The 115,343-nt window shown below is 38.5% G+C and carries 111 protein-coding genes, 2 riboswitches and 1 other annotated feature (2 of these 114 cut by a window edge); of the genes, 87 read left to right on the plus strand and 24 right to left on the minus strand.

Annotated features, from left to right (window positions below):
- The 8 genes from B3D94_RS10600 to B3D94_RS10635 form a co-directional block, all read left to right on the plus strand.
- Positions 1-326: the 3' end of a thiamine pyrophosphate-dependent dehydrogenase E1 component subunit alpha gene (locus B3D94_RS10600; RefSeq protein WP_069481913.1), read on the plus strand. Its footprint begins 691 nt before the window's first position; the window shows 326 of its 1,017 coding nt (coding positions 692-1,017); its start codon lies beyond the left edge, outside the window; it ends in the stop codon at positions 324-326.
- The gene (locus B3D94_RS10605) at positions 326-1,309 is read left to right on the plus strand and encodes an alpha-ketoacid dehydrogenase subunit beta (RefSeq protein WP_036148983.1); all 984 of its coding nucleotides are present in this window, start codon (positions 326-328) and stop codon (positions 1,307-1,309) included. The genes B3D94_RS10600 and B3D94_RS10605 overlap by 1 nt, the downstream gene beginning before the upstream one ends.
- 167 nt (positions 1,310-1,476) lie before the next feature.
- The gene (locus tag B3D94_RS10610) at positions 1,477-2,820 is read left to right on the plus strand and encodes a dihydrolipoamide acetyltransferase family protein (protein WP_291757318.1); all 1,344 of its coding nucleotides are present in this window, start codon (positions 1,477-1,479) and stop codon (positions 2,818-2,820) included.
- 121 nt (positions 2,821-2,941) lie between these two features.
- Entirely contained in the window at positions 2,942-4,645 is a 1,704-nt protein-coding gene (locus B3D94_RS10615; RefSeq protein ID WP_069481910.1) for a methylmalonyl-CoA mutase family protein, read from the plus strand.
- Positions 4,642-6,795: a methylmalonyl-CoA mutase gene (gene scpA, locus B3D94_RS10620; RefSeq protein WP_008179938.1), complete on the plus strand. Its 2,154-nt coding sequence runs from the start codon at positions 4,642-4,644 to the stop codon at positions 6,793-6,795. Before B3D94_RS10615 ends, scpA begins: the two co-directional genes overlap by 4 nt.
- A complete protein-coding gene (meaB, locus tag B3D94_RS10625; RefSeq protein ID WP_258269000.1) occupies positions 6,795-7,892 on the plus strand; it encodes a methylmalonyl Co-A mutase-associated GTPase MeaB in 1,098 nt (365 codons plus the stop codon). The genes scpA and meaB overlap by 1 nt, the downstream gene beginning before the upstream one ends.
- Positions 7,893-8,046: 154 nt before the next feature.
- Complete coding sequence (locus B3D94_RS10630; RefSeq protein ID WP_008179942.1) at positions 8,047-8,487, plus strand: BrxA/BrxB family bacilliredoxin; 441 nt, start codon at positions 8,047-8,049, stop codon at positions 8,485-8,487.
- Between the two features lie 203 nt (positions 8,488-8,690).
- A complete protein-coding gene (locus B3D94_RS10635) occupies positions 8,691-9,653 on the plus strand; it encodes an aromatic acid exporter family protein (protein WP_309138025.1) in 963 nt (320 codons plus the stop codon).
- 21 nt (positions 9,654-9,674) lie between these two features.
- On the opposite strand, the gene prli42 is transcribed toward B3D94_RS10635, so the two are convergent.
- Positions 9,675-9,770, minus strand: coding sequence for a stressosome-associated protein Prli42 (gene prli42 / locus B3D94_RS10640; protein ID WP_150907189.1), 96 nt, complete (start codon positions 9,768-9,770; stop codon positions 9,675-9,677).
- Between the two features lie 125 nt (positions 9,771-9,895).
- Here prli42 and mce point away from each other — a divergent pair, with 125 nt between their 5' ends.
- The 5 genes from mce to B3D94_RS10665 all read left to right on the plus strand — a co-directional run bounded on the left by mce (position 9,896) and on the right by B3D94_RS10665 (position 14,711).
- Positions 9,896-10,309 carry a methylmalonyl-CoA epimerase gene (mce, locus tag B3D94_RS10645; protein WP_069481907.1) on the plus strand — a complete coding sequence of 138 codons (414 nt, stop codon included), beginning with the start codon at positions 9,896-9,898 and terminating at the stop codon, positions 10,307-10,309.
- A gap of 5 nt (positions 10,310-10,314) precedes the next feature.
- Complete coding sequence (locus B3D94_RS10650) at positions 10,315-11,862, plus strand: acyl-CoA carboxylase subunit beta (protein WP_069481906.1); 1,548 nt, start codon at positions 10,315-10,317, stop codon at positions 11,860-11,862.
- 128 nt (positions 11,863-11,990) lie between these two features.
- Positions 11,991-12,944, plus strand: coding sequence for a hypothetical protein (locus B3D94_RS10655; protein WP_291757275.1), 954 nt, complete (start codon positions 11,991-11,993; stop codon positions 12,942-12,944).
- 136 nt (positions 12,945-13,080) lie between these two features.
- Entirely contained in the window at positions 13,081-14,196 is a 1,116-nt protein-coding gene (locus B3D94_RS10660) for a M20/M25/M40 family metallo-hydrolase (RefSeq protein ID WP_291757276.1), read from the plus strand.
- A 26-nt stretch (positions 14,197-14,222) separates the two neighbouring features.
- A complete protein-coding gene (locus B3D94_RS10665; RefSeq protein WP_008181662.1) occupies positions 14,223-14,711 on the plus strand; it encodes a chemotaxis protein CheW in 489 nt (162 codons plus the stop codon).
- 119 nt (positions 14,712-14,830) lie between these two features.
- Here B3D94_RS10665 and nspC read toward each other — a convergent pair whose 3' ends face one another.
- The 3 genes from nspC to B3D94_RS10680 form a co-directional block, all read right to left on the minus strand.
- Positions 14,831-15,970 carry a carboxynorspermidine decarboxylase gene (nspC, locus tag B3D94_RS10670; protein ID WP_291757277.1) on the minus strand — a complete coding sequence of 380 codons (1,140 nt, stop codon included), beginning with the start codon at positions 15,968-15,970 and terminating at the stop codon, positions 14,831-14,833.
- A complete protein-coding gene (locus tag B3D94_RS10675) occupies positions 15,967-17,196 on the minus strand; it encodes a saccharopine dehydrogenase family protein (protein WP_036126904.1) in 1,230 nt (409 codons plus the stop codon). Before B3D94_RS10675 ends, nspC begins: the two co-directional genes overlap by 4 nt.
- Before the next feature lie 227 nt (positions 17,197-17,423).
- A complete protein-coding gene (locus B3D94_RS10680) occupies positions 17,424-17,630 on the minus strand; it encodes a hypothetical protein (RefSeq protein WP_036126902.1) in 207 nt (68 codons plus the stop codon).
- A 205-nt stretch (positions 17,631-17,835) separates the two neighbouring features.
- Here B3D94_RS10680 and B3D94_RS10685 point away from each other — a divergent pair, with 205 nt between their 5' ends.
- From B3D94_RS10685 to B3D94_RS10695, 3 genes are all read left to right on the plus strand, one after another.
- On the plus strand, positions 17,836-19,551 hold the full coding sequence (locus B3D94_RS10685; RefSeq protein WP_291757278.1) for a methyl-accepting chemotaxis protein: 1,716 nt from the start codon (positions 17,836-17,838) through the stop codon (positions 19,549-19,551).
- 87 nt (positions 19,552-19,638) lie between these two features.
- Positions 19,639-20,382 carry a tetratricopeptide repeat protein gene (locus B3D94_RS10690; protein WP_291757279.1) on the plus strand — a complete coding sequence of 248 codons (744 nt, stop codon included), beginning with the start codon at positions 19,639-19,641 and terminating at the stop codon, positions 20,380-20,382.
- A gap of 117 nt (positions 20,383-20,499) precedes the next feature.
- Positions 20,500-21,132 carry a LysE family translocator gene (locus tag B3D94_RS10695; protein ID WP_258269006.1) on the plus strand — a complete coding sequence of 211 codons (633 nt, stop codon included), beginning with the start codon at positions 20,500-20,502 and terminating at the stop codon, positions 21,130-21,132.
- A gap of 29 nt (positions 21,133-21,161) precedes the next feature.
- Here B3D94_RS10695 and B3D94_RS10700 read toward each other — a convergent pair whose 3' ends face one another.
- Together B3D94_RS10700 and B3D94_RS10705 are read right to left on the minus strand one after the other, a co-directional pair.
- Entirely contained in the window at positions 21,162-22,214 is a 1,053-nt protein-coding gene (locus B3D94_RS10700) for a Cj0069 family protein (protein ID WP_291757280.1), read from the minus strand.
- A gap of 164 nt (positions 22,215-22,378) precedes the next feature.
- Complete coding sequence (locus tag B3D94_RS10705) at positions 22,379-23,296, minus strand: DMT family transporter (RefSeq protein WP_291757281.1); 918 nt, start codon at positions 23,294-23,296, stop codon at positions 22,379-22,381.
- 107 nt (positions 23,297-23,403) lie between these two features.
- On the opposite strand from B3D94_RS10705, the gene B3D94_RS10710 reads away from it, so the two are divergent.
- Both B3D94_RS10710 and B3D94_RS10715 read left to right on the plus strand, forming a co-directional pair.
- Positions 23,404-24,297, plus strand: coding sequence for an AraC family transcriptional regulator (locus B3D94_RS10710; protein ID WP_258269009.1), 894 nt, complete (start codon positions 23,404-23,406; stop codon positions 24,295-24,297).
- Positions 24,298-24,405: 108 nt separating this feature from the next.
- Positions 24,406-25,446 (plus strand): beta-carotene 15,15'-monooxygenase, encoded by a 1,041-nt coding sequence (locus B3D94_RS10715; protein ID WP_291757282.1) that lies wholly within the window; start codon positions 24,406-24,408, stop codon positions 25,444-25,446.
- Positions 25,447-25,491: 45 nt separating this feature from the next.
- Here the strand turns inward: B3D94_RS10715 and B3D94_RS10720 are convergent, their stop codons facing one another.
- Positions 25,492-25,956 carry a hypothetical protein gene (locus B3D94_RS10720; protein ID WP_193832509.1) on the minus strand — a complete coding sequence of 155 codons (465 nt, stop codon included), beginning with the start codon at positions 25,954-25,956 and terminating at the stop codon, positions 25,492-25,494.
- Between the two features lie 263 nt (positions 25,957-26,219).
- Here B3D94_RS10720 and bioD point away from each other — a divergent pair, with 263 nt between their 5' ends.
- From bioD to B3D94_RS10745, 5 genes are all read left to right on the plus strand, one after another.
- Positions 26,220-26,924, plus strand: a complete 705-nt coding sequence (gene bioD, locus B3D94_RS10725; RefSeq protein WP_258269011.1) for a dethiobiotin synthase — start codon at positions 26,220-26,222, stop codon at positions 26,922-26,924.
- Entirely contained in the window at positions 26,905-28,281 is a 1,377-nt protein-coding gene (bioA, locus tag B3D94_RS10730; RefSeq protein WP_069481895.1) for an adenosylmethionine--8-amino-7-oxononanoate transaminase, read from the plus strand. Before bioD ends, bioA begins: the two co-directional genes overlap by 20 nt.
- Complete coding sequence (locus B3D94_RS10735) at positions 28,274-28,867, plus strand: biotin transporter BioY (protein ID WP_069481894.1); 594 nt, start codon at positions 28,274-28,276, stop codon at positions 28,865-28,867. Before bioA ends, B3D94_RS10735 begins: the two co-directional genes overlap by 8 nt.
- Positions 28,864-29,859, plus strand: a complete 996-nt coding sequence (bioB, locus tag B3D94_RS10740) for a biotin synthase BioB (protein WP_069481893.1) — start codon at positions 28,864-28,866, stop codon at positions 29,857-29,859. The genes B3D94_RS10735 and bioB overlap by 4 nt, the downstream gene beginning before the upstream one ends.
- A 390-nt stretch (positions 29,860-30,249) precedes the next feature.
- Positions 30,250-30,372, plus strand: a complete 123-nt coding sequence (locus B3D94_RS10745; RefSeq protein WP_008178200.1) for a hypothetical protein — start codon at positions 30,250-30,252, stop codon at positions 30,370-30,372.
- Positions 30,373-30,414: 42 nt separating this feature from the next.
- Here the strand turns inward: B3D94_RS10745 and B3D94_RS10750 are convergent, their stop codons facing one another.
- Positions 30,415-31,002, minus strand: a complete 588-nt coding sequence (locus B3D94_RS10750; protein ID WP_069481892.1) for a LysE family transporter — start codon at positions 31,000-31,002, stop codon at positions 30,415-30,417.
- 110 nt (positions 31,003-31,112) lie between these two features.
- Here B3D94_RS10750 and B3D94_RS10755 point away from each other — a divergent pair, with 110 nt between their 5' ends.
- On the plus strand, positions 31,113-31,667 hold the full coding sequence (locus B3D94_RS10755) for a helix-turn-helix domain-containing protein (RefSeq protein WP_069481891.1): 555 nt from the start codon (positions 31,113-31,115) through the stop codon (positions 31,665-31,667).
- A gap of 44 nt (positions 31,668-31,711) precedes the next feature.
- Here the strand turns inward: B3D94_RS10755 and B3D94_RS10760 are convergent, their stop codons facing one another.
- Positions 31,712-32,875, minus strand: coding sequence for a PLP-dependent aminotransferase family protein (locus tag B3D94_RS10760; RefSeq protein ID WP_069481890.1), 1,164 nt, complete (start codon positions 32,873-32,875; stop codon positions 31,712-31,714).
- Positions 32,876-33,004: 129 nt separating this feature from the next.
- On the opposite strand from B3D94_RS10760, the gene B3D94_RS10765 reads away from it, so the two are divergent.
- Positions 33,005-34,402 (plus strand): PLP-dependent aminotransferase family protein, encoded by a 1,398-nt coding sequence (locus B3D94_RS10765; protein WP_069481889.1) that lies wholly within the window; start codon positions 33,005-33,007, stop codon positions 34,400-34,402.
- A gap of 600 nt (positions 34,403-35,002) precedes the next feature.
- On the opposite strand, the gene B3D94_RS10770 is transcribed toward B3D94_RS10765, so the two are convergent.
- A complete protein-coding gene (locus tag B3D94_RS10770) occupies positions 35,003-35,548 on the minus strand; it encodes a helix-turn-helix domain-containing protein (protein ID WP_069481888.1) in 546 nt (181 codons plus the stop codon).
- Between the two features lie 149 nt (positions 35,549-35,697).
- Here B3D94_RS10770 and B3D94_RS10775 point away from each other — a divergent pair, with 149 nt between their 5' ends.
- The 16 genes from B3D94_RS10775 to B3D94_RS10850 all read left to right on the plus strand — a co-directional run bounded on the left by B3D94_RS10775 (position 35,698) and on the right by B3D94_RS10850 (position 55,969).
- The gene (locus B3D94_RS10775; RefSeq protein ID WP_083244709.1) at positions 35,698-37,077 is read left to right on the plus strand and encodes a D-serine ammonia-lyase; all 1,380 of its coding nucleotides are present in this window, start codon (positions 35,698-35,700) and stop codon (positions 37,075-37,077) included.
- A 302-nt stretch (positions 37,078-37,379) separates the two neighbouring features.
- Positions 37,380-38,870, plus strand: a complete 1,491-nt coding sequence (locus B3D94_RS10780) for a M81 family metallopeptidase (protein ID WP_069481887.1) — start codon at positions 37,380-37,382, stop codon at positions 38,868-38,870.
- Between the two features lie 8 nt (positions 38,871-38,878).
- On the plus strand, positions 38,879-40,480 hold the full coding sequence (locus B3D94_RS10785) for an ABC transporter substrate-binding protein (protein ID WP_291757283.1): 1,602 nt from the start codon (positions 38,879-38,881) through the stop codon (positions 40,478-40,480).
- A gap of 65 nt (positions 40,481-40,545) precedes the next feature.
- Positions 40,546-41,463 (plus strand): ABC transporter permease, encoded by a 918-nt coding sequence (locus B3D94_RS10790; protein ID WP_069481885.1) that lies wholly within the window; start codon positions 40,546-40,548, stop codon positions 41,461-41,463.
- A 17-nt stretch (positions 41,464-41,480) separates the two neighbouring features.
- Positions 41,481-42,395: an ABC transporter permease gene (locus B3D94_RS10795; RefSeq protein ID WP_175423050.1), complete on the plus strand. Its 915-nt coding sequence runs from the start codon at positions 41,481-41,483 to the stop codon at positions 42,393-42,395.
- Between the two features lie 19 nt (positions 42,396-42,414).
- Positions 42,415-43,410, plus strand: coding sequence for an ABC transporter ATP-binding protein (locus B3D94_RS10800; RefSeq protein ID WP_291757284.1), 996 nt, complete (start codon positions 42,415-42,417; stop codon positions 43,408-43,410).
- Positions 43,407-44,405, plus strand: coding sequence for an ABC transporter ATP-binding protein (locus tag B3D94_RS10805; RefSeq protein ID WP_069481883.1), 999 nt, complete (start codon positions 43,407-43,409; stop codon positions 44,403-44,405). The genes B3D94_RS10800 and B3D94_RS10805 overlap by 4 nt, the downstream gene beginning before the upstream one ends.
- A gap of 34 nt (positions 44,406-44,439) precedes the next feature.
- Positions 44,440-45,570 carry an o-succinylbenzoate synthase gene (gene menC, locus B3D94_RS10810; protein WP_291757285.1) on the plus strand — a complete coding sequence of 377 codons (1,131 nt, stop codon included), beginning with the start codon at positions 44,440-44,442 and terminating at the stop codon, positions 45,568-45,570.
- Positions 45,571-45,618: 48 nt separating this feature from the next.
- A complete protein-coding gene (locus B3D94_RS10815; RefSeq protein WP_069481881.1) occupies positions 45,619-46,461 on the plus strand; it encodes a GNAT family N-acetyltransferase in 843 nt (280 codons plus the stop codon).
- Positions 46,454-47,593, plus strand: coding sequence for a M20 peptidase aminoacylase family protein (locus tag B3D94_RS10820; RefSeq protein WP_069481880.1), 1,140 nt, complete (start codon positions 46,454-46,456; stop codon positions 47,591-47,593). Before B3D94_RS10815 ends, B3D94_RS10820 begins: the two co-directional genes overlap by 8 nt.
- A 109-nt stretch (positions 47,594-47,702) precedes the next feature.
- The gene (locus tag B3D94_RS10825; RefSeq protein ID WP_069481879.1) at positions 47,703-49,808 is read left to right on the plus strand and encodes a S9 family peptidase; all 2,106 of its coding nucleotides are present in this window, start codon (positions 47,703-47,705) and stop codon (positions 49,806-49,808) included.
- Positions 49,809-49,880: 72 nt separating this feature from the next.
- The gene (locus tag B3D94_RS10830) at positions 49,881-51,317 is read left to right on the plus strand and encodes a serine hydrolase domain-containing protein (RefSeq protein WP_069481878.1); all 1,437 of its coding nucleotides are present in this window, start codon (positions 49,881-49,883) and stop codon (positions 51,315-51,317) included.
- 58 nt (positions 51,318-51,375) lie between these two features.
- Positions 51,376-52,272, plus strand: a complete 897-nt coding sequence (locus B3D94_RS10835) for a serine hydrolase (RefSeq protein ID WP_069481877.1) — start codon at positions 51,376-51,378, stop codon at positions 52,270-52,272.
- A 468-nt stretch (positions 52,273-52,740) separates the two neighbouring features.
- Positions 52,741-53,604: a MurR/RpiR family transcriptional regulator gene (locus B3D94_RS10840; protein ID WP_069481876.1), complete on the plus strand. Its 864-nt coding sequence runs from the start codon at positions 52,741-52,743 to the stop codon at positions 53,602-53,604.
- A gap of 224 nt (positions 53,605-53,828) precedes the next feature.
- Positions 53,829-55,064: a DNA polymerase IV gene (locus tag B3D94_RS10845; RefSeq protein WP_069481875.1), complete on the plus strand. Its 1,236-nt coding sequence runs from the start codon at positions 53,829-53,831 to the stop codon at positions 55,062-55,064.
- Between the two features lie 152 nt (positions 55,065-55,216).
- Positions 55,217-55,969 carry an alpha/beta fold hydrolase gene (locus B3D94_RS10850; protein WP_069481874.1) on the plus strand — a complete coding sequence of 251 codons (753 nt, stop codon included), beginning with the start codon at positions 55,217-55,219 and terminating at the stop codon, positions 55,967-55,969.
- 46 nt (positions 55,970-56,015) lie between these two features.
- Here the strand turns inward: B3D94_RS10850 and B3D94_RS10855 are convergent, their stop codons facing one another.
- Genes B3D94_RS10855 through B3D94_RS10865 form a run of 3 tightly spaced genes read right to left on the minus strand, consistent with a single transcriptional unit; the run spans position 56,016 to position 58,540 of the window.
- Positions 56,016-56,870 carry an SDR family oxidoreductase gene (locus B3D94_RS10855; RefSeq protein ID WP_069481873.1) on the minus strand — a complete coding sequence of 285 codons (855 nt, stop codon included), beginning with the start codon at positions 56,868-56,870 and terminating at the stop codon, positions 56,016-56,018.
- The gene (locus B3D94_RS10860; RefSeq protein ID WP_291757319.1) at positions 56,867-57,895 is read right to left on the minus strand and encodes a polysaccharide biosynthesis protein; all 1,029 of its coding nucleotides are present in this window, start codon (positions 57,893-57,895) and stop codon (positions 56,867-56,869) included. The genes B3D94_RS10855 and B3D94_RS10860 overlap by 4 nt, the downstream gene beginning before the upstream one ends.
- Before the next feature lie 45 nt (positions 57,896-57,940).
- A complete protein-coding gene (locus tag B3D94_RS10865; RefSeq protein ID WP_069481872.1) occupies positions 57,941-58,540 on the minus strand; it encodes a glycosyltransferase family 2 protein in 600 nt (199 codons plus the stop codon).
- Between the two features lie 245 nt (positions 58,541-58,785).
- Between B3D94_RS10865 and B3D94_RS10870 the strand changes: the two genes are divergently transcribed.
- Both B3D94_RS10870 and B3D94_RS10875 read left to right on the plus strand, forming a co-directional pair.
- Positions 58,786-59,880: a glycosyltransferase family 4 protein gene (locus B3D94_RS10870; RefSeq protein ID WP_069481871.1), complete on the plus strand. Its 1,095-nt coding sequence runs from the start codon at positions 58,786-58,788 to the stop codon at positions 59,878-59,880.
- A 113-nt stretch (positions 59,881-59,993) separates the two neighbouring features.
- Positions 59,994-60,434 (plus strand): GNAT family N-acetyltransferase, encoded by a 441-nt coding sequence (locus tag B3D94_RS10875; protein ID WP_069481870.1) that lies wholly within the window; start codon positions 59,994-59,996, stop codon positions 60,432-60,434.
- Between the two features lie 82 nt (positions 60,435-60,516).
- On the opposite strand, the gene B3D94_RS10880 is transcribed toward B3D94_RS10875, so the two are convergent.
- From B3D94_RS10880 to B3D94_RS10900, 5 genes are all read right to left on the minus strand, one after another.
- On the minus strand, positions 60,517-64,035 hold the full coding sequence (locus B3D94_RS10880) for a S8 family serine peptidase (RefSeq protein ID WP_069481869.1): 3,519 nt from the start codon (positions 64,033-64,035) through the stop codon (positions 60,517-60,519).
- Between the two features lie 155 nt (positions 64,036-64,190).
- On the minus strand, positions 64,191-65,039 hold the full coding sequence (locus B3D94_RS10885) for an energy-coupling factor ABC transporter ATP-binding protein (protein WP_291757286.1): 849 nt from the start codon (positions 65,037-65,039) through the stop codon (positions 64,191-64,193).
- Positions 65,036-65,809 carry a cobalt ECF transporter T component CbiQ gene (gene cbiQ / locus B3D94_RS10890; RefSeq protein WP_291757287.1) on the minus strand — a complete coding sequence of 258 codons (774 nt, stop codon included), beginning with the start codon at positions 65,807-65,809 and terminating at the stop codon, positions 65,036-65,038. The genes B3D94_RS10885 and cbiQ overlap by 4 nt, the downstream gene beginning before the upstream one ends.
- 5 nt (positions 65,810-65,814) lie before the next feature.
- Positions 65,815-66,087, minus strand: a complete 273-nt coding sequence (locus tag B3D94_RS10895; RefSeq protein WP_069481866.1) for an energy-coupling factor ABC transporter substrate-binding protein — start codon at positions 66,085-66,087, stop codon at positions 65,815-65,817.
- Position 66,088: 1 nt separating this feature from the next.
- The gene (locus B3D94_RS10900) at positions 66,089-66,835 is read right to left on the minus strand and encodes an energy-coupling factor ABC transporter permease (protein ID WP_291757288.1); all 747 of its coding nucleotides are present in this window, start codon (positions 66,833-66,835) and stop codon (positions 66,089-66,091) included.
- 145 nt (positions 66,836-66,980) lie between these two features.
- Positions 66,981-67,165, minus strand: a riboswitch (cobalamin riboswitch).
- A gap of 261 nt (positions 67,166-67,426) precedes the next feature.
- Positions 67,427-67,608, plus strand: a riboswitch (cobalamin riboswitch).
- A 144-nt stretch (positions 67,609-67,752) separates the two neighbouring features.
- Between B3D94_RS10900 and B3D94_RS10905 the strand changes: the two genes are divergently transcribed.
- The 26 genes from B3D94_RS10905 (at position 67,753) to B3D94_RS11030 (ending at position 90,919) form a co-directional block, all read left to right on the plus strand.
- On the plus strand, positions 67,753-68,124 hold the full coding sequence (locus tag B3D94_RS10905; RefSeq protein ID WP_069481864.1) for a (2Fe-2S) ferredoxin domain-containing protein: 372 nt from the start codon (positions 67,753-67,755) through the stop codon (positions 68,122-68,124).
- A gap of 4 nt (positions 68,125-68,128) precedes the next feature.
- Complete coding sequence (gene cobJ, locus B3D94_RS10910) at positions 68,129-69,796, plus strand: precorrin-3B C(17)-methyltransferase (protein WP_193832482.1); 1,668 nt, start codon at positions 68,129-68,131, stop codon at positions 69,794-69,796.
- Between the two features lie 14 nt (positions 69,797-69,810).
- Entirely contained in the window at positions 69,811-70,734 is a 924-nt protein-coding gene (locus B3D94_RS10915; RefSeq protein WP_291757289.1) for a sirohydrochlorin chelatase, read from the plus strand.
- Positions 70,731-71,492: a precorrin-6A reductase gene (gene cobK / locus B3D94_RS10920; protein ID WP_291757290.1), complete on the plus strand. Its 762-nt coding sequence runs from the start codon at positions 70,731-70,733 to the stop codon at positions 71,490-71,492. Before B3D94_RS10915 ends, cobK begins: the two co-directional genes overlap by 4 nt.
- Positions 71,493-71,504: 12 nt before the next feature.
- Positions 71,505-72,164 carry a precorrin-8X methylmutase gene (locus B3D94_RS10925; protein WP_008178269.1) on the plus strand — a complete coding sequence of 220 codons (660 nt, stop codon included), beginning with the start codon at positions 71,505-71,507 and terminating at the stop codon, positions 72,162-72,164.
- Complete coding sequence (locus B3D94_RS10930) at positions 72,164-73,297, plus strand: cobalt-precorrin-5B (C(1))-methyltransferase (protein ID WP_069481860.1); 1,134 nt, start codon at positions 72,164-72,166, stop codon at positions 73,295-73,297. The genes B3D94_RS10925 and B3D94_RS10930 overlap by 1 nt, the downstream gene beginning before the upstream one ends.
- The gene (cbiE, locus tag B3D94_RS10935) at positions 73,254-74,474 is read left to right on the plus strand and encodes a precorrin-6y C5,15-methyltransferase (decarboxylating) subunit CbiE (RefSeq protein ID WP_291757291.1); all 1,221 of its coding nucleotides are present in this window, start codon (positions 73,254-73,256) and stop codon (positions 74,472-74,474) included. The genes B3D94_RS10930 and cbiE overlap by 44 nt, the downstream gene beginning before the upstream one ends.
- Complete coding sequence (cobI, locus tag B3D94_RS10940; protein ID WP_193832477.1) at positions 74,467-75,174, plus strand: precorrin-2 C(20)-methyltransferase; 708 nt, start codon at positions 74,467-74,469, stop codon at positions 75,172-75,174. Before cbiE ends, cobI begins: the two co-directional genes overlap by 8 nt.
- Positions 75,174-75,959 (plus strand): precorrin-4 C(11)-methyltransferase, encoded by a 786-nt coding sequence (gene cobM, locus B3D94_RS10945; protein ID WP_069481858.1) that lies wholly within the window; start codon positions 75,174-75,176, stop codon positions 75,957-75,959. The genes cobI and cobM overlap by 1 nt, the downstream gene beginning before the upstream one ends.
- Complete coding sequence (locus tag B3D94_RS10950; protein WP_069481857.1) at positions 75,952-77,073, plus strand: cobalt-precorrin 5A hydrolase; 1,122 nt, start codon at positions 75,952-75,954, stop codon at positions 77,071-77,073. Before cobM ends, B3D94_RS10950 begins: the two co-directional genes overlap by 8 nt.
- 11 nt (positions 77,074-77,084) lie before the next feature.
- Positions 77,085-78,452: a cobyrinate a,c-diamide synthase gene (locus B3D94_RS10955; protein ID WP_069481856.1), complete on the plus strand. Its 1,368-nt coding sequence runs from the start codon at positions 77,085-77,087 to the stop codon at positions 78,450-78,452.
- Entirely contained in the window at positions 78,445-79,083 is a 639-nt protein-coding gene (locus tag B3D94_RS10960) for a precorrin-2 dehydrogenase/sirohydrochlorin ferrochelatase family protein (protein ID WP_069481855.1), read from the plus strand. The genes B3D94_RS10955 and B3D94_RS10960 overlap by 8 nt, the downstream gene beginning before the upstream one ends.
- Positions 79,080-79,847 carry a uroporphyrinogen-III C-methyltransferase gene (gene cobA, locus B3D94_RS10965; RefSeq protein ID WP_069481854.1) on the plus strand — a complete coding sequence of 256 codons (768 nt, stop codon included), beginning with the start codon at positions 79,080-79,082 and terminating at the stop codon, positions 79,845-79,847. Before B3D94_RS10960 ends, cobA begins: the two co-directional genes overlap by 4 nt.
- A gap of 34 nt (positions 79,848-79,881) precedes the next feature.
- Complete coding sequence (locus B3D94_RS10970; RefSeq protein WP_069481853.1) at positions 79,882-80,442, plus strand: nitroreductase family protein; 561 nt, start codon at positions 79,882-79,884, stop codon at positions 80,440-80,442.
- 13 nt (positions 80,443-80,455) lie between these two features.
- Positions 80,456-80,992, plus strand: a complete 537-nt coding sequence (locus tag B3D94_RS10975) for a cob(I)yrinic acid a,c-diamide adenosyltransferase (protein ID WP_069481852.1) — start codon at positions 80,456-80,458, stop codon at positions 80,990-80,992.
- A gap of 156 nt (positions 80,993-81,148) precedes the next feature.
- Positions 81,149-82,648, plus strand: coding sequence for a cobyric acid synthase (locus B3D94_RS10980; protein ID WP_069481851.1), 1,500 nt, complete (start codon positions 81,149-81,151; stop codon positions 82,646-82,648).
- Positions 82,645-83,481, plus strand: coding sequence for a class I SAM-dependent methyltransferase (locus B3D94_RS10985; RefSeq protein WP_069481850.1), 837 nt, complete (start codon positions 82,645-82,647; stop codon positions 83,479-83,481). The genes B3D94_RS10980 and B3D94_RS10985 overlap by 4 nt, the downstream gene beginning before the upstream one ends.
- 97 nt (positions 83,482-83,578) lie before the next feature.
- Positions 83,579-84,511, plus strand: a complete 933-nt coding sequence (gene rnz / locus B3D94_RS10990; RefSeq protein ID WP_069481849.1) for a ribonuclease Z — start codon at positions 83,579-83,581, stop codon at positions 84,509-84,511.
- A gap of 127 nt (positions 84,512-84,638) precedes the next feature.
- A complete protein-coding gene (locus tag B3D94_RS10995) occupies positions 84,639-84,869 on the plus strand; it encodes an acyl-phosphate glycerol 3-phosphate acyltransferase (protein ID WP_069481848.1) in 231 nt (76 codons plus the stop codon).
- Positions 84,870-84,990: 121 nt separating this feature from the next.
- The gene (locus B3D94_RS11000) at positions 84,991-85,572 is read left to right on the plus strand and encodes a TetR/AcrR family transcriptional regulator (RefSeq protein WP_291757292.1); all 582 of its coding nucleotides are present in this window, start codon (positions 84,991-84,993) and stop codon (positions 85,570-85,572) included.
- A gap of 77 nt (positions 85,573-85,649) precedes the next feature.
- Entirely contained in the window at positions 85,650-87,026 is a 1,377-nt protein-coding gene (locus tag B3D94_RS11005; protein ID WP_291757293.1) for a DHA2 family efflux MFS transporter permease subunit, read from the plus strand.
- An 82-nt stretch (positions 87,027-87,108) separates the two neighbouring features.
- Positions 87,109-87,729: a sporulation-specific diadenylate cyclase CdaS gene (cdaS, locus tag B3D94_RS11010; RefSeq protein ID WP_083244704.1), complete on the plus strand. Its 621-nt coding sequence runs from the start codon at positions 87,109-87,111 to the stop codon at positions 87,727-87,729.
- Between the two features lie 137 nt (positions 87,730-87,866).
- The gene (locus tag B3D94_RS11015) at positions 87,867-88,271 is read left to right on the plus strand and encodes a MarR family winged helix-turn-helix transcriptional regulator (protein WP_372429067.1); all 405 of its coding nucleotides are present in this window, start codon (positions 87,867-87,869) and stop codon (positions 88,269-88,271) included.
- A 54-nt stretch (positions 88,272-88,325) separates the two neighbouring features.
- Positions 88,326-89,267: a ring-cleaving dioxygenase gene (locus B3D94_RS11020; protein ID WP_291757294.1), complete on the plus strand. Its 942-nt coding sequence runs from the start codon at positions 88,326-88,328 to the stop codon at positions 89,265-89,267.
- 16 nt (positions 89,268-89,283) lie between these two features.
- Positions 89,284-90,339 carry an LLM class flavin-dependent oxidoreductase gene (locus B3D94_RS11025; protein ID WP_291757295.1) on the plus strand — a complete coding sequence of 352 codons (1,056 nt, stop codon included), beginning with the start codon at positions 89,284-89,286 and terminating at the stop codon, positions 90,337-90,339.
- Between the two features lie 13 nt (positions 90,340-90,352).
- Positions 90,353-90,919 (plus strand): NADPH-dependent FMN reductase, encoded by a 567-nt coding sequence (locus B3D94_RS11030; RefSeq protein ID WP_069481843.1) that lies wholly within the window; start codon positions 90,353-90,355, stop codon positions 90,917-90,919.
- Between the two features lie 57 nt (positions 90,920-90,976).
- Here B3D94_RS11030 and B3D94_RS11035 read toward each other — a convergent pair whose 3' ends face one another.
- Entirely contained in the window at positions 90,977-92,002 is a 1,026-nt protein-coding gene (locus B3D94_RS11035; protein ID WP_069481842.1) for a DUF2332 domain-containing protein, read from the minus strand.
- 117 nt (positions 92,003-92,119) lie between these two features.
- Between B3D94_RS11035 and B3D94_RS11040 the strand changes: the two genes are divergently transcribed.
- Positions 92,120-93,001 (plus strand): LysR family transcriptional regulator, encoded by an 882-nt coding sequence (locus B3D94_RS11040; protein WP_291757296.1) that lies wholly within the window; start codon positions 92,120-92,122, stop codon positions 92,999-93,001.
- A gap of 111 nt (positions 93,002-93,112) precedes the next feature.
- On the plus strand, positions 93,113-93,391 hold the full coding sequence (locus tag B3D94_RS11045; protein ID WP_008178310.1) for a DUF1450 domain-containing protein: 279 nt from the start codon (positions 93,113-93,115) through the stop codon (positions 93,389-93,391).
- A 49-nt stretch (positions 93,392-93,440) separates the two neighbouring features.
- On the opposite strand, the gene namA is transcribed toward B3D94_RS11045, so the two are convergent.
- Together namA and proC are read right to left on the minus strand one after the other, a co-directional pair.
- Positions 93,441-94,451: an NADPH dehydrogenase NamA gene (gene namA / locus B3D94_RS11050; protein ID WP_069481840.1), complete on the minus strand. Its 1,011-nt coding sequence runs from the start codon at positions 94,449-94,451 to the stop codon at positions 93,441-93,443.
- Between the two features lie 48 nt (positions 94,452-94,499).
- Complete coding sequence (proC, locus tag B3D94_RS11055) at positions 94,500-95,303, minus strand: pyrroline-5-carboxylate reductase (RefSeq protein ID WP_291757297.1); 804 nt, start codon at positions 95,301-95,303, stop codon at positions 94,500-94,502.
- A 46-nt stretch (positions 95,304-95,349) separates the two neighbouring features.
- Positions 95,350-95,563: a binding site (T-box leader), on the minus strand.
- An 86-nt stretch (positions 95,564-95,649) separates the two neighbouring features.
- On the opposite strand from proC, the gene B3D94_RS11060 reads away from it, so the two are divergent.
- The 15 genes from B3D94_RS11060 (at position 95,650) to B3D94_RS11130 (ending at position 111,737) form a co-directional block, all read left to right on the plus strand.
- Complete coding sequence (locus B3D94_RS11060; protein ID WP_069481838.1) at positions 95,650-96,639, plus strand: MBL fold metallo-hydrolase; 990 nt, start codon at positions 95,650-95,652, stop codon at positions 96,637-96,639.
- An 8-nt stretch (positions 96,640-96,647) separates the two neighbouring features.
- Complete coding sequence (locus tag B3D94_RS11065; RefSeq protein ID WP_069481837.1) at positions 96,648-97,397, plus strand: SDR family NAD(P)-dependent oxidoreductase; 750 nt, start codon at positions 96,648-96,650, stop codon at positions 97,395-97,397.
- Positions 97,398-97,470: 73 nt separating this feature from the next.
- A complete protein-coding gene (locus tag B3D94_RS11070) occupies positions 97,471-98,265 on the plus strand; it encodes a MerR family transcriptional regulator (RefSeq protein WP_069481836.1) in 795 nt (264 codons plus the stop codon).
- A gap of 86 nt (positions 98,266-98,351) precedes the next feature.
- Positions 98,352-99,155, plus strand: coding sequence for a CPBP family intramembrane glutamic endopeptidase (locus B3D94_RS11075; RefSeq protein ID WP_069481835.1), 804 nt, complete (start codon positions 98,352-98,354; stop codon positions 99,153-99,155).
- A 425-nt stretch (positions 99,156-99,580) separates the two neighbouring features.
- Positions 99,581-100,774: an argininosuccinate synthase gene (locus B3D94_RS11080; protein WP_058844532.1), complete on the plus strand. Its 1,194-nt coding sequence runs from the start codon at positions 99,581-99,583 to the stop codon at positions 100,772-100,774.
- 80 nt (positions 100,775-100,854) lie between these two features.
- Positions 100,855-102,237 carry an argininosuccinate lyase gene (argH, locus tag B3D94_RS11085; RefSeq protein ID WP_069481834.1) on the plus strand — a complete coding sequence of 461 codons (1,383 nt, stop codon included), beginning with the start codon at positions 100,855-100,857 and terminating at the stop codon, positions 102,235-102,237.
- 1,066 nt (positions 102,238-103,303) lie between these two features.
- Positions 103,304-104,587: an alpha/beta hydrolase gene (locus B3D94_RS11090; protein WP_291757298.1), complete on the plus strand. Its 1,284-nt coding sequence runs from the start codon at positions 103,304-103,306 to the stop codon at positions 104,585-104,587.
- Between the two features lie 11 nt (positions 104,588-104,598).
- Complete coding sequence (locus B3D94_RS11095) at positions 104,599-104,913, plus strand: DUF3784 domain-containing protein (protein WP_083244702.1); 315 nt, start codon at positions 104,599-104,601, stop codon at positions 104,911-104,913.
- A 130-nt stretch (positions 104,914-105,043) separates the two neighbouring features.
- Positions 105,044-106,813: an AraC family transcriptional regulator gene (locus B3D94_RS11100; RefSeq protein WP_291757299.1), complete on the plus strand. Its 1,770-nt coding sequence runs from the start codon at positions 105,044-105,046 to the stop codon at positions 106,811-106,813.
- Between the two features lie 560 nt (positions 106,814-107,373).
- A complete protein-coding gene (locus B3D94_RS11105; RefSeq protein WP_069481831.1) occupies positions 107,374-108,561 on the plus strand; it encodes a hypothetical protein in 1,188 nt (395 codons plus the stop codon).
- Positions 108,562-108,574: 13 nt separating this feature from the next.
- A complete protein-coding gene (locus B3D94_RS11110) occupies positions 108,575-109,753 on the plus strand; it encodes an amidohydrolase (protein ID WP_291757320.1) in 1,179 nt (392 codons plus the stop codon).
- Positions 109,754-109,856: 103 nt separating this feature from the next.
- Positions 109,857-110,009 carry a YpzG family protein gene (locus B3D94_RS11115; RefSeq protein ID WP_004231380.1) on the plus strand — a complete coding sequence of 51 codons (153 nt, stop codon included), beginning with the start codon at positions 109,857-109,859 and terminating at the stop codon, positions 110,007-110,009.
- Positions 110,010-110,128: 119 nt separating this feature from the next.
- Complete coding sequence (locus B3D94_RS11120) at positions 110,129-110,665, plus strand: hypothetical protein (protein ID WP_291757300.1); 537 nt, start codon at positions 110,129-110,131, stop codon at positions 110,663-110,665.
- 20 nt (positions 110,666-110,685) lie between these two features.
- Positions 110,686-111,024, plus strand: a complete 339-nt coding sequence (locus B3D94_RS11125; protein WP_069481829.1) for a cupin domain-containing protein — start codon at positions 110,686-110,688, stop codon at positions 111,022-111,024.
- 281 nt (positions 111,025-111,305) lie between these two features.
- The gene (locus tag B3D94_RS11130; protein ID WP_069481828.1) at positions 111,306-111,737 is read left to right on the plus strand and encodes an NUDIX hydrolase; all 432 of its coding nucleotides are present in this window, start codon (positions 111,306-111,308) and stop codon (positions 111,735-111,737) included.
- A gap of 50 nt (positions 111,738-111,787) precedes the next feature.
- Here B3D94_RS11130 and B3D94_RS11135 read toward each other — a convergent pair whose 3' ends face one another.
- The 3 genes from B3D94_RS11135 to mscL all read right to left on the minus strand — a co-directional run bounded on the left by B3D94_RS11135 (position 111,788) and on the right by mscL (position 114,799).
- Positions 111,788-112,948, minus strand: a complete 1,161-nt coding sequence (locus B3D94_RS11135) for an aminotransferase class I/II-fold pyridoxal phosphate-dependent enzyme (RefSeq protein WP_069481827.1) — start codon at positions 112,946-112,948, stop codon at positions 111,788-111,790.
- Positions 112,949-112,950: 2 nt separating this feature from the next.
- Positions 112,951-114,066, minus strand: coding sequence for a methionine biosynthesis PLP-dependent protein (locus B3D94_RS11140; RefSeq protein ID WP_291757301.1), 1,116 nt, complete (start codon positions 114,064-114,066; stop codon positions 112,951-112,953).
- Positions 114,067-114,409: 343 nt separating this feature from the next.
- Positions 114,410-114,799, minus strand: coding sequence for a large conductance mechanosensitive channel protein MscL (gene mscL, locus B3D94_RS11145; RefSeq protein WP_008180473.1), 390 nt, complete (start codon positions 114,797-114,799; stop codon positions 114,410-114,412).
- Between the two features lie 193 nt (positions 114,800-114,992).
- Here mscL and B3D94_RS11150 point away from each other — a divergent pair, with 193 nt between their 5' ends.
- Positions 114,993-115,343, plus strand: partial view of a lytic transglycosylase domain-containing protein gene (locus B3D94_RS11150; RefSeq protein ID WP_291757302.1) — the 5' portion only. The gene runs 348 nt beyond the window's last position; the window shows 351 of its 699 coding nt (coding positions 1-351); it begins with the start codon at positions 114,993-114,995; the stop codon falls past the right edge of the window.

Consider the following 115,343-nt stretch of genomic DNA (forward strand, 5'->3'; position numbering starts at 1 on the left):
CAGCGGATCGTGCACGTAATGGAGAGGGCCCAAGCTTAATTGAAACAGTCACATATCGTTTAACAGCCCATTCTTCGGATGATGATGATCGTCAATATCGTACGGCAGAAGATATTGCAGAAGGTAAGGCAAAAGATCCGATTGTGTTATTCGAAAAGTATCTAACAGATGCTGGCGTCATGACTGAAAAAGTACGTAAAGAAATTGAAGAACGTGTGATGGCGGAAGTAAATGAAGCTACTGATTATGCAGAAGCGGCTCCATATGCACAACCAGAGGATGCTATGAAATATGTTTATGCACCAGTGGACGGAGGTGACGTGTAATGGCAGTTATGTCTTATATTGATGCGATTACATTAGCAATGAAAGAAGAAATGGAACGAGATGAACGAGTTTTCATTTTAGGAGAAGACGTTGGCCGTAAGGGCGGTGTATTCAAAGCGACTACAGGTCTGTACGATCAATTCGGTGAATACCGTGTGCTAGATACGCCACTTGCAGAAAGTGCGATTGCTGGGGTTGGTATTGGGGCAGCGATGTATGGAATGCGTCCAATCGCAGAAATGCAATTTGCTGATTTCATTATGCCAGCTGTCAACCAAATCGTCTCTGAGGCAGCTAAAATCCGTTACCGTTCTAATAATGATTGGTCTTGTCCAATGGTAATCCGTGCACCTTTTGGTGGAGGAATTCACGGGGCACTTTATCATTCTCAATCCGTTGAAGCCCTTTTTGCGGGTACACCTGGTTTAAAAATAGTTATACCATCAACTCCGTATGATGCCAAAGGATTGCTGAAAGCAGCTATTCGTGATGAAGATCCCGTATTATTCTTTGAGCATAAACGTGCTTATCGATTAATTAAGGGGGAGGTACCGTTAGACGATTACACGTTACCAATCGGTAAGGCAGATGTAAAGCGTGAAGGGGATGATGTGACGGTCATTACCTATGGTTTAGCTGTACATTTTGCGCTACAAGCTGCTGAGCGTCTTGCTGCAGATGGTATTTCTGCCCATATACTTGACCTACGCACAGTTTATCCACTTGATAAGGAAGCAATTATTGAGGCAGCAAGTAAGACAGGAAAAGTATTACTTGTTACTGAGGATAATAAAGAAGGCAGTATTATGAGTGAAGTTGCCGCAATTATAGCGGAACATTGTTTATTTGAGCTTGATGCACCAATTCAACGTCTAGCAGGACCTGATGTGCCAGCAATGCCATATGCACCAACAATGGAGAAATATTTTATGATTAATCCTGATAAAGTTGAACGTGCGATGCGAGAACTTGCGGCATTTTAACATACCAAGCAAGGCTGATTGAAAAAATGAAAGCCTCAGACGGAAGAACAGATTTTGACTTAGCCGTTTGAAAGTCAAAATCTGTCTATTTGCCTAACTTCGTTTATTAATTTAGCGCTGCATCAGGTACAATGACGCCTAGGCTTAATTGATGGGAGGAATAAATGATGGCGGTTCAAAATATTACTATGCCACAACTCGGCGAAAGTGTAACAGAAGGTACAATTGAAAAATGGCTTGTGAAGCCTGGCGATACAGTAAAAAAATATGATTCTTTAGCAGAAGTTGTGACAGATAAAGTAAATGCAGAAATTCCATCGTCGTTTGAAGGAGTTATTACGGAGCTAATTGCACAAGAAGGTCAAACATTACCAGTTGGCGCAGTCGTATGCTCGATTGAAATTGCAGGGGATAGTGAATTACCACCACCACCACCTGAAAAAAAATCTGCAGTAAGCACAGCCATTTTAAATGCAGGTGTTCAAAAGAAACAAGAGGCATCACAATCAGTTTCTACTCCTCCTTCAGCCGCTCCAAAAGAATCGCGTAAGGACAAAGTACGCTACTCACCTGCTGTTCTAAGACTTGCACAGGAGCATGATATTGCACTCGATCAAGTTACGGGAACGGGCGAGGGTGGTCGCATTACAAGAAAAGATTTGTTAAAGCTAATTGAAACGGGCAATATTCCAACAGCAACTAGTGCGGTATCAGCGCCAGCAGCGATTCAAGCGATATCCGCACAGCCAGCTCCTGCACAAGCACAGCATGCAGAAAAGCCTGCAGCGCCGGTACAACCTATCCAGCCTGGAGATATTGAAATCCCAGTGACGAAGGTCCGTCGTGCCATTGCAAATAATATGGTGAGAAGCGTTCATGAGGCTCCACACGCTTGGATGATGATGGAAGTGGACGTAACAGATTTAGTTGCTTACCGAGATAGCCTAAAAGGTGAATTTAAACAAAAAGAAGGCTTTAATCTTACATATTTCGCCTTCTTTGTAAAAGCAGTGGCTCAGGCCTTAAAGGAATTCCCAATGATGAATTCGATGTGGGCTGAGGATAAAATTATTCAAAAGCATGACATCAATATTTCGATTGCTGTAGCGACGGATGATGCATTATTCGTGCCTGTTATAAAACACGCTGATGAAAAATCCATTAAAGGGATTGCTAAAGAGATTCATGAGCTTGCCAATAAAGTTCGAACTGGAAAATTAGCCATGGATGATATTAAAGGTGGTACATTTACCGTTAATAATACGGGAGCATTTGGCTCTATTCAATCAATGGGTATCATTAATTATCCACAAGCTGCTATCCTTCAAGTGGAAAGTATTGTAAAAAAACCGGTCGTTTTACCAGGTGGAATGTTTGCCGCTCGTGATATTGTGAATTTATGTTTATCATTAGATCATCGTGTATTGGATGGACTAGTATGTGGTAAATTCCTAAATAGAGTAAAAGAAATACTCGAAAATACAAATAAATCTTCAACGTCAGTCTACTGATGACTTGTCGGAAACCTGCTGTATAAGGGTTTCCGATTTTTTTTATGCTTTCCGAGTCGCAATTTGTCATGTAGAATAACAAATAGAAACTACTAAGGGGGGAAGCTGATTAAGCGTCCGCATGTCAAACAACATGAAAAATATTGAATTTGAAAAGCCGGCCTATTCCGACTGGCAAGATGCAGCAATCAAAGCTTTAAAGGGGAAACCATTTGAGTCTCTATTCACGAAAACAAATGAGGGTGTTACACTACAGCCAATTTACACACAAGAAAGTTTAGTAGCTAAGCTTGGTGATGAGCTTGATCGACAAGTTGCCACAATCCGTTCCCTACAAAATAGTCAAGCATTTCAAGTAGCTCAGCAAGTTCATGCTGATACGAGTGAAGCGTTTTTTGCACAGCTTGATGACAGTTTAGCTAGAGGTAATGAAGTTATTACAATTGATAGTCGTGTTAATTTTGACTGGACAGAAGATGTATTGGTCAAATTAGCATCATATTTCTCAGAATATTCATTTAAAATTACTATTAAAGATACAAAAGACCCATTATTAACAGTGTTTGACAAAATTGATTTAGATCAACGAGAAGCTGTGAAGGGCTTCATCGTTTCGAACGAACCAATCTCTTTACAAGCTTTTCCGAGCGTGCGCTCAGTCGGCGCTAACACAGTTCTTTATCATAATGAAGGTGCCAACGCCGTTCAAGAATTAGCCTATGCACTTGCATTAGCAGCAAAGTTTGTAGAACAGGAAGAAAGCTTCGAAGCATTTTCCAAGAAATTTTTTGTATCCTTTGCTGTTGATACACAATTCTTTACAGAAATTGCAAAACTCCGTGCTTTTAAAGTACTTTGGAAAGCGTTCTCATCCGCATATGGTGTTACAAAAAATGTAAAAATTCCAACAGTTGCTGAAACATCTTTAAGAAGCTTCTCTAAATTGGATGTTTACGTGAATTTATTACGATCTTCTAATGAAGCGCTTTCTGGACTAATCGGCGGTGCTGATCTCTTTACGGTTCATCCACATGATGTGTTAACAAAACCTACAGAACAGTCAGTACGTATTGCTCGTAACGTGTCATTAATTTTAAAAGAAGAAACGAACGTCTTAAAAGTAATCGATCCTGCAGGTGGCTCTTACTTTATCGAGTCGTTAACGGCGGACTTTGTCAAAGAGGCATGGGCGTTATTCTTAGCAATAGAGGCAGCTGGAGGCATTGATGAATTCACCGCATCTGGCAACCTCGCTGATGAAGTAGAGAAATCGTATCAATCTCGTATTCAAGCTGCACAAACACGTAAGCAATCATTGATTGGAACGAATATTTATGCAAATCCAGCTGATGTACTTGAATGTGAAACGAATCCGTTATTTGCTAGCATTAAACGAAGTGCTATTCCATTTGAAAAGCTTCGTGCAGAAATGACAGCAGCTGATGTGAAAACGGGTATTTTAGCATTAGGTACATTAAAAAGCTCCAAGCCAAGAGCAGATTTTATTGCTGGTTTCTTAAATACGGTAGGTCTTGTTCCTGAAAAAAGTGAACCGGCGGCGACTGTTGAAGAGGCAATAGCTTGGCTAAAGGCAACAGAGGCTAAATATGTTGTAATTGCAGGTAATGATGAGGATACAAAAGAATTTGTCCATGCCATATTAGCAGACAAACCAGCGGGTGTACTTGTGGATGTGGCTGGGAAATTTAAAGACGAAGAAGAAGCTTGGTTAGCAAATGGCTTAAACGGCTTTATTTTCGCAGGACAGAATATCATTGAAAAATTACAGTCAGTGTTCGCGAGCATAAAGGAGGTCCAACGATGAGTAAGCCAAATTTTAATGCAATTGAAATAGAAAAAGTTTTATCAGCTAATGCACCTCAAGCGTCTGATGATAAGTTTATGACAAATGAAGGTATTGAAATTAAAGATATTTATACAAAAGAAGATATCAAGGATGCTAAACATTTAAATGATGTAGCAGGTATTGCACCTAATACACGCGGACCATACCCTACTATGTATGTGGCTCGTCCTTGGACTGTTCGTCAATATGCTGGTTTCTCAACAGCTGAAGAGTCTAATGCCTTTTACAAGCGAAATTTGGCAATGGGACAAAAGGGGTTATCTGTAGCGTTTGACCTAGCAACTCATCGAGGTTATGACTCTGATCATCCACGAGTTACAGGGGATGTAGGAAAAGCCGGTGTTGCCATTGACTCTGTCGAGGATATGAAAATTCTTTTCGATCAAATCCCGTTAGATCAAATGTCTGTTTCTATGACGATGAATGGTGCCGTACTACCAGTTCTTGCTTTCTATATTGTGGCAGCGGAGGAACAAGGGGTAACACCAGAAAAATTAGCAGGGACGATTCAAAATGATATTTTAAAAGAATATATGGTGCGTAATACATACATTTACCCACCAGCTATGTCGATGAAAATCATTGCAGATATTTTTGAATATACAGCGAAGTATATGCCGAAATTTAACTCGATTTCGATTTCTGGTTACCATATTCAAGAAGCGGGAGCAACAAATGATATTGAACTTGCCTATACGTTAGCAGATGGTTTGGAGTATGTGCGTACAGGTTTGAAAGCAGGTATTGATATCGATGCATTTGCACCACGTCTATCGTTCTTCTGGGCTATTGGCATGAACTATTATATGGAAGTGGCTAAAATGCGCGCAGCACGTCGTATTTGGGCACAGATGATGTCAACGTTTAATCCAAAAAATCCGAAAACATTAGCTTTACGTACCCACTCGCAAACATCAGGGTGGTCATTAACAGAGCAAGATCCGTTTAATAATGTAGCACGTACGTTAATCGAAGCAAATGCGTCATCAATGGGACATACTCAATCACTGCATACGAATGCACTGGATGAAGCTATTGCACTTCCAACGGATTTCTCTGCACGTATCGCACGTAATACGCAGTTATTTTTACAAGAGGAAACAGCAATGACGAAAGTAATTGATCCATGGGGTGGTTCGTACTACGTGGAGAAATTAACCGAAGAAATTACTAAATCAGCATGGGCATTGATTGAAGAGATTGAAGCACTTGGCGGTATGGCGAAAGCAATTGAAACGGGTCTTCCGAAAATGAAAGTTGAAGAAGCCGCTGCTAAACGTCAAGCGAAAATTGACTCCAAGACAGAGACGATTGTTGGTGTAAATAAATATCGTCTGACGAAAGAAGAGCCAATTGATATTCTAGATATTGATAATACCCTTGTGCGACAAAAACAAATTGAGCGTTTAGAAGCGATGAAAGCCGCACGTGATGAGGCTGAAGTTCAAAAACATTTAGCTCGTTTAACGAAGGCCGCGCAAGATGGCGAAGAAAATTTACTAGCTATAGCAGTTGATGCGGCTCGTGCACGTGCCTCATTAGGAGAAATTTCGGATGCAATTGAAGCCGTTTCTGGACGACATAAAGCTGTCATCCGTTCTATTTCAGGTGTCTACTCTGCCAACTTCTCTGATGAGGAGCAAATTTCAGAAGTGAAGCAAATGACAGAAGAATTCCTTGAAAACGAAGGCCGTCGTCCACGTATTTTAGTAGCTAAAATGGGACAAGATGGACATGACCGTGGAGCCAAGGTTGTCGCAACAGGCTATGCTGATTTAGGCTTTGACGTAGATATTTCTCCATTATTTATGACACCTGCTGAGGCAGCGCAAATGGCTGTTGAAAATGATGTTCATGTCATTGGTGTCTCTTCGTTAGCAGCGGGGCATAAAACATTAGTGCCTGAATTGATCGCGGAGCTAGAAAAATTAGGGCGTGAAGATATTATTATCATTGTGGGTGGTGTTATACCAGCTCAAGACTATGATTTCCTTTATAATGCTGGCGCAGTAGCTATCTTTGGGCCAGGTACCGTGATTCCTGTATCCGCACAGAAAATCATTGAGGAAATCTACAAACGTTTAGGCTATGAGGAAGTGTCTGAATAATGGACAACAACAAAGGAATGGAAGAAAGTGCGCTATTTGTAATGGACGGGGTCGAGGCGACTCACGACGGTATGCACTATGGTACACCTAAAAAATTCCGAAAGAAAAAAGCCGACACTGTTAATATTAGAGAGCTTGCACAACAAGTACGTGCAGGCTCTCGCACACATTTGTCAAAAGCGATTACCCTCATTGAAAGCTCGAATGCCACTCATAAAGTCCAAGCACAGGAGCTTTTACAGGAGCTTTTACCGCATACAGGAAAGAGTATTCGAATCGGTATTACGGGCGTTCCAGGAGCGGGGAAGAGCTCGTTCATTGAGGCTTTCGGAACTATGCTTTGTGACATGGGAAAACGAGTAGCAGTCCTTGCGATTGACCCAAGCTCTTCTTTATCAGGGGGGAGTATTTTAGGGGATAAAACGCGCATGGAGGAGCTCGTCAAGAAGCCTACTGCTTTTGTACGTCCTTCACCATCGGCTGGTACCCTTGGGGGTGTTCATAAAAAGACACGTGAAACGATGTTAGTTTGTGAAGCAGCAGGCTATGATGTCATTCTCATTGAAACAGTGGGTGTGGGACAAAGTGAAACCTATGTCCGAGGCATGGTGGATTTCTTCTTGCTTCTAGTTTTAACTGGAGCAGGGGATGAATTGCAGGGCATGAAAAAGGGCATTATGGAGTTAGCAGACGCCATTGTTGTGCATAAGGCAGATGGTGATAATGTGCGGCTTGCCAAAAAAACTGTCGCAGAATATAAACAGATTCTGCATTTTTTACAGCCTGCTACACCAGGCTGGATGTCAACTGCAATGCCAGTTAGTTCATTGGAAAAACGGGGTCTCGATAAGGTTTGGGGAACCATAGAAGAATTTAAACAAATTGTTGAATCAAACAGTTATTGGGCTACTCGACGTCAAAAACAAACAAAAGAGTGGTTCCAATCCATGATTACTGATCATTTAATAGATATGTTCTATGGAAATCCACAACGTAAAGCACAGGTACAGCTTCTGGAACGTCAAATTTTAAGTGGCCAACTAACGGTTACACAAGGTGTAGATCGTTTATTTAGCGACGAACAGGAAGATCAGTAAACTAGTTTCTTTAAAAGCTTAGAAAATTCAACTGATATGTATGAGCAAGTGGGTGCACAAATTCGTTGCAAACTGCTATGATAAGAGATGTATGTGCGTCAAATACCTACTATAAAAAGCTGAATTGACGCGATTTGAAAGGAGCTATCGCTATATGAATATGGATTATGATTTATTTATGCAGGAAATTTTAAAAACAGCTCGTGCTGAAATTGAAACGGCTGGCTACGAACAGCTAAAAACACCAGAGGCTGTTGAGGAGGCGTTTGCTCGTCCAGGTACAACATTAGTTATGGTGAACTCAGTGTGTGGTTGTGCGGGTGGTATTGCTCGTCCAGCAGCAGCGCAATGTGTACATTACGATAAACGCCCAGATCACTTAGTAACAGTATTTGCAGGGCAAGATAAAGAAGCGACTGCAGCGGCGCGTTATCTTTTTGGAGAAGATCACCTACCATCTTCACCATCATTTATTCTATTAAAGGATGGACAAGTTGTGGCTGAAGTGGGGCGCTATGAAATTGAAGGGCATGACCCGATGTCAGTTGTGACAAACTTACAAGCAAACTTTGAAGAATATTGTGACGAGCTTTAAGTCAATTCTTGCATAAGAGCAATCCTTTTTAACTAAGTAGAAAAGCCTCATAGAAAGTTGATCTATGCAGGCTTCCTACTTAATTATCATGTATAGATAGTTCAGCATTACCATTAAAATTTTTGTAATATTGGCTAAATAATTAACTATTTTCACTGAAGAGTACTAAAAGATAGGAGGCAGTCGGCCTGAAGAAGTTTTCAATCGGCTATCGAACTTTAAAAACAGCAATTGGTGCAGCACTTGCGATTGCCATTGCTCAATATTTTAATTTAGCCTCGTATGCCTCTGCAGGTATTCTAACGATATTATGTGTACAGCCAACGAAGAAAAAATCCATTCATGCAGCCTATACACGATTAGTTGCTAGTATAGTGGCCATGTTTTTTGCCTTTGTAAGCTTTGAGCTTTTTTCCTACCAGCCACTTACACTAGCGGGAATGCTAATACTTTTTATTCCAACAATTGTGTCCTTGAGAGTTGCAGACGGATTTATTTCTAGTGTCGTAATTATTATGCATATTTACGCCGCTAAAAGTTTTTCGATGGAGCTTGTTTATAATGAATTGGCGTTAATGGCTATCGGCTATGGAACTGGTATAGCCATCAATATGTATATGCCAGATATTCAAAAGGAATTAAATTACTACAGAGTTAAAATTGAGGAACTATATAGCAAGATATTTTTAGAAATTGCTAGCTATTTACGACAAGGGGATACGTTATGGGATGGGCATGAGATCATTGAAGCTATTCGAACATTAAATGATGCAAAGTCCTTGGCATTTAAAGATGTTGAAAACCATTTTACGAGACGCAAAAATGATTACTATATGTATTTCGATATGCGAGAAAAGCAGCTAGAAATTATTGAAAGAGTATTACCAAAAATTACAACTTTACCTGTTATAGTACAAGAGGCTGAAATTGTGGCAGATTTTTTACAAGACCTCGGGGGACATATTCATTCTGGAAATACAGCGAGTCATTATCGGGAAAAGCTAGAGCAGGTGAAACATGATTTCTCTCAGCTACCATTGCCGCAAAACCATGAGCAATTTATCGCTCAAGCCGCACTCTATCAGTTTATCGAGGAAATGGACAGGTATTTAGAAATAAAGCAGTCATTTAAGGGTTTAAAGGTAAAAAAAGAGCGCCCACAGTAGTGTGGACGCTATGTCCTTGCCTTAAACTAGCATTGATAAGCCGAATGCTAGAGATGAGATTAGCATGATTGCGACCATAGTATAAACAACAATTTTTTGAAACTTTTTATTACTCATATGCTCGTTCGCTCCTTCTTTTCTTATAAATAGTTTATCAAATCTGAAAAATTTCTCAAGTAGTAGAGTTTTGACAAAAAAGTCTGTAAAATAGAGTATGTACCATAACAGAAGGAGATGTCACCATGGAGAAAGTAGACCATATTGGGATTGCGGTGCGCGATCTTGATGAGCGCATTACATATTATACAGAAACTTTAGGTTTAAAGTTGATGAAAGTGGAAGAAGTAGATTCACAACAAGTTCGTGTTGCCTTTATCGACGCAGGTAACGTGAAATTGGAGCTATTAGAACCAATGAGTGAAAAAAGTGCCATTCATGGATTTATTGAGAAACGTGGAGAAGGTATTCACCATATTGCTTTTGGTGTGACAGGAATTCGTGAGCGTATGGTAGAGCTTCGTGAAAAAGGTGTACGTCTTTTATCGGAAGAGCCAGGACCTGGTGCTGGAGGTGCAGAGGTTGCGTTCATGCATCCTAAATCTTCGTTCGGGGTGTTATATGAATTATGTGATAAAAGTGGAAAAGGGGATAAGTGATTAATATGGATATGTTCGACAAAATCAATGACTTGTATGATCGTAAGACGGTAATTGAACTTGGTGGTGGCTATGAGCGCATCGAAAAACAGCATGAAAAAGGGAAATTAACAGCTCGTGAACGTATTGATTTGTTACTAGACGAAGGCACATTTTTTGAAATCAACCCATTTATTACTCACCGTACAGTAGACTTCGGAATGGAGAAAATGGAAGGACCTGGTGATGGTGTTGTAACTGGTTTCGGTAAAATTAACGGACGTCCAGTATACTTATTCTCTCAAGACTTTACAGTGTTTGGTGGCGCACTAGGTGAAATGCATGCGAAAAAAATGGCAACAGTTATGGACCTCGCTGCGAAAAATGGCACACCATTTATCGGTATTAACGATTCAGGTGGCGCACGTATCCAAGAGGGTGTTCTTTCACTAGATGGCTATGGTCATATTTTCTACCGTAATGCGATTTACTCGGGCGTTATTCCGCAAATCTCCGTAATAATGGGGCCATGTGCTGGAGGAGCTGTATATTCTCCTGCCATTACAGACTTTATCTTAATGGTAGATAAAACATCTCAAATGTTTATAACAGGACCTAAAGTTATCGAAACTGTAACAGGTGAAAAAATCTCGGCTGAAGATTTAGGTGGTTCAAAAGTAAATAATGCAGTAAGTGGAAATGCTCATTTCCGTGCACCATCTGAAGAAGAGGCAATTCAAGAAATTAAAAAACTATTAAGCTATTTACCACAAAACAATAAAGAAAAAGCACCTCGTCAGGATCGACCAGAGGGGGATGACTACCGTCCAGAAATCGTAGATACTGTGCCGATTGAAACAACACGTCCTTATGATGTGCGTAAAGTCGTTGATCAAGTAGTGGATGAAGGTTCATTCATGGAAGTTCATGCAGAATTTGCGAAAAACGTTGTAGTTGGCTTTGCACGTATTGCTGGTGAGTCAGTTGGTCTTGTTTGTAACCAACCAAAAGTACTTGCTGGAGGATTAGATATAGACTCTTCTGATAAAGCAGCTCGTTTTATCCGTACTTGCGATGCTTATAATATTCCAATCATTACATTTGAAGACGTATCTGGTTTCTTCCCAGGTGTTAAACAAGAACACGGAGGAATCATTCGTCATGGTGCGAAAATTCTTTATGCTTATTCAGAAGCAACTGTACCAAAAATCACAGTGATTTTACGTAAAGCTTATGGAGGCGCTTACGTTGCCCTAAACTCTAAATCAATCGGTGCGGACCTTGTTTTTGCTTGGCCAAACGCTGAGATTGCAGTTATGGGAGCTGCCGGAGCTGCAAACATCATTTTTGCCCGTGAAATTGCGAAATCAGATGATCCAGAAGCAACACGTGCCGCAAAAATTGAAGAATATAAAGAGAAATTTGCTAATCCATATGTTGCAGCATCTCGCGGTATGGTAGACGATGTTATTGATCCAAGAGATACACGTATTAAACTTATTCAAGGACTTGATATGTTATCTAATAAACAGGAAACGCGTCCTGAGAAAAAACATGGTAATATTCCATTATAAAACGTCCAAGCCTAGTAGCTATGCGGTTACTAGGCTTTTAATTTCCAAAAATTAGTATACAATATTATCAATGAATGTTGAAACATTTTTCCTTGTCAACCGTACTGATATATAAGGAGTTGATATGAATGGAATGGAAGCAATTACAAAAAGAGCAGGAAAAGATTCATACACAACTAAGAAAAGCGGCAAGGCTAAACGAGCAAGGACTGTTAATTGACAAGCAGATTGAGCATACACAACAGGAAATAAACAAACATTTTAGTACACTCAATCAAATTCGGGCCAAACTACATAAATTAGAGGGTTTTTCATTTATGAATATGATTCGTACTTGGACGGGGCAACAAGATGAATTACGGGCTGAAAAAATTGATAAAGCAGCCGTACTTGAATTAAAAATTAAAGAAGCGAAGAAAATGCAGACGGATTTAAGCGAAGATAAAGTTCAAATAACTCAGAAATTAGCTCAAATCAATACGATAGCCTTACAAGATGAGCTTCGAGTAATTCACGCAAAACAGAAGGGCTATTTACAAATCCATAATCCTGCACAGGCAGAGAGATTGGAGCATTTAGCTCAGGAAAAAATGCACACTAAACAACTCATTGCTGAAATTCAAGAAGCAGAAGGAGCAGGGGAGGTAGCTCTGACAAAGTTGGGGCAAGCAGCTGCGTCACTTCATTCGGCCAACGAATATTCGACTTGGGATACTTTCTTTGGTGGTGGAGTAATCGCTACACACTTAAAGCATGGTGCACTTGATCAATCAGAAAATTACATACATAGTGCACAAATTGCGCTGCAACGTTTTCACAATGAGCTATTAGATGTTCATGAGATGTCTACAAAGACACTACAAGTCGAAACAGATGGTTTTGTTAAATTTGCGGACTATTTCTTCGATGATCTTTTTTCAGCTTGGTCGGTCCATTCCAAAATTTCAACCGCAAGAGAACAGGTTTCACGTGTCCAAGATGATGTACATAATACAATTTGGCGCTTACAGGATAAACATAATAAAGCAGCGAACTATTTACAAACAATCGAACAAGAACAAGGAACCATTTTCAATGCGTAAGTTGAGTCTGAGATTAATTTCTCAGACTTTTTATATGGGGAGTATTGTTGAATGATTTCAACTCTTCTGACGTTGTGCTAAAATAATACTTATACTATAACGTGGAAAAACACGTAAACTAAGGGAGTTTTACAACATGACAAGTCGTTTAGTGGAAGAGTTTTTTGAGCTCGTTCAAATTGATTCAGAAACAAAATATGAACAAGAAATCGCACCAATTTTAGTCGATAAGTTATCAGCACTTGGATTTACAGTAGTCCAAGATGACGCCCATACACGTAACGGACATGGTGCAGGCAATATAATTGCCACATTAAAAGGTACATTAGATGTAGAACCGATCTATTTTACTTCTCATATGGACACAGTTGTTCCTGGTAAAGGCATAAAGCCATCATTACGTGAAGATGGTTATATTGTATCGGATGGCACAACGATTTTAGGTGCGGACGATAAGGCTGGACTAGCAGCACTACTAGAAATGGTAAAACGCTTAAAAGAGCAAAATATTGCTCACGGAGATATTGAGTTTATACTTACTGCTGGTGAAGAAAGCGGTCTTGTTGGTGCCAAAGAATTGGATCCATCTATTATTAAAGCAAAATATGGCTTTGCTGTGGATAGTGATGGCAAAGTTGGAGGTATTGTGACAGCAGCACCGTTCCAAGCGAAAATTTTCGCGAAGATTATCGGCAAAACTGCGCATGCTGGAGTTGCGCCTGAAAAAGGAATTTCAGCTATTACAGTTGCATCAAAATGTATTGCACAGATGAAGCTAGGTCGATTAGATGAAGAAACAACAGCCAATATTGGTCGCTTTGAGGGTGGACAGGCGACAAATATTGTTTGCGACGAAGTTACTATTCTAGCTGAAGCGCGTTCGATTGATAAAACAAAATTAGATGCTCAAACAAAGCATATGCAAGAGACATTTGAACAAGTAGCTGCTTCATTAGGGGCACGAGCTGAAGTTGAAGTGAAGCTTATGTATCCAGGTTTCCGTGTAACCGAATCAGACAAAGTCGTTCAAGTGGCAATGGCAGCGGCACGCCAAATTGATCGTACCCCTACATTAGGTATTTCAGGTGGTGGGTCCGATGCAAATGTGATTGCAGGCTTTGGTATCCCAACAGTTAATTTATCAGTTGGGTATGAGGATATTCATACGACAAATGAAAAAATATCCGTTGAAGAATTAGAAAAATTAGCAGATTTACTAGTTGAAATCGTCAAAGAATCTGCGAAAAAATAATAGTCGAATTTGAAGGGTGTGACCATATGGAAAGTGTAAAAGCAGTAGTTTTTGCTTGTGGTACAGAGGAATATGCAGTGCCTGTAGAGCAAGCGATTTCAATTGAAAAATTAGAGCAGGTAACACCTATTCCTCATTTACCTAACTATCTTTTAGGTTTTACAAGAATTCGTGGGGAACTTGTGCCTGTCCTAGATTTTGAACGAATATTATATAATCGCTCTTCGAATACAGCAACTGCTCGGGTGATTGTATTGAATACAGATGTTGTAAACTATGGGTTACTTGTTACGGAAGCTCGTGAAATTCTTGATTTAGATGAATCTATACTTCAACAACTAGGACTTGTGAATTATAGTAAAACTCGCTATTTTACAGCTGTGGCTAATCTTGAAAACCGAATGATTACGTATGTTGACCCAAAAATACTCGTCAATTCATTAGAGGGTATTCGTGAAATTATCAATTATTTACACAAAATGCTTGAAAATGAAAAAGAAAACGTAGAGGCTTAGGCTTCTACGTTTTTCTTATGTTCAAATTGTTGGGACAGGGGACGTATGAACCGATCCCAAGACTATACAGCTATAAAAAGAAGCCCTTCCTGCAAAAACGGAAGGGCTTTGTCGCGTTCTTAAGAAAGACGACCACTGTAGTCTTCAAATTTAAATTCACGAATAATTTTAATACCTTCTTCATCATTGTAAGAAACGATAGAAGGCAGGTTAACACCATTAAACATATGGTTTTTTACCATTGAATAATGGGCCATATCCGTAAATACAAGACGATCTCCTGGTTTTAATGGCTGTTCAAATGAATAATCGCCAATAACATCACCAGCAAGACATGTTAGTCCACCTAAGCGATATGTGTGGGCAAATTCATTGGCTTGACCTGAACCAATAATCATTGGACGGTAGGGCATTTCAAGTACATCAGGCATATGACATGTTGCCGACGTATCTAAAATAGCAAGATCCATCCCATTTTCTTGAATATCAAGCACAGTAGCTACTAAATAACCTGTATTAAGGGCTACTGCTTCACCTGGCTCTAAATACACAAGTAGGTTATATTTTTCTTGCACATAATTAATGATGTTCACAAGCTTCTCTACATCATAATCTTCACGTGTAATATGGTGACCACCACCGAAATTCAACCATTTCATTTGATGTAATACATCACCAAATTTTTCTTCCACTACTTCAATAATGCGCTCTAGCGTATCCGAGTTTTGTTCACACATTGCATGGAAGTGTAAGCCATCAATGCCGTCAAGTTGGGATTTATCGAAGTTTGCCAAAGTCGTTCCAAGACGGGAATTCGTATAGCAAGGATCGTAAAGAGCTGTTTCAATTTCAGAGTACTCAGGATTCACACGAATACCACATTCAATTGTTTTACCAGTAGATTTTACTTTATCCTTGAATTGAGCCCATTGGTTAAATGAGTTAAATACGATGTGATCCACATAGCCTAGAAGCTCGTCCATTTCATGCTCAATATAAGCAGGTGCATAAACGTGAACTTCTTTGCCCATTTTTTCATAGCCAAGACGTGCCTCATGCAGGGAGCTGGCTGTAATGCCTGCTAAATATTCCCCTACTAGCGGGAAAGTTGAATGCATAGAGAACCCTTTAAGGGCTAGTAAAATGCGGCAGCCTGTACGATCTTGAATTGATTTTAAAAGCTCAAGATTTTTTGTTAATAATCGCTCATCCACTACATAAGAAGGGGATGGAACTTTTGAAAAATCAATTGGTTTCATCGGCTTAATTCCTTTGTATCTAAATCAAGGTCTAGTAACTCTGGGTTATGGCTTTCTTGCCATGGTAGACCCCATTTATTTAATGCATCCATGAATGGATCTGGATTGAAATCTTCTACATTCCAAACACCTGGTTTACGCCATTCGCCGTTCATCACAAGCATTGCACCAATCATAGCTGGTACGCCAGTTGTGTAAGAAATTGCTTGTGAGCCCACTTCGTTATAGCATTCTTCGTGGTCACATACGTTGTACACATAATACGTTTTTTCTTTGCCATCTTTTAGACCGCGAATGATACAACCGATATTTGTTTTACCTTTTGTACGTGGTCCTAGAGAAGCTGGATCTGGTAATACTGCTGTCAGGAAGTGGATTGGTTGAATCATTTTACCTTCAAATTCGATCGGCTCGATTGATGTCATACCAACGTTTTCTAATACTTTTAAGTGTGTTAAGTATTTTTCAGAGAACGTCATCCAGAAGCGGATTTGTTTTAAACCTTTAATATTTTTCGCTAGTGATTCAAGCTCTTCATGGTATAGAAGGTAAATATCTTTTGGTCCAATTTCTGGTAAGTTATACACTTCTTTTTTCTCAAGTGGTGCCGTTTCAACCCACTCGCCTTCTTTCCAGTAACGACCATTCGCTGTTATTTCACGAATGTTAATTTCTGGGTTGAAGTTTGTTGCGAAATGATAACCATGATCTCCTGCATTTGCATCCACGATATCGATATAGTGGATTTCATCAAATTCATGTTTTTGCGCATGAGCAGTGAAAACGCCTGTTACACCTGGGTCAAAACCGCTACCAAGTAATGCAGTTAAGCCAGCTTTTTCAAACTTTTCTTTATAAGCCCATTGCCATTTATATTCAAATTTTGCCGTTTCAGGTGGCTCGTAGTTTGCAGTATCCACATAGTGCACACCTGTCGCTAAGCAAGCATCCATAATCGTTAAGTCCTGATAAGGTAGGGCAACGTTAATCACTACATCTGGTCCGAAAGCTTTAATAAGCTCAATAACCTCTTCTGTATTATCTGCGTCTACCTGTGCAGTATGAATTTTTGTTTTTCCGCCGTCTAGTTTTTCTTTTAGAGCGTCACATTTTGAAACAGTTCTACTTGCGATACAAATTTCCTCAAATACGTCCGAATTTTGAACACACTTGTGTACCACAACACTGGCAACTCCGCCAGCTCCGATAATCAATGCTTTACCCAATTGTCTACCCCCAAGTTCATAAAAGTATTGTCAAACAAGCTGATTATACAGAAATTTGATATAGTACTCAATCATTGTTTTAAAATTTTCTACAAAAAATTTAATTTTTCTACATCAATTAGACGTAATCAGAAGAAAAAAGCATGGAATACATGAAAAAATCCCTTTTCTACAAAGGTAGCAAGGGACATCATTGCTTGAAACATCAGAACATCATTTCACTCTTTTTATTTTAAAAATCGACTGGATATTTGTTGCTTTTCATCTCCCCATACATAGAAGAAAATCACAAGTAATGTACTTAAAAATCCCATCACTAGTGCATACGTACTGAGGGCTACATGTACTTGGCTTTGCACGGCATAAATGAATATGGCTCCTATTGTTAGCAAATTTCCAGTAATAAGCGATACAAAATGAAAACGTTTATTCATTGTAAGCCCCCCTTTGTAGATGAATGATAAATGCCTCAAAATAAAGTTAGTCCGCTTCAATTATCGCATAATTCAGAACTTTTATCCAATACTTTTATTTTATAGGAAAAATTAAAGATGCTTTTTTAATACATCTTTTTGTAGTATGATGAGAAAATAAAGGGAAAATTCATAGATTATTACAAGAAAGGGGAGAAGATGAATCGTGAAATTACGAAATTCATTAACTTTTCAACTTGGAACGATTATCGCTGGTATTTTAGTGGTCATGCTAGGGATTACATCGTTCGCTACATACATAACTGCTTACAATAAACTTTATGATGCTGCTGGTGTGGAGGCATATGGATGTGCCAATATTACGACTGGTCTAATTGCTCCTGAACTAATGGACAAGGCCATGCGTGGTGACCAGGCAGCTCAGGAACGGATTGGGAATGACTTAAACTGGACAACCGGACACAAAGATATTTTTCAAACTCAATATATTCTGTCCCTTGATGGTACATTGTTAGCGCTGGACGACCATTTAGCCCAGAAAGGATTTGCCCCTGGGGATTCTTTCTATTTGGATCAAGAGGCGATTGATAGGTTGTTACAAGATAAGCATCCAACTTACTCTCAGCCCTATACGTATGCTGACATGGATCGCTTATCGGGTTATGCGCCCATTTTCAAAGATCACGATTCAAGTAAAGAAATCATTGCCATCAGTGTGATCGATTTTGACGCCAATATTGTCAAGGAGCGTACATGGGATGTTGTGCGAAGTGGGATATTAATTAGTATTTTCCCTATGCTGATTGCTTCAATTATTACAGGCTTTTTAATCCGACGAAAAGTGAAGCCAATTAGTGTTCTCATTCAACAGGCCAAAGAAATTGCGAATGGCAATTTAGCAGTAGCTGAAACAAAAATAAATAGCAAGGATGAGGTGGAGGATTTAGCGAAGACATTAAATCGTATGACCGCTAGCCTGCAAAGTATGATCATGACCATGCGTTCTACTTCTAATACACTTGCTAATAATGCTGATGAAACCGCTTGCACCTTAAACGATATGACAAATACCATTCAAGAGGTCGCTCATAATATCGAAGAGGTAACAAGCACTGTGACGGCAGGCATGCATCATGCTGAAAATGCTACAGAAGTGTTAACCTCCTTAGCAGAAGACTTGCAGGTAATCCAGTACAATGCTACGGATAGTGCTAATAATGCACGAGAAACAATGAAACTAGCAACAGAGGGAGAAAGGCTAGCCAAAGACATAAACAATGATATGGCATCCATTCAAAGCGGATCAGATGAAGTGAAGCATACTGTTGAAAACTTAGTTACGTCTGCTGCCAAAATACAGGCAATTACAACATCCATTGCTGGTATTGCATCACAAACAAATTTATTAGCACTGAATGCTTCTATCGAAGCGGCAAGAGCAGGAGAGCAAGGAAAAGGCTTTGCGATTGTTGCTGAGGAAGTGCGAAAGCTAGCAGAGCAGTCCAATGCAGAAGTATTACAAGTTGAACAGCTTATTCAGGATATGATGAAACATGTTCAGCAAGTAATGTCGTCAACCAATGATAATACGCAATATATTGAAAAAGGAACAGAGACAGTCGGTTTAACAGCACAATCGTTAGGTAATATTTCAAACGCTGTAGCGAAGACCGTTGAGGAAATTATAAGTATTTCTCATGCGGTGACTGCTGAAAATGAAAAGTCAGCTCGAATTGTTCAGATGATACAACAATTAACAGAATCCATTAGAGACATCGAAGAAGCCATGAATAGAATTACCTTAGCGGCCCAGCAAACAACAGCAAGTATTGACGAGGTTGCACAAGGTTCGAATGAAACGACCCATATGGCACATACACTAGAGCAACACGTGAAAGCATTTAAATTAAAAGAATTGTAGAAAAATTAGAATAAGTTAGCTTTTGCTTGCGTGTCTAAGATGGTACACTATCAATAAGATTTTTCTTTTGGCGAAGGTGAGGATTTAATGGTGGTAAAACAAATGGATGAGCAAGTACAGCAAATGAATGACTTATTTTTAAGCGGTCAAGTAAAAGGGAGTTACCAGCTAGCAAAGGAGATACTTGCCAACCAGACTAATTTAGAAGGTGAGACCCATCAGCTTATTCAGCAACATGTTGCATTACTCGAGGCAAATGGATATGCCAATATGCCCGAAACGACTGACGAAAAAGTCATGCAAAGTGCAGAACGTACTGATGGTTCGTACCCAGAGCGAGATGTTCTTACAGCCTATATCGGTACTCAAGATGCTGAACAGTTTGGGAAAGTAATAGACGAATTATTAGCCGGACCCATTGAAGCACAGGCAAACGCGTATTATACGATGGCTGAATACTACGTCCTTACTAAAGAACAGGATAAAGCAATGGTACAATATGCGGAGGCTATTAAATTACAGCCTAACAAGGGTCTCTATTGGGGTGCATTTGCTCAATTTTTAAATCGTCATGAGGGGAGCCCTTATTTAGCACTTAGACTCATTGAGGAAGCCATACAGCTAGATGGTATGAATCCTCGCTGGCACTATATTCAAGGTAATATTTTTTTACAGTTAGTAGCTGCTACGAAAAATTTAAGCTATTTACCTGCTTTAGAAGAGGCTTGGGAAAGAGCTAAAAAACGCTGTTCTACCAAGCAAATTACCTTGAAAATGGATCTCGTGAAATCAAATGATATGTTAAGTCAATGGAAAAAGCAAATGCTATAAATCTAGAAAAGAGACGTTTAAACTATTAATAATTATTTCCTTTTAAGTATATTTATGCTATTATGAAACTATAAACGGACGTATGAAGCTTATCGATGACATGAAAGAAGTGTTTTTTTGAGTTTATATGTAGCGTATGTATTAGTGGGACTTGCCATTGCCATGCCTGTAGGTGCTATTACAGTGGAAATGACAAAGCAAGGACTTAAAAATGGTTTTCTGCACGGCTGGGCTGTAGGGCTTGGTGGCATGACCATTGACATCGTATTAGTTTTTGCCTTGTATATGGGATTAGCCTCCATTTTGGCTCTGCCCATGGTACAGCTTCCGATGTGGATCATTGGAGCGGGCTTTTTATTCTTGTTAGGGTATGACTCTATTAAGAATGCCGATCATGATATTACATTGGCAGGAGAAAAAGTAACCAAGTCCTTTTTTGCCTCTTACTTTAATGGATTATTGGTAGCGATCTCCCCTGGTAACCTTGTTTTTTGGGTCAATGTATTCGGCGTGGTTCTAGCTAAATCGTACGGACAAGGGGAGCAAACGAGCTTTTTAATCATTGCTGCTGGTGTCCTTAGTGGAATTTTACTCCATGATCTTGGTTTACTAACCATTGTCTCAGTTACGCGTAAAGCCATGAATCGTAAAATGATTAAAACATTTACGATTGTCGCAGGATTCTTGTTAATTGGCTTTGCTGGATATTTTATATATGAATTTATACAAGCAATTAAAATTTATATATGAAAAGTGCGATCTCTCAGATTGCACTTTTTTTATGATGGTGAAACGACTGTTGTCTGCTCTTGGAGACAAGCCAAAATTTCTTCTGCTACTTGATGTGCTAAGGAAAGCTCTGAAGTAAAGCCCACACAAGAACAATTCATTTCACCTAATATATAGCAATCTTCTCCAGCTTCATCTGTATCTAACATAAAATCAGCTGTCCAAATTAAGGGTAAGTCATAACCGCCTAATAAGTTCGTTACTTGAGGGAGTTGTGATAAAAAGTTATCGACAAGCTCTTGCCAATCCTCTGGTTGATCATAGCGATATTGCGCACCTGAGAATAATGTTGCGCTAAAGGCATCCTCGGTATTGGCAGGTTTTTTATGTACTACGTGAACGGGGTGATTGCGCAACATCAATAAGCGAACTTCACCTTCTGTAATACGTGGAAGAAATCGCATATCGATCAACATACCATTCAGTCCAGTAATATATGGCTCACAAAATGTCATAAATTCTCCAAGCGACCAATATTCCACATGATTATCTTTCGCTTCCGTACATTTAATTTGTGCATCTAGTGGAACTACAGTCATTCCTTCGGCTAGAGGTTCTACTAATTTTACACGCCAAATACCTTCACCCGTAGATCCACGATTTTGCTTCAGAACACGTTCTGTTAATGCTAGTGAAGTAGGAAATTGTGCTTTAAATGCTTCAATCGTATAATAGGCGAACGTATCATTAGGTACTAAATTTGTAGCAGTAAGCTTGGATAATACATCTTTAGAGCCATAGCTAATCATTGCATCGGGATGTGGCATGCCAATTACGCCGACTTGACAAAGTTCTCGAAGCATCGCAAAATATTGTTCTTCATGCTGTAAGTTGCCAGGGTTTATACGTGATACATAGGCAGCACCATGTTCTTTCACATAGTCAAAAATTTGCTGTTTTTTTTCAATATCAAAAAATAGCACCTCTGCATCTTGCCCACGTTGCTTTAAAGCTTCCACCATCGGCATTGTATCTGGACGATAGCCATCTGGTCCTTTGTCTGTGCCACCCTCAACCTCGAAAAAAATTATTTTTTTATTCATAAATAATACCTCCCTTTTTGGTTGTCATTATTTTCAGTATAGTAGACAAACAAGGAGAAAAGATATATGAAATATGTAAATTTTATGTATAAATTCATATATTTCAATATTTGATATAGGAGGTATTGACTATGAAAAATCAGAAAAATCAGACATTCGGGTGTTTAATCCTGTTTCTTTTGAAACACTGTGAGATACAGAATCATTAGAAGAATTAGCAAAGTGCCAATAAACTGATAACCTCCAAAGCTTATTTTTAACCACCATACACTTGTGATGACGGCCATTAATGGTTCTAAGCTTCCTAGTAAGCTTGATTCCTTGGGGGATAAATAATGCAAGCTAGCAATATAAAACCAAAAAGCTAGCATTGTGCCGAATATAATAATAAAAAGAAAATAGGAAATCGTAGAAACAGTCCAGTCTGATACATCAATAGCCCATGGTTGATGGAAAAAACTCATAACAATTCCTCCAATGATCATGGACCAACCAACAACAAGTAAGGAATGAAATTGCTGTAGAAGGGGAACGGCGTATAGTGTATAAAAGGCAACTGAAAGTCCTGATACTACTCCCCAGAAGACCGCCATAAAAGGAACTGACAGTGTTGAAAAGGACCCATTTGTTAATAATAAAAAAGTTCCCACAAGTGTAAGTGTAACAGCAATACTATCCTGTTTTGTCAGCGGGCTTTGTTTAGATATGAGGTAATACGCCATAATAAACAACGGTGCTAAATATTGTAGAAGCGTGGCTACCGCTGAATTTCCAATGGAAATAGACATCATATACGTATATTGGACAGCAAGCATGCCTAGTAAACTAAATAGTAGTTGTCTCATTGCATTTTGTTTTGTCCGCCACATTACAAATATTGATCTATGTCGATGGGTTATTTTATATATCCCTATAAGTAATAGACCAGACAAAAGTAGACGACTAGAAACTAGCCATTCTACAGCTATTTGCTCCTGCTGAAATAGTCTTTGGGCTACGGTTCCACCGATTCCCCAAAAACTTGCCCCGAGGATAACTAGTAAAAATCCGAGGGTACGTTTTTTTTGGATGATTTGATTCATGGATGAACATCTCCTAAACTATCAATATAAAGTGATTATAAGATATCCATAAAACAATAAATATCGTGTTAAAACGTTAAAAATATCAATATATTGAGGTGATGAGAATGCCTTTAACACATATAAAAATTGCGAAAGATTTACAAGAGCTAACATTGCATGGATCGAAAGAATTTCCAGTTGCCTTGTATGAAACAACAATGAGCATGGATAGTATGGATTTTCTACCGCTCCATTGGCATAAAGAAATTCAATTTGTTTATCTCAAAAGTGGACGTGCTAAGTATCGGATAGGAACGAATGTTTTAGTTTTGGAGGAGGGGGAGGGGCTATTCATCAACGCCTCACAATTACATGAGGCGAAGCCTTTTCAAATGGAGCAGGCTATTGTTTACTGTATAAACGTAGATCCTATAATCATCGGTGGACATGAGGGCAGTATTTTTATAACTAATTATGTTCAACCTTATTTAACGAATCATCGACTGCCATACGTCAAGCTTACAAAGGAGTTATCACAAAAGGTGGCATGTATGGCTGATATATTGCGAGAGCAAGATGCCTTTTTTCAACTAAAAGTATGGAGAGAGCTACTATACATTTGGGAATTGATGTTAACCCAATCCTTGCTGACTGAAGAAATCATGGACCCCTCTATCATTGTGCAACAAGAACGGGCTAAAATGATGCTGAATTTTTTACATACGCACTTTCAGCAAAAAATAACTTTAGAAGATTTAGCAAAGCACGTGTATTTAAGTAGGACAGAGTGCAGCCGTTATTTTAAGAAAATAATTGGACTAACACCATTTACTTATTTATTACAATATCGACTTCGCAAAAGTATTGAATTATTGAGGGATGACGAGCAAACTGTCACGATCATTGCTGCCAATACAGGCTTTAGTACAGTCAGCTATTATATTGAGAAGTTTAAAGAATATACAGGCTATTCACCACATGTTTATCGCAAGAAATTCCTGCAAAATATTAAATTGTGAAAAAATCTTGAACGTAAATGGAAAAAATATGATTATTTATGCCTGCAATCTATACATGATTCACCATTTACAATAAAGTGAAATTAATAGTATGTAGGGGGCGTTAGAATGATGGTTTTAAGGAAAAAGCAGCATATTTGGCTAGCCTTTTTATTCATCGTGTTAGTCAGCAATTATACGCTTTATAATACGGGGCTTGGTTCTTCCATCTTGCCAATTGAAACAAATGGAGTTGTCCTAGGTTCCCTTATTGATTTAGTAGTCATCATACCTGTATTATGGATGCTTTATAAAGGGAAGTTTTCATTAAAGCGAGCCATATTATTAGCCGCAGTTGGCTGTATTGCCGCACGTTTTATCATTCCGCTAGAGCATCTTCAGCCCTTTGTGGCAGTCACGTGGGCAGGCTTTGCCATTGAAGGCATAATGATCGTGTTAGAAATTTTACTCATTGCTACACTTGTAGGCTATCTACCAAGAGTGCTTGCCGAAGTACGTGCCAGTTCATTACCCGATTTATTTTCATTTTCAAAAGCTGTGGAAAAACAAATACCACAGCATTCTGTCATTCAAATGATTTGTTCGGATTTACTTGTCCTTTATTATGGGTTTGCTAGCTGGAAGCGACAAGAACGACTCGGTTTCACTTTGCATAAAAATTCTAGCTATATCGCTTTTCAACTGATGATTATCCACGGTATTGTGATTGAAACAATTGGCATTCACTGGTGGCTACATGAGAAGTCCATGATCCTTTCCATTGTTTTGCTCATTTTTAATGTGTATTCAGTGATCTTTTTTATCGCAGATATGCAGGCGATTCGATTAAATCCTGTATACGTAACAGACGAAACAATATATATTTCGCTAGGTTTAATGAAGCGTACAGAAATAGACTTTAATAAAATTGAAGAGATCATAGAGGATAAGGTACTATTAGAAGGAAAATTATCAAAGGATACGATAGATTTCGTGGCACGTGATTTTGGTGAAGCTTATCCGCACGTTATTTTAAAAATGAAAGAGCCAGTGGAAGTGACCTTTATGTTAGGCATTAAAAAAAGCTATCATCAAGTAGCGATTAAAGTTGACCAGTCACAAGAATTTAAACAATTGCTTCAACTAAGAATGTCAAAGCATTTTGCCTAAATATATATAGCCAACGTTTTGAATAAAAACGTTGGCTTTTTTTATTTAATCAAGGTCTGCGATTGCATGTAAAATGTCATCACGGATGGCTTCCCAAAATTGCAGTTGAACCGAGTCACAATACGTATAAAGCTCTTTATGCTGAATATGATCGTATAGAGCGGCAATGTCTTCTTGATGGAAGGATAGTCGATGATTTAGATTCGCTCGTTCTTCCTCCAGACAAAATAATTTATAGATGTCAGCTAGGCGCTCCAGTTTGGCTAGTTTTTTTGTCATCGCTTCATATTGTTTTTGATGAAACCGTCCTACTGCAGAGGTCATCGAAATTTTTGCACGATGTTCCGCTTGAAGACTACGACACTCCTCCTGACGAATAGCTACACGATACCAAAATTCATAGCGAGTCGGTAATTCTTTTAGTTCATAGGTAAGCAATGATTTTAAAATTGTATGCACTTGCTCATATGTATCAATGCTTTTCTCTGCGTCTTTAAAAATCCCAAACATACAACCACCCCCATATAGTGTAATACTACACAACTCGATAAAACTCCTTTCATTTAAGAAGTATCTCCTACTTTATTTTATGAAAAAGCGTATTCAGTTAGTGCATTCTTTGAAAGGTCTAAATTTTCAAGAAGCTATGACAAGATTTTGCTATTTTTGTGCAAGTTTCTGAGAAATTAAAGAATAGGCATTTACAAAAAGAAATTAAATGTGTTAACTTTTAAATTGTATTAGGTTAACTTAATGAGAGGGGGTGGTTAACAATGCAACATTTTTGGGTTGTCGGTACTGATACAGATGTTGGTAAAACGATTGTCACCACGCTGTTGATGTGTCAATTGCAAAGGCTGGGGCTGAACATTACACCTTTCAAGCCTGTGCAAACAGGAGAGGTATACGACAATTTGCATAGCTATTATGCAGATACAGCTATGTATGAAAAGTATTCCTTGCAAGCATTAAATAAAGAGCATATGAATGGCTATTCGTTTAAGGAGGCCGCATCTCCTCATTTTGCTGCTCAACTGGAGGGACAGCAAATTGATGTAGAAAATCTTTTACAGCGTATGCAATTCTTACAAGAATCCTACGATGTCGTTATTGCCGAGGGAGCAGGGGGATTATTTGTGCCTTTAGATGTTCAACAAAGCAAAACACTGCTTGATGTCATTGTTAGCAGCAAATTGCCAGTAGTGCTCGTTACAAGGACATCACTTGGGACAATCAATCACACCTTGTTAACGATGGAGGCATTGCAATCACGCCAGATTGACGTTCTTGGCATTGTTTTTAATGGTGACACGGGCAGTATGATGGAACAGGACAATATAAATACGATTTTACAGTATCACCCTTTGCCCTATGCGGTTATTCCACGTCTTCAGGACATTTCACAGCTAGTGAATATTAACATTACACACACAACTTTATTTGAAAGGCTTTATGGAAATGGTACGAGAAATAACTGAATTACAAGCTAGAGATTTACAGCATATTTGGCATCCGTGCTCGCAAATGAAAGATTATGAAGCATTTCCGCCAATTGTCATAAAAAAAGGACAAGGTGTGTGGCTTTATGATGAGCATGATAAACACTATTTGGACGCTGTTTCCTCATGGTGGGTAAATTTATTTGGACATGCCAACCCGCGTATTAGTCGAGCCTTAAGTCATCAAGCCTTTACATTGGAGCATACGATTTTTGCTAATTTTACACATGAACCGGCTATTCGATTAGCTGAAAAATTAGTCGCTTTAGCACCACCTGGTTTACATAAAGTATTTCTTGCGGATAACGGCTCTTCTGCCGTTGAAGTGGCATTGAAGATGAGCTTTCAATACCATATGCAAACTGGAAAACAAACAAAAACTAGGTTTCTAGCGTTTACAGATGCGTACCATGGTGAAACCGTTGGTGCATTATCTGTAGGGGGGGTAGGACTTTACAATGAAGTATTTGAGCCACTTTTATTGGATACTGTACGTGCCCAGGGGCCGGATTGTTTCCGTTGCCCGTTTCAGAAATTACCAGAAAGCTGTGACGCATCATGTAGTCAGTTTGTAGAAGAACAGCTCAAGATGCATCATGAGGAAATCACGGCTGTTATTATAGAACCACTTATTCAGGCAGCAGCAGGAATGAAAATGTATCCACCTATTTATTTAAAAAGGCTACGAGCATTATGCTCACAATATGATGTTCATTTAATTGCTGATGAAATTGCTGTTGGATTCGGTCGTACAGGGACAATGTTTGCCTGTGAGCAGGCGAGTATCTCACCTGATTTTATGTGTTTATCCAAAGGCATAACAGGCGGCTATTTACCATTATCTGCTGTCCTAACAAATGATGAAGTTTATAACGCATTTTATGATGAATATGGAACAATGAAAGCATTTTTACATTCTCATAGCTATTCTGGCAATACATTGGCATGTCGTGTGGCGTTGGAAGTATTAACAATATTTGAAGAAGAGCAAATAATGGACATGATTCAACGCAAGGGGCAACAAATGCGAGAGCTAGCAATGGCAGCATTTGGTGATATGCCATATGTGGGTGAATACCGACAAGTTGGTTTAGTGGGGGCTATAGAACTTGTTGTAGACCGTCAGACGAAAGAGCCATTTGCTAGTGAAGAACGAATTGGTTACCAAATTTATCAACAAGCGTTAGTAAAAGGACTACTCATACGACCTCTTGGCAATATTGTATATTTTATGCCACCTTACATCATTTCAAATGAAGAAATGACTTTTATGATTAATACAACGAAAGAAACAATTGAACAATTTTTCAAAGATAGGGGGAATGAAGTTGATTAAACGTCATTCCACATTAGCGTTAGTCATGATTGCTATGTTCGCTGCCTTAACGGCGATAGGGGCGTTTATTAAAATTCCTTTACCGATTGTCCCATTTACTTTACAAATTGTTTTCGTCTTTTTAGCAGGTTGTTTACTAGGTAGCCACAACGGGCTTTATAGTCAGCTTGTTTATATCGGTGTTGGATTAGTAGGGCTACCTGTTTTTACTCAGGGCGGAGGGATCACTTATGTATTACAACCCACATTTGGCTATCTTATTGGCTTTGTTCTTGCCTCGTATGTAATTGGAATGATCGTAGAGAGAATTGAGAAGCCAACGAAAAAGCATTTTATTGGGGCGACCATTTTGGGGCTTTTCATTGTATATGCTGTAGCTGTTCCGTATTTATATATAGCTTTAAACTTCTGGTTAGATATGAAAACAAGCTGGTCACATGTTTTTGTTGTTGGCTTTGTAAGCAGTATCATTGCTGACTTTGGCTTAGCTATTACAGCCGGCTTATTAGCAGAGAAATTGTATAAAGTATTTCAGTCAGCTAGAAGAGTAAGTATTTCTCAAGGGGAAGGGGAGACGATGATATGAATTTTTTACAGGTAGCACAGGAAGTAATCGGTGGCAAAATCATTAGCAATGAGGAGGCACTTGCTATTTTAAATAGTAAGGATGATGAGCTATTACAACTGATGGACGGTGCCTTTGCTATTCGTCGGCATTATTATGGTAAAAAAGTAAAACTGAATATGATTATGAATGCTAAAAGCGGGTACTGCCCAGAGGATTGTGGCTATTGTTCTCAATCCTCTAAATCAACAGCGCCTATTGAAAAATATCCTTTTATTACGAAAGAGGAAATCTTAGCTGGTGCGAAACGAGCATTTGATAATAAGATTGGAACGTATTGCATTGTAGCAAGTGGTCGTGGACCGACACGGAAGGATGTCAATGTCGTAAGTGATGCAGTTGCTGAAATTAAAGAAAAATATGGCTTGAAGGTTTGTGCCTGCCTTGGCTTGCTAAAAGAAGAACAGGCACAGCAATTAAAGGAGGCTGGGGTGGATCGCTATAACCATAATTTGAACACCTCTGAGCGTCACCATTCCTTCATTACGACTTCACATACGTATGAGGATCGTGTCAATACGGTAGAGATCGTTAAAAAACATGGTATCTCCCCTTGTTCGGGCGCCATTATTGGGATGAAGGAAACTAGGGAGGATGTCGTCAATATTGCGCGTGCCCTCCATCATTTAGATGCAGATTCTATTCCTGTTAACTTTTTAAATGCGATTGATGGCACAAAGCTGGAAGGGACAAAGGACTTAAATCCACGCTATTGTTTAAAGGTTTTAGCATTATTCCGTTATATCAATCCAACAAAGGAAATTCGAATTTCCGGTGGACGTGAAATCAATCTCGGCTCTCTACAGCCACTGGGCCTCTATGCGGCGAATAGTATATTCGTCGGGGATTATTTAACAACTGCTGGTCAGGAAGCAAATAGTGATTATCGTATGTTGGAGGATTTAGGCTTTGAGATTGAATTAACACAAAAGCAAGAAGCAGCATTTTGTTAGGGTTTTAGAAATGAAATCTACTACTACAGAAAACCGTACATTCGCTACGGTTTTTTGCTTAAGTATGGATAGAATTGTAATAAGGATGGATAAATAGAAAGAAGCTACGGATAAAAGCCGAAATGCAATGGATATAGAGCGAAAAGTGACGGATAATCCTAACATTCCAAACCGGTTATATACCTAAAAAATAAAGAAATTCACAAATTGTTCAATGTAAGCGGTTTGAAATTGAACAGTTTGTGAAGACCTTCACATAAAGCTTTCTTTTTCAAAAATTCAGCGTAAAATAAGAATCAAGTAAGGAATTGTTGTAAAACAGTTGACGAATAGTCTCACAAGTTTTAGTAATTGTTATAGTACAAAAAATAAGAGAAGGGAGCTTTTTACATGTGGGTTATTACAGTATTTGATAAAAAGGATGTTCGAATTTTTGAGTATGCAAACAAAAATGAGGCAACAGAAGCTTTGGCGAAATTCAAAAAAAATGCGGTTTTAACATATACAAAATAAAAGTTCTTTTACTACAGCCCTCGACAGTTGAGGGCTGTTTTTTTAATGAACAACAATTGAAAATGCGCTATAAACAAGTAATAAAGCCATGATGATATTAAATAATTGTCGATGCTGTTGCAATACTTTTTGAAAAACGGACCCACATAATGCCCAACTAAATGTACTAATGATCCCAACGAAGCCTAAAAAGATTGCGAAAAGTAGATAGCTTATATAGGAAGAATTATAAGGAAGGATGTAAGTGGCAACAACGGTAATCCCAAATAGTATTCCTTTTGGATTGATAAATTGTAAGAAAGTTCCTACAAAAAATAAGTTCCGTTTTTCTTCTACCTCATTGCTTTCTTCCTGCTCGTTGCTTGTTACAATTTTAAAGGCTAAGTATAGCATATAGCAGACACCAAAAATGGTTAAGGGCAATTTAATGATCGGTAAAATATTTAGCATGACTATGTTGAAAAAGCTGCTTAGAGCAATAATGATAAAAAAACCAATCCCTACACCTAAACAGAAGGGCAAAGTTTTTGATAAGCCATGCTGTTTAGCAAATACCATCGCCATAAAGTTGTTAGGGCCAGGAGTGAAGCTTGTAATCGTGATAAAAACTAAAAAGGAAAATACAGGCAAGGATCATCACCACTTTCAATTTGTATGTTATAATGTCCGAAACAGACATTATAACGTTGTTTGTTTTATTGTACACAACGTGCGTTATGTTGTATATAAGGAGATTAAATATGGATGATATTCAACTGATTTTTGCTCGAAATTTAAAGGCTATTCGTGAGAGAGAGAAATTAAGCCTAGAGAAGGTATCGCAATTAAGTGGCGTAAGTAAAGCCATGATCGGACAAATTGAAAGAGGGGAATCGAGCCCCACATTAACTACTATTTGGAAAATAGCTAATGGGTTAAAAGTTTCCTTCACAGAGCTTATTCATCAACCGCAGGCAGAGACAGAGCTCATCTTAGGCAAGGACATTCATGCATTAGAGGAAGATAACGGGAAATATATCGTCTATCCTCATTTTCCTTTTCAAAAGGATAGCCGCTTTGAAATTTATAGTATCGAGATAAAGGAAAATGGGACATTACACGCTGAGGCGCATAGAGAAGAAACGGAGGAATATCTAACTGTTTTTGATGGGGAATTAATTATTCGAATACAAGATAAGGACTATCGATTAGCAAGCGGTGATGCAATCCGTTTTAAAGCTGATCGCCCCCACACATATATCAACCCCGGGGAGACTTTAACACGTCTCAGCATGACCATATACTATCCACATTAATAAACCGTATAAACGCCTTCAAAGCGTTTATACGGTTTCATTTTTTACAGTATACTTGCTAAACGTTTGATACCCTCGCGGATTACTTCAGGTGTTGCATTTGTATAGTTTAATCGCATTGTATTCACGTTTGTTTTGGATGTATAGAATGGATCACCAGGCACGAAGGCAACCTTTTGTTCCATCGCTTTATGGAATACATCAAGGGCTGGCGTACCATCTTTCATTGTCGCCCAAATGAACATGCCTCCCTCTGGTCGTGTGTACTCGACATGTGCAGGGAAAAACTCTTGCATCGCATCCAGCATCGCTTCTGATTGATTTTTATATAGGCTAATTATTTTATTAACATGCTCCGTGTAATCATTACTTGCTAAATAATCATAGATAACATATTGCGAGAAAATATTCGTATGAAGATCAGAAGCTTGCTTAGCTGTTTCGATATGCTGTAATAGCTCTTTATTTTTTGTAATGATAAACCCTAGGCGCATACCAGGTGTGACCGTCTTAGAGAAAGAACCTAGTAAAATACTATTTTCTAATTTACCAGCGCCGATATAAGGAAGAGGCTCGCCCTGGAAACGGAGCTCCCCATAAGGATCATCCTCAATTAAAGCAACATCGTATTTGGCAACCAATTCGTAAATTTGCTCACGCTTTTCTTTCGAGTATGTTAGACCCGTTGGATTTTGGAAGTTTGGAACTGTGTAAATAAATTTTACATTTGGTTGTTGTAGAGCTTGCTCTAATTCTTCCAGATTAAGACCATCGTTTTCTAGTGTTACCCCATGGAAGGTTGGTTCAGCTAATGTAAAGGCTTGGATAGCCCCTAAATAACCAGGCTCTTCGATAATGATGCCATCGCCCTTATTAATAAGCACTTTACCAATTAATTCAAGTGCTTGCTGTGAACCTGTTGTAATAAAGACGTCGTCAGCATGTATATCAAGTCCGTGTAAACGTTGATACTTCGCTGCAATGTACTCACGTAATGGTGCGTAACCTTGTGTTGAAGAATACTGAAAAAGGCGGCTACCGTTTTTTGTAATAGCTTGATCTACTGATGCTCTTAACGCATCAATTGGGAAAGAAATTGGGTTTGGAAGCCCACCAGCAAAGGAAATGACATCCTCTGCATCGGTCACTTTCAAAATATTTCGAATAAATGAGGATGGAGTATTTAAGATTCTTTCAGAATATTGCATAATAATCGGTCCTTTTTTTCTGATTTTTTAAAAATTATATCATTGTCATCGGTTGCATACAATATTATCATTGTATGCAAGACAATTAAACTATTGTATGCAAATTAATAGAAAGAAGGCGCTTTGCGAATGCCTATTAATTCATTTGATGCGTATCCTATGAGTTGGAAGCCAGATATTAGTAGTAGCACGGCTCCATTATATATAGCCATTGCACAACAGCTAGAGGAAGACATTAAAGAAGGAAAGCTAACGCCAGGAACAAAATTGCCACCACAACGCGAATTAGCTGATTTTTTAGATGTGAATTTAAGCACGATTACACGTGCATTTAAGCTCTGTGGACAAAAGGGATTAATATATGCCTCTATTGGTAGTGGCACATTTGTTTCAACGGATGCAGCTAGCAATAAAATTTTATTACCAACAAACCGGACGACACCGATCATTGAAATGGGCTCCGTACTACCAGACAACTTTGTCAATGAGGACATTACTCGCTATATGAAAAAAATGGTAAGCGAACCTAGCTTTCATAAACTATTTCAATATGGACGACCTGAGGGTAATGCGTGGCAAAATGAGGCCGTGCTAAAGCTCTTCGAATTGGTGAATTTTCAAACAGGTCAGCCCATTTTGCTTGGAGCGGGCGGACAAAATGCCATTGTCGGAACACTTGCGGCATTATTCCAGCCAGGGGATCGAATTGGGACAGATCCCATTACTTACGCTGGGATGAAAACTGCGGCAAATATGCTAGGTATACAGCTTGTCGCTATTCAACAATGCCAGGGTGAAATGACAAAAGAAGGACTGTTGTATGCTTGTAAAAATGAACATATTAAAGGTATCTATGTTATCCCTGATTTTCATAATCCAACTACACATACGATGTCGGTAGAAACAAGAAAAATGATCGCAGAAGTAGCTAGACAGAAAAATTTGATTGTTATTGAGGATGCAATTTATAGCTTCCTTAAGGAAAAACCATACGCTCCAATTGCTTCCTATGCACCTGATAAAGTGATCTATATTGCTAGTCTGTCGAAAACGATCTCACCAGGATTACGACTATCTTTTATCGTCACACCTCCTGCACTTCGAAAGAAAATGATAGAGACTCTCTATAATATCAATATATCAGTCTCTCCAATTATGCTAGAGCTTGCAGCAAGATTGATACATGAAGGGGTAGCGCAAACGATATTGGAAAAACATCGAGCATATGCAAAACAGCAAAATGCACTTGTTAATCATTACTTAGCAGAGTATGAAATTCTTGGTGATGAGGAATGTATTTTCAGATGGCTCCTATTGCCAGACAAATTCACAGGCGTACAATTTGAATTGCTGGCCTCGAAAGCCGGTGTACAGGTCTATGCTGCGGAACGCTTTGCGGTCGGCAATGCAAAGCCAGTGAATGCTGTGCGTATGGCTATTGCAGCTCCAGAGTATCAGCTGGAGCAAGCATTAATAATTTTAAAGGATATTCTCGAAAGTAATGGTGACTATGTATTTGTTGATTAATAATCTTTAAGTCATAGGAAGAGGTGCAGAGATCTTAATGAAGAGTGCGTGATTCTTAGATGGGCAAGTCTATTGCAATTATAGGAAACTAAAATTTTGTAAGAGCGCTAGCCATTACTATCCATGAAGAAAAACATAAAAGTCCGTAGACAAACTTTTAAAATATTAAGTTTGTCTACGGACTCGATTATGTACTTACAGCCAACCTTTAAAATCTAGCCTATAATAATATTCATGAATTGTCATGTTCCCTGTAAAAGTGTTTACTTTCCCAGTAAACGTAAACCCATAAGATGTATATAATTTTTTCGCAATGTTCATATATAAGAAACTTATTCAAACCTCATCATTATAAAGGGACATAGGATGCATATTTGAAGAATACACAGATTCCGCTAAAGATACAGCATTACTACATATAAATTCTTCATACCAATGTAAGTTGCCATTTTTATTACTTGTTAACTCACAAACCTCCAAATAATTTTTTCAGTGATTTCTCTAATTGAAATTACCATGATAACTCCTTCTATATTAAAATTTGTTTAGTTGAGACAAAAATATATTTTGTCAGTATTCATACATATCTCTTTTAATGTTTTAAAAAATAGGAGGAGTAACAGAAAATAATACAACTGCCACTGTATTAGAATTATTTTCCCATTTATGCTTCAAATTTGCGGGTATTTTCACACTATCACCAACTTCTAAACGATATTCTTCCTCACCCAAATAAATTTTTATGCTTCCTTCTATAATAACTGCTATTTCCTCGCCTCTATGATCCAAAAGTTTCTCTGATGAAGACGTATAGGGGGGAACGGTCATAATGGCTGACGCCAAATTACCTGTGAAATCGGGTGATAATAACTCATAGGACAAGTTATCTATAATCATTTTCTTACGTTTATTGGATCTTACTACTAAAGCCTCGGTGTTTGTTTCTTCCATAAAAAAGCTAAATGTTGGAACATCTAAAGTTTTTGCTAAGACTTTTAATGTTTGAATGGATGGATTCGCTAGACCCCGTTCAATTTGGCTTAACATGGAAGGGGTAATGCCAGCTAAAGCTGCTAATTCTCTATTGGTCAAATCCTTCATTTTTCGGTATTTCTCAACTTTCTTCCCAATATCAAAATTCTCCATTTTGAAACTCCTATCGTATGAATTAAAAATTATTTAACGTTATTAAATTTTATTTAACAGAAACGACAATTATGTTAAACTTTATTAAATATTATTTAATTATATTTTATAACTAGAACTACTACAAGAAAAATGGGGGGATCAGCTAGATGATGAAAAAAGATATGCAAATATGGAAAGAACAATATCCATTATTCGATAAGCTTACAGGAATGGAGGAAGTATTTTGGATAAATCCGAATGTGGAGATTTTCCAATCAGGAATTAAAAAATCCCCTCTGAACAAAGCGGATGTAAGGGATGCGGAGGAAAGGTTGGTACGCTTCGCTCCATATATCGCGAAGGTTTTCCCTGAAACGGAAGGAACAGCGGGAATGATTGAATCTCCTCTAGTGGATGTTCCTGCCATGAAGCAATCATTACAGAATACTTTTCAGCAGCCGATTTTAGGTGATTTATTACTGAAATGTGATAGTCATCTTCCTATATCTGGATCTATCAAAGCTAGAGGGGGGATTTATGAAATTCTCAAACATGCAGAGAATTTAGCTATTCAACATAATTTGTTAACGGTCGATGATGATTATTCAATTTTGGCTAGTGAGAAGTTTCGATCTTTCTTCTCACACTATTCTATTGCAGTAGGATCAACTGGGAATCTAGGGCTGAGTATCGGTATTATAAGCTCAAAATTAGGTTTTAATGTGACTGTTCACATGTCAGCAGATGCCAAGCAATGGAAAAAGGACTTGCTCAGAAATAGTCATGTCACGGTTATTGAATATGAAGCTGATTATAGTAAAGCAGTGGAAGAAGGTCGAATTCAGGCAGAAAAGGACCCAACATGCTATTTTGTGGATGATGAAAATTCACATGATTTATTTTTAGGCTATGCAGTAGCTGCGTCACGCTTAAAAAAACAATTAGATGATCTGAATATAACGATAGATAAACATCATCCGTTAATGGTTTACCTTCCATGCGGTGTAGGTGGAGGTCCAGGGGGGATTGCTTTTGGCTTGAAGCTATTGTTTGAAGATAATGTTCACTGTTTCTTTGCTGAACCTACTCACTCTCCTTGTATGCTACTCGGTTTAATGACAGGACTGCATGATCAAGTTTCTGTGCAAGAGATTGGTATTGATAATGTAACAGAGGCAGATGGACTTGCTGTAGGAAGACCCTCTGGATTTGTTGGTAAGACAATAGAACCTTTTTTAAGTGGTAATTTTACTGTCAGCGATGAACAATTGTATAAGTTACTTAAGGAGCTTGTCGATAATGAAGATATTTATTTAGAACCATCAGCACTAGCTGGTATGTTAGGACCAATAAAATTATTTAAAGAGGGCGCTGATTATTTAAGCAAGCTTCATTTAACAGAACAAGTAATGAGTAACAGTACACATATTATTTGGGGAACTGGGGGGAGTATGGTTCCTGAAGATATCATGAATCAATATTATCAAAAAGGTTTGAAATTGGCGCTAGAAACCAAAATTGATGGACCAGACATAGTTTCTCGATAAAAAAGTGCTGGGCCTTTTCTATACAAATAAGCAATTTTTTTGCAACTGAACATGGCGATCGCTATGTCCAGTTGCTTTTTTAGATTTATCGGGACAAGAGTCGGTAGATTGTTGTCCTGTTTTGATGATAGCGCTGGCTGAACAGGTACATGTATCAATAAAAAAATAAATTCTGAAATTTTAGAAAAAATAAATAACTGTATTGACAACTTTGCCCAAAATCAATATGATTAAAAAATAAAACATTTACTTTATTTTTGTTTTATTTTAAAGTAAATACTTCAAAAAGGGTGGGTAAAATAATGAAAATCTTGATAGGCGAAATTGCACATGAGACAAACACGTTTGCTAATGAGAAAACAACTGTTGAATCGTTTAAGGAATGGGAATGGATTCATGGCGACGAGATCTTACAGAAACATCGTAAAGTAAGAGATTACTTGGGTGGAATGATGGAGCGAGCTGAAGAAACAGGAGTAGAAATAATTCCTTTATTTTCAGCATTTGCCATGCCTTCTGGAGTTATAACAAAAGAAACCTACAACGTGCTTCTTCAGGAGTTAACGAATTCAATTAAAGCTGTGAAAGAGTATGATGCCATTTGTCTTGCACTTCATGGTGCTGGTGTCGCGGAAGACGTTGATGATCTTGAAGGCGGTATATTATCGGCTATTAGAGAAGTTGTCGGGTATAAAATTCCTGTTGTCGTCACGCTAGACCTACACGGAAATATAACGGATCAGATGGTTCAAGAAGCAGATGTCCTATTAGGCGTTAATTTTTACCCACATGTTGATTGTTTTGAAAGAGGAATCGAGGCAATCGATATTACCCGAAAAATTCTTTCAGGTGAGCTTCAACCAAAAATGAGTCTAAAAAAACTCCCACTTATGATTCCTACATCTACTACAAATTTACCACCAGCAAAAAATATCAATGAACTGTGCTGGGCACATGAAGTAAATGAAAAAATTATTGATTGCACATTCTTTCATGGCTTTCCTTACACGAATATACCTGAAGTTGGAGTTTCGGTGGTGACCGTCACTAATAATGACCAGGAGCTTGCAGATCAAACTGCAGAAGAAATCGCTTTGGAGATTTGGAATACAAAAGAGATGTTCTTTCCAGACATTATTAATCCAGATGAAGGAATTAAAAGAGCACTAAAAATAGAAGGAAAGCCAATTGTCATTAACGAAACTTCAGACAATCCTGGAGGGGGTACGCCAGGTGATGGTACTCATTTACTTTCAGCCATGATAAACGCAGATCTTAAAAATGCTTGTTTCAGTTTTATTTATGACCCTGAAGTAGTGAATATTGCTCATAACAGTGGGGTAGGAGCTTCAATAGATGTATTACTTGGCGGCAAAACAGATGATTTACATGGAAAACCGCTCAAGGTAACTGCTTATGTTAAAACTCTAGCAGATGGCCGATTTATCCAGTCTTCTCTGATGGGAAAAGGTGCAAAAGTAGATTATGGTAAGTCTGCGAGGTTAGTAGTTGGTGACATTGATATTGTTGTTTGTTCCAAAAGGTCCCAAACACTGGATGAACAAATCTTTTTATTACACGGGATTGATATTAAGTCCTACAAAATTGTTGCTTTAAAATCAAGTCAGCATTTCCGTGCCGGATTTGAACCCTTAGCCCATACAATCATTACGGTTGACTCACCTGGTTTATCAAGTTTCAATCTGTTTTCTTTTGAACATACAAGACTTGCAAAAGAAGTTTACCCTTTTAAAAAAGATGTTGAATTTTTACAGAAAGATAAAGTTAAGTAAAGGGGAGGATGAAGGTGAAAAAGAAAACCAGCAGAATTATTAAATTAATCGTTATGGTAATGATCATGGTTATTTTAGCAGGCTGTACCCCAGATTCAAATGAACAAAGTTCTGGAAATGGTGATAGCAAATCAAAGAATACATTAGTCATCTCTTCTGTTCGTGAGCCGGATACAATTGATGTCCATAAAACAACTTGGGTTGATAATTCAACAGCTAATATTTATGACACATTGTTAAAAAGAGACTTGGAGGGAAATATAATACCAGGTCTTGCCGAAAAATATGACATTTCAGATGATGGCAAAATATGGACCCTTTATTTAGATGGAAATGTCAAGTTCCATTCTGGGGAACCACTTACTGCTGAAGCGGTTAAAAAGTCATTTGAAAGGTTCCTAGAGTATTCTGCCGTCAAGTTTTTAGCTGGACCAGTGGACAAAATGGAAGCTGATGGACAAAAATTAATGGTTTATTTCACAGAGCCTTTTGCACCTTTTGCCAGTGGATTAACTACCGCCTATTTAGCACCGATGGATCCTATGGCACTTGATGAGTACGGTGAGGATTTTGGAAAAAAACCTTCAGCTTCAGGAATATTTAAATTTGAGGAAAGAGTACGTGGATCTTCTATTACTTATATGAAAAATGAGGGTTATAATTGGGGCCCACCTTTTGTAGACAATAAGGGCGCACCTGGTTTTGATCAATATGAGTTCCGTTTCATTACGGATGACGATACGAGGGTACTCGAATTTAAGAAAGGAACCACGCAAATTATGACCAGTGTGCCACCGAATTATATTAAAGAGCTTGAAGCAACAGAAGGTGTGGAAATTGATAGTATGTTGGAACAAGGCATAACATACTTAGGCTTCAATAATAAAAAGCCAATGTTCCAAGACAAACGTGTTAGACAAGCGATCGCACTAGGTATCAATCGTGATCCACTCGTAGAATTTGCCTTGGAAGGCTATGCAAAACCGCTCTTTGGTCCACTGCCTCAAAGCATTCCTGGATATAGTGAGAAAGTTGAAGGAGAGGCAGCACAAAAATACACGCAAAATGTGGAAAAAGCTAAATTGTTGCTAGAAGAAGCTGGGTGGAAAGACACAAATGGAGATGGAATAGTTGAGAAGGACGGAAAGCCTTTCTCATTTGAATTATGGTTATCTGATGAGCCAGTCATGCAAAGAATTGCCCAAATTCTGCAAGGTCAATTAAAAGAGATTGGTATTGTAGTTAATATTTCGGTTCAAGAGCCAGCGGCAATTACTGCAAACACACCAAAGGGGTTACATGATGCCATTCTAAATATGTATGGATGGTCAGATCCAGATATCTTATACATGCTTTTTGGAAAAGGAAGCTCATTAAGAATGCATTACGAACCTGAGGAATTACACAATTTACTCACGAAAGCACGTCAGACGATGGATACGGATGAGCGGATGAAAATTTATGAACAAGCGCAGCAATTCCTTGTGGAAGAGTCTCCTTGGGTTCCGTTATTTGTACGTGAAAATGTAACCGCTTACCGTGACATTAATGGATTTAAACAAAATCCTTACTCACAATCAATTATTTTCAATGATATCACATCAAAATAAAAATTAACTTGTAAATTTAGGGACCGCTCATTGCTAACTGCCTTATTAAAGGGGGGGATTAAAACTTGTCTAAATATATTTTGAATCGAACTCTTTCAATGGTTATTACTCTAATTGGTGTATCAATTTTAGTCTTTTTGATGATGCATTTCATACCGGGTGATCCCGTAACTTATATTCTAGGAGACTTTGCTTCAGAAGAGGCTATAGCAGAGATGAAAAGTAATTTAGGTTTAGACCAACCGCTTTTTATTCAATACATTGATTACATTAAAAATGTGTTACAAGGGAACTTAGGGACTTCCTATATTACGGGCTTGACAGTGGGTGAAGAGATTATGGCTCGCTTTCCTATTACAGTACAACTAGCACTGTATAGTTTAATCATTGGATCCGTCATTGGAATTTTAATGGGTATTTTAGCAGCAGTGAAACAAAACACAATCTTTGACCAGCTAGCTATGGTGATTTCCTTAATAGGAATATCTGCACCAGGTTTTTGGATAGCATTATTTTTAATTTGGATGTTTTCCTACCAATTCAATATTTTCCCTATTTCTGGATATCAAGGGTTTTACTCGTTAATTTTGCCATCTATAACACTGGGTTTAGGCTCAGCTGGCAATATAGCAAGAATGACGAGGTCTAGCATGCTTGAAGTTATTAAACAAGATTTTATGAGAACGGCTCAAGCTAAAGGGCTTGCCATGATTCCTATGATTTTTAAGCATGCCCTCCAAAATGCGATGATCCCTGTTATTACTTTAATTGGTCTACAGTTTGGTTTTCTATTAGCAGGCGCAGTAGTCATAGAAACGGTATTTGCACTACCGGGGTTAGGGAGTTTTTCTATTGAAGCCATTACTAAAAGGGATTTGCCAACCGTACAAGGGTTAGTTCTATTTATGGCATTTCTTTTTATTATAACTAATATGATCGTGGATCTCGTTTACAGTCTAATAGATCCTCGTATTAAGTATTAGAAAGGGAGGCAAGTATTTTGAGTAGTTCAGCTCCTAAACTTACAGATTCAGAAACTAAATTCAATCCTCCTCACAATAAAGATTCTGAAGCAAAGTCTAAAACTTACTGGTCGATCGTGGGGAAAAGAATAATAACTAACAAAAGTGCTGTTAGTGGGGCTCTTATCTTATTGTTCTTCGTATCGATCTCCTTACTTGCTCCTTGGATAGCTCCACATCCAGTTGACGTAATGAATTTCGAACAAAGGTTTTTACCTCCAGGAGGACAATATTTTTTAGGGACAGATGATTTTGGGAGAGATATATTTTCAAGAATAGTATATGGTGGTCGGGTTTCCTTAATGATGGGGCTTGTTGCAGTGCTAATCGCAGGTGTTATCGGTGTCATTTTAGGAGTGATAGCAGGCTATTATCGTAAACTTGATATTTATATTATGCAGGTTATGGATATTTTACTGGCTTTTCCTTCACTCCTTCTTGCCATCGCTATTATTGCTGTACTTGGGGTCGGATTAACGAACGCGATGATCGCAGTCGCAATTTCGGCAATACCTTCATATGTAAGGGTGGTTCGAGGATCAGTTTTATCAATAAGAGAAAAAGAATATATAGAGGCAGTTAAGGCCCTTGGCGTTTCAGATTTTAAAATCATTGTAAAGCACGTATTTCCAAACGTCTTATCACCCGTCATTGTTTTATCCAGCTTACAATTTGGAACTAGTATTCTAGTAGCTGCAGCGCTAAGTTTCTTGGGGCTCGGTGCTCAGCCTCCAACTCCTGAATGGGGTTCGATGGCTTACGTAGGGAAAGCCTTTTTAGGGCAGGCTTGGTGGATGTCCCTTTTCCCGGGTATGGCCATTATGTTAGTCGTCCTTGGCTTTAATCTGCTAGGTGATGGATTGCGTGACGCACTAGATCCAAGGCAAAAATAACTGCTTGGGAGTGAAAAATATGGGAATAAAAGATGAAGCGCTTCTGAGAGTGGAAGACCTTTCTATTAAATTTAAAACGGGGAAGAAAGATTATGTAAATGCAGTGAGTCAGGTGAACTTTACTATTAATAAAGGTGAAACACTTGCTTTGGTAGGAGAATCTGGATGTGGAAAAAGTGTTACGTCCCTTTCCATTATGAGATTAATAGCAAATGGTGTTGGTGAAATTGAAGGGAAAATTCTTTTTAAAAATATGGATTTTAATCAAATATCTGAAAAGAAAATGCGTTCGATTCGAGGGAAAGACGTTTCAATGATATTCCAGGAGCCTATGACATCCTTAAACCCTGTTCATAGAATTGGCAGGCAAATTAGTGAGGTTCTTAAGCTTCATACAGATGCCTCAGGAAATGAGTTGAAAAAGCAAACGGTAGATATATTAAAAAAGGTTGGAATTCCGCGTCCAGAAAAAATTGTTAACGAATATCCCCATCAACTTTCTGGCGGAATGAGACAAAGGATCATGATTGCAATGGCGATGGCGTGTAATCCTAGCCTATTAATTGCTGATGAGCCGACAACAGCATTAGATGTAACTATACAAGCTCAGATTTTAGATTTAATGAATGATCTCAAAACTAACTACGATACAGCCATATTATTAATCACGCATGATTTAGGTGTTGTAGCAGAAATGGCTGATCGGGTTATGGTCATGTATTATGGACAAATTGTTGAAGAAGCCCATGTGAAAACGATCTATAAAAATCCACAACATCCTTATACTATTGGTCTATTAAATTCTATTCCTAGTCTTGAAGATGAACAGGATAAGCTGCAACCAATCGAAGGCAATGTACCTAATATCGGGGAAGTAACGAAAGGATGTCCTTTCTTTTCTCGGTGCACCAAAGCTCATTTAAAATGTTTTGAAAGCAACCCACCTCTCATAAAAACGAATAACGAACACTCCGTTAGATGTTGGTTATATAGTAAGGAGGAGGCATTCGCATGAGTGAAGTATTGTTAGAAGTTCAAAATCTAAAAACCTATTTTCCAATAAATAAAAGTTTTTTTTCAAAAAATAAAGACTATGTTAAAGCTGTTGATGGCGTTACTTTCAAGCTATTTAAAGGAGAAACATTAGGAATTGTTGGAGAAAGCGGCTGTGGCAAGTCTACAACTGGAAGAAGTATTTTAAAATTAATTGAACCAACAAGTGGTAATATCCTATTTGAAGGCAAAGATGTTCTAAGCTTGAACAAGCAGGAATTGAGAAAGCTCAGGAAACAAATGCAAATTGTTTTCCAAGATCCATTTGCTTCTTTAAATCCTCGTTTACGAATATCTTCTATTTTAGAAGAAGCACTATTAACACATGGAATAGGAGCGACTAAAAAAGAAAGAAGACAGAAAGTAATAGAGATTTTGCAAATGGTGGGGTTAGGTGCTTTTCATGCAGATCGTTATCCTCATGAATTTAGTGGGGGGCAGAGACAAAGAATTGGTATCGCCCGAGCAATCGCGGTTGGACCCTCACTTATCGTAGCAGATGAGCCAGTTTCTGCCTTAGATGTATCTGTACAAGCACAAATACTAAACCTTTTTCAAAGCCTCCAAAAAGAATTAGGACTAACTTATATTTTTATTGCTCATGATTTAAGTGTTGTAAAACACATTAGTGACAGAATTGGGGTCATGTATCTAGGGAGAATGGTAGAGTTTGCCGATAAAAACCAATTGTTTGCTGAACCGCTTCACCCATATACAAAATCCCTTATGTCTTCTGTTCCAGTCCCAAATCCTGAAAGTGAAAAAAAAGACCGGATCATTTTAACTGGTGATGTTCCAAATCCGATAAATCCCCCTCTTGGTTGTACTTTCCATCCGCGGTGCTTCGCATGTATGGAGGTTTGTAGGACAAAAAAACCTCGAAACATAGAAGTTAAACCGGGACATTTTGTAGCTTGTCACTTGTTTGAACCAGAAAGAATGGAAGTAAGAGACTAAAAGTAATTATATATAAAAAGGAAGGTATTACTAAATGGATATAAATAAAATTTCGTTACAAAGAATTAAATTACCCTTAAAATCTTCGTTTGAAACTAGCTTTGGTAAAGTGACTGAAAAGGATATTATCATCGTTAAGGTTCATAGTGGAGATAAAGTTGGCTTTGCTGAAAGTGTCGCGATGCCTTTTCCTATATACAATGAAGAGACTACAGGCACAGTATGGCACATGCTTGAAACTTACTTGATTCCAAAGCTATTAGAAAATGAAATTAAAGAGCCCAAAGATTTCTCAGAATTGTTTTCCTATATACGTAGAAATAACATGGCAAAGGCAGCACTTGAAATGGCTATTTGGGATTTATATAGCAAGCAAAAAGGGCAAACGCTGTCTACTACACTAGGAGGTAAACGATCAGAGATTGAAGTGGGCGTAAGCATTGGAATTGAAAATAACATAGAAACTCTATTAAACAAGGTGGCAGGCTTTTTAGAGGATGGCTACAAAAAGATTAAAGTGAAAATAAAACCTGGCTGGGACATTAAACCTTTAGAGGCTATTCGGAAAAAGTTTGGAGAACAAATTCCACTAATGGCGGATGCTAATTCTTGCTACAGTTTGAATGATTCACAACTATTAAAAGAATTAGATCAGTTTAATTTAATGATGGTTGAACAGCCGTTAGCTCATGACGACATTATAGATCACGCAAAATTACAAAACTTATTAACAACACCTATCTGTCTAGATGAAAGTATTCATTCATTAGAAGATGCAAGGAAAGCAATTGAAATTAATGCATGTAAAATTATTAATATTAAGGTTGGTCGTGTAGGAGGGCTATTCGAAGCAATTCGAATGCATTATCTATGTGAGGAAAAAAATATCCCAGTATGGTGTGGTGGAATGCTTGAAGCTGGCATAGGTAGGGCTCATAACATTGCAATCGCTTCATTAAGTAACTTTAGTATTCCGGGTGATACATCTGCTTCTAGTCGTTATTTTGATAAAGATATCATTTTACCAGAAGTAAAGCTTTCAAAGGCTGGCACTATTATTGTTCCAGAACAACCTGGCATTGGTTTTGAGGTTAATCAGGAATTTATTAATCAACTTACAGTGAATCAGAAAGAGTTTATTAGAGATAAAATAAAGTTCTACTAAATGATTTTCAAGTTGATTTTATTTTATGATGTCTGGAGGGATTTACCAATGGTTTTCACACAGCCAATCATCTATAAAAGTATTATAAGTTTAAAGGAAATACAAGATGTAGTTAGTTTTCAAGAGGATATCTGGGATAAAGATGTAGTAACGCCTCTTCCGCAGCTTGTTGCTGCAACTCACAATGGGGGAAACATCGTTGGAGCGTTTAAAGAAGGTGAGTTAATTGGGTTTTCATACGGTTTTTCGGGCTTTAAGAATGGGAAAAAATATTTAATTTCTCATATGACTGGCGTCCATAGTAAGTACCGTAATTATGGGATAGGCTTACAGCTAAAACTTAAGCAGAGGGAGTGGGCAGTGGATTACGGCTATCAAAAAATTGTATGGACTTTTGATCCTTTAGAAGCCAAAAATGCATACTTTAATCTTAATAAGCTAGGAGCATATTCTCAAACGTACTTTCCTTCTTATTATGGTGAAATGAGCGATAAACTGAATAAAGGTCTACCATCTGATCGTTTTTTAGTAGAATGGGATATTTGTTCGAACCGAGTAACGAATGCACTTACTGGTGTACTCAAAAAGGATACATTGGTTAATCACTATAAGTCTCTTTTGTCATATAGTGATAGTAGGAATATCCCATATCCCGATGAGAGAGAATCGATTAAGAATGAAGAGGGATATTTAATACCTGTTCCAGCTAATTTTCAGATTTTGAAACAAGAGGATTTTGAAGCTGCGAGGGCTTGGAGGTATAAGCTGAGAGATGCAGTAAATGATGCTTTCTCAAAAGGTTTTGTGGTAACTGGAATGTTAAAAAAAAATTTAGCCAACATCCATTTTTATGTTATTGAAAATAAATCCATGGAGCCCCTATATGATTGAACAAATCAATAATTGGGTTGATGAGAATAAAGAGTTAATAAAATCAACATATCATCATTTTCATTCTAATGCAGAAATTAGTTGGAAAGAAAAAGAGACAACGGATTACTTATGTAAGCAATTCGAATATTTGAAAATACCTTTTGAGAGGTTTGAGGAGCATACCGGAGTTGTTGGATATTGGGGAAATGAAAAACTTGGTCCAACTATTGGAATTAGAGCAGACATGGATGCGTTATGGCAGCTGGTCGACGGAGAATGGAAAGCCAATCATTCCTGTGGTCATGATGCTCATATGACGATGATTCTTCATACTATTTCTTGTCTAAAGAAATTAGGTTTTCAACCAAGGGGTCTTATTAAAATTATTTTTCAGCCAGCTGAGGAATCCGGTTTAGGGGCTAAGGCTCTAATAGATAGAGGCATTATGGATGATGTTGATTGTTTACTGGGGATACATGTACGTCCCATTCAAGAATTAAAATTTGGTCAAGCATCTCCTGCCATCTATCATGGCGCGACAACATTATTAAAAGGGAAGATCCATGGAATTCAAGCTCATGGTTCACGACCAAATCTAGGAATAAATGTTGTTGATTCACTTGGAGCCATCATTCAGGCTGTTAACTCAGTTAAAACAGATCCGACATTCTCCTCATCTGCCAAAATAACCATGGTTCAGGCAGGTGGAAACAATATTAATATCATTCCCGATTATGCTGAATTTGGCATTGATGTCCGTGCACAACAGAACTATGTTATGGAAGATTTACTTAAAAAAGTAGAAAATGCGGTTCTTTCTTCGGGCTCAGCCAATGGGGCAATAGTTGAAATAGAGACACTAGCATCGATGATTGCTGCGGAACCTAGTTCACAACTTGAGGAACTAGTGGAAGAAGCTATTATTGAAGCTCTAGGGAATGACGCAATCGCTGCTCCAGTCATTACTCCTGGAGGGGAAGATTTCCATTTTTATAAAAAGTATTTTCCTCATATTAAAGCTACAATGATTGGACTTGGAACCGATTTACAACCTGGACTGCACCATCCTCATATGAATTTTAACTTAGATGCTTTGCAAAATGGTGTGAAAATACTTGCTATGACTACCATTAAGTTATTAAAACCATAGCATTAATGACAATTAATAGAAGAGACTAGATTAGAATATTGCAAAAATATTTTTCTGAAAAATAGCAATAATTAATTACCTATTTCTAATTAATAAGGAGCGATAAAAAATGTTAAGAACTACAGTGCCAGAAGATATTTATAAATTTGAATGGCCAAGCAATCCTGTCATTTCTCCTAATGGACAACAGGTAGTATATGAAAGAACCATAGCTGTGAAAGAAAATAATTACGAAACACATTTATATTTAAGTGATGTAGAAGGAAAAACGCGAAGAGTTTTGACATCCTCAGGCACCAGGAATGTCAATCCTATCTGGTCACCCGATGGAAAAACTATAGCATTTATCTCGAACCGTGCTTACGGAATGCAGGCATGGCTGTTATCTCTCGATGGTGGAGAGGCTCAGTGTCTGACAAAGTTTCGACAAGGAATTAGCTCAATAGTATGGGCTCCTGACGGTAAAACGATATATGGATTGGTACCAGTAGTTGAACATTCGGAACTAGAAACTTTTCATGAAAATGCAACAATTCATGAAGCGAATAGTGAGAAGGAACAAGAGGATAAGTTATGGAGAGATGGGGCTAAACGCTATCATCATCTATATTACAAAAATGATGGAACTGGGTTTCATAAACCGTACAAACGTCAAATTGTTGCTATTCATATAGATACAGGAACATTCGTTTTGATAACAAAAGGAATAAATGAAGTTCATCAGCCTGACGTGTCACCAGATGGGAAATATATCGTGTTCAGTTCAAACGCAGAAAATGAAAATGTTCTTTTTGGAGGAAAGGTATATCGTGTTTCGTCTTCCGGAGGAGACGCAGAGTTGCTTTACAGTGATACGGAAGCAAGCTCACCTTCTTACTCACCTGATGGAAAGTGGATAGCGTTTTTTGGCAACCATGCAGAACAGAAGGAATTGTTAGTCATACCTTCAGAGGGAGGGGATGTAAGATGTTTAAGCAAAAAATATCAAGACACACTCCTTGATATGACTTTTACAGATATGCGTAATCTCAGATATGCACTTCGCCCACAATGGTCTAATAATAGTAGGTATATTTATGCGCTTAGTACCCATGAAGGAAGAAATGAAATTGTTAGATTCTCGAATGTTAAAAATGACGATCAACCGGTAATTATTGCTGGTGGAGACCGCGCTATTTTTCATTTTTCATTTGATGGAGAAGAGACGATCAGTATAGCCTATTCGACAGTCAAACATCCTGGGAAGATATCAGCCATTAGAATTGATGAAACGAATACAGCCGACTGTAATTATCGGTATCCAACAGAAGCTTTTCCTCAATTACATGTACCCATTTTCCCTGAAACTGAAGTTCGTCTGGATGACTGCAACGACAAGTTATTATCCGAACTCATCGTAGTTGAACCTGAGGTTTTTTCCTATAAATCTGTTGATAACTGGTATATGCAAGGTTTTATTTTAAAACCCGCTAACTTTGACCCTGAGAAAAAATATCCTATTCTATTGGATATTCATGGAGGACCACATTCTGCGTATGGTTTCACATATTTTCATCAATTGCAATTATTCGCTGCGCGAGGCTATGCAGTTATTTATACGAACCCACGAGGAAGCTCAGGATTCGGTGTAGATTTTACCAATGCTGTACATGGTGATTATGGTGGAAAGGATATGAATGATATTTTGAACGGACTGGATTTCGCCTTACAAAAAAATCAATATCTTGATAAAAATAGGGTAGCCGTTAATGGAATTAGCTATGGTGGATTCATGGTAAATTGGCTCATCTCTCACACCGATAGATTTTTTGCAGCAGTTTCTGAAGGCTGTATTTCGAATTGGATTTCCATGTATGGCACAAGCGATATAGCACCATATTTTATTGATCAGGAGTTTCTTGGAAAGACAGATTTGGAGAATCTTTGGAAATTCTCTCCTCTTGCCTATGTAGATAATGTAAAAACGCCACTTCTACTTCTACACAATGAGGATGATTTACGATGTCCAATAGAGCAGGCAGAACAGTTTTATTCCCATATTAAGCGTCGAGGAGGAGAAGTAGAATTGGTTCGTATCCCACAATCAAGTCATGGGCTCCTCCAATACGGCAAACCCGAATTAAGAATAGCTAGATTGAATTCAATGCTCGATTTTATAAACAGACATTTACCTAAAGAAAATTTTTCGAACTTGATAACGACTGAGAATCAATAATGTGAGGATAATAGTTAGATCATCGATTCGATCTACATTATTATATACAACTACTCTAAAGGAGGAAAAGAAATGAAAGTAGATGTGAATTTAAAAGCATTTGAAGAGGCTGGTCAAAAGATAACGGAAAAACATAAGATTCCTGGTACTTCTGTTGCAATTGCTGAAGCTGGGGAGATTCTTTACCATAAAGGATTTGGCTTCCGTCATGTAGACGATGGACTACCTGTAACTGAAAATACAGTTTTTGGTATTGGGTCGATAACAAAATCATTTACTTGTGTGGCTATTATGCAACTGCAGGAAGTTGGTAAATTGAATGTGCATGATCCTGTTAGTAAATACTTGCCTGAATTCAATGTTAAAAATAAAGAGGCTATCAAAGATATCACTATTCATCACTTTATGACTCACACAGCAGGATTGCCTCCAATGTCTTCGTTATTTTACGCAATGAAAAGGTCACTAGATCTTGACCCAACTGTAAAAAATTATCCGGGTTTAAATATTAATGTTGAAGATCACGGACCAATTGACACTTATGAGCAACTTATGCAGTTTATTGATGAACAAGATATTGAATTATTGGGGGCACCTGGTACACATTTTAGTTATTCAAATGAATCATATGCCTTGTTAGGAACAATCATCGAACGAATCAGTGGAATAAGTTATGAACAGTATATATATGATCATATCCTCACTCCTTGTGGTATGGAAAACAGCTATTTCACAATTGAGGAGTACGGTGATTATGAAAATATCACCACTTGCTATACAGAGGACAAAAGCGATGGAACAAAACACGTTTTTGCTGCACCAATTTGGTGGGATTCTACCTCAATGCGAGCAGCAGGCTTTTTGAAATCTACAGCTAGAGACATGTTATTGTATGCAGAAATTTTCCGTAATGCTGGTGTAGTAAATGGTAAGCAAATATTATCGGAAGAAAGTGTAAAAGAAATGACTAAACCCCATATTCAATTACAACCTGGAAGATTCTATGGGTACGGTTTTATGATTACTCCCGATTATTTTGGCACTACTCTTATTGAACATGGTGGAGGGCTCAAGGGAATTTCAGCTCAATTAAGTATTTTACCTGAAAAAGGGGTTACAGGTGTTGTATTAACTAACTTGGCAGGTGTACCTGCTGCCCGAATTATGCAACTTGCATTTAATGCTTTGAGTGAAAGAGAGGTAGACGCCAATCACCTTACCTTTGAAGAATATGATATTTCAGAAGAACGACTTAAACAGTATCAAGGAGAATATCAATCGAATGAAGGGACGAAAGTGTGCATTAAAATCAAGGAAGGAAACCCAGTTCTACTCTCACAAAATGTAGAGATACCAATAACTTTTGTGAGCGATAACATGTTTATAGCATATTTTAATGACTTTACAGAAATAGCTGAGATACTAGTAGATGATAATAGCGAAGCATACGGAATATCATATCATTTTAGACAATTCCCTAAAGTTTCGGTAAATATACCACTTAACTAGTGATTTCCAAGGTTTTCATATTGAACTCCTTATATAGAAATTTGAGAGGATGTTGAAGATGGGATTACAGGAGAGTTTGGAAAAAGTTATACAAGAAGCTACTGGGACATTCGGGGTTTATGTGAAACATCTGGAATCTGGAGAGACTGCTGCAATAAATGAGAATCGTTTATTTCAAGCTGCAAGTGTTTTTAAGATTCCGATTTTGGTCACTTTATATCGTGATGTTCAAATGGGGAAGGTCGAACTAAAAGAACGTATTAGGTTGGAAGAAGAGGACTTAGTCAATGGATCAGGTATATTTAAGGAGTTAATTCCTGGAATCGACGTTACGATAAAAAATTTAGCCACTATGATGATAATTGTTAGTGATAATGTGGGGACAGATAAATTATTGAACATGTTAGGAAAAGAAAATGTAAATCAATATATGAAAGAAATTGGACTAAGCAATACTTACATTAATCTCAGCTGCTGGGAGCTACTTTGCTCATGTGTTGGATTACCGCCCCAAAAATTTTCAATTGACACTTATAATGACATTAACCGTCGATTTAAAAATGGTGAAATTGATCATCATTCAATTGTATTTAAAGAAAGTCATGCAAACAATGTAACAACCGCAGCTGATATGGCACTTTTATTAGAAAAAATGGCAAATAAGCAATTAATCTCTGAAAAAGCTTGTCACGATATGTTTGAAATCCTTGCCAAGCAACAGTTTCGAAGTAGAATACCTTATTTATTACCTCAAAATACAGTTGTTGCTCATAAAACTGGCACCATTGCTAGTGTTGTCAATGATTCAGGGATAGTCCAGCTACCTGATAGTAAAGGTAATTTTATCATTTCGGTATTTTCTATAGGAAATATTACTGAAGCTGAGGGTGCTAGTATTATATCTAAATTATCGAGAGTTGCTTATAATCATTTTCTAAATAAAGTAACCGTGTAGCTTTTAAACCCAAAGGCTATTATAGTTTATAAATATAACCTGTTGAAAAAGTATACAACTATAACGTAACGCATAGCTAAATGGTATGATGATGTTACAACTAATAAGTTATTTTCTTGTTGAAAAATCAATTAATGTTGGGGTATTCACACTAAATATATTTAAAGTGAATACCCTAGGATCTATGTTTAAAGGTTACCGGGTTCGGGATATGCTAATAATATGAAACTGAAATTATACATAAAACTCACAAAAAAGGTTCGTGTAATTATCAAATTATCTACGTAATAGATTGAATGTTTCTACTATAGTAATTGTTCATTGGATAAATTACACCGGCAGATAAAACATATAAAAGTGATGCATACTGAATGGTAAAATGGGAGGGTTTTTTAGTAATCAACCATTTATTGAACCTGTATTATATAAGTAGCATACCTAGATTAACTCATTGGAAGGACTGGCTGTATGGATAATTATAATGAAAGAATTAGAAAACAATTTAATGAACTAACAAAAAGACAGAAATTAGTTGCAAAATATATTGTTGACTTTCCAAAAGAGGTTGCATTTCAAACATCGAAGCAGCTAGGTATTGCAAGTGAAACAAGCGATACAACGGTGATTAGGTTATCATATGCTCTTGGGTATTCTGGATTTAGCGAACTGCAAAAAGAAATTCAAGCTACTTTATTAGAAGATTCTTCACCCATTTCAGATCCAATTGAAGGGCTTCGATCTACGTCCAAGTCTTTAAAAGATACAAATTTAATTCAACATGTAATCGAGAAAGATACTTCGTATATACGTGCAACGTTAGAACAAATAGATTACACCCAGTATAAAAAAGCTATAGATCTTTTAATTAGTTCTGAAAAAAGAATAGTCATTGGCTTCCGTTCATCATATGGTCCTGCTAACTGGCTATCGTTTAGTCTCAATGTTGTTGTAGGAAATACGTTTTTATACCGTGGAGAAATAGAGGATTCTAATTATTTATTATCCTTAATCGATGAAAAGACATTATTAGTGGCTATTTCTTTTCCTCGATATTCAAAAGAAACGAATGCATTTGTAAAAGCAGCAAAGAAAAAAGGGGCACAAGTGATAGGCATAACAGACGATGAATTGTCCCCATTAGGGCTACTCTCGGACATTTTGTTTAAGGTAGTTGCTCCTCCTCCTATTTCTCTAAAAGGTACTACACCAACCTTTGCACTACTTAATCTACTAATAACAGGAATAGCAGCTTCTGATGAAATAAAGGTTCAAAAGCGGATGGAAGATTATGACCAAACAAGTGATGATTTCTCACCATTTACCAATCAGTAATAAGGGACTCTTCGGATAAAGATTCTTTATTCGATAATAGGTAATCAATAAAGAAGGTTTTTTTGATATCATTCAATTTTCCAAGAGTCGACATCAAAAGAACCTTTTTATTTTATTGTGAAAATTATAAAAAACATACTTTGCTTAGGCGGTAGATTAAGTGTTAAAGGAATCATATGTGATAAAATATAGCTAACTTTACATTTAAAAAGAGGTGAACGAAATTGCATAAAGGAAGAATCATTTTACATATTGACCTTAATTGCTTTTATGCCTCAGTGGAACAAATTTACGATCCCTCATTAAAAGGAAAACCTATAGCCATTGCAGGTAATCCAAAAGAACGTAGAGGGATTGTTATTACGTGTAGCTATGAAGCTAGAAAAAGTGGTGTATATACAACCATGAATGTCGGTGAAGCAAGAAGAAAATGTCCAGAGTTAATTGTGCTACCTCCCAACTTTGAGCGATATAGAGCTGCTTCAAAATCTTTTTTTGGATTACTGAAAGAATATAGTGAAATACTTCAACCAGTTTCTATAGATGAAGGTTACATACAATTGCCTATAATCGAAGGACAAAATGTATTAGAACATGTACATGGTATACAAGATCGAATTTGGAACGAATTACAATTGCCTTGTTCAATCGGCATTGCGCCAAACAAATTTTTAGCAAAAATGGCCAGTGAGATGAGAAAGCCAATGGGCATTACAATATTACGTAAACGTGATGTCCCTTCAGTTTTGTGGCCATTGAATGTTAAAGAAATGCATGGGATTGGGAAAAGCACAGCAGAAAAGTTGAAAGAGTTGGGTATACAAACAATTGGAGAATTAGCTGCAGCTGATGAATACACCTTAAAACAGAAATTTGGCATCAACGGACTTCGTTTGAAACAGAAGGCCAATGGCGAGGATGATCGACCTGTTGATCCAGAAGCAATATATGATACGAAGAGTGTAGGAAATTCAACAACATTATCACATGACACGACTGACCGAGATGAATTATATAAAATAATGACAACACTTTCTGAAAAGGTAGCAGAAAGATTGAAGGCTAAAAAGCTTGCTGGAGTGACTGTGAGTATTATAATTCGTACAGCTTCTTGGGAAACGTATACTCGGAGTAAATCAGTCAATAACGCGATATTTTCAAAAGAGGATATAGTTGAACAGGCGTGGAATCTGTTTAATAAAAATTGGAATGAGGAGCCTGTTCGATTGTTGGGTGTGACCATTTCAAATGTAAGTGACATTAAAGAGATGACTCAGCAGCTAACTTTTTTTGATTTTGAAGAACATATTAAAGATGAACCGATTATTAAATTGGTAGATCAAATTGAACAGAAATTTGGAAAAGGTATCATTTTGAGAGGTTCTGATATTGTAAAGCCAGCAGGGAAGCATCAGGCAAACACGAGCTTTAGTAAGGATTTTTGGGATGATCATTTGTAAATGATGCGCATTTTGACATTTACGCAACGAGAAAGACATCCGTTAACAATTGCCCAGGAAATACAAAAATCCAGAACAATCTAATATTCAATCAATCTCAAACAAGCTTTTGATAAGTTAAACATTAATGAAAGTAGGTGCATGTATCCATTATGCAATATAAAGAATATGGCTATATCGACGGTCCAGTGATGATGTTTCTTCATGGGGGTGGGGTTGGGGGATGGATGTGGGAACAACAAGTTCAGCACTTCTCCAATTACCACTGTGTAGTCCCTGAGCTTGTGCCCGATCATTCATTTTCCATTGAGCAATGTGCGCAACAACTCGTGCAACTCTTAGAGGAAAAGGCGAATGGCAAGCAGGTGATTGTGATTGGCTTTTCATTAGGTGCTCAAATTGCCATACAAATGTTAAGCATAAAGCCTAGTTTAATCCACGTTTCGATTATTAATAGTGCTCTTGTTATTCCTTCTCCTACTATAGCATGGATGATTCGGCCGTTTCTCCGACTAACATTCCCGCTTATCAAAAATAAAGCCTTCGCAAAGCTTCAAGCGAAAACCTTATACATCAATGATCGCTATTTTGACCGCTATTATCATGATAGCGCTAAGATGACATACGATGCATTAATTCAGGTTTTACAAGAAAATATGACGTTTTCGATCCCACGTAATTTCCACAATGCACTGGGGCATATTTTAATTACTGTTGGCAATCAAGAGAAAAAAGTAATGAAAAAGTCTGCACAAGCGCTTGTACAAAGCCATCCCAATGCTAAAGGGATCATTTTGAACAACATAGGACATGGAGTATCGTTAGCTCAACCTGCGTTTTTCAATCGTTTTGTAGATAATTGGATAAAGGAAGGGCTATTGCCAGTGGGCACAGTCATTCAATAGAAAAACTCCATTATGAATAACGATACTCATAATAGAGTTGAAGTTTTTAAGAATTATAGTGAGGATATAAATTCATATGCTGCCGAATCCATTCCTTCATGTCGATCATCATTTCTTCATAGCTAGGGACTGTAAAGGAAAAATCGTTTCTAGTATTTATTAATGTTTTATTGACATTAATTAGCTGATGAGGAGTAATCTTTATTGTATGGTCCATAAAGTGCTTATTCAATAATTGAAGAAGATCGTATTTTGAAATAGGCGATGTATTAACAAGATGATAGAGTCCCGTTATTCCTTCCTGGACTGCTTGCTCCATGGCTTTCGCCAAGGTGAGCGTTGTGACTCCCGTCCAAATAGCGCCAGTATAGCCGTGAATAGGGCCTTTTTGGTGCATAAACCAATTGAAAAGCCCAATTCCATCCATCTTCAAATCAGGGCCAATAATTGAATTACGGAATGTTAAATGCTTGGTATGATCAATTTCTCCTAAACCCTTTGTACGGTCATAGAAGGTAGTTCCGTCCTGTACACTATTTTCATAATAGGGTGCGTTTTCACCTGAAAATACACAGTCTGTACTCATGTGAATAAGCTTCGTCTGGCGATTTTCAAGGAGAGATACGATAGCGTGGGGTAAATAACTATTTAAGAAAATACTCTTTTCAGGATTTGCCTCACAGGCCTTATTTAACATACCGATACAATTAATGACGATATCATACTGATTGTCTTGAAGAAGTGAACGTAAAAAATTCAGGTCCGTAATATCACCGGTAATATTATTTCCATATGGGAAAGTTGTTCTCGTATACGTTGTTACATCATGTCCTTGTTCCTGTAAATAGATGGAAATGGTATGACCGGCCATGCCAGAAGCGCCGAGCACTAAAAATTTCATGGTGTTCCTCCAGTCCAATGGAGAAGCTCTTCTTGAAGTAGAGATAAGGTTAGTAATTTTTCTTTAATAGCCATCACGTTTAACATTTGTGTATTATTGGAATTATATTCATCCGATAAGGTAATTTTAGGAGAGCCCTCATCCAGGTATTTTCCATAATTTAAATCCCGATTATCTGCTGGGATTCGATAAAAATTACCTAAATCTATGGCTTTTGCTGCTTCTTCCTTTGTACATAATACTTCATACCTTTTTTCCCCATGCCGTATGCCGATAATGTGAATCGCATTGTTCACTTGGAAAATTTCAAGGAGAGCTTGTGCTAAATTCTCGATCGTAGCAGCGGGTGATTTTTGCACCATAATATCGCCATTTTGCGCATGTGAGAAGGCATACAATACCAATTCGACTGCTTCCTCAAGGCTCATCATAAATCGAGTCATGTTTGGGTCGGTAATGGTTAAAGGTATGCCAGCTTTTATTTGTTCGATGAAAAGTGGTATGACTGAGCCTCTTGAAGCCATTACATTCCCGTATCGTGTGCCACAAATCAATGTTTGCTTTGGGTCTACCATGCGTGATTTAGCAATAAATGTTTTCTCCATCATCGCCTTGGATATTCCCATTGCATTGACAGGGTATGCCGCCTTATCTGTTGAAAGACAAATAATCTTTTTAACGCCAGCTTGAATAGCCGCAGTTAAAACATTGTCTGTTCCTATAATATTTGTTTTCACAGCCTCTAAAGGGAAAAATTCACAAGAGGGAACTTGCTTAAGTGCCGCAGCATGAAACACATAATCTACGTTATACATGGCAGGGTGGAGGCTTTGTAAATCGCGTACATCCCCGATATAAAATTTAATTTTGGAATTCTGATAAAGCTTTCGCATATCATCTTGCTTTTTCTCATCTCTTGAAAAAATCCTTATTTCCTTAATATCCGTATTTAAAAATCGATTTAATACCGCATTACCAAAAGATCCTGTTCCTCCAGTAATCAGTAAAGTTTTATCTTTAAACATTGTATGGCTTGTTACACCTCCCACTTGCATAGGTCCGTTCATATGTTATTTCAATCCTCTTTCATGCAAATCACATTCTGAGTTTTCTCGTGGATAGTTGTACCAATAAGCGTATTCATGGGTATATTTACTGGTTGGATTTTTGTCCATGAGCGCACAATTAAAATCCCAATCTCCTGCAATATCCTTACGTATAGTAAACTTCGCATCCCCGATAAAGCTTCTTCGTATGATTTTAAATTGTCCTGGCAATGAATAACGATTTGATTCATCTTTAATAAACGCATAGCCATTCTTAATGATCATGTTGTAATAGTAAATATCAAATTCACCATCCACCTGTGCTAATACATTACGGATGGCAGGCAAATAGTGGTCATCACTATCGATGATGGCAATATAATCTCCTGTTGCTTCAGCGATGCATCGGTTATAGGCAACGCTTGCACCTAGATTTGTTGGATGGACGATGATTTTTAAGGCCGCGCAGTTTTTTTGATAGTCCTGCAAAATGGCTAACGTCTTGTCTGTGGAGCCGTCATCTACAACGATAATTTCATAGGCATATTCTTTAGGAATACTGTCAAGCATTGTTAGGATCCATTCTTCGCTATTGTAAGTAGGTGATAAAAAGCTTATTTTCATTTTATCCCTCCATCCTAATTAAGTAGTATAGTTCTTCATAGATTCTTTATTACAATATGCGTGGATAGGGGGCTATTGTAGGCAATTGCTTGTTATCATAAGTTTTTTAAGAGAGTAATTTTATGGATTGCCTTTATTTTTGCTAGAGAACTATGGGGATGGTTGTGACATTTTACTAAGTTATACACGTTTGACAGGTGTGGGCATAAACTAGGAAAGAGCGCTTTTTAAGAAAGAGGGATTCGATGACAAAAAGGATCGCATTTATTTGTAGCGTGGAATCAGCTAAACTTTCCGATGCACACATTTTCAAAGATCTATGTCTTGTGCCTATTTTACTAGGGGAGTATTTAGGCTATGAAGTTAGTATAGTGACGGCAGAGATGAATGAAACCCTTCTGCAACAATCTTTTCCGGCTGTTAAATTTGAGCAGGTTCCAATAGGGATTGATTATGTTGCCAATATGAATGCTTATTTAGTGAAGCATGCCAAGAACATTGATCTTGTATTTGCTATAGGACCGTACCCATCCTATCTTTCCATTCTTCAAACGTATAAGCAGTTTAATCCTAATGGCAAAATCTATATGAAGTTAGATGTTAATCGATTTTGGTTAAATCGATTAAAAACCTATCCATACTTTCTAGAATTGCTAAAGCTTTGTGATCTTCTAACCTCCGAATGTATATCGATTCAAACGGCCATTCGAGAGTTTTCACAATTAGATGTTAGGCATATCCCAAATGGCTTTTATGAGTATTTTCACACAGAGCCTGTGCAGTTTCATGAGAAAGAAAATAGAATTCTATCAGTGGGCCGATTAGATGCACCAGAGAAGCAGACGATTTTTACAATAAAAGCCTTTCTAGCTGCACAGCTGACAGACTGGGAGCTTCGTTTGGTAGGACCCATGTCTGAATCGTTTCAGCAGGAAATAAAACGAATATTGGCCAGTCATCCTTATCCTGCGCAAGTCACAATTGTAGGGCCAATCTCTGACAAAATACAACTAGAAGAGGAGTATCGCAAGGCAAAAATCTTTTGCTTAACATCCACGGTTGAATGCTTTGCACATGTTTTTGCAGAGGCGGCTAAAAACGGTTGTTATATTGTGACAACCGATGTGGATGGGGCTGCAGATATTACCCAACAACAACGTTTTGGCCGCATTCATCCAACACATGATTGGGAAAGTATTGCTCGGACGTTGCAGCAAGTCACTCATCAGGAAGCATTGTTGGAAAATGCTTGTCTTCAGCTACAGGCTGATGCACGGAAGGGTTTAAACTGGCAGCATATCGTGAAAGATGTCGCTGCATATTTAAATGAAATAAAGTAGAACTTCGCTCGATGAAGAGGAGTATTCTTTTCTTTGTGCCATTTTTTCCTATATAATAATACTAGTTTTATAATGGTAGAAACAATCATGGGAAGACACAAGGGGAGACAAGAATGGAAATAATTCAAGCATCAATGAACGAACTAGAAGAGTTAACAAAGCTATTTGATGAATATCGTCAGTTTTATGGTATTGAATCGGACGTAAGTAGCGCAAAGGCATTTTTACAATTACGATTGGCCCTCAAAGAGTCGGTCATTTTTATGGCGCAAGTAGACGGCAAGATGGTTGGATTTACACAATTATATCCAACGTTTTCTTCCATAGCGTTACAGCGGGCCTATATTTTGAACGATATTTATGTTACGGAAGATGCTAGAGGCCTAGGGGTGGGCAAGGCATTGATGGAAAAAATTTTTCAATATTGTGAGCAACAGTATGCTCGCTATGTGACACTGCAAACAGCAGCTGATAATGTGAATGCGCGTAAGCTGTATGAAAAGCTTCATATGAAGCAAGATGAATACTGTAATTATGTTAAATATTTTATGTAATAAGCATTTTATTTTAGGATGAAGATGCTTTTATGTATAAAAATCCCCTAGATATTTCGTTATCTAGGGGATTTTATTGATATTATTTAATTTCTAACGTATATGGCTGTGTACTTGCTTGGCCGTAATATTCACTAACTTCAATATAGTATTTACCTGCATCCAGTTCAACTGTACCTACCTCTGCATCTCCTGCTCCGTAAAGATCTAAAGTTTTCACTGTTTTTCCGTTTGCATCTATTACTCGAATCACACCGTCTAGTGCTTTTTCAGTTTGAAGTGAGAAGAAGACATCTCGTTTTTGAGCGTTGTTAAATTCAAAGTAATCCTTATCACCAAATGGGATACCCGCATTTAAGTATTGAGTGGCTACCCATTTGTCGTCTTTTTTCGTGAGGGCAGACGGTTTGGTTGGTACACCATTCACTAATTGAGAATCTGCATCTTCATCTGCTCGTTTATGGTCGAACATCGTTAATGTATAGGGCTGAATGGACAGTTGGCCAAGCCCTGTGCTATTAACTTGAATAAAGTAACCTCGATCCTTTTTAGCCTTAAAGGATGTATTTACATCTGTCGTACCTATCATGCCAAGAAGCATTTCAAGAATATTATCGCTCAGTCCAAATGGAATGGCGGTCTCCATTTCTTTCGGATCAATTTTCTTATTGCCATTTGTATCTTCAATAATCGATCCTGCAAACTTCAAGTCCTTCTGTAACTCTTTTGGCAATTGATTTAATTGTTCATTGGTAAATGGAACAGAGGAAATCAATAAACTCATAATTTCATCATTACCGTCTTGCTTATAATAGTAATAATCCTCATCATCTTGGTAAATTAGATGATCTTTATAAGTTGTACCTGGTTGAATTTTTAAAGCTTTTGCTTCTTCACGATTTTCTGGATTATAATCTGCTGGAATATCACCTATTTTACTTGTTTTCAACGTATAAGGTTCTGCAGAACGTTCACCAGCATTCACAACGGCTACTACATATGTTTTGTCCTTTTTCAATGCTATTACTTTTGCATCGTTTTCATTACCGGCTGAGCCAAGGAGTAATGAAAGTAAGCCTAATTCATTGGTTAAGGATGACACGGGAATTAGTTCCTTTGCTTTTTCATCATATTCAAAAACAGTACCGGCAGGCATTTGGTTCGCACCTTTGTTAAAGCTAAAACTATAAAGGGCATCTTCCTTTGTTTTAAACAAGAAGTAGTCCTCATCATATTCTGTTTGGAAATAGGCTTTTTGATCCTCACCGATGTTAAAGCGAATAGCTTGCTTGATGATCGGATCAACATTTTCTATATTGTTTGTTGTAAAGGGATTCATAAGCATACTCATAATGCCATCAATTTCATTCCGCTTTTTTGTTGCACTTGGTGTTATTGGTAATTGATCTTCAGTAGCATTTTCCTCGAACATGGCTTCCTCTAAAGGTAGGCCATCCTCATCTGGAGGGAGCGTAACAGTTTCTCCCTTTAATGTGTATGGGATCATGGATTCACTGACGGTTTCCTCTTTTTCAATGCCCCCACTGAAGAACATCTCCATTGAAAACTCGCTCTCACTCTCATTAGATACACTTAAAATGTATTCTTGGTCTGGAACAGCATCGATGATCATGCTAACTGCTTCACCTTTAGCTGAACCGTAAGAACTTTGAATTGAGTAGGCTTCCTCTTCTTCACTTTCCTCTTTTTTAGTTTGCTTCATCTCTTCAGGTGGTATCGGATTGAAATCCTCCTTTAAGTAAAGATCCATAGATGCAGTAACACCTGGAATACCAGATAGATCAAACTTCAATGTTGTTGGTTTTTTTACTGAAAACGTAAAATAATCTTGATCCTTTTGTTGATCTTTGGACAGTAGGGTGTAGTTTTTACCTGCTGTACTGTATGGAAACTTTTTAATTGGCTCCATTGAAGACTTATCTAATGCATCGATTGGTAAGTCTGAGTCTTTCATAGTTTGTGCTGTAAAAGTAAAAGTAGATTTGCCTTTTAAACTATAACTACCATTATGATCTTTCACACCAATTAACAGCGTTCCTTTTTGATCTGCTTTAAAGAGGTGACCTTCTTTTTTTCCTACACGAACATCATTAACTTTAATAGGCTCTACTTCACCTTGTTCGTTATTAGGGTAAAAGTATAAATCAAAGGCATAGTCGTATTTATCTGCGCCTTTTAACGTTAACTGAGCATATTCATTTGCCTCTAACTCAACCTTGTACCATTTTTTTTCATCTTGCTGTTCGAAAACACCTTGTTCTGTATTTAATTTATTTTTGGCAAGAACTTTGGCATTTTTCATACGCTCTTCTTTGGATTCTGAATAATGTTTAGGGAGTTTATTTAAATCGAACTGTAAGGCTTTCACGGGATCTACAAGACCGTGACCAAAAGTAAGATCATAACCTTTTTCGCCTAAATCTTGTGCTGTCAGTTCAAGTATTGCTTCAATTTCATGTGGCTTTAAATTCGGATATTTTGATTTAAGTAGGGAGGCAATACCTGCCACTACAGGAGATGCCATGGAAGTACCACTAAACTTGACAAAAGAAGATCCTTTTTTCTCATCGTGTACAGTACTGTAGATGTCTTCACCAGGAGCCACGACATCGACAGAGGGACCATAATTGGAATAGCTTGATAATTTATTACGATCATTCGTGGAACCTACACTAATCACACCTTCATAGGAAGCAGGGAAGGAATATTCATCAGTCGACTCATTTCCAGCCGCTGCGACAATCGTAATGCCACTATCAACGGCTTTTTGAACAGCATCCTGCATAAGTGGGGATTCACCATAGCCTCCTAAACTCATATTAATGACATCAACACCTTGCTCAATGGCGTACAGAATGCCTTGTGCAATGATAAAATCATTTGCTCCTTCTTTTCCGTTAAAGACATCAATAGGTAGTAGCTTCGCTTGTGGATTAATTCCATGTCCACCAATCCCATTGTCTTTGGCAGCGGCAATAATCCCAGCAACATGTGTTCCATGGTCACCTGGATAAGATGTATTTGCCGGAGCAGCTGCATTATAAGGTGTGAGTACTTGAGATTTTAGGTCAGGATGTTTAAAATCAACACCAGAATCGATGACAGCTACTGTTACATCATGTTCCCCAGCTAATGCTAATGCCTGATCCATTTTCAAGAGGCTTAGATGATACATATCTTGTTTCTTTGGGTCAGTTTCTTTGTTGAAAGAATGATAGACATAACTAGGGGATACACTTGTAATCCCTTGCTGCTTTAAATAGTAAGAGACGGCTTTTTCGATGGATACACCTTTGTTAAGTTGAATCACATCATAGCCTAATGAAGGAATGGAGCGGATGACCTTAGAGCCAATTTTTTTATGTACGTTTTTATCAAGGCCAGAATGCTTGATAATAATCGTATCCTTACTCATCCATTTGTCTTCATTTTTAAGATTCTTACCTGCATGTTGTGAATTGCTTGCTAATACGTTCTTCGTAGTTTGTTGTGGTGTCTCCTCAGCAAAAGCTGAAGCGACTGGAACCATTAATGCAGCGGATGCTACGACAGCGACTGATTTTTTAAACCAACTTTTCAATTGTATCTCTCCTTGATGTTCTATAATATGTCTCGACTATACTAATACGGATAAACGTTAGAAAAGTTTCGCAAATGAGGAAAATTTTTCTCTGCGATTTAAAAAACGAACAGTAATGGGCCGAACTGTCCGTTACTTTTTATTGATGATGCTCATTACGCCTCAACATATAGCTGTTCAATCAATTGCAGTATGTCATGCTTAGAGCGAGGAACTGAAATGTTTTCTTGCCATAATTTCTTTTTTTGTAGAGCCAAGGCCATTTCGAATACCCATGGCCGCTCAAGATGTGCACGTTTTAGCAATTCTTCTTCATAAAATAAGGCGACAGGATCACCATTATAAATAATTTTTCCTGCCTCCATGACAATAATTTGATCTGCCCATTCATAGGCAAGAGAAATGTCGTGAGTCGCAAGGATAATCGTTCTTTCATTGTCTTCTAATTTGGCTAAGTATTGAAAAACTTGTGTAGCGTAATAGCTATCAAGACCCGCTGTTGGTTCATCTAATAAAAGGACAGTCGGTTCCATTGCTAATACACCTGCCATGGCCACACGCTTTTTCTGTCCTACGCTTAAAAAGTGAATGGGTTTATCAAGGAGCTCTGTCACTTCAGTTTGTGCAACAGCCCATGCTATTTTTTCTTCAATTTTTTCCGTAGACCATCCTAGGTTCATTGGACCATAGGCTATATCTTGCTTAACGGTTCCTGAAAAAAGCTGATTGTCAGCATCTTGAAAGACGATCCCCACCTGTTGGCGAAGAGCCTTTAATGCCTTTCTATTATATTGAAGTTCGTCCCCATCAAATGAAATAGTTCCGGCTGTTGGCTTCAAAATACCATTAAAATGTTGAAATAAAGTGGATTTTCCTGCTCCGTTATGACCAAGTATAGCTATTTTTTTCCCTTTTGGAATGTTTAATGTAATATCTGTCAAAGCCTTCGTTCCATCTGCATAGGCATATGACAAGTTGTTAAGTTTGAAATAAAATGCTGTCATGAGAAGTACCCTCCGTATACGATGAGGAATATAAAAATAACCGTCATGCCTAGCCAGTTTTTTTTGCTATAGGTGCCTGTTTGATGCCAATAAACAGTTTCACCACCACGCGCCTGCATGGCAATATTAAGCTCTCGACTGCGCTGAAACATTTCAATAAACAACGCTGCAATCAGCATAGACATTGAACGTAACCCTTGCATGGGTGAATGGTAGCCAAGGCGGGCTTGCTGGGCTAAATGTATTTTTTGCATGCTTTCTAAAAAAATAAAAATAAAACGATAGGTAAGTTCTACTAGCTCAACTAATAAAGGAGGGAGCCTCCATTGTCTTAGCACATAACAAATCCCTTGTACAGATGTCGTTAAAAATAAAAAATATAAGCAACTTATACTACCAAGTACGATAAAGAATAGCTGCTGCGCGGTAGCAATACTAGCTCTCCCAATAAAAATTGTCAAGTTCATATACGTAAATGCCCCAATATGTGCTGGTAATATATGCGTTGCTGGCGCTATCGAAAGTAGGATGGATAGGAGACTTGTGAACAAGAAAAAGCCTGGTAGTAATAATAGCTTCGCATAGTATTTTATTGGAATTTTTGCGCCCCAAATGATAAAAGCACTCATTACAAAAAATGTAATGAGTGAAAGTCGCTCATTTCTCATAATAAGCGTGAATAAAAGCAGTCCTAATGAAAATATCATTTTTTCTAGCGGATGAACGAACGCTAACTTATTGAGATACGCATACTTATCAATGAATAACATATTCCTTAACCTTCTTTATGCTTGCTACGCATATAGCCAATAAAATAGCCGATAAAACCAGCACCAATAGCTGCTTGTAGCACGAATAATAAGCTTTCAATTTCACCACTAGGTGGTTCCCACAAACTATCAAACCATGGCTCATATTCTGCATTGATCTCACCAATGGCAGCTTCTGCTTCACCGTCTGCTCCACCAAATTCTGCTCCCTTTTGGACGAAGAGCGGAATAATGGCCAATAGCACAACTATTGCTAATAGTAATAAATTTCGTTTCATGTTAGTGCGCCTCCTTTGTAGAGAAAACACGTAAAGATTTTAATTCGCTAATATTATATTTTTTTAAGAAGTTCATGATAATAACTGTTAATATCCCTTCACTCACAGCTAATGGGATTTGTGTTAAGGCAAAAATACTTGCGAACTTTGTAAAGGACGCCATAAAGCCTCCAACTTCAGATGGGAAGGCAAGTGCTAATTGAATGGAAGTCACCACATATGTACCTAAATCTCCAAGCATAGCCGCAAAGAAAACAGCTACTGAAAACGATAACCCCATTTTTTGCGCCCCTTTCAATACAAAGTAGGCGATAAACGGGCCTACAATAGCCATTGAAAATGCATTAGCCCCTAATGTTGTAATCCCACCATGTGCTAAAAGTAAAGATTGAAATAATAAAACAATTGTCCCGATGACACTCATCGCTAACGGTCCAAATAAGACTGTTCCGAGACCTACTCCTGTTGGATGTGAGCAACTCCCTGTAACTGAGGGGATTTTTAAGGCTGATAGGACAAAGGCGAACGCACCGGACAGCCCCAGAATCATTTTTGTTTCAGGATTTTCTTCAATTGTTTTACGAATAGAGCGCAATCCTAAAATAATAAATGGGATGGAGATTACCCACCAAAAAATAGCCCATTCGATTGGTAAAAAGCCTTCCATGATATGCATAGCGAAGGCACGCTTTGGCACCATTAAAAAAGCTAATAAAAAGTAACTAAGTTTCCACCAAGACAGATTCAATTTTCTTCCTCCAAACTGTAAATAGATTTTTAGAATGTAGCGTGCGTAATAAAAAAAGCACTTCTCCGTTGTTGGAAAAGTGCATAGCTAAAAAAGCAAATAACATTCTCATCTGCTAAGCCGCACACCTATCCTCGTAGGTTGAAACGATCACATATTTTCGGCAGGTCTCCTGGCTCTAGTTCAACACTTTATAGGTCTTCCCATCCATTGGACAGTGACATTTTCTATAAAGCTCCCTATTACAGTGGCGGGACCGCGCCGGACTTAAACCGGCTTCCCTTTTAAGCAAAATGACGAGCATTTTACACCGAAAAATAGTAAGTTGTGAGATTTCACGACAAAGTGTATCACGAATTTCCATAAATATGCTATACTTTTTTTATAAAAAATTTAAAATAGAATATCAATGTAGAAAATTCTGATAACTAATGTTTTTAGGATTAAAGGAAGCAAAGTCAATTTTTAAAATAGCTTCTAACCCTCCTGTGAAATTGATAAATTTGTCATGATTTTTTAAAGAAATATTGAAATTTTAAAATAATAAGATATGATTAAGACAGTTTTCTATTATATATACGATTAATAATTTCATATAAAACGTCGATAAGTGCTCGAAGAACTCGAGATAATAGGGAAATTGGTGAAAGTCCAATACAGCCCCCGCTACTGTAATAGCTGATGAAATCGCAATGCCACCTGTGCAAACTAGGGAAGGTGCGACAGTAAAATGAAGCTTAAGTCAGGAAACCTGCTTATCAGATTGTGCATGCAAACTTTTCGGAGGGAGAAGTTGAAGCAAAAGCGAGGATCTTTCTTTCAATCTATTCGTTTTTATTTGGCTTCTACAAACCTTTACTCTTCGGGAGAGTAAAGGTTTTTTCTTTTTTCCAAAAGCAAATGAGGGGAGATATAAGATGACAACGTGGAATTTAGAGGGGATGAAAACACATCTCTTTATTTGCAATGGCAGTAGCTGTATGAACAAGGATGGGGAGGAAATTACCCAAGCTATACGAGATGAAATACAGCGAAATGCACTAGATAAAGAAATACATACGACTAGAACGCGCTGTAATGGACGGTGCAAAGATGCTTGTGTTGTTATTGCTTACCCCCAGGGGAATTGGTATCGTGTACCATCAACGGAGCATGCTAGAACACTTGTACAGGATTTGCATCATGAAACCTTATATAACGATCATGTTTTTACACTTCGGGAAGGGACATTACAGCGAACAGTGCAAACGACAGCCATTAAAGGGATTGAAAAGGTGAAAGAGGGGTAAAAACATGGCGCAAAAAGGGAAAATTTTCGTAGTAGGCTTTGGGCCTGGAGACTTTAAGCATATTACGACACGTGCAGTAGAGGCTTTACAACAAAGTGATATGATCATAGGCTATAAAACCTATGTTGAGCTGATTCAAGATTTAGTCAGCGCAAAATCCATTGTCAGTACAGGCATGACAGAAGAAGTATCACGTGCACAGGAGGCCGTTCGTCAAGCAGAGGCAGGAAGTACAGTTTCAGTCATTTCGAGTGGAGATGCGGGCGTTTATGGTATGGCGGGATTAGTGTATGAAGTATTAATTGAGCTAGGTTGGACAGAGGCAACTGGTATTGAAGTTGAGATTGTCCCAGGTATTTCAGCTATCAATTCATGTGCTAGTTTACTTGGTGCGCCGATCATGCATGATGCTTGTACCATTAGTTTAAGTGACCATCTCACTCCGTGGAATTTAATTGCGAAGCGTGTGGAAGCCGCAGCTATGGCCGATTTTGTTATTGCTTTATACAATCCTAAAAGTGGTCGCCGTACAAGACAAATTGTCGAAGCACAACGAATTCTTTTAGAATATCGTTCGCCTGACACACCAGTAGGACTTGTAAAAAGTGCCTATCGAGAACGTCAGGAAGTGACTATGACAACATTGGCAGAAATGTTGGAACATGATATCGGTATGCTGACAACCGTTATTATCGGAAACTCATCTACGTTTTTCTATGATAATAAAATGATTACACCGCGTGGCTACCAACGCAAATATACACTTGGCGAGGAAAAACAGCCGTTACGTCCACATCAACGTTTGCGGGAAGAAAATGAGCCATGGGCGATGAATCAAGAGACAGGGACAGCACGAAATGACTTTGCGGCAGACCCTAATGCAGGGAGAATTAATAAACCCAGTATAGCCGTTATGCCAAAGCCGAAAAAAACAGCACTTGAAATGGCTACAGCGGCACTTGCAATGGTAAAGGGAACAAGTGCTATAAAGGCTACGCCAAAGCTTGTACAACAAAAAATAGAATCAATTTTTGAATTAGCAGTGAGCCCTGGAGTGGCCAATAAATTCTTCACACCACAGCAAATGATGACGTTAGCAGAGGTCGTAGGGGAAGATGGTTCGATGGAATATACACCAGATCATCAAATCCATTTAAAAATACCTACAACAACGCCTGAACGTATCACTGAGAAGTTACAGGAAGTAGGCTTTTTATTAGCACCAATTGGTGATGTGTTATCGTTGAAGGCTTGTGATTTTTGCTACGGTGAAAAAGCAGATTCCATTCCATATGCGGAGGAAATCCAAGAAAAGCTCGGCGGTATGTCATTACCGAAAACGTTAAATATTGGCTTTAATGGCTGTGGGATGGCTTGTTATCGAGCCGTGTTTGATGATATTGGGATTGTTTATCGCAAAAGTAAATTTGATGTCTTTATTGGAGCTAAACCAGTCGGGCGTACGGCTCATGCAGCACAGCCTGTTGTAGAAGGTTTGGAGCCTGAACAATTGATCCCTTTAATTACAGATATTATTGAAGAATATAAAGCCAATGCGCATCCAAACGAACGTTTATTTAAATACTTCAAGCGTGTGAAAAAGATCATGCATTTTACGTATCAAGATATGTCTTCCAAAATAAAAATAGAGCCAGCTCCGTGCGGCGACTAGTGAGGAGAAAAGAGATGAAAGCTATATTATTTGTTGGCCATGGGAGCCGTTTAGCAGCAGGAAATGATGAGGTACGTACATTTATCGAGCAAATGAAATCTCGCATTGATGAACAATATTTAGTGGAAACATGTTTCCTTGAATTTGCTTCTCCTAACATCGAAGAAGGTATTACAAACTGTGTGAAAAAGGGTGCTACAGAGGTACATGTGATCCCAATTATTTTACTTCATGCAGGTCATTCTAAGCTACATATTCCAGCAGAAATCGAGCATGCTCGTGAACATTATCCGAATATCACATTCACATATGGTCAAACAATTGGCATTCATGAAGAAATATTTGCGATATTGCAAGATCGTTTAGTTGAAATTGGATTTGATACTGATCAAGAACAGGAAGATACAGCCATTTTATTAATTGCTCGAGGGGGCAGTGATCCTTATGCAAATGGAGATTTTTATAAAATTACACGATTGCTATGGGAAAAGCTACCTGTTAAATACGTGGAAAGTGCCTTTATGGGCGTAACGGACCCACGTGTTGAAGAAGGCATTGAACGCTGTGTCAAACTAGGTGCTAAAAAAATTATCATGCTTCCTTACTTTTTATTTACGGGTATTTTAATGGAGCGAATGCATGTTATGTGTGAGAAATTCAATGAGCAATTTCCAGCATGTGAGATTCAAATTGCCAACTACTTTGGCTACCATGAACGTTTACAAAATGTTCTATTAGAACGTATTGAGCAAGCGGTGAATGGTACATCAACAGGTATGAAAGATCTTGAAGATTATCGTGCTTACGCTGCTGTTCATGGACATGCACATCATCATCATCATCATGACCACGACCATGGACATGACCACCACCACAACCATGATCATGACCATGAACACGATCACCACCATCATCATGAAGAGGAGCCAGTAAAATGATTTTCATGTTAGCAGGGACGAGTGATGCAAGGAATCTAGGCCTTGAATTGCAGAGGACGGGACATGCTGTAACTGCCACCGTTGTGACGGAATCTGCAGCCTCAAGTCTTGCTGACGTTGGCTTGCCTCATTTAATAGGGCGACTAACAGCGGAAGAAATGGCGACTATTATAACGGAACAAGGCTTTCAATTGGTGGTTGATGCCTCTCATCCATTTGCAGAAGAGGCATCGAAAAATGCCATGGCAGCAGCTGAAAAAGCGCAAGTTCCTTATATTCGCTATGAACGTGCCCATGAACATTATGCACACCCACTTATTACAGTCGTGAAAGATTATGAGGAAGCAGCTCAGTTAGCAGCAGAAAAACGTGGTGTCATTATGCTGACAACAGGTAGTAAAACGCTTGCTACATTTACGAAAGTTTTACAAGGCTTAGAAAATACAAGAGTAATTGCTCGTATGCTCCCACGACTTGACAATATGGAAAAATGTGAGGCGCTCGGTGTGGTACAGCGAGATATTGTAGCTATTCAAGGCCCATTTTCAAAGGAATTTAATGAAGCATTATTCCGTCAATATGGAGTGACCTTAATGATTACCAAAGAAAGCGGCAAAGTCGGCTCAGTAGATGAGAAGCTAGAGGCAGCCCTTGCCTGTTCAATAGAAACAATTCTTATTGCAAGACCCAATATTAAATATGGCCAGCAATATTCCACTTTTGAAGAAGTGTTACATGCTGTACAACATACACTTTAGGAGGCAATAACAATGGATTTTAAAACAGATTTCAAACCATTAACAGTAGACCCAGATAAAATTTACGATTACAGTTTCTCGATTATCGCGGAGGAAATGGGAGAGCATGACTTTTCAGAGGATGAATGGAAGGTTGTGCGCCGTATTATCCATGCATCTGCTGACTTTGAGCTAGGCCGTAGCGTTATTATTACACCAGGAGCACTTGAAGCAGGTGTTAAGTCTATTCTGGCAGGGCGTCATGTAATTGCGGATGTGCAAATGATTGAAAGTGGTTCTGGTAAAAAACGTTTCCAAAAACATGGTGGCGATTTACATTGCTATATTGCGGATGAGGATGTATCTGTAGAAGCGAAAAAACAAAATACAACTCGTGCCATTATATCGATGCAAAAAGCCTCAAAATTGCATGAAGGCGGTATTTATGCTATTGGTAATGCCCCAACTGCTTTACTAGAATTGATTCGTTTAATTAAAGAAGGCTTAGCAAAACCAGATTTAATTATTGGTATGCCTGTAGGTTTCGTGTCTGCGGCTGAATCGAAAGAAGAGCTGCTAAAACTTGAAGGTATTCCGTACATTACAAATGTTGGTCGTAAAGGCGGTAGTACAGTGACGGTTGCCGCATTAAATGCCATTTCACTTTTAGCGGATGAACAGGCGAAAAAATAATGGAGCGGAAGCCAAAAAAGGATCCTAAGGACATGCGTCACGGTTATACAACAGGAGCCTGTGCAACTGCAGTAACAAAGGCAGCTTTACTCGCCCTTATTACAAATGAAGAGCAAGAAACAAGCACGATTCATTTGCCAATAGGTAGGGATGCGACCTTTACCATTGAAAAATGCCTATTTGAAAACAATGCCGTCAGCTGTGAAACGATTAAAGATGCTGGTGATGACCCAGATGCTACACATCAGGCACTCATCGTCGGTACTGTGAGCTGGGCAGAGACACCTGGTATTCATTTAGATGGAGGGATTGGAGTCGGGCGTGTGACAAAGCCCGGCTTACCAGTGCCTGTTGGAGAGGCAGCCATTAACCCTGTCCCACGGAAAATGATTCACAGCACTGTTCAAGGTGTATTGGACGAATTTCAAATTACACGAGGGGTAAACGTAGTGATTTCCGTACCTAAGGGTGAGGAGATTGCGAAAAAAACGTTAAATGGTCGTCTTGGTATACTTGGAGGCATCTCTATTTTAGGCACAAGGGGAACCGTCGTGCCTTTTTCAAGTTCTGCGTATATGGCTAGTATTGTACAGGCCATTAGCGTCGCTAAAGAGGCTGGCTGTGAGCATTTAGTAGTGACAACAGGTGGTCGCAGTGAAAAATTTGGGATGAAACAATACCCCCATTTACCTGAAGAAGCTTTTGTTGAAATGGGTGATTTTGTTGGCTTTACTTTAAAGCATTGTAAGCGACTCGGTATTAAACAAGTGTCCCTTGTCGGGATGATGGGGAAATTTTCAAAGGTGGCACAAGGGGTAATGATGGTGCATTCCAAAAGTGCTCCGATTGATTTTAACTTTTTAGCACAACTTGCCGAAGATGTAGGGGCAGATGCCGACACAATAACCGAAATACGAGAGGCCAACACAGCATCGCAAGTAGGTGAAATTATGATGGAAAAAGGATATGAATCATTTTTCCATCGTATGTGTGAGGCCTGCTGCTATTCCTCCATTCATCATATAAAGGGCGGTTTAACGCTTTCCACATCGATTTATTCGATGCAGGGACAATTATTAGGAAGGGCTGATGATATTGCATCGATCGATGAGATTAATTGGGATCGGGGATAACGGATTAGCAAGCTTATTACCACAATACCGCCAGTGGATTGAAGACTGTGAGGTACTTGTAGGTGGTGAGCGCGTGCTTGATTTTTTCCCCCATTTTACAGGGGAAAAAATCAAGATTAAAGGAGGTCTTTCAACACTTGTTGAGAGATTGTCAGAGGAGACAAGAAATACGATTATTCTCGCATCAGGAGATCCATTGTTTTACGGCGTGGGAGGCTATTTAGCGAAAAAGCTAGATTTGGAGGTTTATCCATATATGAGCTCCGTACAGCTAGCCTTCGCGAAAATGGGAGAAAGCTGGCAGGATGCTTATGTCACAAGTATTCATGGACGATCTATGAAAGGCTTGGCACAGCGCATCGATGGGAAAAAGAAAATAGCTTTATTAACAGATGCTGAAAATAGCCCAAATGCGCTCGCACGTTATTTAAAGCATTTTGGTATGACCGAATATCGTGCATTTGTAGCCGAAAATCTACAGGGTGAAGATGAAAAATATGATTGGTATTCGTTAGATGAAATGGAGACCACACATTTTTCTCCTTTAAACGTAGTTATTTTACAACAAAACATTGAACCCAAACGCTACACACTCGGTATTGATGATGAAGAGTTTTCTCAACGAAAGCCAGATAAAGGACTCATTACCAAAAAAGAAATTCGTGTCTTAAGCTTACAGGCGATGCAACTTCAAAAGGATAGTGTTATTTGGGATATTGGCACATGCACAGGATCTATGGCCATTGAAGCAGGTAAGCTTTCACCTGAGGGACAAGTTTACGCCGTTGAAAAAAATGCACCTGATTTAGAAAACTGTCTGCACAATCAGCAAAAATTCCGTGTGGATATAACAGCAATTCATAGTAAAGCTCCAGAGGGACTCGGTAATTTCCCAGACCCTGATGCCATTTTTATCGGTGGTACTGGTGGTGAAATGGTCGAATTACTACAATTGTGCTGTAACCGCTTAAAACCAAATGGTCGCATTGTTTTAAATGCAGCGACAATTGAAAATTTATATAAAGCAGTGGAAGCGTTTAAGGCTTGTGATTTTGAGGTTGATATTTTACAGGCACAGCTTGCGCGTAGCAAACCGATCTTAAATATGACACGCTTTGTGCCATTAAATCCAATATATATTATTTCGGCTTATCGAAAGGAAGAAAATCATGAATAATTTAGGTGTTTTATATGGCTTGGGCGTTGGTCCTGGCGATCCAGAATTAATTACAGTGAAGGCGTTTCGTGTGATTCAAGAGTCACCTGTTATTGCCTATCCGAAAAAACTTAGAGGTAGTAAGAGTTATGCCCATCGTATTGTAGATGTTTATATTAATCCAGAAGAAAAAGATATGCTTGGTCTTGTATTTCCAATGACGAAGGATGAAGCTGTCCTTGAGCGTGAATGGACTAAGTCAGTCGAGCTTGTATATGAAAAATTACAGGAGGGCAAGGATGTGGCCTTCGTTACAGAAGGTGATCCGTTATTATATAGTACGTTTATCCATATGATGAAGTTAATGCAGGACATGCATCCAGATGTAGAAATTCGTACGGTTCCGGGGATATCTTCATTTAATGGCTCCGCTTCTCGACTTGGCATTGCATTAGCAGATGGTGATGACCGTGTCGCAATTATTCCTGCCTATGATGATTATGGGGCAATGCGTGAAGCTATTGAAAGTCATGATGCTGTGGTCTTTATTAAAGTAGCAAAAGTAATTGATTTAATGCTTCAGGTACTACGTGATTTAGATTTACTGGATAAAGCATCTGTTGTGACAAAGGTAACATCTGACGAAGAAGTAATTTGGGATGTACGTGAGTTGGATGGTGTCGATTTAGAATATTTAACATTAATGGTGGTGCGTAAATAATGAAGAAAATCTATATAGTCGGCGCTGGTCCTGGTGATCCAGATTTAATTACAGTTAAAGGCTTACATATGTTACAAACAGCAGATGTCGTTATGTATACAGATTCATTAGTGAGTGAAGATCTCATTGCGAAAGCTAGACCAGATGCGGAAATTATTCGAACAGCTGGTATGCATTTAGAGGAAATGGTCGCTGTGATGGCTGATCGGGTCCATGCTGGGAAAAAAGTAGCTCGCATGCATACAGGTGATCCGGCCATGTATGGAGCGATTATGGAACAAGTAGCACTCTTAAAAAAGCAAGGCATTGGCTACGAAGTTATTCCAGGGGTTAGCTCTGTTTTTGCATCAGCAGCGGCTATTGGGGCTGAGCTAACGATTCCTGATTTAACACAAACTTTAATTTTAACTCGTGCTGAAGGGCGTACCCCTGTACCCGAATTTGAAAAATTACGTGATTTAGCAAGCCATCATTGTACAATTGCTCTATTTTTAAGTGCGACGCTTACAAAGAAAATTGTCAAAGAACTACAAAGTGCTGGTTGGGCTGATGATACACCCGTAGCGGTTATTCAGCGTGCTTCTTGGCCAGATCAAAAAATTGTTCGTACGACATTAATAGAATTAGATGAAGCGATGCGCGTGAATGGAATTCGTAAGCATGCGATGATTCTAGCAGGCTGGGCACTAGATCCTAATATTCATGATAAGGATCAATATCGCTCGAAATTATATGATGCAACCTTTACACATGGCTTTAGAAAAGGTGTGAAGACAAGTGATTGAGTTACAAGAGGGGATATTACCAGAAGTTGATCAGCGCAATGCATATGCTGTTGTAGCGATTACAAAGCACGGTGTTCAAATAGGACGTCGTCTCCAACAAACGTTTGCTGCTAGTGATTTGTATTATATGAGTAAATTTGAACAGGGCGATGAGGAGGAAAAGCATATTCAACTGTTTACTGGAACAGTTCGTTTGCTTTTGCCGACTTTATTTAAACAATACAAGGGTTTGATTTTAATTATTTCTTTAGGTGCAGTTGTTCGAATGATCGCACCCATTTTAAAGGATAAAAAGACTGATCCGGGTGTTGTGGTTATTGATGATCGAGGTGAAAACGTAATAAGTGTCTTGTCAGGACATCTTGGCGGTGCCAATGAACTAACACATGAGGTAGCGGCAGCTCTTGGTGCCAACCCTATTATTACAACAGCTTCCGATGTGCAAAAGACTATTCCTGTCGATCTATTTGGTGCACGTTTTGGATGGGTTTGGGATAGTGCCGATAAATTAACGCCTGTAAGCGCTTCTGTCGTCAACGAGGAACATGTGGCAATTGTGCAGGAAACTGGTGAACGAGATTGGTGGATGCGTGATACACCAATGCCTGAGCATATTAAAATTTATCCATCTACACAGACGGCCATAGAGGCTAAGCCTCATGCAACATTGTTAATAACGGACCGTATAATCGAACGAGAAGAAGAGGTTTTGCTTGAAAATGGTGTCATTTATCGACCAAAATCAATTATCTTAGGCATGGGCTGTAATCGTGGTACCTCTATTGAGGAGATTGAACAAGTCATTGATGAAACCCTGGCAGAGCTTAAACTTTCGAAAAAAAGTGTGAAGGCACTTTGTACAATTGATCTGAAGAAAGATGAGCAATGCTTCCTAGATATTACCCAAAAATATGATTGGGAGTTCGTTACCTATTCACCGACAGAATTAAATGAAATTGAGTTCCCATCACCCTCAGAAACAGTCTTTAAATATACAGGGGCATATGGTGTCAGTGAACCTGCGGCTATGCGTTATGCTCAAGTCAAATCACTCATCTTAGAAAAGAAAAAATCAGGTAATGCTACGATTTCAGTTGCTAGATACCTATTTTAAGGAGGAAGTCCATGCAAACAAATCGCTTTGTACTAGCTGGGACAGGCAGTGGTGTAGGTAAAACTACTTTTACTATTGGACTGATGAAGGCTCTACAAAATAAAGGGAAAGTCGTGCAGGGCTTTAAATGTGGACCTGATTATATCGATCCAACCTATCATACGGCCGTAACAGGTAGAGTTTCACGCAATATTGATAGTTGGATGTTCTCGCATGAAGCAGTATGTGATATTGTAGCTCGCGCAAGTAGGGATGCAGACGTCTCTATTATTGAGGGTGTAATGGGCTTTTATGATGGTAAAAGTCCATTATCAGATGCTGGTTCTGCCGCAGATATTAGTGTAGTAACAGAGAGTCCAGTTATTTTAATCGTTAATTGTGCAAGTATGGCTAGAAGTGTTGCGGCAGTTGTGAAAGGATTTCAATTATTATCAAATAAACCAAATATCGTTGGTGTAATAGCAAATCAAGTTGGTAGCGTTGGCCATTATGAAATTGCCAAGACTGCTATTGAACAAGAATGTGGGGTTCCTGTAATCGGCTACTTAAAACGCGAGGAAGGGATAGATATTCCAAGTCGTCATTTAGGATTAGTCCCTGCTATTGAAAGAGGAGAGCTCCATTCATTTTTTGACAAGTTAGGTGACCTGATGGCTGAGACCATTGACTTAGAGCAATTACTCCGTATAACAAAGGCCCCGGTACTTCAGGAATCAGGCAAATTATTTACAGAAGAGCCTACACAAAATATTTGTCTCGCTGTAGCAAAAGATGCGGCATTTAATTTTTATTATGAAGAAAATTTGGCGTTATTACGGGCGAAAGGTGCGACTTTACAATTTTTCTCACCACTTGCCAATGAGCCAGTACCAGCAGAGGCAGATGGCTTATATATAGGGGGTGGCTTTCCTGAAGAGTTTGCGCAGACACTTGCGGCAAAAACGATTGCCAAACAATCTATACGTGAAGCCATAAACAAAGGTCTACCGACATTGGCTGAATGTGGGGGCTTTATGTATTTAACAGAAGCTATTACAGATAGCCATGGGGAACGTTATGACATGGTAGGTGTAATCCCAGGGGAAGTAGCGATGCAAACAAAGCTAGCAGCACTTGGCTATCGTGAAATTTTTGGTACAGCAGGTAATTTCTTAATCGGTTCAGAGGAACAGGCAAAGGGACATGAATTCCACTATTCCAAGTACAGTGGCTCCCATCATACACCTGCCTATGAAACAATTGGACGCTTTGGCAAAAAGCAAGAAGGCTATCAAGTAGGGAATTTGGTGGCTGGTTATACGCATTTTCATTTTGTATCAAACCCAAAGCTAGTTGACAATTGGTTAACAGCTTGCAAGAAGGTGAAGAATAATGACTAATTATTTTCCTATTCATATTAATCTAGAATATAAAACGGTTGTAATCGTAGGCGGTGGTCATGTAGCCACACAAAAGGTAGCATCCCTTTTACCAGCGAAGGCGAATATCGTCATCGTTAGTCCAGCCTTGCATGAAGATTTACAGCCACTAGCCGAATTGGGGCAAATTACTTGGAAACGAAAAGAGTTTGAACCACGTGATTTGGATGATGCAATCCTTATTATTGCTGCCACAAATGTGACGGCTGTTAATGAAGCCGTGCAAGAGGCGGCACAGCATTGGCAATTAATTAATCGAACAGATAGACAAAGTGAAAGTGATTTTATTACCCCAGCGACAGTTCGTCGTGGTCCCTTAGTTTTAACTGTCTCGACATCAGGAGCAAGTCCCGGGCTAGCACGTAAAATTAAAGCAGACTTAGAAGATCAATTTGATGATGCCTATGAAGATTACGTATGCTTTTTGCAGCAAGCTCGTTTAATGGTTGCTGCAAAGTTTGATAAAGGCCCACAAAGACGTGCGGCATTACAGGCCTTGCTGGAGCCAAACATCCTTGAATGGACACGTCAAGGTGAGATTGATAGACGTGAAGCTTATTTACAACAACTATTGATGGGAGAAAAGCAATGAAGGATGGAATAGTTTATATCGTTGGCGCAGGACCTGGAGATCCAAAGCTCATTACGGTCTATGGTCTGGAATGTATTCAAAAGGCTGATATTATTGCGTATGACCGTCTTGTAAATCCGGCATTGCTAGACTTCGCAAAAAAGGATGCGGAGCTCGTTTACTGTGGGAAATTACCAGGGAAACACCACCTGATTCAGGATGAAATTAATGCATTACTTGTGGAGAAGGCGCAGGAAGGCAAAATTGTCACACGTCTTAAAGGTGGCGATCCATTCGTCTTTGGCCGTGGTGCAGAAGAGGCTGAAATCTTAAAAAATCATGGCATTGTCTATGAAATTGTGCCAGGTATCACAGCAGGTATTGCGGCTCCTGCTTATGCGGGGATTCCTGTGACACATAGAGACTTTGCCACAAGCTTTGCCCTCGTGACAGGACATGGCCGAGAAGAAAAAGGACAGGATTTTTTAAATTGGCCAGCATTAGCAACTGGTATTGATACTGTCGCTTTTTATATGAGCGTTGGTAATATTGCCTACATAGCTCGAAAATTAATCGACAATGGACGTAAAGCCACAACACCTGTCGCGGTGATTGAATGGGGAACGACTGCTCAACAAAGAACTATAACAGGGCAACTAGATGAAATTGCGAACATTATTGAACGTGAAGGATATCATAATCCTTCCATGATTGTAGTAGGTGATGTCGTCAATGTACGTGAAAAAATTCAATGGTTTGAAGAGCAGGGACTTGCTTTTTCATAATCATCTCATTGAGAGAGCAGAAGGAGGAAGCAATATGACAGTCATCGAAGCACTAAAAAAGCGTCGAGCTATTCGGAATTACACAACACAGCCAGTAGAAAAAGAGAAAATTGAGCAAATATTACAAGCAGCTACATTTGCCCCTAATGACAGAATGAGAGAGCCTTGGCACTTCTACGTCATTCGAGGTGAAGCAATGGAGCGTTATGAGGAAATGGCGAGTGCTTATTTACAGGAACGCTTCCCGACAAAGCCGAATTTAGTGGAAAGCTCATTAAAGGTTGTACAAACAACCCCTGTCGCAATTGTTGTGACAGCAGATGTTGTGGAGGGAGATGCCGATGCGACAGAGGACAATGTTTTTGCTGTATGCAGTGCCATTATGTCGATGTGGCTAACAGCAGAGGAGCTAGGTCTTGGCTTTGTTTGGCGTACACGTGGTGTTGGACTTGTTCATGATCCGCGCATGCATTCGTTTATCGGTGCAAGTGAAGCACAGAAAGTGGTAGGGACGATTTTTATCGGCTACCCACAAGAACAGGAGCTTAACGACAAGAAGCGTACATCATTTGAAGAAAAGACAACTTGGCTGTAAGGAGGCTAACAGCATGGCAAGAAAAGGCTTGTTTTTAGTGTATACAGGCGAAGGAAAGGGCAAAACGACAGCATCTCTAGGTGTAACATTACGTGCGGTAGGTCGTGGGTTAAATGTGCGTTATATGCAATTTATTAAATCACCTGAGCGTACGTACGGAGAGCAAATTGCCCTGCGTAAGCTAGGTGTGGAAATGGAACAAATGGGCATTGGCTTCACTTGGACCAAAACACCTGAGGAGCATCGTGTAGCCTTATCGAAGGCATGGAAAAAAACGAAGGCAGCTCTACAAGATGACAGCATTGATTTATTAGTGTTAGATGAGCTAAACAATGCATTGGCTATAAGTAAGTTTCCAATTGATGATGTTCTACCACTGGCGGAAGTCATAGAAGCAATTCAGCAACGTCCATCGACCATGCATTTAGTGGTGACAGGACGAAGTGCCAATCCCGCGTTGCTAGCAATGGCTGATTTAGTTTCTACGATTGATGCTACAAAGCATTATTATGATGAAGGTATTCCAGCTGTGAAGGGGCTTGAATTTTAAAGCATCCTTCACCTTCAGGGTGGATGAATTATTCTGAACTAGGTGAACTACGCATGTTGGATAAGAGTGATTACTAACGGAACGAAGGCAAATAACCGTGTCTCGTGGAACAGAATATGGCAGCGTGACACCTATAATGACGGAGGGAAAATGATTATGCCAGCAAAATCGATCATGATTCAAGGAACAGCTTCCGATGTTGGAAAAAGTATGATTTGTACGGCATTGTGTCGTATATTTTCGGATGATGGCTTTAAAGTTGTCCCCTTTAAATCGCAAAATATGGCGCTTAATTCATTTGTAACAAAAGACGGTGGAGAAATTGGTCGTGCACAAGGAGTACAGGCTGAAGCTGCCCGTGTTGTTGCAACAACTGATATGAACCCTATTTTGCTCAAACCAAAGCAAGATATGATGTCTGAGGTCATCGTCCACGGAAAGCATTTTTTAAATATGGATGCCAAAACATATCGCAATAATTTTGTCCAGGAAGCGATGCCCATCGTCGAAAAATCAGTTCGTACGCTTCAAAATACATATGATGTCATTGTCTTAGAGGGGGCAGGAAGCCCAGCAGAGATTAACTTAAAGGATCGTGATATTGCTAATATGCGAATGGCACATTTAGCAGATGCAGCGGTTATCCTTGTTGCCGATATTGATCGTGGTGGGGTTTTTGCCTCGATTGTTGGTACTCTGGCATTGCTAGATGAGGCGGAGCGGGCACGAGTGAAAGGGCTAATCATCAACAAATTTAGAGGTATGCGTGAATTATTGGATGATGGTTTGGCATGGGTGGAGCAAGAAACAGGCATTCCAGTGCTAGGTGTTGTGCCTTATTTAGAGGTCAATATTGAAGCGGAAGATTCACTCGCTTTATCATCATTACGCTTTAAAAAGCCAAAACCAGGAGAATTTGCTGTTGATGTGGCGATGATTCGTTTACCCCGTATTTCAAATTTCACAGATATCGATCCATTTTTTGATGAGCCTGAAGTGGGAGTTCGATTAATTGGAAAAGTTCATGAACTTGGTACCCCAGATTTGCTCATACTACCAGGAACAAAAAGCACTATGGATGATTTAGCCTGGTTAAAGGCACAGGGCTTCGATCAAGCCATTGCCCGATTAAGGGAGCATGGCACCAAAATTATTGGAATTTGTGGTGGTTTTCAAATGCTTGGCGAGACGCTATTAGATCCAGATGCAGTGGAGGGCAATGGTGAATCTGCTTATGGTCTTGGCTTATTGCCAATGGAAACTATTTTTGTAGGCAATAAAAAAACGGTACAAATGACTGGCACAAGAGGACAGGACCTATTGACCGGCTATGAAATTCATCTAGGACGAACAAAAATTTTACGTGATGAAGTTACATCGTTTTTACAGCTTGAGGATGGTCGAGAGGATGGCGCTATTAGTCAAGACGAACAGGTGATTGGCACGTATTTCCATGGTTTATTCCATAACCGTACGTATACCCGTCAGCTTATCAATGACATCCGTGTAAAAAAAGGATTAGCTGCCTTACCTCGTGAGGTAAAAAGCGATGCTGAAAGAAGAGAAGATGCCTACAATATGTTAGCTAGTCACGTACGAGCAAATCTTGATATGAAAAAAGTATATGAATTATTATCAATAGAGGTATCTGTATGACAAGAAAAGGACCATTAGCCATTAATTTTGAAGCATTATGGCAAGAAGGTATGAAAGACTGGCATGGGCATATGCCTGAGCGTATGGTGAATGATCAGCTAGAAGAGCAATTTTGGGCACAATCTGTTGCACGAAAAAATATGGGGCAAACTGATCCGTATGCTGCACGCATTTTTCAGGAGCTTCAAAAAAGTATTGAGCCCCAACATTCTGTATTAGAAATTGGACCTGGCTGGGGAAATTACACCTTTCCTTTAGCAGATAGAGTAAACAAGCTCACATGTGTGGATAGCTCCGAAAGTATGTTGCAGTACTTACAGCAGTGTATGCCTCATCAGGAGCACGTTTCCTACGTAAATGCAAAATGGGAGTGTTTAGAAAAAGATGAGATTGAGCAACATGATATCGTCTTAGGCGTCAATTGTTTTTACCGTATGTATGAAATTAAAGCTGCTTTAGCACATATGAATCGACTCGCGACCAAACGGGCCATCATAGGGATGACGACTGGGCCCATTCAGCCACACTACGAACGATTGTATGAAAAGTATGGCTATACGATCAAATTCCCCCGAAGAGATTATATAGAGTTTTTAAATCTACTATACGAAATGGATATTTACGCTGATTGTAAAATTATTCCTTTAGAGCGCGTCTATGCTTATGAAAGCTATGAACAGCTAGTGACGACTCAAAGTAAAAAAATATTAAATACAGATGTCAAACAAGCACACGTTGAGGAATCGCTGCAACCTTTTATTGAAGAAAAAGATGGTCGCTATTATTATCGTCATGATTTTCATGCAGCACTTGTTTCTTGGCAACCAAAATAAACGACAAAACCTTTGGAGAAAGCTTTTACCAAAGGTTTTTCTTATGAGGCCCAATAAGGTACAATAAAACGATAAAACATGAAGTGAGGTGGCATTTGTGCAGCTACATTTTTTAGGAACAGGCGCAGGCATGCCTTCCAAAGAACGAAATACAAGTGCTCTGATGGTAAAGCTGTTAGACGAAATAAGTGAAATGTGGCTTTTTGATTGTGGAGAGGCAACTCAACATCAAATTTTACACACCTCGTTAAAGCCGCGGAAAGTGTCAAAAATTTTTATTACGCATCTTCATGGTGATCATATTTTTGGATTGCCTGGTTTTTTAAGTTCTCGTTCGTTTCAAGGAGGAGATGAACCTCTAACAATCTTCGGTCCAGCAGGCTTACAGCAATGGATTGAACAAACTTTCTCTTTATCAAAGACTCATTTAACATATCCTTTGCACTTTGTAGAAGTTCAAGAAGGGATTGTATATGAGGATGATTGTTTCACGGTACACGCGAAGGAATTGCGTCATGTTGTTCCATGCTACGGATATCGTATTGAACAAAAGGATTTACCTGGCGAATTATTAATCGAGAAAGCAAAGGATTTAGGTGTTCCCCAGGGACCTCTTTTAGGACAATTGAAAAGAGGGCATGATGTCGTGCTTGATAACGGTGAGGTCATACAAGCGAAAGATGTTGTTGCACCAGCCAAAAAAGGCTTTACACTGACCATTTTAGGTGACACGAAATATTGTGAGGAAGCTGTTCAACTATCAATGGGTGCTGACATCATTGTACATGAAGCAACATTTGACGGCACAACAACCGATTTAGCAGCCAATTATGGTCATGCTACCAATTTGGAGGCAGCCAAGGTCGCACAGCTAGCAGGGGCACAATATTTACTATTAAATCATTTAAGTGCTCGCTTTCTTCCACAAGATTTACCTCCATTTTTGGCAGAGGCACAGGAAACTTTCCCGCAAACGTTTCTAACTTCCGATCAAGCGATTTATACTTGGCAAAACAATACATTGCTTTAATCTGAAAAACATCTATTAATTGGAATGACAGCTAATAGATGTTTTTTGTTTATAGCATCTAAAAGGGAAAATGTAGTACGATAAATCACTTATTTCCCTTATAATTGAAAAAAGGGGTGTGGTTAATATGAATCAGCAAAAGATGCCGCCAGCACTATTACGATTAATCGTTATCTTCCCAAATGTGCTGAGCTATTTATTATTATTCGGTCTCATCATGTTTGTCATAACAAATTATGAAACTTTGAAAGCAACAAATAATCTAACAGTTTGGATCATTTTTATTATCGTCTTAGCACCAGCTGCTACATATACGACTTTTAGTATTGTGAGAAAAATACGGGCTGGACATATGTAAGCCAACACATACGTGTTACCTGTAGAAAATTAGTTCTAGAGGTAACGCGTTTTTTTTGACAAGGAGGGGAAAGTTGTTTATATTTTTGTTAGTCATGACTAACATTTCGGAGGGATTGAGCGTGAAAAAAGATACAAAAGAGAAAATTCTTATGGCAGCTACAGATTTAATGACTGAAAAAGGCTATTCGAATGTTTCGGTAAAAGATATTGCCACTACTGCGGGTGTTAGTGAAATGACCGTTTTTCGTCATTTTGAAACAAAGATGGGTATTCTTCATGCGGTACTTCAAACCCATTCATATATTCCGTACTTTGAACGTTTTTTTGCCGAAGAGTTATCTGGTAATCTCGACAATGATCTTCAGCAAATTGCTCATACATATTTAGCGTATATGGAAAAAAACAAACCCATTTTTCTCATCGCAGCCCAAGATCGCGATAGACTACCTGAACTAATGGAATCTATTTCGAATACCCAAACCCAACAGCTACAAAAGTTATTGTCTACTTATTTCCAATCTCAAATTACGCAAGGGTCGTTGAAAGAGATAGATACTTATGGGCAGGCTATTGTTTTTTTAACGAGCCTCTTTGGTTTTTTTGTAACCAATGCATTATGGGGCAATCATTTTTTAAAGGATCAAAAAGAACCTTTTATTCAACAATTCGTAGCTACTTTTGTGAGTGGAGTAAGCGTATAGCTTTTCCCTCACTAAAAGTGCTATATATTTTTAAATAAAATGTTAGTTATCACTAACTAACAATAGGGGGATGTAATATGAACGACAAAAGAAATTTAATTGTAGCGATTCTATTATCTGCTGCCTTTGTATCTATTCTTAATCAAACATTATTACTAATTGCCATGCCACCAATCATGGAAGATTTCAAGATTGATGCCAATTTAGCTCAATGGCTCACGACGGTTTATTTATTAACAAATGGTATTCTCATTCCAATAACTGCTTTTTTAATCGGCCGTTTTTCCAACCGATTATTGTTAATCGTAGCATTAACATTATTTAGTGTAGGCACATTTTTAGGTGCGTTTGCGCCATCCTTTCCAGTTTTATTAATTGCTAGAATCATTCAAGCATCCGGTGCAGGGATCATTATGCCTTTAATGCAAACCATTATATTAACGATGTACGCAAAAGAAAAACGTGGTTCAATTATGGGGTTTGCAGGCCTAGTAACTGGTTTTGCACCAGCAGTGGGTCCAACATTAGCAGGCTGGATTTTAGATCACCTTACATGGAGACATTTGTTTTTTACGGTCTTGCCAGTCTCCGTTATTGTCCTAACAGTAGCAACTATTTTTATGAAAAATGTAACGACGAAAAAAGAGGGGCAGATAGATAGTCTTTCTATCGTATTTTCATCCTTTGGTTGGGGAGGCTTGTTATATGGTTTCAGTATAGCGGGAGCAGTGGGGTTTCTAACAATTCAGGTTTGGATACCATTAGCAGTGGGAAGCATTATGCTTGTCCTATTTATTAGACGTCAGCTCCATTTACCACAACCAATGCTTGAATTTCGTGTGTTTCAATCGACCATTTTCACGATTACAACTATATTATCAAGCGTAGTCTATGCACTTATGATCGGTACGCAAATACTGTTAACTTTTTATATTCAAAATGTACGTCAATTGACCGCACTTGAAACGGGGGTGGTGTTATTGATGGGTGCATTAGTGATGGGCATCATGTCACCAATAACAGGGAAAGTTTTCGATAAGGTTGGGGGTAAAGGCTTAGCACTTGTAGGATTTACCTGTATTTTGCTTGGGTCTAGTGTATTAATAGGGTTATCAATGAATACGAGTCTTTGGTTACTTGCACTTCTATTTACTACGATTTCATTTGGCATTTCCATGATTATGATGCCTCTGACAACGGCTGGTATGAATGCTTTACCTCTAGCATTGATGGCACATGGAACAGCAATGAATAGCACATTGCGTATGGTTGGAGGAGCATTAGTCACTGCGTTATTAGTTACAATCATGAGCACAGTCACTACGCTTCAGCTAGAGATGGGCACCGCAAATGCGATGCTAAATGGAATTCGTTCAGCCTTTTTCGCGACAACCATTTTAAGTATGATAGGACTCATATTGTCTTTCTTATTAGAGAAAAAGAACGCTTCATAGCTCTAACTTTCTGGGGCGCATAAAAATAGCTTTTCCAGGGAAACTAAGAGAGAAAAACTTTTATAAAAAAGAGGTGCCTTTTGTGAATCCAATAAATTGTGATTTTTCACCAATGAAAGAAACATTAAAAGATGAGCTTCTCCAAGTGATTATGTCATTACAGCAAAGTGTTCAACAAATGGATACTGATACAAATTGTCTCCTTGGCAATTTTGAAAAAATTAAAGAAAGATTTGTGGCAATTGAAATGAAAGCAGCCACGTTTTATTTAAATTGTTATCTTTCCCCGTTTACTGAAAAGTATCCTGAACTATCGCATAGTGTACAAAATATGTCGCTGAGAAGACATGGTGGATTAATTGTGATCCAGCGAGAAGACGCTTTGGAGAATCTAGTTCAGCCTGGTATTCATATAGGTGCTGACTTAACTCATTCGTTAGTAGAATCTATTTTTTTCCCGGGCAATCCACTTCACGATGGTGCTGTATTAGTCAATCATAATCAAATTGAATCGGCAGCAAATGTATTACCACTGTCAGAGCGCTATACAGGTGAAAGGAAATTAGGCACAAGACACCGTGCAGCATTGGGATTAAGTGAGGTCAGTGATGCACTTGTTATGGTTGTATCAGAAGAAACAGGGAGAATCTCATTTGCTTTTAAAGGAAATCTATATCCTATTACCACTCATGGGATCATATAGGGGTATTCCCTATTTATTTAATATCTCAAATTCGAGATATTTTCCTTGCTACTTTATCACTTGCGTGGTAAAGTGATAACAGAAGGGAGGATAAAGTCGTGAAAAATCATACATTAGGTACTTTAACCTGGATTCGCATGATGCGCTTTACAGCCCAAAGTAATCAATTATCCAATGAATTTTTAAAACGTTTTGATCTAACAACAGCACAATTTGATGTGCTGATCCAAATTAAAACCTATGCACCTATTACACAATGTCAACTAGCAGAGAAAGTAACGGTCACACAAGGTGGAATGTCTCGAATGCTAGCAAGACTTGAAAAAGAGGGACTGATTGAGCGTAAGCAAAATTGGAAGACGAAGGCGATTTCGTTGACGGCAAAAGGGGAGCAAATGATTGATGCAGCAACACCTAGTCAGCTTCACTTCCAATCCTCATTTTTTGAAGATGTATTAACAGATGAAGAAATGAAAACTTTATATAAAGTCATGACAAAGCTGGAAAAGCATAGTCAGGAAAAAAAATTGCCACTTGCGTAATTTTTTTTACCCTATCACTTGCTTAGTCAAGTGATTTAGAGGAGGAGCAGTCAAATGAACAAATTAAGTGGGCACCATCATATTTCCATGCTAACGAAAAATGGTAAACAAAATAATCATTTTTACACAAAAATTTTAGGGTTACGACGCGTAAAGAAAACCGTGAATCAAGACTCCCCATCTATGTATCATTTATTTTATGGAGACTTAACAGGGGCGGCGGGTACAGAATTAACATTTTTTGAGATGCCTGTTGCGGGACGTACAGTGCGAGGAACCAATGCGATAACACGTATTGGTCTACTTGTACCAAGCTATGAGAGTTTACTTTATTGGAAAGGTCGATTTCAAGAACTCGAGGTTGAACATAGTGACATCACCACATATACGGGGAAAGATGCCTTGTTTTTTGAAGATCATGAAGGATTAAGAATGGTGTTATTAAACCATCATGGTCAGGAAACGCCAACTCAATGGCAACCATGGGATGGCAATGAAATCCCTGAAGAGCATCGCATTTTAGGAATGGGTACAGTTGAAATTACGGTGCGTTATTTACAACGGACTGTAAATTTACTACAAGATTTATTTCACTATACTGTTGTTGCAGAAAATGACCAAGGGACAGTTCTGCAATCGATAGAGGGAGAAGTACTTGGTGAGATTCTTGTTAAAGAATTAGAAGGTCCAAGCGAAAAGCCAGGTAAAGGGAGTATTCACCATCTCGCTATACGTGTAGCAACGGGCGAGGAGCTACTAGAATGGGATACAAAAATTAAAGAGCTAGGGTTGACTAGCACAGGTGTTGTTGATCGTTATTATTTCCAAAGTCTTTATTTTAGAGATCGTAACGGAATTCTATTTGAAATGGCGACAGATGGCCCAGGGTTTACGGTAGATTCCTCAGTAGATGAACTAGGAAAAGAGCTAGATCTTCCGCCATTTTTAGAAGAAAAACGAGCAGAAATTGAAGCGATTCTAGAGCCGCTTGAATAAGGAGAGATAATTTATAATGGAAAAATATCGTATTGATCAATCACAAGGACTTGAATTTGGACTGTATTCTTTAGGAGACCATATTCCCAACCCATTAACAGGAGAACGAATTTCTGCGCAGCAACGACTAAAAGAGCTAGTTGAAGCTAGCCAATTAGCGGAGCAAGCGGGCATTGATGTATTTGGAATTGGTGAAAGTCATCAATCTTATTTTACAACACAGGCACATACTGTCGTGTTAGGTGCTATCGCGCAAGCAACATCTAAAATTAAACTATCCAGCTCTGCCACTGTGTTAAGTGTTTCAGACCCTGTGCGTGTTTATGAGGATTTTGCAACCATTGATTTATTATCAGATGGTCGTGCGGAAATTGTGGCGGGACGCGGTTCACGAGTAGGAGCATACCATTTGCTTGGTGTAGATTTACAGGATTACGAAGAACTTTTTGAGGAAAAATTAGAGCTACTCATGAAAATCAATGATGAAGAGCTTGTGACATGGGAGGGCCAATTCCGTGCCCCACTTCATAATGCTCAAATATTACCGCAGCCAAAAAACGGCTCATTACCGATTTGGCGTGCAGTTGGTGGGCCGCCAGCGAGTGCGATAAAAGCAGGATATATGGGAATTCCCATGATGCTAACGACTCTAGGTGGGCCAGCTGTAAACTTTAAGCCATCAGTTGATGCTTATCGAGAAGCAGCAGAGCGACAAGGCTTTGATCCAAATGAATTGCCAGTTGCCACAACAAGCTTGTTTTATGTAGCCGATACAACAAAAGAGGCATTGCAAGGGATGTATCCACATTTAAATGGTGGTTTCCAAGCGATACGTGGGGGAGGCTATCCAAAGCAGCAATTTGCACAAGCAACAGATACACGGGATGCGATAATGGTCGGAAGCAAGGAGCAAATTATTGAGAAATTACTTTATCAATATGAGCTTTATGGCATGCAACGATTTATGGCTCAAATTGATTTTGGAGGCGTGCCATTCGATAAAATCATGAAAAATATTGAAATGATCGGTAATGACATTATTCCTGCAATGAAAAAATATACAGCAAAATAAGGAGCGAACAGTCATGAAAATTGTCGCACTTGCCGGTTCTATTATCGGCTCAAAAACAAGAACAGCTATGCATAAATTTGTCGAAATGGTCCAAAAAAAATATCCGGAGCATGAAGTGACGCTTCTGGATCTCTCTGACTATCAACTAGTATTTAGTGATGGACGTAATTATTTTGACTATGAGGGCGATACAAAATATGTGACAGAAACCATCATGGCTGCGGATGCTATTGTTATTGGTACGCCAACATTCCAGGCATCCATTCCAGCAACATTGAAAAATATCTTTGACTTATTACCAGTCAATGCCTTTCGCGATAAAGTGGTCAGTGTTGTGGTCACAGCAGGTACGTCGAAGCACTACTTAATGGTGGAGCAGCAATTAAAGCCGATTCTTGCTTACATGAAGGCCCATATTGTGCCAACCTATGTATTTATAGAAGAAAAAGACTTTTTACGCAAAGAAATTGTCAATGATGATGTTCTTTTCCGTCTTGAACGGTTAGCAGAGGATACTATAATGGTAACAGACGCATTTGCAGAAATTCGTGCGAAAAAGGATGCTGAATACGATTTTTAAAGATTAAAAGAAACGCTGTGTAGCAATAGGGCACAGCGTTTCTTTTTATTGTACATGCTAGCAGTTGGTCCATTTAAACCAGCGTGCATGCCCATCTGGTCGTTCCATTGTACGAATCGGCTCGATGGTGCCAAGATGCATATAATCTTGATGTAGCTGTAAGTCAAATAGATTATTATAGCAATGATAAAGAGGTCGCACCATGCTTATTTCCTTTAACTGCTCCATTAATTCATGCCGTAATGATAATGGCATTTGATTGGCGACATGTGTATGATAAACGACTAACATTGCCTCTTGCGCAATTGTTTGACTAAGCTCTTTGATCAGTTGGATTGCATCACCCTTTATGAACTGAATATCTAATTGACCAAAGATAGGGAGAGCTTCATTCAACAACAATCGACGTTCGTGGTGTTCAGGCCAGATTAAAGCTTGCAGCCATTGACTTTCTTCCTTTTGCCGGAGATCAATAGGATTTAAATCAATGCCAATCCTTTGACAAACAACAGGTGGCTTAGACACAGTCGCAGGAAGTGTTTCCCCTCGGTTTTCTGAGGATATGGTACATCCATTGTTCGTATTGATAATGGATAATTGACGATTGTAGCAATAATTGTAGTGATCCATACCAAGCTGAAGTCCAGCACTTGCTCCTATTTCTATGAAGGCTAATGGTCGTTGATGTTTGTGATAAATGTCAGTCATCATAGGATAGAGATAGGCACAACGTCGAATTTCATTGGTTTGGACAAGTTTTTCTTGAAACAATGATTTTAACTGTGCTGTATGCGTCATTACAAATGCCTTAAAGACAGGGTAAACCCCTTGAATGGGAAGTGGAGTTGCCGTAAGAGACGCGTAATACTTAGCTAAAGGATCTTTCAAGGAACCCAATAAATATTGCACAGCCGCCAACAATAAATTGGGTGCTGGTTGATTGGGTGGAATCATGGAGGCAATCTCTAATAGCTCCTCATCCACAGCAATATTATTAGCTAAATGTTCATACAGGGGGCTAGAGTCTACACATTCCTGTTCGGCAAATATTCGAAATTGACGACTTAATGTAGCATAAGACATGTATATCTCTCCTTTTGCATCATCTATTTAATAGTCAGTCTATTATTATTGTATAATTTAGTAAATTAAATATATGTAATGAACTTAATCAAAAATAGTAATCAAGGAGGAGAATACATGGAGTTTAAATGGTTACAGTCCTTTATTGTAGCGGCTCAAACTTGTAATTTCCGAACAGCGGCACAACAACTTCATCTTTCACAGCCAAGTATCACCGTTCACATTCAACAGTTAGAAGAATTTTTGCATGTTCAATTGTTTAAGCGTGAAAGAAACCGTGTCCAATTAACTGAAGCCGGGAAGCTTTTTCAACTAGAGGCACAGCAAATGGTCCTTCAGTGGGAGCAAAGTATTGAACGTATTCGTTTAGTCAGTAAAGGCATTCACGAAAAGGTTATTATCGCTATGACCCCTTTAATGGTGGAAACTATTTTACCGCATGTTTTGTATCAATTTATCAATGATCACCCTGCATTGGAAATTTCGATTTTAGTGGAGGATTCAGCTAAAATTGAAGATTTAGTTCATCAGCATCAAGCCCATATAGGTATCTCCTTATTACCAACTCGCTATCGACATTGGCATCAAGAGCTGCTTATTGAAAGCCCGTTAGAATTAGTGATTCCATTAGATGCTTATGACGATGAAACAGGGGCTTACATCGATTATGAAGAGCTATTTCAAACATATACATTATTTACGCATCATCACCCAACTATTTGGAATGAGCTTTTACATAATTTAAGAGAAAACTATATTTTAACGAGGCAAGTATCAATTTCCCAATCCTATGTTGTAAAAAGATTAATCAAAGACGGGTTAGGGATGTCTTTTTTACCTCGTATGATTGTAAGAAAAGAGCGTATGGAGGGACGTTTTAATATTGTACCGTTTGAAGGTTTTTTATTGCCAAATGTACCCGTATACTTGTTCTATAAAGAGTCGACAAATGTTCCAAATGACTTACTAGAGCTATTACTAACTAGAAATTATTTATAATTCACATGATGTTCAAAAATGAGGGAAATCTGAGTGAAATGTTTGTAAGGGTTTTCATAGACAGTGTCCCATTATGATATGATAGATGATAGTTTGTAAGGGGGAATAAACATGGTATTTTCTCTTTTTAAAAAGAAGAAAGATTCACAGCCATTAAAAAATAGAGTTGAGTTTTGCATCACGAATTTATCATTAGGTGCGGCAGATGCATATGATGTCTTACTAGAACGTGAAGATATTGAGATGGAGGAATCGGGTTGTACATCGCATTGTGAAATCTGTGAGCAAGGTATTTTTGCTATTGTGAACGGAGAAATCGTCACTGCGGATGATGCGGAGGCATTAGTACAGGCTATTGATGAAGAAATCAAACAAAATCCACTGTTCTAATTAAAAAACAGCTTGTGAACGCACAAGCTGTTTTGTTATGGAAAGAGGATTACCAACCACGAACATATTGTACGGGTGGTTGCAGTTCTTCGCTTAATTCTTTAGCTGCATGGAGGGGCCAGTACGGCTCACGGAGTAACACACGAGCTAAGAAAATTAAATCTGCACGGTTATTTTGCAAAATTTCTTCGGCTTGAATGGCTGTTGTAATAAGGCCCACTGCACCAGTAGGGATATCAGCCCCATGTTTGATGGCTTCTGCATGAGAAACCTGGTAACCTGGAAAAACATTGATAGCAGCAGGGACAACGCCACCTGTTGATACATCTACTAGATCTACTCCTTGTGACTTCATCCAGCGGCTAAAGACAATGAAATCATCCATTGTAGTGCCATCGTCTGCGTAATCTTCTGCAGAAACACGTACCAATAATGGCCCATCCCAAACACTGCGAATGGCATCGATGACTTGACGCAATATACGATAGCGATTTTCCTGTGAGCCACCATATTGATCTTCACGTTTGTTTGTAGCAGGTGATAAAAATTCACTGATTAAATAGCCATGTGCCCCATGAATTTCTAGTACATCAAAGCCCGCCTTTGCTGCACGAATAGCCGCTTGTTTAAACGCTTCAATCACATGATGAATGTCCTCTTCAGACATGGCTGTAGGTGTTTGATAGTCTGAACTAAAGGCAATTGCTGATGGGGCAAAAATTTCGCCATCTATTGCTGCTTTACGTCCGGCATGACCAAGCTGGATGCCTGTTTTAGCCCCATATGCTTTCATGCCTTCTACTAATTGACGTAAGCCTTCAATATGCGCGTCATCCCAAATGCCTAAGTCCTTGTTGGAGATACGACCTTCTGGTACAACACCCGTAGCTTCTATAATGATTAATCCTACTTGCCCAGCTGCCCGTGTTGCATAATGGACTTGATGGAAAGGTGTGACCATACCATCATCCTCGGCTGAGTACATACACATCGGTGCCATGACAACACGGTTTTTTAAGGAAATGGATTGTAATTGATAAGGTTCGAATAATTTACTCAAAATAAAGCCCCCTAATTCCTAGTGATAAACTCTATTTTGCACCTAATGTTATCCATTTGCAAGTGAACGAGATCGTGCTTCTGCTTCTTTAATACAAGCTTCAATCGCCTCATTAAATTGATATTGCTCTAGCGCTTGAATCCCTGCCTCTGTTGTTCCGCCTGGGCTAGTTACTTTTTTGCGTAGAACATCCGGTTCCTCTTCGGATTGCTTGAGCATTTCGGCAGTACCTGCAAGTGTTTGTGTCATCAATAATCGTACTGTATCTTTGGATAGACCTACCTCTGTTCCTACACGCTCGAATGCTTCCATTAAATAATAAATATAAGCAGGACCACTACCTGAAAGGGCTGTGACTGCATGTAATTGATCCTCATCGACTTCAATAACAGAGCCAACAGCCTCTAATAACTGGAGAAAAAGAATACGCTGTGCGATGGATACTTCGTTATTGAATGCAATGCCACTTGCGGACATACCAATAGTGGCAGACGTGTTAGGCATCACTCGTGCGACTGGACGGCTCCCTAAAAGTTCAGTAATCGTACCAATGCCAATACCCGCTAGAATCGACAGAATCGCAGACTGTGGTGTAATTTTCGGTTTTAACTCACGCATCGCTGCAATTGCGTCTTTTGGCTTCATCGCCAAAATGATCAGATCTGCCTGACGATAAATGGCCTGATCAAACATGCAGTGAATGCCATATGTTTCTTGTAAAAAATGTAGACGTTCTTTGTCAGAGCGATTGGTGACGTAAATTTCCTGTGGTGAAAATACCTTTTGCTTTATCCACCCTTGAATCAATGCCTCTGCCATTGAGCCCGCACCGATAAATAAAATTTTTTTCATGAATAAAACCTCCAGTTCAAAATAAAAAAGCGCTCTCGTCCTTATTTAGAAGGACGAAAACGCTTTTGTTTCCGCGGTACCACCTTTGTTTGCCAATATTGGCACAACTCTTAGCCCTTTTATCGCAAGGGAGACGGTTATGTTTGCATAACTGCTCAGAAATAGGTTCGGTAATGGGAGTGGGCGATGTTACTCTCAGCAAATGTAACACTCTCTAACACCTTCACCAATTACGTACTTGGTTTCTTCAACGCACATTAATAATTAGATTATTCAAAATTATAGTGATGGATAAGCAACCTGTCAACAGGAAGATGACGAAAACAGAAAAAACTTGTAAAATAGAATGAATCAGTATTCACTAGCGAGTAAAAAGGGGGAGACAACTTTGTCTATATACAAAATAGAAATACCAACACCCTATGAAGTAGGAGATGTCAATGCATTTATTGTGAAAGGTGATGCACTTAGCATTTTTGATGTTGGACCAAAAACGGTAGAAGCCTATGATGCTCTGAAATGGGGGATTCGCGCTGCAGGCTACGATATGCGAGATATTGAACAAGTTGTGCTTACCCATCATCACCCTGATCATGCGGGATGGGTCGATGCTTTTCCACATGCTGAAATTTTAGGCCATGCCTATAATGATAAGTGGCTTCGTCATGATGAAGATTTTTTACGTTATCACGAGCAATTTTACAGTGAATGTTTATTTGAACATGGGGTGCCACAAGAGTATATTGCTAAAAGCGTACATGTTCGTCGCGAATTAGAGCTTGTAGGTGAACGTCCATTGACACAAATTTTGACGGATGGAGATGAAGTACCTGGGCATCCAGGGTTAAAGGCGATTGAAACATTAGGGCATGCACAAAGCCATTTTATTTTTTGGGATGAACAAACACATCATGTGATTGGCGGAGATTTATTACTTGAAAAAATAACGCCGAACCCTTTAATTGAGCCACCATTAGATCATTCATTGGGACGCACGAAATCGTTATTACAATATAATGAATCGCTAGAAATTTTACGTCAATTGCCTGTCGAAATGATGTATACAGGACATGGGGCTGAACTACAAGACATTCCGATATTAATTGATAAACGCCTAGAAAGACAGCATCAGCAATCCATGAAAGTTTGTGAATTACTAGGGGATGATCAATTAACGGTTGTGCAAGTGACGAAACGATTGTATCCAGCTATCTTCCAGCATATGCTTGGTTTAACACTGTCCAAAACGTTGGGCCATTTAGATTATTTAGAGGCAAATAATTATATTACTTCAACGAAGACAGAAGAAGGTATCTATTTATTTAAAAGAAAGTAGGACTATATATGAATAGTAAGACGATCTTTGTGACAGGGGCAACAAGTGGTGTAGGCTTAAAAATAACGGAGTTACTAGTAGCGCAAGGTCATACCGTTTATGCTACAGGTCGCAATGCTGTAGCTTTAAAAGTTTTAGAACGTTTGGGAGCCAAAGTCATTCAAGCTGATTTAACCCATTTACATACACTCGACGCTGTTTGTGCGCAGCTTCCACCCATTGATGTTGCCATCCTTTCAGCTGGTGTTGGAAAGTTTGCTGAGGCTCCAAAGTTAATGGATGAGGATATTGCACAAATGATTGAATTGAATATTAGTGTACCTATTTACCTTGCTAAACGGTTAGCTTCCACGATGATGGAGCGAAATCAAGGGCATTTGATTTTTATTGGGTCTCAGGCTGGCAAGGTCGCTACTCCGAAAGCAAGTGTTTATGCAGCTACCAAACATGCAATTGTAGGATTTACAAATGGACTACGCATGGAGCTTGCGCCATATCATGTAAAAGTAACGGCTATCCACCCTGGTCCGATTGATACACCATTTTTAGACAAGGCCAATGATCAAAGTGGCTATCGTGCATCTTTAGGGAGATTTCTATTATCAGCTGATGAAGTGGCACAGGCGACAATTAAAACAATTGAACGCCCAGTGCGAGAGGTCAACCTACCAAAAATCATGGGGCTATCGAGTAAACTGTATGCACTGGCACCTGCAACCATTGAGTTGTTAGGGAAATCATTTTTCCATAAAAAATAATTAATATCTTACTGTAAACATGTTCTTTGCATGTCTACAGTTTTTTCATACTGGCAAAGAAAAGGAGGTTATTATGTATACAATTGGACAAGTGGCAAAATTTTTAGGCATTTCTAGAGATACGATCAAATATTATGAGGAAAAGGAATTGGTCAAGCCTCAACAAAATAGTGAAAATGGCTATCGAACATATAATCAATTGGATATATATCATTTAACAACCGTCAATTTCTATCGAGAATTGGATTTAGAAATTAAACGAATACAAGAAGTTAGAAAAGGCATGAGCATTGAGGGAATCCAACATCTATTAGAGGAGAAAGAACAACAGGTATTAGAGGAGATAGCCTATAAAAACCTACTGTTAAAAAAACTCCAAAATGCTAAAGAAGATTGCCAAAAAATTCAACAATATTTAGGTACCTATACGATAAAAGAAATGAAACCTCTAGCCATGTTAGGAGTAATAGACCATTATACAGCTTATGAAGAATATGACGCACTTAAAGAAAACACAGACAGTTTAAAAAAAGCGGTTATCCTGACTTCATTAAGAAGAGTGATACAGTTTAATGAACAAGGCATGCAGGAAGATAAATTTATGATTGTGCGAAAGCTAGAAGAAAACGAGAAAACCTTAGAAGAGCAAATTTTATATCATCCAAAATGTTTATATACGGTAATTGAAGATGGAAGATGGTCGACGGGGGGCAAAAATACAGACGATCAAGTGGAAGCGACAATTAGAAGAGTAGCTAAAGAAAATGGCTATGAACTTTTAGGCCTCGTTTATATTAACTTATTACTAGCCACTTTCGAGGGAGGACTAGAACGAATTTTTTTAGAAATGTATGTTCCCATAAAATAGAGTGATAGATATAAATATGTATTGACCTGTGAGCAACCCCTAGGTTTAAGCTGAAAGTATTCAGAACGAAACGGGGGATTTATTATATGAACAAAAAAAAGAAGCTAAAAAGACCGGTAGCGAGTTTCATTATCTTAACTAATATCATCTTTTTGCCACTTTTTTGCCTTGTAGGAGCCGTCAAAATGTTAGGGTTTCCAACATGGGTATTCGATATAGTCCGCTGTCTATCAGCATGGTCATCGACTTTTGCCTTTGCCATACTATTTCCAAAAATTTATCCAGGGCAGCATTTTTTACCTTTCGTGAAACAAAAATTTAAAAATCAACTTCGATTTTCTGTCATTCTGTCTGTCCTGCTCATTCAAGCCACCATCTTTATGATCATCTTACTTCTTGTTATGAATAATGCTAAAGCTGACGCGATTTTTACTATTTCCTCCTGGGGAATGCTTAGTTATTATTTCTTTAAAAACCTGTTGTCAGGACCTATAGGAGAAGAATTAGGGTGGAGAGGCTTTGCATTGCTTGAGCTCCAAAAGAAATACGGATCACTGCAATCTGCGATCATCATAGGGTTTTGGTGGGGAATTTGGCATTTACCTATTTGGTTCACTACAGGGTTTACAGGGCTTGAGCTACTGAAATACATCGTATTCTTTATGCTTTCCATCATTTCAACGACCATCATCATGACAGCCTTTTATACAATTAATCAAAATTTAATCATTCCTATAATGATCCATCAATTCTTCAATTTTTTTATAGGCATTATAAACGAGAATTTAATTATTTTAATGATGTATAACGCTATCCTGTATTCAATAGCAGCCTTTCTACTTATACTGATGAATCCAAAGAAGGTTTGGTCTAATAAACTTAGCCAATGACATAATAAAGTAAAAGCTGTGATTTCCACATAACTTTGGGCTTGAGCTGCTCCTCGCTTGTAAATAATTGTCCAATTTGTCCCAAAGACCAATTAAGACGAAAACTAGAGGCAGTATGGATAGTTCGTTTATTTATCCATTAGTAGCGTTACAAGAATCCAATTTATACATTGGATTCTTTTTTGTTGTAATTTATAAAGTATACATTTATGTCTATAGTAAAAAAAACGTTTTTTCGAGTAAATATCATTGAGTTTCTTTAGAGTAATGTATAGATAAAGTGACTTTTTATAAGAAAAATAAAAGTCTATTAATTTATAAAAATACACTTGTTTTTATTTTTATAACATGATACTATTCGTGTATAAACTTTTAATTGAATGTATAAACATACATATCTATAGAGCAATGGAGGCGCATTATTTATGGCAAATAAAAAGGTTGTACTAGCATATTCAGGAGGACTTGATACTTCAGTAGCAATTCCATGGTTAAAAGAACAAGGTTGGGACGTTATTGCGGTATGTCTTGATGTAGGCGAAGGGAAAGATCTGGAGTTTGTAAAAAACAAAGCTCTGCAAGTAGGTGCAATTGAGTCTTATATGGTGGATGCAAAGGATGAATTTGCAGAAAACTATGCATTGATTTCATTACAAGCACACACATGGTATGAACAAAAGTATCCATTAGTGTCAGCTCTTTCTCGTCCATTAATCTCCAAAAAATTAGTAGAGATTGCAAACCAAGTAGGTGCAGATGCTGTAGCTCATGGTTGCACAGGTAAAGGCAATGACCAAGTTCGTTTTGAAGTTTCTATTAAAGCATTAAATCCAGATCTAGAGGTATTAGCACCAGTACGTGAGTGGGGCTGGAGCCGTGATGAGGAAATTGAATATGCGATGAAACATAATGTACCTATTCCTGCAACATTAGATTCTCCATTTTCAATTGACCAAAACTTATGGGGTCGTGCAAATGAAGCTGGCATTATGGAAGATCCATGGGTATCTCCACCAGAAGAAGCTTATGGCTTAACTGTTTCAGTAGAAAACGCACCAAATGAAGCAGAGTATGTGGAAATCGAATTTATTGCTGGTAAACCAGTTGCTTTAAACGGAAAAGAAATGAAACTGGCTGATTTAATTCAGGAGTTAAACGCAGTAGCAGGTGCACATGGCGTTGGACGTATTGATCACGTTGAAAATCGTTTAGTAGGCATTAAATCTCGTGAGGTTTATGAAATTCCTGGTGCTAAGGTGCTGTTAACGGCTCATAAAGAGCTTGAAGATTTAACGCTTGTCAAAGAATTAGCACACTTCAAGCCAGTTATTGAGAAAAAACTATCTGAATTAATTTACGATGGTTTATGGTTCTCCCCATTACGTGATGCACTTGAAGCATTCCTTGCACAATCACAGCAATATGTGAACGGTACAGTACGTGTGAAATTATTCAAAGGGCATGCCATTGTAGAAGGACGTAAATCACCAAATTCACTATACAACGAAAAATTAGCCACATATTCGAAGGAAGACCAATTCAATCACGCTTCCGCTGTAGGCTTTATCGAACTATGGGGTCTACCAACTGTAGTGAACTCATCTGTTAATAAAAAGTAATCGTAATAAGCAAGGTGTGGTGGGGCCTTTGTGCTTGACCTACACCTTTTAAAAAGTACTAAAGGAAAAGGTGAGCTGACATGACAAAACTTTGGGGTGGACGTTTCCAAAAATCAGCAGAAGCATGGGTAGATGAATTTGGTGCATCCATTGGCTTTGATCAACAACTTGTGTTAGAGGACCTTGAAGGTAGTGTTGCACATGTCACAATGCTTGGCGCAACAGGGATTTTACCAACAGCTGATGTAGAGGCCATACTTAGTGGTCTTGCCCAACTGAAAGAAAAGGCAATAGCAGGTGAGCTTGAATTTAGTATTGCTAATGAAGATATACATTTAAATTTAGAAAAAATGCTAATTGATTTAATTGGTCCTGTTGGTGGCAAACTACATACAGGACGTAGCCGCAATGACCAAGTTGCGACGGATATGCATCTCTTTTTGAAAAAGCGTGTCCAGGAAACGATTGATTTAATTGCTACATTCCAAAAAACTTTATTAGTCCAAGCCGAGGAGCATATTGAAACGATTGCCCCAGGCTATACACATTTACAACGAGCTCAGCCGATATCTTTTGCCCACCATTTAATGGCCTATTTTTGGATGCTAGAGCGTGATAAGCAACGTTTCACAGAATCCATCAAACGTATTGATATTTTACCATTAGGGGCAGGAGCAATGGCAGGGACAACATTCCCAATAGACCGTTTAAAATCTGCAGAATTGCTTGGATTTAGTGAGGTTTATGCCAACTCGATGGATGCTGTAAGTGACCGTGACTTTATTGTAGAATTTTTAAGCAATGCATCCTTGTTAATGGCACATTTATCTCGCTTTGCTGAGGAGATTATTTTATGGTCTACAGATGAATTTAAATTTATTGAATTGGATGATGCCTTTTCAACAGGTTCTTCCATTATGCCACAAAAGAAAAATCCTGATATGGCTGAGCTCATTCGAGGCAAAACAGGGCGTGTTTATGGAAATCTGATGGGCTTGTTAACTGTTTTAAAGGGGACACCATTAACGTACAACAAAGATATGCAAGAAGATAAAGAAGGCATGTTCGATACAGTGCATACGATTCTTGGTTCTCTGAAAATCTTTGAAGGTATGGTTCGTACGATGACAGTCAATACGGAACGCTTACAGCAAGCTGTTCATACTGACTTCTCGAATGCAACAGAACTAGCTGATTACCTTGCTACAAAAGGTATGCCATTCCGTGAAGCACATGAAGTAACAGGTAAACTTGTGTTCACATGTATTCAAAAAGGCATTTACTTATTAGATTTACCATTGGATGAGATGAAGCTTGAAAGCGAGCTAATTGATTCGGATATTTATGATGTGTTAGCGCCAGAAGCGGCCGTTCGACGCCGTCACTCTCTTGGGGGAACTGGCTTTGACCAAGTCAAAATTCAAATTGAAAAAGCTCAAGCTTGTCTAGTCGTCCAACATTAATTTTGCGTGCATGTCCTCGTGACTTTTGCATAGATATTCATTAAAGCTGTCCTGTGAGGCGCTATGAAAACCTTATCCTTTTTCAACAGAGCCGGAGGGTGACGTGAAAAAGAGTACCTTACATACGTGAAGGACAATCCCCAATTCTGGAGACGCAGAATTGGGGTTTTTGTATGAAAACGTGGTAAGAGGACAAAATAGTTGAAGGTTTTTTTAAAGGGCTTGAAACAAATAAACAAAAGATCACAAAGGAAGATGCAGCAAGGATGGTCGAATACAAAACATAAGTAGATATAGAATCGGTTTACGTAAAATGATTATTGAATTTTCGAATGGCGGTGTCTATGCACGATCAGCACTTAATAATTGTCGCTTCTCAGCAATTGTAATGGTAGAGGGATTCTTATAAGGAATGATTGTACGCCAAAGAAAAGATTATATTCATGCATAAACAAATGGGCAATGGTTCATAATAAGAGCGGAAACACTTATTAATCTAAACTGATGGGGAGGATGCAGAATGAGTAATAGTCAAACACCCAAAGACCAAGAATCTCAGGAAAGTCCGCCACAGCTGTGGAGGGTTGAAGCTTCTTAAAACTTAAGCCTAAAGGTGAAGCAGAGTTCTGTTTCACTGTAGATTAAGGTGAAGCGTAAATCATCCCAGTAAAAAATCAAATAGAAGCAATAAGTGTCCATGGATCCAGAATTATTCTGGGTCCTTTTTTAATGCTACTTATTAATGGAGGAAGGTGACCAAATTAAACTCCAAAAATACCTACAATTGACAACGAAAAAAATCTGTACTACTCTATATAGAACAGATTCTATTTGGTTTCAATTAGCCAATCGATTAATGGAATAACTGTGCAATTGCTTGGGGTTTAGAAGAAGAGCAAATGACAAAATTGTTCCAGCGAATTTTAAAACAAGGGAAGTAGGGGTATTATGCTTATAAATAGTAGGCATTTTTTATCCCAATACATACGATCCATCCTTGTAAGCTCAGAAAAATAAGGCATTGATTGGATAATCAATTAAGTTTCACATAGAGAGGGAGATTATAATGAGGAAATTGTTTGTGCTATGCTGTACGCTTTTACTTTTAGCTGCCTGTGGACAAAAGGGAGCGATTGCTGAACATAAAGAAACAAAGGGGGAAAGTGCCATGAGCGAACAGTTTATTGGAAAATGGGAAGGCAATATTGAAACACCGAATGGACAGATACCAATCATTGTTGATTTACAGAAAGATAGTGGTACTCTATCCGTCCCAGCACAGGGCATATCCAATTTCCCGTTAAAGAGAGTGAAATATACAGGTGATCAGGTAACGGTTTCCATTGATTTAAACGGCTCAGTAATTGCTATTAATGGTACTTTCAAAAATGAACAAATAGAAGCTACATTTCAACAAAATGGTGGGACCTTCCCACTTATCTTAAAGGCATATAAAGAGGAACCAGTAACTTATGAACCATTAAAGATTCCAGTTCAGCAAGGTGACCTAATAGTGGCTCTTCAAAAAGCCAATACAACATCTCCATCACCAGTCGCAGTTATTATAGCTGGCTCAGGGCCGACAGATAAGGATGGTAATTCAGTTTTAGCTGGTAAAAATAATAGTTTAAAAATGATTGCTGATGGTTTGGCTCAGGAGGGAATCACAACTGTACGCTATGATAAACGAGGTATTGGGGATAATCAAGCGCTCTTGACCAAAGAAGAAGATGTGACGTTTGACCAATATGTTGAAGATGCAGTGCAAATCATCCAATCATTGCAGGCTAATAAAGCCTATACTAGTGTTCATGTTATTGGACATAGTGAAGGTTCATTAATTGGTTTATTAGCGGCTCAAAAAACAGGAGTAGAATCCTTTGTTTCGATTGCAGGTGCTGGGCGTCCGTTGGATGAAGTATTAGTTGAGCAATTAAAAAGTCAGCTAGCACCAAATTTATTCAAAGAATCGAAGGACATTTTGACAGCTCTAAAGCAAGGGAAGCAAGTGAAAAGTATTTCGCCAGAATTACAAGCAGTCTTCCGTCCTTCTGTACAGCCTTTCCTTATTTCCGTGTTAAAATATAATCCAGCCGCAGAGCTTGGAAAAGTAAAGAGTCCTGTACTACTTGTGCAAGGAACGACCGATTTACAAGTGAAGGAAGCCGATGCAGAGGCATTAAAGAAAGGTAACCCTGATGCAAAGCTTCTTTATATGGAGGGGATGAACCATGTGTTGAAAAAGGCACCAGAAGACTATGCCGCGAATTTAGCAACCTATGCAGATCCAACACTTCCACTACATGAGGATTTACTACCAGCTATTCAACAATTTATTAATGGAAAGTAGGCTGATTCACTGTGGGTGTCTTTGTATATTTAATCATCATGCTTCCATTTCTCATTTTTGCCCTTGTATTATCACAGGGGAAAGGGACTTTTTTAATTACTGGCTTTAACACAATGTCACCTGACGAAAAAGATATGTATGACGAAATTGCACTTGCAAAATTTATGGGGAAGATGATGTATGGCTACTGTTTTTGTGTACTTTTATGGGTGCTGAACGAAATATTTCAAACACAGTGGTTATTTATTGTAGGTCTTGTTCTTTTCGTAGTACTTACGATATTTTTAATGATCTTTATGAACACAGGCAATCGATTTAAAAGATAAAAAATACAAAGAAGGACTTGATCGTAACAACGACAAGTCCTTCTTTATATGAGAATCATTATCATTTATCGAGAATTCTGTTAAACTAGAGCCATGTCAATGGTAAAACTAGAAGGAGTGCATGAGCTCAATGAAATTAAGCGACCATATACTTTTGTGGAATCACACGTACATTAAAATAATGGATATACGTTTTATAATGATGGAACAGGGAGAAGCTTTTGGCCCTTATCCATTGCCAACCAATGCCTTTCTTTATACAAAAAGAGGCGATGCTCAAATATGGGTTGATAAAAATAGGCATTTGGTACAATCCTTTCATGCTCTTCATGCAGGAAAAGGGGGCTGTATACAGATTGTAGCAGAGAAGGAATTTGAGTATTTTCTGATTTTCTATAAAGCCACTCTACCGTTACCGAATCGACAAAAAATTGTCGCTTTGTTGGAAAACGACAATCCGTTCCAATATCAGTATGCTTTCGCACCAGCTAATCCACTTACGCTGCTTGATAAAGCGGAGCAGATGCATACGGTTTGGCTACAACCCAATGATAAAGAGCTGAAACGTTTACATATAAAAGCGTTGTTTTATCAATATATTTATGAATTACTACGACAAATGCATGCTCAGGGGATTCACCCTATTAAGCCAGATATAGTTACAGAAGCAGTTCGTTATATGGAGGAACATTATCAAAGGCCATTGACGCTTGAAAAGCTGGCTCAGGAATTATCTTGTAGTGTTGGTTATTTATCTAAGCTGTTTAAAGAAAAAATGCATACTAGCCCGATTCATTATTTGGGTGTAATGCGTATAAACAAAGCAGCAAAATTATTAGTACAAACAGATGCGACATTACAGGACATTGCTGATCATGTCGGTTATCCTGATGGCTATTCATTAAGTCGAAGCTTTAAACGACATAAGGGCATTTCTCCAGCTCAATTTAAAAGCGCGTGGAAACAAAAAAGCCAAGATGAAGAATTGCCACTTAGGAGAAGAAGATATGCTATTCTCCCTAACCATATCGAATGGTATATTGATGGTGAAATTGAAAATCATTATCAACGAAAGGGAGCAAGTGAAATGTCGAAGTTTAAAAACATGAAAGTAACGGCCATGACGTTGTTTATGTGCCTCTCATTATTATTAACTGCATGCTCACATGCAACAACTACAAATGGAGCCTCACCAGCTGCCAATCAAGAAGCAAAGGCGAATAGTGGACAAGAAGTGATGCAGGAGGGGAAAACAAGAATTGTTGCTACGCCAAGAGGTGATGTTGAAATTCCAGCACACCCACAACGTGTAGCGGCTGATCAATATATGGGGCAACTATTAAAGCTAGGCATTATTCCAATCGGGGTTCGTGAAGGGATGTTAACGGAAGGGTGGATAGAAAAATCAGGCATTTCGAAAGAAACACTCGATAAAATTGAGAATTTAGGTAATTTTCCAATGAACCCGGAAAAACTTATTATGTTAGAGCCAGATTTAATTATTGGATCAATCGAAAAAAATATTGAACAATATGAAAAAATTGGAACGACAGTTTTTATCCCCTATTGGGAAGAACTTTCAACTGCAGGGCCTTTGGAAAAATTCAGAAGAATTGCTGAAGTATTTGGTAAAGAGCAAGAAGCGGAGGAATGGATAAAAGGATATGAACGCAAGGTAGAAGATGCTCGAAAACAAATAGAAGGCATCATTAAGGAAGGTGAAACGGTGTCAATTGTGCAATTAAGCCCTACAGGTTTGTTTGTGTTAGCTGCTGAGGGTGGGAATTATGGTAGTAATACCATTTATCAGATGTTGAAATTACCTCCTACAGGACAAGCATTAAATATGAAAGAAGGCTTTGAAAAAATCTCGATAGAGAGGTGCTGCCCGAGTATTTAGGTGCTCATGTATTTGTCTATGTGAATTCGCAAGAAGATGCAGAGGAGATATTGAACAGCCCTATTTGGCAAGGAGCCCCTGCAGTGAAAAATGGCCATGTTTATATGTATGGTGAATTCGATGATGAATTCGTGATGGAAGATCCATACTCTTTAGATCTTCAGCTTGAGAAAATTGTTAACGTTTTATTAGAGAAAAAATAGTGACCAACATGACTTGGACTTGTTTTATAACATAATTATAAACCCTCCTCTATGGCTTGTTTTAGAGGAGGGTTTGTGCTGAGAATGGTCCTAATGACAATAATTTATGCATGTTGTATGACTATTTTATATATATTAGTAGCATAGAATATATGAAATGAAGTAGAACTATAAGAATGGTTCTACTTTTTATAAATACTTAAAAAGCTGAATATTTAGGAAACCGTAAAATTAGTGTCACGAATATGCTCGAAAAAGATTTATTTTTCTTATTTTCTGTAAAAATAGAATTTTTAGAATAATAAGTATTATTATAGAGGACATTAAAAAATTACTAGGTAAGGAGAATTATTTAATATGTCTCAAATGTTAGCACTGACGATAGTACTTGCTATTCTTTACATCGGGGATATTGTCGCAACTAGAACAAAGGCTTGGATTCCATCCGTGTTCGTCTGTGCGGTATTATTTTTAATCGGATATTGGACGTTTTTCCCAGAAGATATTGTTAGTATTGCCGGGATTGGACCAGTAGTTGCCACGATGTTAATGTATTTATTAATTACCAATATGGGGACACTTCTGTCACTCAAGGAATTGAAAAACCAGTGGAAAGCAATTGTCATTTCATTGGCCGGTATTGTAGGAATTATTGCTATTTTATTTACAATTGGCGCCATGATTTTTGATTTGAAAACGATGATTGTGGCAGTTCCACCATTAGTTGGAGGAGTTGTGGCTGCATTAGTCATGTCAGAAGGTGCCTCGGCAGCTGGCTTAGAGGATTTAGCAGTTTTTGCAATTGTTATTTATGTCATTCAAGGATTTGCAGGGTATCCGATTACTTCAATTGTATTAAAACGTGAAGCTAAACGTTTATTAAAAGAACACCAACAAGGTACGCTACATACGATTTCACAAGTGCAGGAAGAAGAAAACTTTGCTACTGATCAGCCTAAATTATTTAGGAAGATACCTGCAAATTATAATACAGAATACTTTAAATTTTTCCGATTGGCGTTTGTTGGTTTATTGGCCTACGGTACATCGACTGTATTGGCTCCAATTGTAACAGTTAATGCACTCGTACTGTGCTTAGTGTTTGGTGTACTTGCTTCAACATTTGGCTTTTTAGAAAAACAACCGTTACAAAAAGCAAATGGCTTCGGCTTTGCCATTATGGGCTTAATGCTCTTTATATTCGATGGCTTAAAACAGGCAACCCCTGAAATGCTGATGCGAATTATTGTGCCATTAGTTGTTTCTATTGCCCTAGCAGTAGTCGGCATGTATATTTTCTCGTTCATCGCAGGAAAAATATTAAAAGTTAGCCCGAACTTAGCGTTTGCAGTTTCCTTAACAGCGCTATACGGTTTCCCCGCAGATTATATTTTAACGAATGAAGTAGTGAAATCATCAACGACGGATGAAAAAGAGCGTGAAATGCTGCTAAGTCGTATGTTGCCACCTATGCTTGTTGGAGGCTTCATTAGTGTAACGATAACATCGGTTATTTTAGCGGGTATTTTCGTCAATTGGTTATAAAAAGGAGAGAGGAATCATGAGTAACATTAAACCTATTATTGCAGATCTTAACAGCGAGCTTGTGGCGATTCGTCAAAAATTACATAGTGAGCCGGAGCTTTCGTGGGAGGAATATGAAACAACGAATTATGTAGCAGCTTATTTAGATAAGCTCGGTATTCCTTATAGACGAACAGAGCCCACTGGTATTATTGCTGAATTAAAAGGGGACAAAGAAGGAAAAACAGTTGCCCTACGTGCGGATATGGATGCCTTGTCCGTTTATGAAATTCGAGAGGATATTCCATATCGATCTAAAACAAATGGAAAGATGCATGCCTGTGGTCATGATGCCCATACAGCCATGCTATTAATTGCAGCTAAAACTTTACATGCAGTACGTGACGAAATAGAAGGGACAGTTCGATTTATTTTCCAGCCTGCTGAAGAAGTAGCTACAGGGGCAAAAGCAATGGTTGAGCAAGGCGCTATGGAAGGTGTAGATAACGCATTCGGTATTCATATTTGGTCTCAAATAGACACTGGAAAAATTCAGTGCAATAAAGGACCCGCGTTTGCCTCTGCTGATATTTTTAAAGTAACTTTCAAAGGGCAAGGCGGTCATGCTGCAGCGCCACATGATGCTATCGATGCAGTGATGATTGCTTCGACCTTTGCTTTGAATGTTCAAACGGTTGTATCGCGTACGGTCAATCCACTTCGTCCAGCTGTCTTAACGATTGGTAAAATGGATGTCGGTACCCGTTTCAATGTAATTGCCGAAGACGCTGTTTTGGAAGGAACTGTGCGTTGCTTCGATCAAGAAGTTCGTACGCATATTGAGGCGCAAATTCGCCATTATGCTGATCAAGTCGCAACACTCTATGGTGGGACAGCTGAGGTTATTTATGAATATGGTACACAAGCCGTCAATAACGATAATGCTAGTGCCGACTTAGTTGAACGTTTAGCGATTGAGCATTTTGGTTCTGAAGCTTATCATGTAGACGACCCAACAATGGGTGGCGAGGATTTCAGCTTTTACTTAGATGAAGTGCCAGGCTGTTTTGCATTAGTAGGCTCTGGAAATACAGAAAAAGATACACGCTGGGCCCATCATAATGGTCATTTTGATATTGACGAAGATGGTTTACGCATTGGAACAGAATTATATGTGCAATATGCATTAACTTGGCTAAAAGAAAATAAATAATATGAAAACGTAAGTGGTTATTTAAGTTGTATAATTCCATCCCAGCTGGTCATAATAAAAAAGATTTCACTTATGAAATCTATAATGATGAGGAGGATGAAAAATGAGTAGGTTCGAACAATTAGACCCCAAATCTCAAAAAATCCACCGCAACTGGTCAAGGATTAAGCGATCAAAATCGCAAGTAAACGGGGAAACGGAGATAACCCTTCATAACCGTCTCTTGCGAAGCGAAGCAAAGGCCCGTCAGTTTTAATCATGCTAGAAAAGTAAGTGTCATCGAGCCCAGAAATTTTCTGGGCTTTTCTTTTTGTGTAAAATTTATTGTATGATAATACTGAAAAGGGATTGAATAAAAAGGGAGTGAAGCCAACTATGAACAATCTTATTCCTACTTATTTACAGCATTTTGCAAAAAGGATTCAACAGCCAGAAGGGGTCGAAACACAATTACAGCTTTGCTCTAGTTCAAATAATAAGCAATTTGAAATTTGGTATTACGGTGATTTATTAGCCTTAGAAGGAGAGGTTTTACCATTCATTTCAGGTTCGACTGCTAAAATCATTGCCAAGGACCCTTTAACAGCAGAGGAAATTTTGCTTTTTGATGCGACTTTACATGGTTATAATGCGTTGTTTTGTGATGACTATACGGAAGAACAACGTGGCAACCGTCCTCTTCAGCCATATAATATGCCCGCCACTGAAGTTATCTTATCATTTTTCTACAACATTGATTATGATGAAGAAGCGGATGACTATGAGATGGATGAACAAGGAAATGTACAGTTAATGAATGGTGAAACAACAGATTGGGAGACGGTAAAAAAAAATGGCTATGATGCATTTGCTTTTTATTACAAAAAAGAAGATGGGACATTATTAGCATTTGCTCAGGAAGAATTAGCATAGCGTGAAAGGAATCAAATTAGATGCAACTATTTCATTTTACTCAAGATTTAGCGAATCAAATTCACTCATATCAGTCCTTAAATGCGTTTTATCAAAAAATCATGAAAACGGTAGTTCCCACGAATATCGGATTTATCTATATTAAGCCAAATGGTGTAGTAGGCATGCATGAAGCACCTGTGCCACAATTATTTATTGTTATTCAAGGTGAAGGCTGGGTTTGTGGTGAGGATGGAAAAAGAGTCGATATTGCAACAGGAGATGGCGTTCTTTGGCAACAAGGACAAGCACATGAATCTGGCAGTATATCAGGATTAACAGCGCTTGTCATTCAGGCCGAACAAATTAATCTTACATAAATAAGAACGTGGGTAGAGTACTGGGCAAATAGCAGAATGCATAAGACTGAAAAATGTATGCCAATCACTGCTCTGATGATGATAGTCCAATAAGACACTCTAAAATCGGGGACTAGATGCGATTTTAGAGGGAGGTATGATGCCGACTTCGACTAGTAATTTCTTGTACAAAAGTAATGTCATTTTCTTGCATCTGACGTATAATAAGTGTCAACACTTTTCACCTGCTATTCCAATTTTTATCTTTATTGTACCGCACAATTAGATAGGGGGAAGACTTCATGCAAGTAGTTGAAAAAGCATTTGGCTATATTACAAGAGAGCACGGGGAACAAATTCAAGTTCTAGTATTTGAACAAAATACAGTAGGGGCAGGTATTCAAGTTCCTAAAGGTACCATTGAAGAAGGGGAAACACCATTAGAGGCCGTAAAGCGGGAGATGTTGGAGGAGACAGGCCTAACAACACTTGTTGTTCAAGGGCTTATTGCACAGGATTATTTTAACCATCCATCAGGTGTTTTACAGAAGCGTTATTTTTATCATTTAACTACCTCCGATGAGACAAAGGAAACCTGGCACCATTATCCTACTGGGTTGAATGAAGCAGATTTACTTTTTTCTTTTTACTGGATATCAGCTGAGCAAGATACTTTGTTAGCAAAGGGGCATGGCGATTATTTATATCGCGTATTGGCTAAGGTGAAAAATTGAACGTACTGAAAAACCGCGTCATTATTGGCGCGGTTTTAACGTTTATTTGATTAAGCTTTTGCAGCGACTTCTAAAGCTTGTGCAAAATCGGCTATTAAATCATCTACATGCTCGAGTCCTACAGAAAAACGTAAAAGTCCATCTGTGATCCCACGTTTGGCACGTTGCTCAGGCTCCATAGCGGCATGGCTCATCTTTGCCGGGTAGGAAAGAATGGATTCCACACCACCAAGTGAGACAGCGAAAACTGGGATTTTCATTGCCTCGACCAATGCTTTTGCCGAAGCATAGCTTGGTAAGCGGAAGGATAAAACTGCTCCAGAGCTTGTACTTTGACGCTGATGGATGTCATGACCTGGATGTGAGGAGAGGCCAGGGTAATAGACTTGTTCAACTAGTGTATGAGTTGCTAAAAACTCGGCAATTTTTTGAGCAGATTGTGCAGAACGACTAAATCGTACATCTGTCGTTTTAATGTTCTGCAAGAGTGTGAATGAATCCTGTACACCCAAAATATTGCCAAATGAATTTTGGATAAAGTATAAGTCCTGTCCAAGTTTTTCATCAGCTGTGACTGTTAATCCTGCAATAATATCAGAATGCCCCGATAAAAACTTCGTCGCACTATGAATAACGACATCAACACCTAATTCTAACGGACGTTGATGTAATGGAGTCATAAATGTATTATCCAAAAATGTATGACACTGGTGTTGTTTCGCCAGTTCTACTACACCACGAATATCTGTAATGCCTAGCGTTGGATTAGATGGTGTTTCCATATAAAGCAGTTTTGTAGCAGGCGTTATAGAGGCTTCCACGGCTGCTAAATCCGTGAAATCTACAAAAGTATGGGAAATGCCAAAGCGCGGTAATACCTTTGTCACAAAACGATATGTTCCACCATAAACATCTTCAGTCATGACGATATGGTCGCCCTGTGATAACAGCATTAAAGCTGCTGAAACGGCAGCAATCCCTGAAGAAAAGGCATGGGCACGAACTCCACCTTCAAGCTCTGCTATCGCTTTTTCTAGAGCATCGCGCGTAGGGTTACCGGAACGAGCATAATCATATTCGCCAAACTCATCAATACTCTCTTGGTGGAAAGTAGAGGAAAGGTACATAGGAACATTGACTGCCCCCTTTTTATTTGAGTAGCCATCACGAACACCCGCGTGAATGAGGCTAGTTTCAATATGTTGCTTCATTATTATGCCTCTTTTCTTAGGATATCAAATACTTGTCGTAAGTCTGCGATTAAATCTTCTGCCTCCTCAATACCAACTGAGAAGCGTAGTAAACGATCGCAAACGCCACGTTCAACTCGTTCTTCATAAGGCATATCTGCATGTGTTTGAGTAGCTGGGTATGTAATAAAGCTTTCCACACCACCGAGACTTTCAGCAAAAGTAATTAACTTTAAGTTACGAAGGAATGGGTCAATCCACTCAGGCTTTTGTAAGCGGAATGACAGCATACCACCTTTTCCTGTATAAAGGACATCGGTAACTAGTGCCTCGTCCTCTAAATAAGCAGCAATGGCTTTAGCATTGGCATCATGTTGTTTTAAGCGAAGGTGCATTGTTTTTAAGCCACGAATAAGTAACCAAGAATCCATAGCACCAAGCACCATGCCGCTACCATTATGAATAAAACCAATGCGTTCCGCTAATTCTGTGCCTTTAGCTACCACGATCCCAGCCAAGACATCATTATGCCCGCCAATATATTTTGTTGCAGAGTGAAGCACAATATCTGCTCCCAAATCAATAGGACGTTGGAAGTATGGTGTATAGAATGTATTATCTACAATTAACAATGCACCATGCTTATGTGCAAGCTCAGCATATACTTGTAAATCAAATTCCTGCATAAGCGGATTCGTTGGTGTTTCGATGAATAATGCACGTGTATTTTCATTTATTAATGCTTCTACCTGTTCGACTGATTCAAATTTTGAATAAACAGGCTTAATATTATATGTCTCTTGGAAGAAGTTAAATAGTCTATATGTACCGCCATATAAATCATCTGGCACCACTAATTCATCGCCTGGTTTAAATATAGATAATACTAATTGGATGGCAGCCATCCCAGAGCTACAGGCAAAGCCCATATCGCCACCCTCTAAATCAGCAAAGCCTGCTTCTAAAAGAGCACGGGTTGGATTTTTTGTACGTGTGTAGTCAAAGCCTGTAGATTCCCCAATCCCAGCATGTTTATAAGCCGTTGATAAATGGATAGGTGGACTAACCGCTCCCGTTGTTGGGTCACTTAAATTACCTAGTTGTACAAGTTTTGTTTCAATGCTTCTGTTCAATGTCATGACGTCACTCTTTTCTCCAATATTATGTAAAGCGGGACTATTCGCTTTTCATTTAATAGTAGTAATCTCAATAATTGTTACCAATTTAACATGGATATTCAAGAAGAACAAGGGTGATTTCAGAAAATTAGCTAGATTATTTTATGTTAATCACGTAGGAATAGTAGGTTATAGTGGGGAATGGATCATTTCTATGTCCGACAATGCGGCTTCACTGGAAGTAAGTTCATTAATCGTTGAGGGAGTAATGTGGATTTAAAGAAAAGCCATTGGAGGTATTTTTCTGCTAATGAAAAAGAATCTGCCTCATTGGAATGAGACAGATTCGAATTAGCGATAGATACTAGGCTTGTTCTTTTTTTAATAAATCGCGGATTTCTTTTAGAAGCTCTTCCTTGGCATCGAGCTCAGGAGTTGGTTCTTCCACGACTGCTTCTTCCTTTTTATTGGTAAGCTTCGTCATAATTCGTAAAGCCATAAAAATTGCAAACGCAATAATTAAAAAATCAATAATTGATTGTAAAAATACACCTAATTTGATTTGAGCGTCACCTGAGCCATAGACAAAGCTTGCTGTTAAATCAATACCACCTGTTAACACACCAACTAATGGCATAATGATATTTTCAACTAAGGAGGTTACAATTTTACCGAAAGCACCACCAATGACAACTGCTACTGCTAAATCGATAATATTGCCTTTCATCGCAAATTCTTTAAAGTCTTTCCACAAAATAAAATTCCTCCCTATTATGATCCTTAAAATTAATCAATTTGTATTTTACTATATTTTTCCCAAGTCTTTCAACTGCTTTCGTAGTGGAAATGATGTCCTACGCTGCTAGGTTGTATGACTTAAAAAATTTCACTACTTATTTCGAGAAATTTGGTAATATGGAAGTAGACTACTAGATTAGGTGTGACTTATGGCTAAAAAAAAGAATAACAAACCGATGTTATCACCCGCGACAAAATTGGGTATGATAGCATTATTGATTCCAATTGCAATAACCGTATATGTCCTTACTTTTTTTGCTTGGAAAGAGCTTCAAACCTTACCGATTTTTGAAAAGCTTGCTCAGGAAAAGGCAATAGAAGAAATTCAGGAGCATTTTGATATAAGCATTCCTGAAAAATTTATTCCTGTATACATAGCGGCCGAGGAGAAGTATGGCGTACCGTGGACCCTACTTGCTGCACACCATCGAATTGAGACTCGTTTTTCGACGGTGAAAACGATGGTATCGTCAGCAGGCGCAGAAGGGCATATGCAATTT

The organism is Lysinibacillus sp. UBA5990, assembly GCF_002429815.1.
Lineage (GTDB): Bacteria > Bacillota > Bacilli > Bacillales_A > Planococcaceae > Lysinibacillus > Lysinibacillus fusiformis.

Coding starts and splice junctions, on each gene's coding strand:
- B3D94_RS10605 (WP_036148983.1), top strand. CDS start 326: ATGGCAGTTATGTCTTATATTGATGCGATTACATTAGCAATGAAAGAA.
- B3D94_RS10610 (WP_291757318.1), top strand. CDS start 1,477: ATGGCGGTTCAAAATATTACTATGCCACAACTCGGCGAAAGTGTAACA.
- B3D94_RS10615 (WP_069481910.1), top strand. CDS start 2,942: ATGTCAAACAACATGAAAAATATTGAATTTGAAAAGCCGGCCTATTCC.
- scpA (WP_008179938.1), top strand. CDS start 4,642: ATGAGTAAGCCAAATTTTAATGCAATTGAAATAGAAAAAGTTTTATCA.
- meaB (WP_258269000.1), top strand. CDS start 6,795: ATGGACAACAACAAAGGAATGGAAGAAAGTGCGCTATTTGTAATGGAC.
- B3D94_RS10630 (WP_008179942.1), top strand. CDS start 8,047: ATGAATATGGATTATGATTTATTTATGCAGGAAATTTTAAAAACAGCT.
- prli42 (WP_150907189.1), bottom strand. CDS start 9,770: ATGAGTAATAAAAAGTTTCAAAAAATTGTTGTTTATACTATGGTCGCA.
- mce (WP_069481907.1), top strand. CDS start 9,896: ATGGAGAAAGTAGACCATATTGGGATTGCGGTGCGCGATCTTGATGAG.
- B3D94_RS10650 (WP_069481906.1), top strand. CDS start 10,315: ATGGATATGTTCGACAAAATCAATGACTTGTATGATCGTAAGACGGTA.
- B3D94_RS10655 (WP_291757275.1), top strand. CDS start 11,991: ATGGAATGGAAGCAATTACAAAAAGAGCAGGAAAAGATTCATACACAA.
- B3D94_RS10660 (WP_291757276.1), top strand. CDS start 13,081: ATGACAAGTCGTTTAGTGGAAGAGTTTTTTGAGCTCGTTCAAATTGAT.
- B3D94_RS10665 (WP_008181662.1), top strand. CDS start 14,223: ATGGAAAGTGTAAAAGCAGTAGTTTTTGCTTGTGGTACAGAGGAATAT.
- nspC (WP_291757277.1), bottom strand. CDS start 15,970: ATGAAACCAATTGATTTTTCAAAAGTTCCATCCCCTTCTTATGTAGTG.
- B3D94_RS10680 (WP_036126902.1), bottom strand. CDS start 17,630: ATGAATAAACGTTTTCATTTTGTATCGCTTATTACTGGAAATTTGCTA.
- B3D94_RS10690 (WP_291757279.1), top strand. CDS start 19,639: ATGGTGGTAAAACAAATGGATGAGCAAGTACAGCAAATGAATGACTTA.
- B3D94_RS10700 (WP_291757280.1), bottom strand. CDS start 22,214: ATGAATAAAAAAATAATTTTTTTCGAGGTTGAGGGTGGCACAGACAAA.
- B3D94_RS10705 (WP_291757281.1), bottom strand. CDS start 23,296: ATGAATCAAATCATCCAAAAAAAACGTACCCTCGGATTTTTACTAGTT.
- B3D94_RS10710 (WP_258269009.1), top strand. CDS start 23,404: ATGCCTTTAACACATATAAAAATTGCGAAAGATTTACAAGAGCTAACA.
- B3D94_RS10715 (WP_291757282.1), top strand. CDS start 24,406: ATGATGGTTTTAAGGAAAAAGCAGCATATTTGGCTAGCCTTTTTATTC.
- B3D94_RS10720 (WP_193832509.1), bottom strand. CDS start 25,956: ATGTTTGGGATTTTTAAAGACGCAGAGAAAAGCATTGATACATATGAG.
- bioD (WP_258269011.1), top strand. CDS start 26,220: ATGCAACATTTTTGGGTTGTCGGTACTGATACAGATGTTGGTAAAACG.
- bioA (WP_069481895.1), top strand. CDS start 26,905: ATGGTACGAGAAATAACTGAATTACAAGCTAGAGATTTACAGCATATT.
- bioB (WP_069481893.1), top strand. CDS start 28,864: ATGAATTTTTTACAGGTAGCACAGGAAGTAATCGGTGGCAAAATCATT.
- B3D94_RS10745 (WP_008178200.1), top strand. CDS start 30,250: ATGTGGGTTATTACAGTATTTGATAAAAAGGATGTTCGAATTTTTGAG.
- B3D94_RS10755 (WP_069481891.1), top strand. CDS start 31,113: ATGGATGATATTCAACTGATTTTTGCTCGAAATTTAAAGGCTATTCGT.
- B3D94_RS10760 (WP_069481890.1), bottom strand. CDS start 32,875: ATGCAATATTCTGAAAGAATCTTAAATACTCCATCCTCATTTATTCGA.
- B3D94_RS10765 (WP_069481889.1), top strand. CDS start 33,005: ATGCCTATTAATTCATTTGATGCGTATCCTATGAGTTGGAAGCCAGAT.
- B3D94_RS10770 (WP_069481888.1), bottom strand. CDS start 35,548: ATGGAGAATTTTGATATTGGGAAGAAAGTTGAGAAATACCGAAAAATG.
- B3D94_RS10775 (WP_083244709.1), top strand. CDS start 35,698: ATGATGAAAAAAGATATGCAAATATGGAAAGAACAATATCCATTATTC.
- B3D94_RS10780 (WP_069481887.1), top strand. CDS start 37,380: ATGAAAATCTTGATAGGCGAAATTGCACATGAGACAAACACGTTTGCT.
- B3D94_RS10785 (WP_291757283.1), top strand. CDS start 38,879: ATGAAGGTGAAAAAGAAAACCAGCAGAATTATTAAATTAATCGTTATG.
- B3D94_RS10800 (WP_291757284.1), top strand. CDS start 42,415: ATGGGAATAAAAGATGAAGCGCTTCTGAGAGTGGAAGACCTTTCTATT.
- B3D94_RS10805 (WP_069481883.1), top strand. CDS start 43,407: ATGAGTGAAGTATTGTTAGAAGTTCAAAATCTAAAAACCTATTTTCCA.
- menC (WP_291757285.1), top strand. CDS start 44,440: ATGGATATAAATAAAATTTCGTTACAAAGAATTAAATTACCCTTAAAA.
- B3D94_RS10815 (WP_069481881.1), top strand. CDS start 45,619: ATGGTTTTCACACAGCCAATCATCTATAAAAGTATTATAAGTTTAAAG.
- B3D94_RS10820 (WP_069481880.1), top strand. CDS start 46,454: ATGATTGAACAAATCAATAATTGGGTTGATGAGAATAAAGAGTTAATA.
- B3D94_RS10825 (WP_069481879.1), top strand. CDS start 47,703: ATGTTAAGAACTACAGTGCCAGAAGATATTTATAAATTTGAATGGCCA.
- B3D94_RS10830 (WP_069481878.1), top strand. CDS start 49,881: ATGAAAGTAGATGTGAATTTAAAAGCATTTGAAGAGGCTGGTCAAAAG.
- B3D94_RS10835 (WP_069481877.1), top strand. CDS start 51,376: ATGGGATTACAGGAGAGTTTGGAAAAAGTTATACAAGAAGCTACTGGG.
- B3D94_RS10840 (WP_069481876.1), top strand. CDS start 52,741: ATGGATAATTATAATGAAAGAATTAGAAAACAATTTAATGAACTAACA.
- B3D94_RS10850 (WP_069481874.1), top strand. CDS start 55,217: ATGCAATATAAAGAATATGGCTATATCGACGGTCCAGTGATGATGTTT.
- B3D94_RS10855 (WP_069481873.1), bottom strand. CDS start 56,870: ATGAAATTTTTAGTGCTCGGCGCTTCTGGCATGGCCGGTCATACCATT.
- B3D94_RS10860 (WP_291757319.1), bottom strand. CDS start 57,895: ATGTTTAAAGATAAAACTTTACTGATTACTGGAGGAACAGGATCTTTT.
- B3D94_RS10865 (WP_069481872.1), bottom strand. CDS start 58,540: ATGAAAATAAGCTTTTTATCACCTACTTACAATAGCGAAGAATGGATC.
- B3D94_RS10870 (WP_069481871.1), top strand. CDS start 58,786: ATGACAAAAAGGATCGCATTTATTTGTAGCGTGGAATCAGCTAAACTT.
- B3D94_RS10875 (WP_069481870.1), top strand. CDS start 59,994: ATGGAAATAATTCAAGCATCAATGAACGAACTAGAAGAGTTAACAAAG.
- B3D94_RS10885 (WP_291757286.1), bottom strand. CDS start 65,039: ATGACAGCATTTTATTTCAAACTTAACAACTTGTCATATGCCTATGCA.
- cbiQ (WP_291757287.1), bottom strand. CDS start 65,809: ATGTTATTCATTGATAAGTATGCGTATCTCAATAAGTTAGCGTTCGTT.
- B3D94_RS10895 (WP_069481866.1), bottom strand. CDS start 66,087: ATGAAACGAAATTTATTACTATTAGCAATAGTTGTGCTATTGGCCATT.
- B3D94_RS10905 (WP_069481864.1), top strand. CDS start 67,753: ATGACAACGTGGAATTTAGAGGGGATGAAAACACATCTCTTTATTTGC.
- cobJ (WP_193832482.1), top strand. CDS start 68,129: ATGGCGCAAAAAGGGAAAATTTTCGTAGTAGGCTTTGGGCCTGGAGAC.
- B3D94_RS10915 (WP_291757289.1), top strand. CDS start 69,811: ATGAAAGCTATATTATTTGTTGGCCATGGGAGCCGTTTAGCAGCAGGA.
- cobK (WP_291757290.1), top strand. CDS start 70,731: ATGATTTTCATGTTAGCAGGGACGAGTGATGCAAGGAATCTAGGCCTT.
- B3D94_RS10925 (WP_008178269.1), top strand. CDS start 71,505: ATGGATTTTAAAACAGATTTCAAACCATTAACAGTAGACCCAGATAAA.
- B3D94_RS10930 (WP_069481860.1), top strand. CDS start 72,164: ATGGAGCGGAAGCCAAAAAAGGATCCTAAGGACATGCGTCACGGTTAT.
- cbiE (WP_291757291.1), top strand. CDS start 73,254: ATGATATTGCATCGATCGATGAGATTAATTGGGATCGGGGATAACGGA.
- cobI (WP_193832477.1), top strand. CDS start 74,467: ATGAATAATTTAGGTGTTTTATATGGCTTGGGCGTTGGTCCTGGCGAT.
- cobM (WP_069481858.1), top strand. CDS start 75,174: ATGAAGAAAATCTATATAGTCGGCGCTGGTCCTGGTGATCCAGATTTA.
- B3D94_RS10955 (WP_069481856.1), top strand. CDS start 77,085: ATGCAAACAAATCGCTTTGTACTAGCTGGGACAGGCAGTGGTGTAGGT.
- B3D94_RS10960 (WP_069481855.1), top strand. CDS start 78,445: ATGACTAATTATTTTCCTATTCATATTAATCTAGAATATAAAACGGTT.
- cobA (WP_069481854.1), top strand. CDS start 79,080: ATGAAGGATGGAATAGTTTATATCGTTGGCGCAGGACCTGGAGATCCA.
- B3D94_RS10970 (WP_069481853.1), top strand. CDS start 79,882: ATGACAGTCATCGAAGCACTAAAAAAGCGTCGAGCTATTCGGAATTAC.
- B3D94_RS10975 (WP_069481852.1), top strand. CDS start 80,456: ATGGCAAGAAAAGGCTTGTTTTTAGTGTATACAGGCGAAGGAAAGGGC.
- B3D94_RS10980 (WP_069481851.1), top strand. CDS start 81,149: ATGCCAGCAAAATCGATCATGATTCAAGGAACAGCTTCCGATGTTGGA.
- B3D94_RS10985 (WP_069481850.1), top strand. CDS start 82,645: ATGACAAGAAAAGGACCATTAGCCATTAATTTTGAAGCATTATGGCAA.
- B3D94_RS10995 (WP_069481848.1), top strand. CDS start 84,639: ATGAATCAGCAAAAGATGCCGCCAGCACTATTACGATTAATCGTTATC.
- B3D94_RS11005 (WP_291757293.1), top strand. CDS start 85,650: ATGAACGACAAAAGAAATTTAATTGTAGCGATTCTATTATCTGCTGCC.
- B3D94_RS11015 (WP_372429067.1), top strand. CDS start 87,867: ATGATGCGCTTTACAGCCCAAAGTAATCAATTATCCAATGAATTTTTA.
- B3D94_RS11020 (WP_291757294.1), top strand. CDS start 88,326: ATGAACAAATTAAGTGGGCACCATCATATTTCCATGCTAACGAAAAAT.
- B3D94_RS11025 (WP_291757295.1), top strand. CDS start 89,284: ATGGAAAAATATCGTATTGATCAATCACAAGGACTTGAATTTGGACTG.
- B3D94_RS11030 (WP_069481843.1), top strand. CDS start 90,353: ATGAAAATTGTCGCACTTGCCGGTTCTATTATCGGCTCAAAAACAAGA.
- B3D94_RS11035 (WP_069481842.1), bottom strand. CDS start 92,002: ATGTCTTATGCTACATTAAGTCGTCAATTTCGAATATTTGCCGAACAG.
- B3D94_RS11040 (WP_291757296.1), top strand. CDS start 92,120: ATGGAGTTTAAATGGTTACAGTCCTTTATTGTAGCGGCTCAAACTTGT.
- B3D94_RS11045 (WP_008178310.1), top strand. CDS start 93,113: ATGGTATTTTCTCTTTTTAAAAAGAAGAAAGATTCACAGCCATTAAAA.
- proC (WP_291757297.1), bottom strand. CDS start 95,303: ATGAAAAAAATTTTATTTATCGGTGCGGGCTCAATGGCAGAGGCATTG.
- B3D94_RS11060 (WP_069481838.1), top strand. CDS start 95,650: ATGAATCAGTATTCACTAGCGAGTAAAAAGGGGGAGACAACTTTGTCT.
- B3D94_RS11065 (WP_069481837.1), top strand. CDS start 96,648: ATGAATAGTAAGACGATCTTTGTGACAGGGGCAACAAGTGGTGTAGGC.
- B3D94_RS11070 (WP_069481836.1), top strand. CDS start 97,471: ATGTATACAATTGGACAAGTGGCAAAATTTTTAGGCATTTCTAGAGAT.
- B3D94_RS11075 (WP_069481835.1), top strand. CDS start 98,352: ATGAACAAAAAAAAGAAGCTAAAAAGACCGGTAGCGAGTTTCATTATC.
- B3D94_RS11080 (WP_058844532.1), top strand. CDS start 99,581: ATGGCAAATAAAAAGGTTGTACTAGCATATTCAGGAGGACTTGATACT.
- argH (WP_069481834.1), top strand. CDS start 100,855: ATGACAAAACTTTGGGGTGGACGTTTCCAAAAATCAGCAGAAGCATGG.
- B3D94_RS11090 (WP_291757298.1), top strand. CDS start 103,304: ATGAGGAAATTGTTTGTGCTATGCTGTACGCTTTTACTTTTAGCTGCC.
- B3D94_RS11100 (WP_291757299.1), top strand. CDS start 105,044: ATGAAATTAAGCGACCATATACTTTTGTGGAATCACACGTACATTAAA.
- B3D94_RS11105 (WP_069481831.1), top strand. CDS start 107,374: ATGTCTCAAATGTTAGCACTGACGATAGTACTTGCTATTCTTTACATC.
- B3D94_RS11115 (WP_004231380.1), top strand. CDS start 109,857: ATGAGTAGGTTCGAACAATTAGACCCCAAATCTCAAAAAATCCACCGC.
- B3D94_RS11120 (WP_291757300.1), top strand. CDS start 110,129: ATGAACAATCTTATTCCTACTTATTTACAGCATTTTGCAAAAAGGATT.
- B3D94_RS11125 (WP_069481829.1), top strand. CDS start 110,686: ATGCAACTATTTCATTTTACTCAAGATTTAGCGAATCAAATTCACTCA.
- B3D94_RS11130 (WP_069481828.1), top strand. CDS start 111,306: ATGCAAGTAGTTGAAAAAGCATTTGGCTATATTACAAGAGAGCACGGG.
- B3D94_RS11135 (WP_069481827.1), bottom strand. CDS start 112,948: ATGAAGCAACATATTGAAACTAGCCTCATTCACGCGGGTGTTCGTGAT.
- B3D94_RS11140 (WP_291757301.1), bottom strand. CDS start 114,066: ATGACATTGAACAGAAGCATTGAAACAAAACTTGTACAACTAGGTAAT.